At 69.7% G+C, this 110,209-nt stretch carries 90 protein-coding genes, 3 tRNA genes and 1 pseudogene; 56 read left to right on the forward strand and 38 right to left on the reverse strand.

All coding sequences use genetic code 11. The features are described 5' to 3' along the window. Positions 1 to 63 precede the first annotated feature (63 nt). Complete coding sequence (locus MFF64_RS21915; RefSeq protein ID WP_099905097.1) at positions 64 to 894, reverse strand: phosphogluconate dehydrogenase C-terminal domain-containing protein; 831 nt, start codon at positions 892 to 894, stop codon at positions 64 to 66. Between the two features lie 228 nt (positions 895 to 1,122). Between MFF64_RS21915 and MFF64_RS21920 the strand changes: the two genes are divergently transcribed. Continuing rightward, positions 1,123 to 2,145 carry a TRAP transporter substrate-binding protein gene (locus MFF64_RS21920; protein ID WP_099905099.1) on the forward strand — a complete coding sequence of 341 codons (1,023 nt, stop codon included), beginning with the start codon at positions 1,123 to 1,125 and terminating at the stop codon, positions 2,143 to 2,145. Between the two features lie 9 nt (positions 2,146 to 2,154). Here MFF64_RS21920 and MFF64_RS21925 read toward each other — a convergent pair whose 3' ends face one another. Continuing rightward, entirely contained in the window at positions 2,155 to 2,883 is a 729-nt protein-coding gene (locus MFF64_RS21925; RefSeq protein ID WP_099905101.1) for a hypothetical protein, read from the reverse strand. Positions 2,884 to 3,120: 237 nt separating this feature from the next. Between MFF64_RS21925 and MFF64_RS21930 the strand changes: the two genes are divergently transcribed. Beyond that, complete coding sequence (locus MFF64_RS21930) at positions 3,121 to 3,378, forward strand: DUF6894 family protein (RefSeq protein WP_099905103.1); 258 nt, start codon at positions 3,121 to 3,123, stop codon at positions 3,376 to 3,378. Between the two features lie 7 nt (positions 3,379 to 3,385). Here MFF64_RS21930 and MFF64_RS21935 read toward each other — a convergent pair whose 3' ends face one another. From MFF64_RS21935 to MFF64_RS21945, 3 genes are all read right to left on the reverse strand, one after another. Beyond that, positions 3,386 to 4,285 (reverse strand): TIGR02285 family protein, encoded by a 900-nt coding sequence (locus MFF64_RS21935; protein WP_099905104.1) that lies wholly within the window; start codon positions 4,283 to 4,285, stop codon positions 3,386 to 3,388. Between the two features lie 159 nt (positions 4,286 to 4,444). Continuing rightward, positions 4,445 to 6,289: a glycoside hydrolase family 15 protein gene (locus MFF64_RS21940; protein ID WP_238192385.1), complete on the reverse strand. Its 1,845-nt coding sequence runs from the start codon at positions 6,287 to 6,289 to the stop codon at positions 4,445 to 4,447. A gap of 434 nt (positions 6,290 to 6,723) precedes the next feature. Then, the gene (locus MFF64_RS21945; RefSeq protein ID WP_238192386.1) at positions 6,724 to 9,456 is read right to left on the reverse strand and encodes a heparinase II/III domain-containing protein; all 2,733 of its coding nucleotides are present in this window, start codon (positions 9,454 to 9,456) and stop codon (positions 6,724 to 6,726) included. 262 nt (positions 9,457 to 9,718) lie between these two features. Between MFF64_RS21945 and MFF64_RS21950 the strand changes: the two genes are divergently transcribed. From MFF64_RS21950 to fliP, 10 genes are all read left to right on the forward strand, one after another. After that, on the forward strand, positions 9,719 to 10,099 hold the full coding sequence (locus MFF64_RS21950; RefSeq protein WP_238192387.1) for a flagellar basal body protein: 381 nt from the start codon (positions 9,719 to 9,721) through the stop codon (positions 10,097 to 10,099). Then, positions 10,099 to 10,512, forward strand: coding sequence for a flagellar basal body rod protein FlgC (flgC, locus tag MFF64_RS21955; protein WP_207768209.1), 414 nt, complete (start codon positions 10,099 to 10,101; stop codon positions 10,510 to 10,512). The genes MFF64_RS21950 and flgC overlap by 1 nt, the downstream gene beginning before the upstream one ends. A gap of 7 nt (positions 10,513 to 10,519) precedes the next feature. Further along, complete coding sequence (fliE, locus tag MFF64_RS21960; protein ID WP_099906428.1) at positions 10,520 to 10,870, forward strand: flagellar hook-basal body complex protein FliE; 351 nt, start codon at positions 10,520 to 10,522, stop codon at positions 10,868 to 10,870. 13 nt (positions 10,871 to 10,883) lie between these two features. Next, positions 10,884 to 11,672 (forward strand): flagellar basal-body rod protein FlgG, encoded by a 789-nt coding sequence (gene flgG, locus MFF64_RS21965; protein ID WP_099906430.1) that lies wholly within the window; start codon positions 10,884 to 10,886, stop codon positions 11,670 to 11,672. A 98-nt stretch (positions 11,673 to 11,770) separates the two neighbouring features. Further along, on the forward strand, positions 11,771 to 12,241 hold the full coding sequence (gene flgA / locus MFF64_RS21970; protein WP_099906432.1) for a flagellar basal body P-ring formation chaperone FlgA: 471 nt from the start codon (positions 11,771 to 11,773) through the stop codon (positions 12,239 to 12,241). Between the two features lie 56 nt (positions 12,242 to 12,297). After that, positions 12,298 to 13,404 carry a flagellar basal body P-ring protein FlgI gene (gene flgI / locus MFF64_RS21975; RefSeq protein WP_438823090.1) on the forward strand — a complete coding sequence of 369 codons (1,107 nt, stop codon included), beginning with the start codon at positions 12,298 to 12,300 and terminating at the stop codon, positions 13,402 to 13,404. Next, positions 13,401 to 13,970, forward strand: coding sequence for a MotE family protein (locus MFF64_RS21980; protein WP_099905847.1), 570 nt, complete (start codon positions 13,401 to 13,403; stop codon positions 13,968 to 13,970). The genes flgI and MFF64_RS21980 overlap by 4 nt, the downstream gene beginning before the upstream one ends. Then, positions 13,970 to 14,722: a flagellar basal body L-ring protein FlgH gene (gene flgH / locus MFF64_RS21985; RefSeq protein WP_099905849.1), complete on the forward strand. Its 753-nt coding sequence runs from the start codon at positions 13,970 to 13,972 to the stop codon at positions 14,720 to 14,722. Before MFF64_RS21980 ends, flgH begins: the two co-directional genes overlap by 1 nt. A gap of 22 nt (positions 14,723 to 14,744) precedes the next feature. Beyond that, a complete protein-coding gene (locus MFF64_RS21990) occupies positions 14,745 to 15,239 on the forward strand; it encodes a flagellar basal body-associated FliL family protein (protein WP_099905851.1) in 495 nt (164 codons plus the stop codon). Beyond that, complete coding sequence (fliP, locus tag MFF64_RS21995; protein WP_099905854.1) at positions 15,236 to 16,015, forward strand: flagellar type III secretion system pore protein FliP; 780 nt, start codon at positions 15,236 to 15,238, stop codon at positions 16,013 to 16,015. The genes MFF64_RS21990 and fliP overlap by 4 nt, the downstream gene beginning before the upstream one ends. Positions 16,016 to 16,160: 145 nt before the next feature. Here fliP and MFF64_RS22000 read toward each other — a convergent pair whose 3' ends face one another. The 3 genes from MFF64_RS22000 to pabB are packed head-to-tail and all read right to left on the reverse strand — an operon-like array spanning position 16,161 to position 19,004. Beyond that, complete coding sequence (locus MFF64_RS22000) at positions 16,161 to 17,006, reverse strand: aminotransferase class IV (protein WP_099905856.1); 846 nt, start codon at positions 17,004 to 17,006, stop codon at positions 16,161 to 16,163. Further along, positions 16,993 to 17,604, reverse strand: coding sequence for an anthranilate synthase component II (locus MFF64_RS22005; protein WP_099905858.1), 612 nt, complete (start codon positions 17,602 to 17,604; stop codon positions 16,993 to 16,995). The genes MFF64_RS22000 and MFF64_RS22005 overlap by 14 nt, the downstream gene beginning before the upstream one ends. Continuing rightward, positions 17,601 to 19,004, reverse strand: a complete 1,404-nt coding sequence (gene pabB / locus MFF64_RS22010; RefSeq protein ID WP_099905860.1) for an aminodeoxychorismate synthase component I — start codon at positions 19,002 to 19,004, stop codon at positions 17,601 to 17,603. Before pabB ends, MFF64_RS22005 begins: the two co-directional genes overlap by 4 nt. A 199-nt stretch (positions 19,005 to 19,203) precedes the next feature. On the opposite strand from pabB, the gene rimO reads away from it, so the two are divergent. Together rimO and MFF64_RS22020 are read left to right on the forward strand one after the other, a co-directional pair. Beyond that, positions 19,204 to 20,520, forward strand: coding sequence for a 30S ribosomal protein S12 methylthiotransferase RimO (gene rimO, locus MFF64_RS22015; protein WP_058620455.1), 1,317 nt, complete (start codon positions 19,204 to 19,206; stop codon positions 20,518 to 20,520). 246 nt (positions 20,521 to 20,766) lie between these two features. Continuing rightward, positions 20,767 to 20,913, forward strand: coding sequence for a hypothetical protein (locus MFF64_RS22020; protein WP_165795653.1), 147 nt, complete (start codon positions 20,767 to 20,769; stop codon positions 20,911 to 20,913). A gap of 208 nt (positions 20,914 to 21,121) precedes the next feature. Here MFF64_RS22020 and pncA read toward each other — a convergent pair whose 3' ends face one another. After that, positions 21,122 to 21,766, reverse strand: coding sequence for a bifunctional nicotinamidase/pyrazinamidase (gene pncA / locus MFF64_RS22025; protein WP_238192389.1), 645 nt, complete (start codon positions 21,764 to 21,766; stop codon positions 21,122 to 21,124). Between the two features lie 58 nt (positions 21,767 to 21,824). Then, the gene (locus MFF64_RS22030; protein WP_099902912.1) at positions 21,825 to 22,799 is read right to left on the reverse strand and encodes a quinone oxidoreductase family protein; all 975 of its coding nucleotides are present in this window, start codon (positions 22,797 to 22,799) and stop codon (positions 21,825 to 21,827) included. Between the two features lie 203 nt (positions 22,800 to 23,002). Here MFF64_RS22030 and MFF64_RS22035 point away from each other — a divergent pair, with 203 nt between their 5' ends. Next, positions 23,003 to 24,169: an FAD-dependent monooxygenase gene (locus MFF64_RS22035; protein ID WP_238192430.1), complete on the forward strand. Its 1,167-nt coding sequence runs from the start codon at positions 23,003 to 23,005 to the stop codon at positions 24,167 to 24,169. A gap of 37 nt (positions 24,170 to 24,206) precedes the next feature. On the opposite strand, the gene MFF64_RS22040 is transcribed toward MFF64_RS22035, so the two are convergent. The 4 genes from MFF64_RS22040 to MFF64_RS22055 all read right to left on the reverse strand — a co-directional run bounded on the left by MFF64_RS22040 (position 24,207) and on the right by MFF64_RS22055 (position 27,486). Next, positions 24,207 to 24,770 (reverse strand): hypothetical protein, encoded by a 564-nt coding sequence (locus MFF64_RS22040; RefSeq protein ID WP_099903508.1) that lies wholly within the window; start codon positions 24,768 to 24,770, stop codon positions 24,207 to 24,209. Next, positions 24,760 to 25,689, reverse strand: coding sequence for a ParA family protein (locus MFF64_RS22045; protein ID WP_099903510.1), 930 nt, complete (start codon positions 25,687 to 25,689; stop codon positions 24,760 to 24,762). The genes MFF64_RS22040 and MFF64_RS22045 overlap by 11 nt, the downstream gene beginning before the upstream one ends. 165 nt (positions 25,690 to 25,854) lie before the next feature. Then, positions 25,855 to 26,727 (reverse strand): hypothetical protein, encoded by an 873-nt coding sequence (locus MFF64_RS22050; RefSeq protein WP_099903512.1) that lies wholly within the window; start codon positions 26,725 to 26,727, stop codon positions 25,855 to 25,857. Between the two features lie 126 nt (positions 26,728 to 26,853). Beyond that, positions 26,854 to 27,486 carry a 2OG-Fe(II) oxygenase gene (locus tag MFF64_RS22055; RefSeq protein WP_099903514.1) on the reverse strand — a complete coding sequence of 211 codons (633 nt, stop codon included), beginning with the start codon at positions 27,484 to 27,486 and terminating at the stop codon, positions 26,854 to 26,856. Positions 27,487 to 27,964: 478 nt separating this feature from the next. On the opposite strand from MFF64_RS22055, the gene MFF64_RS22060 reads away from it, so the two are divergent. From MFF64_RS22060 to MFF64_RS22070, 3 genes are all read left to right on the forward strand, one after another. After that, complete coding sequence (locus MFF64_RS22060; protein WP_099901991.1) at positions 27,965 to 29,755, forward strand: ABC transporter ATP-binding protein/permease; 1,791 nt, start codon at positions 27,965 to 27,967, stop codon at positions 29,753 to 29,755. A gap of 67 nt (positions 29,756 to 29,822) precedes the next feature. Next, a tRNA-Val gene (locus tag MFF64_RS22065) sits at positions 29,823 to 29,897 on the forward strand. 130 nt (positions 29,898 to 30,027) lie between these two features. After that, positions 30,028 to 30,102, forward strand: a tRNA-Val gene (locus MFF64_RS22070). 140 nt (positions 30,103 to 30,242) lie between these two features. Here the strand turns inward: MFF64_RS22070 and gph are convergent. Further along, positions 30,243 to 30,941 (reverse strand): phosphoglycolate phosphatase, encoded by a 699-nt coding sequence (gene gph, locus MFF64_RS22075; protein WP_099900793.1) that lies wholly within the window; start codon positions 30,939 to 30,941, stop codon positions 30,243 to 30,245. A 210-nt stretch (positions 30,942 to 31,151) separates the two neighbouring features. Between gph and MFF64_RS22080 the strand changes: the two genes are divergently transcribed. From MFF64_RS22080 to gor, 5 genes are all read left to right on the forward strand, one after another. Then, a complete protein-coding gene (locus MFF64_RS22080; RefSeq protein ID WP_238192390.1) occupies positions 31,152 to 31,562 on the forward strand; it encodes a hypothetical protein in 411 nt (136 codons plus the stop codon). A 245-nt stretch (positions 31,563 to 31,807) separates the two neighbouring features. Continuing rightward, positions 31,808 to 32,518 (forward strand): ribose-5-phosphate isomerase RpiA, encoded by a 711-nt coding sequence (rpiA, locus tag MFF64_RS22085; RefSeq protein ID WP_099904668.1) that lies wholly within the window; start codon positions 31,808 to 31,810, stop codon positions 32,516 to 32,518. Positions 32,519 to 32,582: 64 nt separating this feature from the next. Then, positions 32,583 to 33,140 carry a DUF2059 domain-containing protein gene (locus tag MFF64_RS22090; RefSeq protein WP_099904670.1) on the forward strand — a complete coding sequence of 186 codons (558 nt, stop codon included), beginning with the start codon at positions 32,583 to 32,585 and terminating at the stop codon, positions 33,138 to 33,140. Then, positions 33,137 to 34,357 carry an O-antigen ligase family protein gene (locus MFF64_RS22095; RefSeq protein ID WP_238192391.1) on the forward strand — a complete coding sequence of 407 codons (1,221 nt, stop codon included), beginning with the start codon at positions 33,137 to 33,139 and terminating at the stop codon, positions 34,355 to 34,357. The genes MFF64_RS22090 and MFF64_RS22095 overlap by 4 nt, the downstream gene beginning before the upstream one ends. A 5-nt stretch (positions 34,358 to 34,362) precedes the next feature. Beyond that, positions 34,363 to 35,775 (forward strand): glutathione-disulfide reductase, encoded by a 1,413-nt coding sequence (gor, locus tag MFF64_RS22100; RefSeq protein ID WP_099904672.1) that lies wholly within the window; start codon positions 34,363 to 34,365, stop codon positions 35,773 to 35,775. A 28-nt stretch (positions 35,776 to 35,803) separates the two neighbouring features. Here gor and MFF64_RS22105 read toward each other — a convergent pair whose 3' ends face one another. The 3 genes from MFF64_RS22105 to MFF64_RS22115 form a co-directional block, all read right to left on the reverse strand. After that, on the reverse strand, positions 35,804 to 36,823 hold the full coding sequence (locus MFF64_RS22105) for a G1 family glutamic endopeptidase (protein WP_238192392.1): 1,020 nt from the start codon (positions 36,821 to 36,823) through the stop codon (positions 35,804 to 35,806). Positions 36,824 to 36,839: 16 nt separating this feature from the next. After that, a complete protein-coding gene (locus tag MFF64_RS22110; protein ID WP_099905161.1) occupies positions 36,840 to 37,874 on the reverse strand; it encodes a phosphatase PAP2 family protein in 1,035 nt (344 codons plus the stop codon). 87 nt (positions 37,875 to 37,961) lie between these two features. Continuing rightward, positions 37,962 to 39,704 carry an adenylate/guanylate cyclase domain-containing protein gene (locus tag MFF64_RS22115; RefSeq protein WP_165795795.1) on the reverse strand — a complete coding sequence of 581 codons (1,743 nt, stop codon included), beginning with the start codon at positions 39,702 to 39,704 and terminating at the stop codon, positions 37,962 to 37,964. Positions 39,705 to 40,175: 471 nt separating this feature from the next. Between MFF64_RS22115 and MFF64_RS22120 the strand changes: the two genes are divergently transcribed. Continuing rightward, positions 40,176 to 41,558: a class II 3-deoxy-7-phosphoheptulonate synthase gene (locus MFF64_RS22120; protein WP_099905165.1), complete on the forward strand. Its 1,383-nt coding sequence runs from the start codon at positions 40,176 to 40,178 to the stop codon at positions 41,556 to 41,558. A gap of 166 nt (positions 41,559 to 41,724) precedes the next feature. On the opposite strand, the gene MFF64_RS22125 is transcribed toward MFF64_RS22120, so the two are convergent. Beyond that, positions 41,725 to 42,609, reverse strand: a complete 885-nt coding sequence (locus MFF64_RS22125; RefSeq protein WP_238192393.1) for a sterol desaturase family protein — start codon at positions 42,607 to 42,609, stop codon at positions 41,725 to 41,727. A gap of 2 nt (positions 42,610 to 42,611) precedes the next feature. After that, a complete protein-coding gene (locus MFF64_RS22130; protein WP_099901548.1) occupies positions 42,612 to 43,472 on the reverse strand; it encodes a creatininase family protein in 861 nt (286 codons plus the stop codon). Positions 43,473 to 43,697: 225 nt separating this feature from the next. Here MFF64_RS22130 and MFF64_RS22135 point away from each other — a divergent pair. Both MFF64_RS22135 and MFF64_RS22140 read left to right on the forward strand, forming a co-directional pair. Then, positions 43,698 to 43,773, forward strand: a tRNA-Glu gene (locus MFF64_RS22135). Between the two features lie 104 nt (positions 43,774 to 43,877). After that, positions 43,878 to 44,504: a hypothetical protein gene (locus MFF64_RS22140; RefSeq protein WP_238192394.1), complete on the forward strand. Its 627-nt coding sequence runs from the start codon at positions 43,878 to 43,880 to the stop codon at positions 44,502 to 44,504. Positions 44,505 to 44,531: 27 nt separating this feature from the next. Here MFF64_RS22140 and MFF64_RS22145 read toward each other — a convergent pair whose 3' ends face one another. Together MFF64_RS22145 and MFF64_RS22150 are read right to left on the reverse strand one after the other, a co-directional pair. Continuing rightward, positions 44,532 to 46,046: a GMC oxidoreductase gene (locus MFF64_RS22145; protein WP_238192395.1), complete on the reverse strand. Its 1,515-nt coding sequence runs from the start codon at positions 46,044 to 46,046 to the stop codon at positions 44,532 to 44,534. Positions 46,047 to 47,161: 1,115 nt separating this feature from the next. Further along, positions 47,162 to 48,859 carry a calcium-binding protein gene (locus tag MFF64_RS22150; RefSeq protein WP_238192396.1) on the reverse strand — a complete coding sequence of 566 codons (1,698 nt, stop codon included), beginning with the start codon at positions 48,857 to 48,859 and terminating at the stop codon, positions 47,162 to 47,164. Between the two features lie 593 nt (positions 48,860 to 49,452). Here MFF64_RS22150 and MFF64_RS22155 point away from each other — a divergent pair. The 6 genes from MFF64_RS22155 (at position 49,453) to MFF64_RS22180 (ending at position 57,712) form a co-directional block, all read left to right on the forward strand. Next, positions 49,453 to 50,496 carry a glycosyltransferase family 8 protein gene (locus MFF64_RS22155; RefSeq protein ID WP_238192397.1) on the forward strand — a complete coding sequence of 348 codons (1,044 nt, stop codon included), beginning with the start codon at positions 49,453 to 49,455 and terminating at the stop codon, positions 50,494 to 50,496. Between the two features lie 262 nt (positions 50,497 to 50,758). Beyond that, positions 50,759 to 51,916 carry a glycosyltransferase gene (locus MFF64_RS22160; protein ID WP_238192398.1) on the forward strand — a complete coding sequence of 386 codons (1,158 nt, stop codon included), beginning with the start codon at positions 50,759 to 50,761 and terminating at the stop codon, positions 51,914 to 51,916. A gap of 93 nt (positions 51,917 to 52,009) precedes the next feature. Further along, positions 52,010 to 53,434 carry a hypothetical protein gene (locus MFF64_RS22165; RefSeq protein ID WP_238192399.1) on the forward strand — a complete coding sequence of 475 codons (1,425 nt, stop codon included), beginning with the start codon at positions 52,010 to 52,012 and terminating at the stop codon, positions 53,432 to 53,434. Positions 53,435 to 53,464: 30 nt separating this feature from the next. Continuing rightward, positions 53,465 to 54,769, forward strand: coding sequence for a hypothetical protein (locus MFF64_RS22170; RefSeq protein ID WP_238192400.1), 1,305 nt, complete (start codon positions 53,465 to 53,467; stop codon positions 54,767 to 54,769). Between the two features lie 343 nt (positions 54,770 to 55,112). Continuing rightward, positions 55,113 to 56,264 (forward strand): glycosyltransferase family 2 protein, encoded by a 1,152-nt coding sequence (locus tag MFF64_RS22175; protein ID WP_238192401.1) that lies wholly within the window; start codon positions 55,113 to 55,115, stop codon positions 56,262 to 56,264. Beyond that, a complete protein-coding gene (locus tag MFF64_RS22180; protein ID WP_238192402.1) occupies positions 56,264 to 57,712 on the forward strand; it encodes an oligosaccharide flippase family protein in 1,449 nt (482 codons plus the stop codon). Before MFF64_RS22175 ends, MFF64_RS22180 begins: the two co-directional genes overlap by 1 nt. 463 nt (positions 57,713 to 58,175) lie before the next feature. Here the strand turns inward: MFF64_RS22180 and MFF64_RS22185 are convergent, their stop codons facing one another. Next, complete coding sequence (locus MFF64_RS22185; protein WP_165795666.1) at positions 58,176 to 58,400, reverse strand: hypothetical protein; 225 nt, start codon at positions 58,398 to 58,400, stop codon at positions 58,176 to 58,178. A 133-nt stretch (positions 58,401 to 58,533) separates the two neighbouring features. Between MFF64_RS22185 and MFF64_RS38625 the strand changes: the two genes are divergently transcribed. The 3 genes from MFF64_RS38625 (at position 58,534) to MFF64_RS22200 (ending at position 60,954) form a co-directional block, all read left to right on the forward strand. Further along, positions 58,534 to 58,701 carry a hypothetical protein gene (locus MFF64_RS38625; RefSeq protein ID WP_165795667.1) on the forward strand — a complete coding sequence of 56 codons (168 nt, stop codon included), beginning with the start codon at positions 58,534 to 58,536 and terminating at the stop codon, positions 58,699 to 58,701. A gap of 688 nt (positions 58,702 to 59,389) precedes the next feature. Next, the gene (locus MFF64_RS22195) at positions 59,390 to 60,274 is read left to right on the forward strand and encodes a sensor histidine kinase (RefSeq protein WP_238192403.1); all 885 of its coding nucleotides are present in this window, start codon (positions 59,390 to 59,392) and stop codon (positions 60,272 to 60,274) included. Further along, positions 60,274 to 60,954 carry a response regulator transcription factor gene (locus tag MFF64_RS22200; protein WP_273557168.1) on the forward strand — a complete coding sequence of 227 codons (681 nt, stop codon included), beginning with the start codon at positions 60,274 to 60,276 and terminating at the stop codon, positions 60,952 to 60,954. The genes MFF64_RS22195 and MFF64_RS22200 overlap by 1 nt, the downstream gene beginning before the upstream one ends. A 39-nt stretch (positions 60,955 to 60,993) precedes the next feature. Here MFF64_RS22200 and MFF64_RS22205 read toward each other — a convergent pair whose 3' ends face one another. Continuing rightward, a complete protein-coding gene (locus MFF64_RS22205; RefSeq protein WP_238192405.1) occupies positions 60,994 to 61,332 on the reverse strand; it encodes a hypothetical protein in 339 nt (112 codons plus the stop codon). A gap of 395 nt (positions 61,333 to 61,727) precedes the next feature. On the opposite strand from MFF64_RS22205, the gene MFF64_RS22210 reads away from it, so the two are divergent. Next, entirely contained in the window at positions 61,728 to 62,417 is a 690-nt protein-coding gene (locus MFF64_RS22210; protein WP_238192406.1) for a sugar transferase, read from the forward strand. Between the two features lie 87 nt (positions 62,418 to 62,504). Continuing rightward, complete coding sequence (locus tag MFF64_RS22215) at positions 62,505 to 64,646, forward strand: GumC family protein (RefSeq protein ID WP_238192407.1); 2,142 nt, start codon at positions 62,505 to 62,507, stop codon at positions 64,644 to 64,646. A 482-nt stretch (positions 64,647 to 65,128) separates the two neighbouring features. Here MFF64_RS22215 and MFF64_RS22220 read toward each other — a convergent pair whose 3' ends face one another. Further along, positions 65,129 to 66,397 carry a polysaccharide biosynthesis/export family protein gene (locus MFF64_RS22220; RefSeq protein ID WP_238192408.1) on the reverse strand — a complete coding sequence of 423 codons (1,269 nt, stop codon included), beginning with the start codon at positions 66,395 to 66,397 and terminating at the stop codon, positions 65,129 to 65,131. 271 nt (positions 66,398 to 66,668) lie between these two features. Between MFF64_RS22220 and MFF64_RS22225 the strand changes: the two genes are divergently transcribed. The 13 genes and pseudogenes from MFF64_RS22225 to deoC all read left to right on the forward strand — a co-directional run bounded on the left by MFF64_RS22225 (position 66,669) and on the right by deoC (position 79,066). After that, positions 66,669 to 67,706, forward strand: a complete 1,038-nt coding sequence (locus MFF64_RS22225; RefSeq protein ID WP_238192409.1) for a glycosyltransferase family 2 protein — start codon at positions 66,669 to 66,671, stop codon at positions 67,704 to 67,706. Positions 67,707 to 67,736: 30 nt separating this feature from the next. Continuing rightward, complete coding sequence (locus MFF64_RS22230; protein ID WP_238192410.1) at positions 67,737 to 69,050, forward strand: glycosyltransferase family 4 protein; 1,314 nt, start codon at positions 67,737 to 67,739, stop codon at positions 69,048 to 69,050. A gap of 194 nt (positions 69,051 to 69,244) precedes the next feature. Next, positions 69,245 to 70,009 (forward strand): glycosyltransferase family 2 protein, encoded by a 765-nt coding sequence (locus MFF64_RS22235; RefSeq protein WP_238192411.1) that lies wholly within the window; start codon positions 69,245 to 69,247, stop codon positions 70,007 to 70,009. Next, positions 70,006 to 70,620: a PI-PLC domain-containing protein gene (locus MFF64_RS22240; RefSeq protein ID WP_238192412.1), complete on the forward strand. Its 615-nt coding sequence runs from the start codon at positions 70,006 to 70,008 to the stop codon at positions 70,618 to 70,620. The genes MFF64_RS22235 and MFF64_RS22240 overlap by 4 nt, the downstream gene beginning before the upstream one ends. Then, on the forward strand, positions 70,617 to 71,246 hold the full coding sequence (locus tag MFF64_RS22245; RefSeq protein ID WP_273557167.1) for an HAD family hydrolase: 630 nt from the start codon (positions 70,617 to 70,619) through the stop codon (positions 71,244 to 71,246). The genes MFF64_RS22240 and MFF64_RS22245 overlap by 4 nt, the downstream gene beginning before the upstream one ends. Beyond that, positions 71,243 to 71,971 carry a glycosyltransferase family 2 protein gene (locus tag MFF64_RS22250; protein WP_238192414.1) on the forward strand — a complete coding sequence of 243 codons (729 nt, stop codon included), beginning with the start codon at positions 71,243 to 71,245 and terminating at the stop codon, positions 71,969 to 71,971. Before MFF64_RS22245 ends, MFF64_RS22250 begins: the two co-directional genes overlap by 4 nt. Then, on the forward strand, positions 71,968 to 72,324 hold the full coding sequence (locus MFF64_RS22255) for a cupin domain-containing protein (protein WP_238192415.1): 357 nt from the start codon (positions 71,968 to 71,970) through the stop codon (positions 72,322 to 72,324). Before MFF64_RS22250 ends, MFF64_RS22255 begins: the two co-directional genes overlap by 4 nt. Before the next feature lie 163 nt (positions 72,325 to 72,487). Then, positions 72,488 to 73,420: a glycosyltransferase gene (locus MFF64_RS22260; protein ID WP_238192416.1), complete on the forward strand. Its 933-nt coding sequence runs from the start codon at positions 72,488 to 72,490 to the stop codon at positions 73,418 to 73,420. Positions 73,421 to 73,532: 112 nt separating this feature from the next. Beyond that, positions 73,533 to 74,213 (forward strand): FkbM family methyltransferase, encoded by a 681-nt coding sequence (locus MFF64_RS22265; RefSeq protein WP_238192417.1) that lies wholly within the window; start codon positions 73,533 to 73,535, stop codon positions 74,211 to 74,213. A 438-nt stretch (positions 74,214 to 74,651) separates the two neighbouring features. Next, positions 74,652 to 75,399: pseudogene (locus MFF64_RS22270) on the forward strand (IS3 family transposase); the annotation flags it as partial. A 342-nt stretch (positions 75,400 to 75,741) separates the two neighbouring features. After that, entirely contained in the window at positions 75,742 to 77,904 is a 2,163-nt protein-coding gene (locus MFF64_RS22275; protein ID WP_238192418.1) for an Ig-like domain-containing domain, read from the forward strand. Between the two features lie 119 nt (positions 77,905 to 78,023). Then, entirely contained in the window at positions 78,024 to 78,287 is a 264-nt protein-coding gene (locus MFF64_RS22280) for a hypothetical protein (RefSeq protein WP_099902975.1), read from the forward strand. Between the two features lie 107 nt (positions 78,288 to 78,394). Then, complete coding sequence (deoC, locus tag MFF64_RS22285; protein ID WP_207768100.1) at positions 78,395 to 79,066, forward strand: deoxyribose-phosphate aldolase; 672 nt, start codon at positions 78,395 to 78,397, stop codon at positions 79,064 to 79,066. 65 nt (positions 79,067 to 79,131) lie between these two features. On the opposite strand, the gene MFF64_RS22290 is transcribed toward deoC, so the two are convergent. Next, positions 79,132 to 79,497, reverse strand: a complete 366-nt coding sequence (locus MFF64_RS22290) for a hypothetical protein (RefSeq protein WP_133123458.1) — start codon at positions 79,495 to 79,497, stop codon at positions 79,132 to 79,134. Between the two features lie 336 nt (positions 79,498 to 79,833). On the opposite strand from MFF64_RS22290, the gene MFF64_RS22295 reads away from it, so the two are divergent. After that, positions 79,834 to 80,988, forward strand: a complete 1,155-nt coding sequence (locus MFF64_RS22295; protein WP_238192419.1) for an SH3 domain-containing protein — start codon at positions 79,834 to 79,836, stop codon at positions 80,986 to 80,988. Positions 80,989 to 81,114: 126 nt separating this feature from the next. Here MFF64_RS22295 and MFF64_RS22300 read toward each other — a convergent pair whose 3' ends face one another. From MFF64_RS22300 to MFF64_RS22310, 3 genes are all read right to left on the reverse strand, one after another. After that, a complete protein-coding gene (locus MFF64_RS22300; RefSeq protein ID WP_099901866.1) occupies positions 81,115 to 81,969 on the reverse strand; it encodes an SDR family NAD(P)-dependent oxidoreductase in 855 nt (284 codons plus the stop codon). Beyond that, positions 81,966 to 82,724 carry an enoyl-CoA hydratase-related protein gene (locus MFF64_RS22305; protein WP_238192420.1) on the reverse strand — a complete coding sequence of 253 codons (759 nt, stop codon included), beginning with the start codon at positions 82,722 to 82,724 and terminating at the stop codon, positions 81,966 to 81,968. Before MFF64_RS22305 ends, MFF64_RS22300 begins: the two co-directional genes overlap by 4 nt. A 129-nt stretch (positions 82,725 to 82,853) precedes the next feature. After that, a complete protein-coding gene (locus tag MFF64_RS22310; protein ID WP_238192421.1) occupies positions 82,854 to 84,626 on the reverse strand; it encodes an acyl-CoA dehydrogenase family protein in 1,773 nt (590 codons plus the stop codon). A gap of 140 nt (positions 84,627 to 84,766) precedes the next feature. Here MFF64_RS22310 and MFF64_RS22315 point away from each other — a divergent pair, with 140 nt between their 5' ends. Further along, a complete protein-coding gene (locus MFF64_RS22315) occupies positions 84,767 to 85,759 on the forward strand; it encodes an L-threonylcarbamoyladenylate synthase (RefSeq protein ID WP_438823089.1) in 993 nt (330 codons plus the stop codon). Between the two features lie 144 nt (positions 85,760 to 85,903). On the opposite strand, the gene wrbA is transcribed toward MFF64_RS22315, so the two are convergent. Beyond that, the gene (wrbA, locus tag MFF64_RS22320) at positions 85,904 to 86,503 is read right to left on the reverse strand and encodes an NAD(P)H:quinone oxidoreductase (RefSeq protein ID WP_238192423.1); all 600 of its coding nucleotides are present in this window, start codon (positions 86,501 to 86,503) and stop codon (positions 85,904 to 85,906) included. A gap of 114 nt (positions 86,504 to 86,617) precedes the next feature. Between wrbA and MFF64_RS22325 the strand changes: the two genes are divergently transcribed. Beyond that, complete coding sequence (locus MFF64_RS22325; protein ID WP_238192424.1) at positions 86,618 to 87,535, forward strand: LysR family transcriptional regulator; 918 nt, start codon at positions 86,618 to 86,620, stop codon at positions 87,533 to 87,535. Here MFF64_RS22325 and greA read toward each other — a convergent pair. Further along, complete coding sequence (gene greA / locus MFF64_RS22330; RefSeq protein WP_238192425.1) at positions 87,505 to 87,966, reverse strand: transcription elongation factor GreA; 462 nt, start codon at positions 87,964 to 87,966, stop codon at positions 87,505 to 87,507. The genes MFF64_RS22325 and greA overlap by 31 nt on opposite strands. A gap of 231 nt (positions 87,967 to 88,197) precedes the next feature. Between greA and MFF64_RS22335 the strand changes: the two genes are divergently transcribed. Beyond that, a complete protein-coding gene (locus MFF64_RS22335) occupies positions 88,198 to 89,085 on the forward strand; it encodes a cation diffusion facilitator family transporter (protein ID WP_099902226.1) in 888 nt (295 codons plus the stop codon). A 67-nt stretch (positions 89,086 to 89,152) separates the two neighbouring features. Next, a complete protein-coding gene (locus tag MFF64_RS22340; RefSeq protein WP_099902224.1) occupies positions 89,153 to 89,449 on the forward strand; it encodes an alkylphosphonate utilization protein in 297 nt (98 codons plus the stop codon). A 9-nt stretch (positions 89,450 to 89,458) separates the two neighbouring features. Here MFF64_RS22340 and MFF64_RS22345 read toward each other — a convergent pair whose 3' ends face one another. From MFF64_RS22345 to MFF64_RS22375, 7 genes are all read right to left on the reverse strand, one after another. Continuing rightward, complete coding sequence (locus tag MFF64_RS22345) at positions 89,459 to 90,667, reverse strand: pyridoxal phosphate-dependent aminotransferase (RefSeq protein WP_238192426.1); 1,209 nt, start codon at positions 90,665 to 90,667, stop codon at positions 89,459 to 89,461. A gap of 449 nt (positions 90,668 to 91,116) precedes the next feature. Continuing rightward, positions 91,117 to 93,270 (reverse strand): 1,4-alpha-glucan branching protein GlgB, encoded by a 2,154-nt coding sequence (glgB, locus tag MFF64_RS22350; protein WP_238192431.1) that lies wholly within the window; start codon positions 93,268 to 93,270, stop codon positions 91,117 to 91,119. A gap of 351 nt (positions 93,271 to 93,621) precedes the next feature. Further along, positions 93,622 to 96,885 carry a maltose alpha-D-glucosyltransferase gene (gene treS, locus MFF64_RS22355; protein WP_238192427.1) on the reverse strand — a complete coding sequence of 1,088 codons (3,264 nt, stop codon included), beginning with the start codon at positions 96,883 to 96,885 and terminating at the stop codon, positions 93,622 to 93,624. A 132-nt stretch (positions 96,886 to 97,017) separates the two neighbouring features. Next, complete coding sequence (locus tag MFF64_RS22360; protein WP_238192428.1) at positions 97,018 to 100,425, reverse strand: maltotransferase domain-containing protein; 3,408 nt, start codon at positions 100,423 to 100,425, stop codon at positions 97,018 to 97,020. Positions 100,426 to 100,504: 79 nt separating this feature from the next. Continuing rightward, positions 100,505 to 105,427 carry a malto-oligosyltrehalose synthase gene (locus tag MFF64_RS22365; protein WP_238192429.1) on the reverse strand — a complete coding sequence of 1,641 codons (4,923 nt, stop codon included), beginning with the start codon at positions 105,425 to 105,427 and terminating at the stop codon, positions 100,505 to 100,507. Position 105,428: 1 nt separating this feature from the next. Then, a complete protein-coding gene (gene treZ / locus MFF64_RS22370) occupies positions 105,429 to 107,249 on the reverse strand; it encodes a malto-oligosyltrehalose trehalohydrolase (RefSeq protein WP_099905203.1) in 1,821 nt (606 codons plus the stop codon). A gap of 206 nt (positions 107,250 to 107,455) precedes the next feature. Beyond that, positions 107,456 to 107,644 (reverse strand): hypothetical protein, encoded by a 189-nt coding sequence (locus MFF64_RS22375; protein ID WP_099905205.1) that lies wholly within the window; start codon positions 107,642 to 107,644, stop codon positions 107,456 to 107,458. 302 nt (positions 107,645 to 107,946) lie between these two features. Between MFF64_RS22375 and parE the strand changes: the two genes are divergently transcribed. Continuing rightward, a complete protein-coding gene (gene parE, locus MFF64_RS22380) occupies positions 107,947 to 110,004 on the forward strand; it encodes a DNA topoisomerase IV subunit B (protein ID WP_099905207.1) in 2,058 nt (685 codons plus the stop codon). The last annotated feature ends 205 nt before the right edge of the window (positions 110,005 to 110,209 follow it).

Consider the following 110,209-nt stretch of genomic DNA (forward strand, 5'->3'; position numbering starts at 1 on the left):
CCTGTCCCCGCAACCAAACACATGAACAAGCCCGTCGGCGAAAGCCGGCGGGCTTGTTCGCGTTCAGGTGATGCGCCGGATGCTGTCGGCGATCTCGGGTTCGTCGAGGCAGCCGAGCCAGTCGTCGCGCATCAGGCGCGGCTTGCCGAACTGGATCGCCTTGTTGCAGGCATCCGAGAACACCCCGTCGATCTCCCGGAAGGTGACCGCCGCCAGGATGTTGAGGTGGCCGAGCAGGAAGTCGCGGGCGCAAGTCTCCGGCACGCCGCGCCGCACGGTCTCATCCATCGCCTCGCGCATCACCGCGAGCAGCGTCGCGCAGACGGTCTCGGACAGGCCGGGCTCGAGCAGCGCCATCTGCTCCACGGTGACGCGGTGCGAGCGCAGGATCGGCGCCCAGATCGCCCGGGCGACGCGCTCGCCGAGGGCGTAGGCCTCCTCCGGCCCCTGCATCAGCGCGCTCACGATCGACTGCTTCGCGGCGATGCCGCCGAAATGGTCGCGCCGCCCCTCCTCCGTGGTCTCGTCGTTGAAGATCGGCGGGTGGCAGGGATGGGTCACGAAGTAGGTCAGGTCCGGCCGTTCGGGGAGGTGGCCGGCGAAGGGCGCCGCCGCGTCGAGGATCACCACCATCGTGCCGGCCTTCAGCTTCGGCGACAGGGCGTGGGAAACCCGGCCGATCAGCGTGTCGGGCACTGCCAGCACCACCACCTCGGCCCCGTCGAGGGCGGCCTCCGCTTCGACGCAGTCGAGCCCGAGCTCGCTCCTGAGCCGCTGGCGCCCCGCCTCGCCGACTTCCACGGGGGCGATCTGGAATTCCGACTTCACCAGGTTGCGGGCGAGCCGCACGCCCATCTTCCCCCCGGCCCCGAACAGGGCGATTCTCTCGGTCATGGCGCATCTCTCCCGCGAGCCGCCGCCAGCCTCTTCCGGCCTCTCGGGGCCTCTTGCCGGGTGGCGGCAGCGCCAAGAGTGGCGGCGGACCGGGCTTGCCGCAATCGATTTGTCGGCCACACGCCCGCAGGCGGCCGGGGCAAGCGGCTCCGAGGAATCGGCGGCGTGAAGGGAGCGGCAAGGAAACCCGGCGTAGCGCCGGGGGCGATCGGCAAGGAGGATCGACGAATGACGATGCGTGCCCGGTTCCGCGCTCTACTGGCTTGCTCGTGCCTGCTCGGCCTGCCGGTGGTCGAGGCCGCCGCGGAGACCCCAGCGGGTTCGACGGCGAGTCCGCAGATCGTGTGGCGGATGCCGACCGAGTATCCCGCCAGCACCATGCCGGGCGAGGGGCTCGCCACCTTCGCGCGCCTCGTGGCCGAGCGCAGCGGTGGGCGGCTCGTGGTGGCGCCGAGCTTCGATGCCGCCGCGGGGCTGCGCTCGGGCGCGATGATCGGCGCGGTGGCGGCCGGCACGGTCGAGGCGGCGGATGCCTTCACCGGGCCGCTGGCGGCGGTCGATCCGCTGTTCGGCCTCTCCTCCCTGCCCTTCCTGGCGACCACGATCGAGGAGGCGAAGTCGCTCACGGCGATCGCCCGGCCGGCCTATGCGCGGGCGCTCGCCGCGCACGGCCAGCGGCTGCTCTACGTCACGCCCTGGGCGCCGTCCGGGATCTGGTCGCGCCACGCCCTCACGGGCATCACCGACCTGACGGGCCTCAAGATCCGCACCTACGATGCCACCTCGACCGCCGTGCTCGATGCGGCCGGGGCGCAGGCCGTGAACCTGTCCCAGGCCGACGCGATCCCGCAGGTGAAGGCTGGCGCCGTCGACGCGATGCTCTCCTCCGGCGATGGCGGGGTCGGGCGCCGCCTGTGGGAGCAGCTGCCGCACTTCACGGCGGTGCAATACGCGATGCCGATCTCGATCGCCGTTGTCTCAGGCCCCGCCTACGAGGCCCTGCCGGAGGCTTTGCGCCACGCCGTCGACGCGGCCGCCGCCGAGACCGAGGCGCGCCAATGGGCGGCGATCCGCACCCGCCTCGACGAGAATTTTTCCCGTATGCGCCAGAACGGCGTCGTCATCGCTGACCCGCCCGCGCCGGCGATCACCGAAGCCCTCGCCAAGGCCGGCGAGGCGGCCGTGGCGGCCTGGGTGAAGGAGACCGGGCCGGAGGGCGCACGGATCCTGGCAGCGTATCGCGGGCGCTGACAGGCGCCCTCACCCAGCGGCGGGAACCCGCTCGCGCTGTCCGGCCTTCGCGGCCTCCATCCGCATTCCGGCCTCGTCCGGCGCGAGCGCCGGCGCTTGCCGGCCAATGCACAGGGCCTCGTCCAGGATCGCCACCGCCTCGGCCCAGGCGCCGGGCCAGAACAGGGCGGCGGCTTCGGCCGCGTCGGCGGCGGTGCGGGGATCGATCTCTGCGGCGAAGAGGGCGGCGCGGGCGGCAGCGGCCGCACGGGCGCCGCGCACCCAGGTGCCCTGGCGGCCGGCCGCCTCGGCGAGCGAGCCGGCCGACCAGGCGGCGTGGCGGGCGACCGTCACGGCGTGCTCCAGGTCCGATGCGGATCGGCAGGCGGCGGCGTGCGGCGCCAGCCCGGCCCGTTCCAGCACCGGCGGCAGCAGGCGGCGCACGCCCTCGCGCACGAGGTGGGCCGTGCGTGCCGCCTCGACCGCCTCGGAATCGGCGGAGCCGGCAAGGCGCAGCACGAAGGCCATCAGCCGCGGGCGCTCGGCATCCGGCATGGCGTCGTTCAGGCCGAGGGCGTAGGTGGCGAGCGGGACCGAGAAGCAGGGCGGGCAATCCGCCGAGGAGCGGATCGCCCGGTAGGGCAGGCCCGCCGCCACCACCGCCGCCTCGTTGATGCAGGTGCCGCCATCCGGGCCCGGGAAGGCGTGCGAGCCCGGCAGCAGCCGCCAGTTCAGGATGGGGTCGAAGAGGCCGGACATGAGTCTCCCGCCGGGGTTTCGCGATCCGTCGCCGGCGAGACTGGCAGGGTTTCGGGTCGGCGGCGAGCCCCCTCTTCATCCCGGTCCGGATGCCGGCGGGAGCTCCGAGGGGACGGTCCGCGGACTGCGGCATCGCGCCCTCACCCTGGTCGGCTTGCGGGTTTGGAACATATAGTGAACATTAACCCTGGAGAGCATCACCGCCGCGACGGGCGACGATGGGGAGAGAGGATCGGCATGACGCGCTACCGCTTCCACTGCACCAACGGATCCGAGTGCATCCTCGACGCCGAGGGCACGCTCCTCCGCGGCCCGGCCGCCCTCGCCCGCCACGCCCGCGCGGTCGCGGAGGCGGCGATGCGAAGCCTCGGCGCCGGTGCCGGCGACTGGGCCGAGTGGCGGGTGAGCGTGCACGACCTGACCGGGCGGCGCGTCTGGGTCGAGCCGTTCGTGACGCAGGATCTCTCGAGGCATGAGGCGGCGCTGGCGGCGTGAGGCTCGCTCAGTCGCCCGCCAGGAAGGTGTCGTAGACGGCCCGGATGCGCGGCAGGTCCTCCGGCGCCGCCCAGGCCTCGACGATGCTGCGATAGGCCGGGCTCGGCCGCTCGGCCGCCAGCACCGCGTCGATGCGCGCAACCACCTCGCGCCCCCACGGCGTGCCGGCGCACATCACCCGGGCGAAGACCGGTTCCGGGCTCTCCGCGAAGGGCAGGCCCAGGAAGGCGTCCGGCTGCCCGAGCTGGCGGGCGTTGTACGCCGCGATGCTGGAGAACTCGACGAGGTAGTCGAGCCGGTCGTTCAGCAGCATCCGGAACGCCTCGCCGAACTCGGAATGGGTCTGGCCCGGCGGGTATTGCCGCAGCAGCGCGTCGATGACGGGCGCCATGGCGCGATTGCGCAGCATGCTGGTGCGCAACGCGCGATGCTCGCTCAGCAGAGTGCGCAGGGACAGGGCCCCGAGCGCCTCGAAGCGGGTGCGCTGGGAGGCGTGGATCACGATGCGCAGCGGGTAGAACATCGCCACCGGCCGCGAGAACACCGCGAACTGCTCGCGCTCCGGCGTCCTCACGCCGCCGACGAAGCACCATTCCTCGCCGTTCTTGAGCGAGGTGACGATGCGCGGAAAAGGAACGTTCAGCGTGGAATGGCTGTAGCCGGTCAGCCGGGCGCTCAGCAGGCGGCGGATCCGGTCGAAGATGCCGGTGTCGCGGTCCGGCCCGTCGGTCATCATGAAGGGCGCGGCGTCGTAGACCGACCAGGTGATCTGCTTGGTGATCTGCTTGGTGACCTGCCTGGCGTCCGGCGTGTCCCCTGCCCGCGCCGGCCCCGGGGACGCCGGGGCGAGCGCGACGGCCAAGCCCATCTGGACGGCCAAGCCTATCCGACCGAGTCCCTTGACCATGATCTTGTCCGCGAGAACCTTCGACGAGCCTGCCGGAGATGCCGGGCGTTCATTCAAGATCAGGTTAACTGCCCAGGGGACACCGACGAGGGAGCATCAGGGGAAAGTCCTCGTGTTAGATTGTGGACGCTGCGCAGCTCCCGCAGGCCTCCGGACCGCTTATCCGGACGTCCCCGCCGGCGGCACGATCCACGGCACCCGGCGCCAGCGCGTCTCGCGCAAGGTCCGGTCGGCATAGGTACCGGCCACCGCCGCCCGCCCGCCCTGGGCCGCGAGGTCGAGGACCAGGGCGCTGTGGATGAAGGCGAGGTGGCTGAAGGCCTGCGGGAAGTTGCCCAGGAAGGTGCGGTCCTCCGCCACCTCCTCGGCGTAGAGGCCGAGGTCGTTCTGCAGCGCCCGCAAGGCGTCGAAGCGGGTCTGCGCCTCCTCGGTCCGGCCGAGCCAGGCCAGCGCGTCGACGAGCCAGAAGGCGCAGATCAGGAAGGTGCCCTCGTGGCCCGGCAGCCCGTCGTCGTTGCGGTAGCGGTAGACGAGCGGGCCGTGGCCGAGGCGGTCGATCACCACCTCGACCGTGCGGGCGAACACCGCCTCGTCGACCGGGAACCCCACCATGGGGGCGATCAGGAGCGCCGCGTCGGGGTCGTCGCCGCCGATATATTGCGGATAGTAGCCGTCGCGGTGCACCCCCTCGCCGTTGACCCGGGCCACGATGGCGTCCCGCGCCTCGCACCAGTGCGGCCGCTCGCCGAACAGCCGGACCGCCCGGTCGACCGCGACCCAGTTCATGATCGCGGCGTGCAGGTAGTGCTCCTCGGGCTTGCGCGGCTCCCACAGGCCGGCATCCTTCTCGTGCCAGTGGGCGGCGGCGAAATCGGCCAGCCGGATCGCCTGACGCTCCATCGCCTCGGGGATCGCGCCGCCGAGGCTGCGATACATGTGCAGGAGGTCGAGCACCTGGCCGTAGGCGTCGCTCTGGTGCTGCTCGGCGGCCTCGTTGCCGTAGCGGACCGGGGCGCTGCCGCGCCAGCCCTCGAAATGGGCCGCCTCGTGCTCGGTCAGGTCGGTCTCGCCCGCGATGGCGTAGAGGGGGCGCAAGCCGCCCTCGTCGCGCTCGGCGAGGGTGCAGACGAAGCGGAAGAAGGCCTCCGCCTCCGCCACCATGCCGAACTTCTTGAGCACGTAGAAGGACAGGCAGGCGTCGCGGATCCAGCAGAACCGGTAATCCCAGTTGCGGATGCCGCCGATCTCCTCCGGCAGCGAGGTGGTGGCCGCCGCCACGATGGCGCCCGAGGGCGCGTAGGTCAGCGCCTTGAGGGTGAGCGCGCTGCGCAGGAGCTGGTGGCTGAGCGGCCCGTCATAGGCGGCCCCCGCCGACCAGCCGGTCCAGGCCCGGCGCGCCGTCTCCATCAGCGCGCGGGGGCGCAGGGACTCGCGGTCCCCGGCCCCGCCGGGATAGAGCGCGAAGGCCTGCTCGCCCCCATGCGTGATGGTGAACCGCGCCACCGCGTCACTTCCCTCGATCGCGATGGGCAGATCGGCAATCAGGTCCGGCAGCCCCTCCGCCCCGGCGCCGCCCGGGACCGGGACGAGCACCGGGAAGGTCTCGGAGAAGCCCGCGAGCGGCCGGTAGACCGCCCGCATCGGCACCTCGCCGGACACGCCCGAGACCAGGCGCACCAGGCAGGGCAGCGCCCGGCCGGATTCGGGCGCGAGCATGACGTCGTGCACCGTCGCCGCCCCGGTGGCGCAGGTGAAGGTGGTCTCGAGGATGTTGGTGCCCGGGAGATACAGCCGGGCGCTCTCGAACGGCCCCTCGGGCGAGAGCGCGAAGAAGCCGCCGCGCCGGCGGTCGAGCAGCCGGGAGAAGACCGGGGGGGCATCGAACCGTTCGAGGCAGGCCCAGTCGATCGAGCCGTCGCGGGCGACGAGGGCGCAGCCGTGGCAGTTGCTGATGAGGCCGTAGGCCTCGATGGGCTGGTAGGGCCGCGCGTCCGGGTCGTGCATCGGGGATGGGCTCGGGCGAGAGGAGAGGAATGGGCCGGGCGCGTGCGGGGCGGCGCCGGCCGATCCCGTCGCCCCTCCCTCACGCCGCCCGTGACCCTGCGGCACTCGGGACGAAGTGCCGGATCCGCTCCATGTTCCCGGGGGGTGGCGGAAATATTTATGGGGATGAAGATCTCGGGAGAAAACGTAACGCCCCGATCGTTGCAGTTGGTTTTGCGACAGCGTGACATCCAGCTAGTGCACTGACGCGTTCAAAACGTGCACCTTAAGCCACAATATCTGCAATTCTCACAGTCTGTTAGCAAGCAAGTGCCTGGTGCGAATGTCGGTGTCTATGCACTAGTCATTCCAGGACCGCGAGCGGAGCCCGGAACGACGCGGAGGTTTTGAAGACAATCTGCGAAACCGATTCCACTCGTCGCGTCGAGGGCTCCTCAGAACTCCATCACGAACCGCCCCAGTTCCTCCCGCGCCAGCACCCGCGCCAGCGAATCCTCCGCCGGGCCGTCGACCGCCATCAGGAGGCCGCCGCAGGCCGTACCGCGGCCCGAGACCGCGTAGCGCAGGGTGCAGGCGGGCTCGAGGAGGCCGGGCCGGCCGACGACGAAGCCCTGCATCGTGCCGGGTCGGTCGCCGCGGCCGATCACCGTCTCCAGGCCCGACACCCGGCCGGCGATCGCGAACGGCACCAGCCCGAGGCGCCGGCCACCCTGGCGGGCCTGCACCCGGCGCGGCCCCTCGATCGCGACCAGGGTCCCGGGCGCGAGATGGGCGAAGGCCCAGAAGGTCAGGGGCCCGCCCTCCGCGGACGTGAAGCGGTCGATCACCGCGAGGCCCGACAGGTCGTGCGGCAGCACGAAGACCCGCCGATGGCGGCAGCCCGGCCCGTGCACGCTGGTCTCGATCGCGTGGGCGGTGGCGCCGGGCAGCGCGAGGCTGCCGCGATGGACGCCGCCGCCGGCCACCGGCTCGCGCCCCTCGATCACCGCGACGTTGTGGGCGCGGGACGAGAGCAGGAAGTGACGGGCCGCCCCGGTCTCGACCTGCTCCGAGCCGCCGGCCTCGACGATCCAGCGGATCGCCCCCGCCGCGTAGACGTAGGACGTGCAATCGGCGTGCCCCTGGGGCGAGGTCCCGGCGAAGGTGCAGGCGAAATGGGCCCAGCCGCGCCCGGCGGTCTCGTGGCGGGCCGACAGGCCGTCGGGGCGCAGGGTCGAGGAGGCCGCTGCGGCCTGCACGGCGGGGCGCTGCGCCACCAGCCCGGCGCCGCCGCGCAGCCGGGCGATCCAGCCCGCATCGTCGGTGCCGGCGAACACCTCGCCGAAGGGCGGCAGCCGCCCGCCCGGATCGAGCAGGCCCGCGAGGTTCGACAGGGCCGCCTCCGTCCGGGCGGCGACGAGGGGACCGGGCGCGGCCTCGCCGAGGGAGTCCCGCAGCGCCCGTCCCAGGGTGACGAGGTCGAGGCGGCGGTGGAGCGAGGATTCCGCGAAGCGCCCGTCCTCGGGGAGAAGCGCCGGCACGCCCTCGCGCAGGCTCTCGCGGGCGAGCCCGTCCCAGTGCGCGGCGAGCGGCAGGCGCGGCAGGGCGCGGGCGAGGGCCAGGAGCGCGGCGGCGGCCTGGAGCTGGTGCAGGCTCTGCCCGAAGGTGTTCTGCCCGACGATCTCCGCCAGGGCGAAGCCGTGCCGCACCGCCTCTCCGGTCAGGACCGGCGCCGCCGCCCCGGCCCCCGGGAGGGCGAGGAGCCCGATCCAGACCTCGGCCCGCGCCGGCAGCGCCCCCGGATGCAGGCTCAGGGGATCGGACGGCTGGCCCCAGGGATTGGCCTGCGACCAGGCCTGCGCGAGGGCGAGCGCCCGGGCCGGCGCCGCCTCGGCCAGCGCCAGGAGCCAGGTCAGGGAGTGGTAGGCGAGGCGCCACGGGATCGCGCGGGACGGCGCGCCGCGAAACGGGTCCTCGCGGAAGTCCGGGGCCTCCGGCAGGGGCCAGTCCGGGCAGCCGGCGAGGCGCAAGGTCAGGCCGCCTTCGGACCGCAGCACGACCGGGCGCTCGGCCTCGGCCCGGAAGGACCGGGCGCGGGCGAGCGGCAAGGGAGCGGCGCCGGCTTCCCCGGGACCCGGGATCCAGGCGGCCTCGGCGCCGGGATCGCGCCCGAGCCGGGCCGAGAGCCGGGCGAGGAAGCCCGGCGCGTCGAGGAGATCGTCGCCGCACAGGCTCTCGAGCCGGAAACGGTCCTCGAGCGCCACTTCCGGGGGGCCGAGCAGCTCCACGGCGGGCAGCGCCTCGCCCTCCTCCTCCCAGGTGCAGAAGCCGAGTTCGAGGGAGGTCGCGCCCGGCGGCGGCTCCAGGTCGAGGGTGAAGCGGCGCGCCTGCGGCTGGGCCGGGAGGTTGATCGCCGCCCCCAAGCCCGGCTTCGCCTCCAAGCCCGGCTTCGCCTCCAAGCCCGGGTTCGCCCCCAGTCCCGGCACCGAGACGGTGCCCGGATAGGGCGGCGGGATCTCCGCCCCGTCGCGGTCGCGGTAGACGAGGCTCACCCGCGCGGCGTGCTCGTCGGGCCGCGCGGCGTGGATCTGCCCGCGCACCACGAGGCCGACGCCCGGGACGAGGCCGTGGCGCAGGGGCTCGGGGTACGGCCCGAGGCGGCGGGGCCGGAACGCGCCGGCTGCCAGGGCTGCGCCGGGGCGCAGGCGCGGCTCGGCGATCGTGACGCTCTGCGTGTTGCGCCAGGAGCGGAGCGTGAGCGCGAGACCGCGCGCCTGCGGCGGCACTCCGAAGGCCACCCGCACCGGCGCCGCCCGGACGAGCTCGCTGCCGGCGGGCTGGCAGGCCGGCCCGGCGATCCAGGCGCTGTGCGGATCGAGCAGGGTGCGAGCGAGGCCGGGCACGTGCTCGACGTCGAGGCTCGACCCGTCGGCGGCCAGGAAGTCGAAGCCGACGAGCGCGAAGTCGAGAGCCTGGCCCCCCTCTTCCTCGGCCGCCCAGGCGAGGCGGGCCTCCAGGCAGCACCAGGCCCCCGCCGGCAGGTGGCGGAAGGTCAGCTGCACCCGGGACCAGCGGTTGTTGGCGGTGATCGCGTGCTCGCCCTCGCGCGCGCCCGGCCCCGCCCCGCCCGCGTAGCGGGCCTGGACCGGGAGGAAGACCGGCTCGGAGGGCAGCAGGGCCGGAAGCATGGCTTGGGGAACGTGGAGACGATCAAGCGTGCGGGCGGGTACCCCGCGCCAGTGCCGGGGGTGGCCATCTCTGTCAAGGCGCGGGGGCGCCCGCGCCGGGTCGCAATCCCCACCCGGTCGGCACCGGCGAAACCGCCAGCTCCGCCAGCCTCGGGCAAGGTTGCGCTTCTAAACCCGCGGTTACGCGGCAGGGCCCGGAGGTCGGGTCGTTTCGGCACAGGCAATCGGCACAGGAAGGAGCGGCGGGCATGGAGGGTTTCGCGTGACGGGGATCTACCTGTTCGATCTCGCCTCGATGCACACCCGCTACCTGTCGGTGCGCCAGTCGGCGATCGCCGGCAACGTGGCCAATGCCAACACCCAGGGCTACCAGGCCCGGGACACCGTGCCCTTCGCCCAGGTGCTGGCCCGTGCCGGCACCGACATAGCGCAGACGGCGCAGGCCCATCTCGGTGCCGCGGGCCTCGGGGTGGCGATCCGTCCCGACAAGGGCGGCTGGGACGTGCTCGAGACTTCGAGCAGCGTCAGCCTGGAGCAGGAGATGCTGAAGGCGGCCGAGGTGTCGCGCCAGCACAACCTCGATGTCGGGGTGGTGCGCAGCTTCCACCGCATGCTGATGTCGGCCGTGAGGAGCGGATCGTGATCGACCCCCTGCTGACCGCGTCCCGCCTCGCGAGCGCGGGCCTCGAAGCCCAGTCCCTGCGCATGCGGGTGGTGTCGGAGAACCTCGCCAACGCCCAGTCGACGGGCGACGCGCCGGGGGCCGACCCGTACGCGCGCAAGACCGTGACCTTCAAGGCCGAGCTCGACCGGGCGGTCGGTGCCGCCTCGGTGCGGGTGCGCGACATCGATACCGACAGGACCCCGTTCCGGGTCGAGCACGACCCGAGCAACCCGGCGGCGGACCAGAACGGCAACGTCAAGCTGCCGAACGTGAACGCCCTGATCGAGATGGCCGACATGCGCGAGGCCAACCGCTCCTACGAAGCCAACCTGCAGGTGATCAAGCAGGCCCGCGCCATGGTGGCCAGCGTGATCGACCTCCTGAGGACATGAGCATCCGATGATCGAGGCCCTCACCCTCTCGGCCTTCGACCGGGCCGCGGCGTCCGCCCGCCCCGAGGCCACCCCCGTCCAGCGGGCGATGCTGCCTCCGGTGACCGGGGCGGCGCAGCCGGGCCTGGACGTCGCCGCACCCGCCGATTTCGGGCAGATCATGGCGAGCTTCGCCTCGGGCGTGCGCAACGACCTGCGCGCCGGCGAGGCCGCCTCGATCGCCGGCATCCAGGGCAAGGCCTCGACGCAGCAGGTGGTCGAGGCGGTGATGTCCGCCGAGCAGAGCCTGCAGACCGCGGTCGCCATCCGCGACAAGGTCGTGGCCGCCTATCTCGAACTGAGCCGCATGGCGATCTGAGGATTCTGAACAGATGAGAGCGCTCGCCGTCGCCGCCACGGGCATGTCCGCCCAGCAGCTCAACCTCGAGGTCATCGCCAACAACATCGCCAACCTGAACACCACCGGGTTCAAGGGGGCGCGGGCCGAGTTCACCGACCTGCTCTACCAGGCCGAGCGGCAGCAGGGCGTGCCCAACCAGTCCGGCCAGGAGGCGATCCCCGAGGGCGCGATGCTCGGCCTCGGCGTGCGCGCCGCGGCGATCCGCAACCTGCACCGCCAGGGCCAGCTCACCAATACGGCGAACCAGCTCGACCTTGCCATCAACGGCCGCGGCTACTTCCAGATCCAGAGCCCGAGCGGCGAGATCAACTACACCCGCGCCGGCGCCTTCAACAAGAACGCCACCGGCCAGCTCGTCACCCTGGAAGGCTACACGGTCGATCCGGCGATCCTGATCCCGAACAACGCCACCGAGATCACCATCAACCAGTCGGGCCAGGTCTTCGCCAAGATCGAGGGCCAGGTGGCGCAGCAGAATATCGGCCAGCTCACCATCGCCAACTTCGCCAACGAGTCGGGGCTCGAACCCCTCGGCAACGGCCTCTACCGCGAGACCCCTGCCTCCGGCGCGGCGGTGATCGGCAATCCGGGCGACGTGAGCTACGGCAAGATCCAGCAGGGCTACCTCGAAGGGTCGAACGTCGATCCGGTCAAGGAGATCACCAGCCTGATCACCGCCCAGCGCTCCTTCGAGATGAACTCCAAGGTGATCCAGGCCGTCGACGAGATGGCGAGCACGATCTCCAAGGGGATCCGCTGAGCCGGGATCCGGCTGGCATGACATTCGAGACCCCGACTTCGGGGAGACTGCCACGCCGCCGGCTCCGGCGGCGCCCCTCCTCCCGGCGCGACACCTCCATGCGTTCCCTCCTCCGGCGCTCCCTGCTCCTCCTGGCGCTCCTCGGCCTGGCCCCGTCGGCTCCCGCGCGGGCGGCCGACGAGATGATGCTGCCGGTGCCGACCGTGACGATCTATCCGGGCGACACGATCAAGGAATCGATGCTGCGCCTTCAGGCCTACCCGACGACCTACCGCGCCCGGGCCGCGGTGATCGACGCACCGCTCGCCATCGTCGGGCGCACCGCCCGCCGGATGCTGCTGCCGGGCGAGCCGGTGCCGGTCAACGCCGTCGACGATCCCCGCCTCGTCAGCCGCGGCACGCCGACCCAGATGATCTTCGAGGAGAACGGCCTCGTCATCACGGCGGTCGGCTCGCCGCTGCAGAATGGCGGCCTCGGCGAGACCATCCGGGTGCGCAACACCGACACCAACCGCATCGTGCTCGGCACCGTGATGGCCGACGGCCGCGTCAAGATCGGCGGGTTCTGATGCGGGCCGCCCTCCGCACCGTCCGTGCCGGCCTCGTCCTGGCGCTGGTCCTCGTGATGGGTCTCGACGTGGCGCCGGTCGTTCCGGCGCGCGCCGCAGCACCCGTGATCGCCACCGGCGGCTTCACCCGCATCAAGGACGTCGCCAGCCTCAAGGGCGTGCGCGACAACCAGATCGTCGGCTACGGCCTCGTCACCGGCCTCCAGGGCACCGGCGACACCCTGCGCAACGCCCAGTTCACCGAGCAGTCGCTGCAATCGATGCTCGACCGGATGGGCATCAACGTGCGCGACGCGCGCCTGCGCACCCGCAACGTCGCCGCCGTGATGGTGACGGCCGACCTGCCTCCTTACGTCGGCGCCGGCTCGCGCATCGACGTGACGGTCACCTCGCTCGGCGACGCGACCTCGCTCCGCGGCGGCACCCTCCTGATGACCCCGCTCTCCGGCGGCGACGGCAACGTCTACGCCGCCGCGCAGGGGCCGCTCGCGGTCTCCGGCTTCTCGGCACAAGGGCAGGCCGAGCAGCTGACGCAGGGCGTGCCGACCGCTGGCCGCATCCCCAACGGCGCGCTGATCGAGCGCGAGGTGCCGGGCGCGTTCCGCGACCTGCCCGAGCTGGTCTTCGAGCTGAAGAATCCCGACTTCAAGACCGCCACGATGGTGGCGGATGCCATCAACGCCTACGCGATGGGCCGCTTCCGCCGCCGCATCGCGAGCCCCCGCGACCAGCGCTCGGTGGTGCTCCAGCGCCCCCGCGACATGATCCTGCCCCGCCTCGTCGCCGAGATCGGCGACCTGACGATCCAGCCCGACGTGCCGGCCCGGGTCGTGGTCGACCAGCGCACCGGCACGGTGGTGATCGGCCGCAACGTGCAGATCTCCACGGTGGCGGTCACCCACGGCAACCTCACGGTGCGGGTCACCGAGACGCCGGAAGTGTCGCAGCCCGCGCCCTTCTCCAACGGCCAGACCACGGTGGTGCCGCGCACGGAGGTCACGGCCCGCGAGGAGCAGGGCCGGCTCGCCGTGATCGGCGGCTCCGACCTCCAGACCCTGGTGCGCGGCCTCAACCAGGTGGGCCTGAAGCCCACCGACATCATCGCGATCCTCCAGGCGGTGAAGACCGCCGGTGCCCTCCAGGCGGAGCTCGTCGTTCAATGACCCGGATCCTCGTCACGGCCTTCCTGCTGGCGCTCGCCGGCCCGGCGCTGGCCGCCGGCGGCGCCCCGGCGAGCGACCCGGCCAAGGACGCGGCGATGCGCGCCATCGCCGCCCGGGACGCCCCGAAGGAGCCGACCGCACAGGACTTCAAGGAGGCGAGCAAGGAGTCGGCCAAGACCGGCTACTGCGCCACCATCGCGGACGCGGCGGCCGATGCCCGCTTCGCCTGGCAGAAGGAGCAGCTCGCCGCGCTCGAGAAGCAGGTCGAGGAGCGCATCCGCCGCCTCGAGGAGAAGCGCGCCGAGTACGAGGCGGTGGTCCAGCGCCGCAAGGAGTTCCTGGCCAAGGCCGACGAGAGCGTCGTGGCGGTCTACGCCAAGATGCGGGCCGACGCGGCAGCGCTCCAGCTCACCAACATGCCCGAGGACAACGCCGCGGCGATCCTGGTGAAGCTCAACGCCCGGACGGCGAGCGCGGTGCTCGCCGAGATGGAGGCCTCCCGCGCCGCCGCCCTCGCCCGCCGGATGGCCGAGGCCGGCCGCCGCAAGGACAACGAGAGATCGTGATGACCCGCCCAGCTCCGGCCGCCCACCCCTTCTCCCTCCGCCTGCCTCCCTTGGCCGTCGCGGGCCTCGCCGCGTCGAGCCTGTTCCTGGCCGGCTGCCAGAGCCGCCTCGACGAGTTCGGCCGCCCGCCGGTCCTGACGCCGATCGGCACCGGGCTCGCCGCCCCGCGCGAGGCCCTGCCCTCGACCTTCGGCTCGCTGCAGAGCCGGCACGGCTACCACTCGACCTGGTCGCCGGCGAGCGCCGACCTCTTTCAGGATCCCCGCGCCCGCAACATCGGCGACGTGCTGACGGTCAGCATCCTGATCAACGACAAGGCGCAGTTCGACAATGCCAGCGACCGCTCGCGCAGCCAGAAGTCGAGCCTCGGCTTCGATTTCGGCTACGGCGTCTCGGCCCTGAAGGATTCGGCCACCGCCGATACCGGCATCCGCTCCGGCACCGAGACCAAGGGCCAGGGCACGATCGACCGCAAGGAGACCTTGAGCCTGTCGGTGGCCGCCGTGATCACCGAGGTCCTGCCGAACGGCAACCTGCTGATCAGCGGCTCGCAGGAGATCCGGGTCAACAACGAGGTGCGCGTCCTCAACGTCGCCGGCATCGTGCGGCCGCGCGACATCTCGCGCAAGAACACCATCGATTACGACAAGATCGCCGAGGCACGGGTCTCCTACGGCGGCCGCGGCCGCCTGACCGACGTGCAGGGGCCGACCCTCGGCCAGCAGATCTTCGAGACCGTCGCGCCGTTCTGACGGCGGGATCCAGGAGCGCGCGATGGCGGACAAGAAGGACGAGACGAAGAAGGGCGGGGCCAAGTCCTGGATCGGCGCGCTCGCCCTCTGCACCCTGGTGGCGGTCGGTACCGGCGCCGCCCTCGGGATGTACCTGATGACGAGCGTCGAGAAGGCGGTCGACCAGAAGACGCGCGAGGCGAAGGAGCACGAGAAGGCCGCCAAGGTGCTGAACTACACCGGCGAGCTCTCCCTGCGCAGCGTCGGCTCGGTGGTGACGAACCTCGCCGAGCCGGCCGATTCCTGGATCCGGCTCGAATCCTCGGTGGTGTTCAAGACCGGCAGCCTGCCGACCCCGGACATCACCGTGGCGGAGATCAAGGCCGACATCGTCGCCTACCTGCGCACGCTCTCGACGGCGCAGATCGAGGGGGCGAGCGGCCTGCAGCACCTGCGCGAGGACCTGAACGAGCGCGTCGCCTTGCGCACCAAGGGGGCGATCCGCGAGCTGATCGTCGAAGCGCTGGTGGTCCAGTGACCCGGCGCATCACCCTCCTCCTCGGGACGCTCGCCCTCCTGCTCCTGCCCGCCGGCGCCGCCCTGGCGCAGGGTGCGGCGGGCAGTGGCGGCGTCACCGGCATCCCGGGCCTCGACGCGCTCCTGCCGCCCGGCAACGGCGCGGCGAGCGGGCGCATCCTCCAGCTCGTCGCCCTGCTCACGGTGCTGTCGCTCGCGCCGGGGCTGCTCGTGATGGTGACGAGCTTCACCCGCTTCGCCGTCGCCTTCTCGTTCCTGCGCTCGGGCCTCGGCCTGCAGAGCACGCCCGCCAACCTCTTCCTCGTCAGCCTGTCGCTGTTCATGACCTTCTACGTCATGGCGCCGACCTTCGACCGGGCCTGGAGCGAGGGCGTGCGGCCGCTGCAGGAGAACCGGATCACCGAGGAGGAGGCCTTCGCCCGCATCACCGATCCGTTCCGCGAGTTCATGTCGGCCCAGGTGCGCCCGAAGGATCTCCAGACCTTCCAGGACCTCGCCAGCCGCACCTTCCCGAAGCCCCAGGAAGGTGAGAAGATCGACCTGCGCATCCTGATTCCGGCCTTCATGATCTCCGAATTGCGCCGCGGCTTCGAGATCGGCTTCCTCATCGCCCTGCCCTTTCTCGTCATCGACATGATCGTCTCCACGATCGTGATGTCGATGGGCATGATGATGCTCCCGCCGACGGTGATCTCGCTGCCGTTCAAGGTGCTGTTCTTCATCCTGATCGATGGATGGAACCTGCTGGTGAGCGGGTTGGTGCGGTCGTTCTTTTAGGGATTGAGACTTTCTACCTCGACAATGCTGACGCCCTCTTCGTCACTCCGGGCTCCGCTGCGCGGTCCCGGGATGACGCGGGTGGTGTGAAAGCTTCGGAGGCCAATCGAACAGTCTCGTAGACCTGCTCGGTATCGAGCGCCCTTCACCCCTCCGGCCCCACCCCGCAGGCCTCCGCGATCTCCCGTGACAAGGCCGTGCGCAACGCCCGCACCGCCGGATGCCCGGCGCTGGCATAGTCCCGCCCGCCGATCCGCCGCACCGGTGCGATCAGCCGCAGGGAATTGGTGAGGAACACCGCTTCCGCCCCGGCCAGATCCTCCGGCGCGACCGGGCGCTCGGCGGGGACGAGGCCGAGGCCGGGGGCCAGGGCGAGAAGCCTGGCGCGCACGATGCCGGCCAGCACGCCTTCGCTCAGGGGTGGCGTGACGATCGCCCGCCCGAACACCGCGAACAGGGTGCCGGTGCCGGCGCAGGCGACCCGCCCCGCCATGTTGAGGAAGATCGCCTCGTCGTGGCCCTCGCGCGCGGCCGCCTCGGCGGCGAGCACCGCGTCGAGGTAGCCCAGCGTCTTGTGGCGCGCGGCCGGCGAGGTCTCGTTGCGGCGGATCGCGCTCCAGCCGAGGGAGAGGTCGGCAAACACGACGCTTGAGCGCAACGGCGCGGCGCTCGCCCACAGGACCGGGCGGGGCTCGGCCGGCGGGCATAGGCCCCGCGGCCCGGACCCGCGGGTCACGGTGGTGCGGATCGCCGCCCGATCATAGCCCGCCGCCACCGCCCGCATCGCCGTGCGGGCCTCCGCCTCGTCGAAGCGAAAGCCCAGCGCCGAGGCGGCGCCGGTGAGCCGCGCGAGGTGCGCTTCCTCCGCCACCACCTTGCCGCGAAGCGCCATGGCGGTGTCGAACACCCCGTCGCCGAGGAGCAGGCCGCGGTCGGCGAGATCGAAGGGCGCGGTGGTGCCCTCGTGCAAGCGTCCGTCACGCCACAGCACGGCGCGCCCCTCCTGCTTCGTGCCAGCGCCGGGCGAGCGCCAGGAAGTTGCCGAACAGGGCGTGGCCGTGCTCGGTCAGCACCGATTCCGGATGGAACTGCACGCCGTAGGTCGGGTGCCGGCGGTGGGAGAGCGCCATCACCTCGCCCTCGGGCGAGACCGCATCGACGCTCAGATGCTCCGCCATGCCGGGTTCTGGCGCCACGATCAGCGAGTGATAGCGGCCGACCGTGAGCGGCGCCGGCAGGCCGGAGAACAGCCCCCGCCCGTCATGGCCGATCGCCGTCGCGTGGCCGTGGAGCGGGCGCAAGGCCCGCGCGACCCGGCCGCCGAAGGCCGCCCCGATGCATTGATGCCCGAGGCAGACCCCGAGGAGCGGCACCTCCCCCGACAGGTCGCGGATCGCCGCGAGCGACACCCCCGCCTCCGCCGGGCTGCACGGCCCCGGCGAGATCACCACGGCCTCCGGGCTCAGGGCCCGGATGCCCGCGACGTCGAGGGCGTCGTTGCGCACCACGCGGGTCTCGGCGCCCAGCTCCTCGACGTAGCGCACCACGTTGAAGACGAAGGAATCGTAGTTGTCGATGACGAGGATCATGCGCCCTCCCCGTTCGCGAAGGCCGAGAACACCCGCTCGGCCTTGGTCAGGGTCTCGCGGTACTCGGCCTCCGGGTCCGACAGCAGCGTGACCCCGCCCCCAGCCTGGAGCACGGCGCAAGACCCGTCCATCAGCACCGTGCGGATCGCGATGCTGGTGTCGAGGCTGCCGTCGAACCCGATCCAGCCGATCGCGCCGCAATAGAGCTCGCGGGCATCGCCCTCGATCTCCGTGATGATGTCCATGGCGCGCAGCTTCGGCGCCCCGGTGATCGAACCGCCCGGGAAGGTCGCAGCCAGGAGGTCGAGCCCGTCCGCCCCCTCCCGCAGCGTGCCGGCGACCGCCGAGACGAGGTGATGGACCCCCGCATAGGTCTCGAGCCCGCAGAGCGTCGGCACCGCGACGCTGTGCGGCGCGCAGATTCGCGACAGGTCGTTGCGCAGGAGATCGACGATCATCACGTTCTCGGCCCGCTCCTTGGCGTTGGCGACGAGCGCCTCGGCCCTGGCCCGGTCCTCGGCCGGGTCGGCGGAGCGCGGCGCCGTGCCCTTGATCGGCCGGGTCTCGACCTGTCGGCCGTCGAGGCGCAGGAAGCGCTCGGGCGAGCTCGATGCCACCGTGAGGCCGTCGAGTTCCAGGTACGCCGCGAACGGCGCGGGGTTGCGCGCCCGCAAGCGGCGGTAGAACGCGAAGGCGTCGAAGCCCGGCGGCAGGGCCGCCTCGAAGCGCTGGGCGATGTTGGCCTGGTAGATGTCGCCGGCCCGGATGTAGTCCCGCACCTGCTCGACCGCCCTGGCGTAGGTCTCCGCCGTGAAGTTCGAGTGCCAGGCGAGGGAGCGCACTGGGGCCGCCTCTGTCGTCGGCTCGGGGCCGGCCAGGGTGGCTTCGAGGGCATCGAGGTCGGAAGCGGCCTTGCGCGTGCGGGCGCTCCCGTCGGTCTCCGGGAAGCCCGTGGCGATCAGGTGGCAGGTGCCGGCCCGGTGGTCGAAGGCGACGATCGTGGCGTAGAGGTCGAAGGCGAGGTCGTGGCTGAGGCCGGCCCGGCGGGCGGGGGGCGCCACCCGTTCCAGGTTCGCTCCGAAATCATAAGCCACATAGCCGATCGCCCCGCCCTGGAACGGAGGCAGACCGGGGGCCGGCTCGGTGCGATAAGGGGCGAGCACCGTCCGCAGGGCGTCGAGCGGGGCGCCCGACACCGGGGCTCCGTTCCAGAGGGCCTGGCCGCCGCGCACCCGGAACGATCCGAACGGGTCGGCGGCAAGGTAGGAATGGCGCCCGAGGGTATCGTGCCGCATCGCGCTGTCGAGGAGCGCGAGGCCGGACTTTTGGCCGGGCCGTTTGCCGCGCAGGCGGGCAGCCGCGGCGGCGGGATCGAGCGAGGGGACGGAGCGGCACCACATCGGGCCGTGATAGCGGAGGCCGGGGCCGCGACGGAAGCTGCCCGTCGGGCCAAGATATCGACCCGAGACGCCGGCCTCTGCCGGCCCCGTGACGCCCGCCCAACCCTGTGCTAGAGGCCTGCCCCAGCACCCTTCCCTAAATCCTTGATCCTGCTCGCGCCGCTTCAGCCGTGGGCCGGCGCCGTATCCTGCCCCTGCCATGAACGCACCTGCCCCCAAGATCTCCTTCGTGTCGCTCGGCTGTCCCAAGGCCCTGGTCGATTCCGAGCGCATCCTCACCCATCTGCGGGCCGAGGGCTACGAGCTGGCGCGCAAGCATGACGGCGCCGACGTGGTGATCGTCAACACCTGCGGCTTCCTCGATTCGGCCAAGGCCGAATCGCTGCAGGCGATCGGCGATGCCATGGCGGAGAACGGCCGGGTGATCGTCACCGGCTGCATGGGCGCGCAGCCGGAGGAGATCCGCGAGAAGTACCCGAACCTGCTCGCGGTGACCGGGCCGCAGGCCTACGAATCGGTGGTGGCAGCCGTCCACGAGGCGGTGCCCCCGGCCCACGACCCGTTCCTCGACCTGGTCCCGCCCCAGGGCGTGAAGCTGACGCCGCGGCACTACGCCTACCTGAAGATCTCCGAGGGCTGCAACAACCGCTGCACCTTCTGCATCATCCCGCAGCTGCGCGGCGACCTCGTCAGCCGCCCGGCGGCGGACGTGCTGCGCGAGGCCGAGAAGCTGGTGAAGGCCGGCGTCAAGGAGCTGCTCGTCGTCTCGCAGGATACCAGCGCCTACGGCATCGACACCCGCTACGCCACGAGCCCCTGGCGCGACCGCGAGGTGCGGGCGCGGTTCTACGACCTCGCCAAGGAGCTCGGCGAGCTCGGCGCCTGGGTGCGCCTGCACTACGTCTACCCCTATCCCCATGTCGACGAGGTCATCCCGCTGATGGCCGAGGGCAAGGTGCTCCCCTACCTCGACATGCCGCTCCAGCATGCGAGCCCGACGGTGCTCAAGCGCATGCGCCGCCCGGGCAACCAGGAGAAGATGCTGGAGCGCATCCGCTCCTGGCGCACGACCTGCCCGGATCTGGCCATCCGCTCGACCTTCATCGTCGGCTTCCCCGGCGAGACCGAGGAGGAGTTCGAGGAGCTGCTGACCTGGCTCAAGGAGGCCAAGCTCGAGCGCGTCGGCTGCTTCCAGTACGAGCCGGTGCGCGGCGCCCCCGCCAACGCCGTGGCGGAGGCCGTGCCGGACGCGGTGAAGGCCGAGCGCCAGCGACGGTTCATGGAGACGCAACAGGCGGTCTCCCTGAAGCTCCAGAAGGCGAAGGTCGGCAAGCGCCTGCCGGTGATCATCGACGCCGCCGGCCCGACCGTCGCCAAGGGGCGCTCGAAGTACGACGCGCCGGAGATCGACGGCAATGTTCACGTCGCCTTCCGCCGCCCGGTCCGGGTCGGCGACATCGTGACGGTGAAGATCGAGTCGGCGGACGCCTACGACCTGCACGGGGTGGCGGTTTAGGCGGTGGATGACGCTGCCCTTGCCAAGGCGTGAAAGCTCGCGGCCAAGCGGATCAACGAGCGGCTGAAGCTGCTCGCGAGCTCCTTCAACGCCCTGGCGCTCGGCGTGATCGGTGCCGGGTCATCATCCCGACGGTGGCCGACATGGCACAGGCATGGCCGAAGAGTCTCGTTTGGCTCGTGACCGGACTCGTCCTACATTGTGCAGCACGGATTGCGTTCACGTTCCTGCGCAGCGAGGACTGACATGCTGACCTGGACCTTGACCATACAGGTTGCAGTGACCGCCGTCGTCCTCAGCATCGGCGGTCTGCTCTACGCGCGCCACATGGCCCGCGCCTTCGACCGCAAATGGGGCCGGCCCGAGGATTGGCATCGACCATCCGTGGGTTGATCAAGCGGGCGATTGCAAACTCTCTCGCGTCATCCCGGGGCTCGCCGCAGGCGAGAACCCGGGATCCATAACCGGTGACGCTTCAGAACAAGACGACCCGCGGTCCGCCTCTTTTCGAATCGTCGGCAGCTCTGGATACCGCGCTCCCCTCACGCGGTCCCGGTATGACGCGGAGGGTATCGATTCCGGCAGGACGGTCGAACAGGTCCTACCCCCCGATCGCCCCGCTCTCCTCCCGCTCCACCCCCGCCGCCGCCATGTCGCCCCAGGCCCGTTCGAGGGAGCCGTCGAGGTCGATCGCCCGGCAGGCATCCTCGACCACCACCGCCTGGAAGCCCGCCTCCCGCGCGTCGATGGCGCTCCAGCCGACGCAGTAATCGGTGGCGAGCCCGCACAGGAAGACCCGGGTGAAGCCGCGCTCGCGCAGGTAGCCGGCGAGCCCCGTCGAGGTGGTGCGGTCGGCCTCGCGGAAGGCAGAGTAGCTGTCGATCCTGGGCCGGTACCCCTTGCGGATCACCAGCTGGGCGTGCGGCAGGTCGAGGTGCGGCGACAGTTCCGCCCCGGGCGTGCCCTGGATGCAGTGCTCCGGCCACAGAACCTGCTCGCCGTAGGGCAGCCGCACGGTGCCGAAGGGCTGCTGGCCCGGATGGCTCGTGGCGAAGGAGGCGTGGCCGGCCGGGTGCCAGTCCTGGGTCAGGGCGACGTGCTTGAACTTGCGCCCGAGCGCGTTGATCGGCCCGATCACCGCGTCCCCGTCCGGCACCGCGAGCGCACCGCCGGGCAGGAAGTCGGCCTGGACGTCGATGACGAGGAGCAGATCGGTCTCGGTCGCCTGCAGGGCGTAGGATTCCATCGCGTCGGGTCTCCGCCCACCCAGGACGATTCGCCCCGGGTGCCGCCACGTCAGCCTATCAGGGGTGCATCACCGTGGCACCCGTCGTCTGGCGCCCGGCGAGGTCGGCATGGACCTTCGGGGCGTCGGCGAGCTTCGCCCGTGTATGGACCGGGATCTTCACCGCGCCGCTCTGCACCACCTCGAACAGGTCGGCGGCCATCTCGTCCAGGACCGCCCGGTCGGCGGTGTGGGTGAACAGGGTCGGCCGGGTTGCGTAGAGCGAGCCCTTCTGGGCGAGCAGGCTGATGTCGAACTGCGTCACCGCCCCCGAGGCGCTGCCGAAATTGACGAAATAACCGAAGGGCCGGAGGCAATCGAGGGAGGCCGGGAAGGTCGCCTGGCCGACGCCGTCATAGACGACCGCGCAGCCCTTGCCGCCGGTGATCTCCTTGACCTTGGCGGCGAAATCCTCGTCCCGGTACAGGATGACGTGGTCGCAGCCGTGCTCGCGGGCGAGCGCGGCCTTGTCCGGCGAGCCGACGGTGCCGATCACCGTGGCGCCGAGGTGCTTGGCCCATTGCGTCGCGATCAGCCCGACGCCGCCGGCAGCGGCATGGAACAGGATCGTGTCGCCGGGCTGGACCTTGTAGGTGCGCCGCAGCAGGTACTGCGTGGTGAGGCCTTTGAGCATCATCGCGGCGGCGGTGTCGTCGTCGATGCCGTCGGGCAGGCGCACCACCGACTTGGCATCGATCACCACCTCCTCGGCATAGGTGCCGGAGGCCGAGCCGTAGGCGACCCGGTCGCCGGGCTTGAAGCCGGTCACGCCCTCGCCCACCGCCGCCACCGTGCCGGCGCCCTCGTTGCCGGGGGTGAAGGGGAGCTGGGGCGCCTTGTAGTGGCCGGAGCGGAAGTAGATGTCGATGAAGTTGACGCCGACCGCGCTCTGGCGCACCCGGATCTGGCCGGGGCCGGGATCGCCGACGCTCACCTCCTCGTAGCGCATCACCTCGGGGCCGCCATACTCGTGAACCCGGATCGCCTTGGGCATCGCCCGCTCCCACATTGGTCTTGGTTTGCGGCCGGGATCATAGGTGCGGACTTGCGTTCGGCAATGGCCGGGATGGCGGAGCGGCCCCGCATGACCCAGATCTCAGGAGAGATCGTTCGAGGACCCGTTCCGTGAGCCAGACCGCCGACCCGAATCCCCGTGGGACCGATCAGGGGCACCATCCGGACGAGCCCCTCTACGACGTGGCGGTGGTCGGCGCCGGCGCGGTCGGCCTGGCGGCGGCCCTGGCGCTCGCCCGCGACGGCGTGCGCACGGCGCTCGTCGGCCGCCATGCCCCCGTGGCCGATGGGCGCACCGTGGCGCTCCTCGACGGCTCGGTGCGGCTCCTGCGGGCGCTCGGCGCCTGGGAGGCGCTGGAGCCCCAGGCCGCCCCGCTCGCCGAGATGCACCTGATCGACGACACCGGCAGCCTGTTTCGCCCGCCGCCGGCCCGCTTCGTCGCCCGCGAGATCGGCCTCGACGCCTTCGGCTGGAACATCGAGAACGCGCGTCTGGTCGAGGCCCTGCGCGCCCGTGCCCGGGAGATCCCGGACCTGACCCTCATCGAGCACGACGCGGCCGGCCGCACCCTGGCCGAGGACCGGGCGGTCCTGGCGCTGGAGGGCGGCGGCAGCGTCGCGGCCCGCCTCGTCGTCGCGGCCGATGGCGGCGGCTCCCCCCTGCGCGAGGCGGCGGGCCTGACCGCGCGGCGCTGGACCTACCCGCAGAAGGCCCTGACGACGATCCTGGCGCATACCCGCGACCACCGCGAGGTCTCCACCGAGTTCCACACCCGCGAGGGGCCCTTCACCCTGGTGCCGCTGCCGGGCGGGCGCCGCTCCAGCCTGGTCTGGGTCTCCGCCGAGGCGCGGGCGGAGCGCCTCGCCGCCCTCAACGATGCCACCCTCGCCGCCGCGATCGAGCGCCAGGCGCAGTCGATGCTCGGCGCCATGCGGATCGACGGGCCGCGGGGCTTGGTGCCGATGCGCGGCCTGTCGGTCCCGCGCCCGGTCGGGCCGCGGCTGGCGCTGGTCGGCGAGGCCGCCCACGTCTTCCCGCCGATCGGCGCGCAGGGGCTGAACTTAGGCATTCGCGACGCCGCGGCCCTGCGCGACGCGGTGGCGGGCGCGCGCGATGCCGGGGCCGATGCGGTGTTGTCGGGCTTCGCCCGCGGCCGGGCCCTCGATGCCCGCCTGCGCACCGGGGCGGTCGACACCCTCAACCGCAGCCTGCTCACCGCCTTCCTGCCGAGCGACCTCGCTCGCGGCGCGGGGCTGCTCGCCCTCTCGACCATCGCGCCATTGCGCCGCCTGGTGATGCGCGAGGGCGTGACCCCGCGCCTCGGGACTCCGACGCTGATGCGGGGGTGAGACGAGGCCCGCTCGGATCAGGCCGGGTGGAAACCGATCACTCCTGCTGGCGCGGGCGCCGCGGCGGGCGGGCCGCCATCGCGGCGGAGGCGAGGGCGTCGGCGGGGGCGGTCTTGCCGCGGGCCGGGGCACGGGCCTTCGCGGGGGTCGGGCGGGCGGGCGGCGCGGGCTCCGCCGCCGCGGGCACCTCGACGGGTGGCTCGGCCGCCTTGGCAGCCGGCTTCGGCTTGGCCGGGGCCTTGGCGGGTTTCGCCTTCGCCGCCGGGGCCGCGACCGGGTCGAGGTCGGCGGCGAGCGCCATCAGGTGGCGGCGATGCGCGACGGCCGGCCCGTCCTTGAGGTCAGGATGATGCTTGTCGAGGCGGATGACCAGGGCCTTGGCCTCGGCGTCCTTCAGCCCGTCGACGATCAGCGCCAGGGGCTGGGGCCCCAGCGCGCTGCGCACCGCGCGCAGGCCCGGGAGGTCCAGGGTCTTGGCCTTCAGCTGCTTCGTCACCAGGGCGTGGGCGGCCTTGGTGACGTCGCTGCGGATCGCCGGAAACGCCTCCGGCGTCTCGGCGATCGCACACAGGACCGCGAGGCCGTCGATCTCAAGCGCCATCCAGGGCCTCCTTCAGTTCGGTCACCACCGGCGTGATCACCTCGCCGATCAGGTCGCGGGTCTGGTCACGATACTTGTTGGCGAAGGTCTGATACTCGAGGGTGAGCGCGTTCGCCAGGGCCGCCGATTGCGGCACGCGGGTCTTGAACAGTCGAAATCGCGCGCCTTCCGCAGCAGCACTCTCCTGGAGCGTGGCGTAGGTCGTCGCCTGCTGCTTCGTGTTCTGCCACCGGGTGATGAGCACGTGCGGCGGGCGCTTGGGCGCCAGCATGCTCTCCGAGGCGCTGCCGACACCCCAGATCGTCTCGTAGAACGCCTTGAGGCCGTAGGTGGAGAGGAAGTCCGAGATGCAGGCAACCACCACGAGGTCGCTCGCCCGGATCGCCACCTCGGTCATCGGCGAGATGCCGGGGGCGCAATCGAACAGCACGTAGTCGTACTGCTCGCGCAAGGGCGCGAAGTCCTCCTGGAACAGCTTCCACAGGTGGCCCTCGATGGCGTGCATCGAGTACTTGCGCTTGGTGAGCGCGTAGATGATCTCGCGCTCGACGATGCGCAGGGACGGGCCGGAGGCGAGCAGCGAGATCGGCAGCGGCTCGCCGAGATGGGTGGTGCTGCTGACGTAGTCGCGGATGAAGTCCGGCAGGGCGGCCTTGTCGCGGTCGACGATGCGCAGGCCGAGGTAATAGTCGAGGGTGCGGCCCCCGGTGATCATCTCGGCCAGGATACCGTCGCCGGCGAAGCACACCGAGGCGCTGGCCTGGGGGTCGAGGTCGATCACCAGCACCGAGGCGCCGCCGGCGGCGAGCGCGTCGGCCAGCATCACCACGCTGGTGGTCTTGCCGACGCCGCCCTTCATGTTGGCGACCGCCACGAGCTTTCCGGGAACGAGCTCTCCGGGAACGAGCTTGCCGGTCATGCGCGCGAGCCCGGCCGCAGGGCGGGGACGCGGGTCCGCAGCGGCGACGCGGCGGGCGGGCGGGACGGGGCCATCGGGGCTCTCTTCACGGCGGGTCCCCTTTCCACCACCGGTGTTTGCGGCGAGTCAAGGCCGGTTGCAGTTCGTTTCCCGTCTGTCAGCGCCTCAGCCGCCGGAGCAGCGGGTATAGGTGGCGGAGCCGCGCTCGCTCGCCCAGGTCAGCCGGCTGCCCGCCACGGTCAGGCGCACCCGCGAGGTCCAGTGGCGGCCGTCGCTGCGGCAGGCGGCGGTCACGGTCCAGGTCCGGCCGTCGCGCCGTCTCTCGCGGAACTGGCACAGGGTCTTGCCGGCACGGGCGCTCCCCGGCCGGATCACGGCGGGCAGGAAGCCGCGGCGGGCGGAGCGGCTCCTGGCGCAGGCGGCGGCGCTCGGCCCCCACACCCCCGCATAGGCTGGCGCGGCCTCCTCCTCATCCTCGGCGGCGGCCTCGGTTTGGCGCGGGGCGTCCCGCGCGGGAGCGTCGCGCGCGGCCGGGCGCGCGGCGGCACGGATATCCTGGCGGGTCTCCTGACGCATGTCCCGTTTCGGCGACGTTGCGGACCGGACGGGCGCGCCGGACGACCGCTCCTCCGGGTCGTCCTCGGGGGCGAGGTCATGGGGCGCGAGGTCATGGGGGGCGAGGTCGCGGGCGGGGGCGGCCTTCACCGGCCCGAAGCCGGAATCCTGCGGCGATTCCCGCATCGCCGCCGCTCCCTCCTGCCCTCCCTCCTGCGGCCCGCCGTCGCGGGCGCCGATCCGGCCCGGCGGCTCGCGCCAGCTTCCCGCCGGCTGGCCCGGCTCCGGCGGCACCGCATCCGGCGGCGGACGGCGGCGGTAGATCGGGATCGTGGAGCGGTAGGGCTTCGACAGGACCGGCGGGTCGGCGGGCATCTCGAGGTCCGACTGCGCGACGGCCCGGCCCGGCCCGGTCATGCAGGCCGCACCGGCCAGCATGAACAGGCCGGCCGCGAAAAGGCCCGCGCGGTGAAACGCCCTCATGATGCCCCCAAGCGTCCCCCGGCGGATGCCGGCGGTCAAGTCTTAGTGCGCGTGCGAACCCCGTGGACATGGGTTCCGGGGCCGAGCACGCAGCGAAATCGTCGGTGTCGCCTGGCGGACACTGTCCTAACGGCCGAAAATGCCCTTCAGGAACTGCGCCGTACGGTTGCGCTTGCGCTTGCGCTCGAGCTCGGCCGCGTCCTTCACCCAGGCGACCTGCACCACCCGGCGCTCGCCCTCGAACGGCCGGTGGCCGTGCCAGGAATTGTCGGCCCGCAGGAAGGCGAACATCGTCCCCATGGTCGGCGGCACCTCGACCGCGTAGGGCTCGAACCGCTCGCCGTCGTAGAGCACCCGGAGGCGCCCGGCCTCCGGCGCGTCCCACTCGTCGTTCATGTAGACGAGCAGCGTCATCACCTTCGAGGGGCCGTCGGTGTGGATCGCGCCGTATTTCGGTTGCGAGCGGCGCATGATCGTGGTGAGCCGCGGGCAGGAGACGAGATCGATGCCGAATTTCTCGCTCAGGACCTGCGAGAAGGCGTCGCTCTCGAGTTCCTCGATCAGGTCCTTGAAGCGGCCGGTGAGCTGCACCTCGTCCACCGTGAGATAGCCGGGCTTGGCGATGGCCGGGAAGTCGCGCTTCAGTTCCGCGATCGCCTCGGATCGCAGAACCTGCCCGCCCAAGAAGTAATGGTAGGGATCGTGCGCAACGGGGGCCGCGCGCACGGCGTCGACGTCGAGGATCGAGAGGGACGACATGGGCTGATCGCACTCGTCAGGTCTGGCGGCGGCAGATCTCGCGACATCGAGTCTCGCGCCTCGCGGGAAACCAGCGGACCATCGGGGCGGATTGCGGCGGCGGCGGGGCACCGCGGCCCTTAACGGGCCCTTGGCCTCAAGGCGCGTGCCGCCCTGCGGCGAGGGCCGCGCGATCACGTCTCGGCGAGCGCGCGACCTCCCCCGCCCTGCCGCAGGTGAACGGGGTTTAACTTGCAACGGCAACGGCGCCATGGTCCTGCCACGGGGCTGACCCATGGCGGGTCGGAGGCCACGGGCTTGGTGCACCTCACGAAACTCCCGCTGCGCCGGCGCAGGCATCGCGAGCGGCGACGGCGACGGGGAGTTTCGTGAGAGACACGTGAGGCGCGGCGCTCCCTCGACCGCCACCGAATCACCGGCCCGCCCTCGAGTGGCGGGCCCGCTTGAGGCCCGCCCGCCGGGCGGCCCGGAGACCGCGATGCACGGCTTGAAGCAGGCCCTCCTGCAGATCTGGCGCCTGGCCTATCCCTACTACACGACCCGCGAGGTCACGACGGTGCGGCTATGGCCGCTGCCGGCGGTCCAGATGCAGGAGCGCTGGGTGGCGCTCACCATGGCCGCCCTGGTGATCGGCATCGAGTTCGCGCAGGTCGCCATCAACGTGCGCCTGTCGTACTTCAACCGCGACTGGTTCAACGCCATCCAGGGCAAGGACGCGACGGCGTTCTGGTCGCTGCTGTTCTCGGTGTTCTGCCTGTGGGCCGCGGTCTACGTCGCGAGCGCGATCATCCAGTACGTGATCCAGTCGTTCCTGCGGATCCGCTGGCGGGCCTGGATGACGCGGCACTACGTCGACCGCTGGCTCGGCAATGACACCCATTACCGCATGGGCTTCGCCAGCGCCCAGGCCGACAACCCCGACCAGCGCATCGCCGACGACATCGACCAGTTCACCCAGACCACACAGACGCTGACCATCAGCTTCCTGTCGGCGGTCTCGAACCTGATCTCGTTCTCGGTGATCCTGTGGAACATCTCCTCCGCCTTCACGGTGCCGGGGACCGACTGGCACGTGCCGGGCTTCCTGGTCTGGGGCGCGCTGATCTACTCCGCCCTCGTCACCTGGCTCACCCACCGCATCGGCCGGGCGCTGGTCGGGCTCAACTTCGAGCAGCAGCGCCGCGAGGCGGATTTCCGCTTCTCGCTCGCCCGCCTTCGCGAATACGGCGAGCAGGTGGCGCTCCTCGGCGGCGCCCGGGCCGAGAAGGTCTCGCTCGGTGAGCGCTTCGGCGCACTGATCCAGAACTTCTACGCCATCGTCGACCGCCGCAAGAAGCTCGCCGCCTTCACGGTCAGCTACCAGCAGGTCAACGTGGTGATCCCCTACATCCTGGTCGCGCCCTACTACTTCGCCGGCCAGATCCCGCTCGGGGTGATGACGCAGACCGCCGGCGCGTTCTCGCGCGTCGAGGGCACGATGTCGTTCTTCATCACGTTCTACGTTACGCTCGCCGACTACAAGGCGCAGGTTGACCGGCTCACCACCTTCGACGCCGCCATGGCCCGGGCCGACGCGATGGCGGCGGGCAGCGCGCTCGCGGTCGTGCCGGCGAGCGGCGCGGGCCTCCACCTCAAGGGCCTCGCCCTCGACCTGCCGGACGGACGGCGCATCGCCGAGGCGCCGGACCTCGCCTTCCGGCCCGGCGAGACGACCTTGCTCACCGGTCCCTCGGGCTCGGGCAAGTCGACGCTGTTTCGCGCCATCGCGGGCATCTGGCCCTTCGGCGAGGGCTCGGTCACGACACCGGAGGGCGCGCGGCTGATGCTGCTGCCGCAGCGGCCCTACCTGCCGATGGGGACCTTGCGCGCCGCCGCCACCTACCCGGAGCCCGCCGGGCGCCATGACGACGCGGCGATCCGCGCGGCCCTGGAGGCGGCGCGCCTGCCCCACCTCGCCGCCCGCCTCGACGAGGAGGCGCCCTGGGCCCAGGCCCTGTCGCTCGGCGAGCAGCAGCGCCTCGCCATCGCCCGGGCGCTGCTGGCCAAGCCCGACTGGCTGTTCCTCGACGAGGCCACCGCCGCCCTCGACGAGCCGACCGAGGCCGCGCTCTACCGCATGCTGCGCCAGGAGCTGCCGGACACGACCCTCGTCTCGATCGGCCACCGCTCGACGCTGACCGCCTTCCACGACCGGCGGATCGACATGACCCGCCGCGAGGACGGCCGCTTCGTGCCGACGGACCTCGTCGCGACGGTGCCGGCGCAGTAGCCACTCCATCGCGGGGCGACGAAGCGCCTTGACGCGCTGCGTCGCCCCGCCTAGAAGCCGGCTCACAGGGCGCGTAGCTCAGCGGGAGAGCATTCGCTTCACACGCGAAGGGTCACAGGTTCAATCCCTGTCGCGCCCACCACCCTTTTGAGATCTGGATGGCTTGAGGTCGTGGCGTCCCGATGCCACACGGTCTTGCCGTCGAAGAGGTTCGGTCCGCGATACGGCTGCTGTCCGAGCGCCGCATCATCCCCCGCACGGGACCGATCGTCGGGCGCGTAGCTCAGCGGGAGAGCATTCGCTTCACACGCGAAGGGTCACAGGTTCAATCCCTGTCGCGCCCACCATTCCTTCGAATTCGAGATCATCGATCGCCCTGCGGTTCGCGCGACGCGCGTAACATGCTCCGCGTCATCCCGGGCTCCGCTTTCGCGGCCCCGGGGTGACGCGGAGATCGCCGGTTCCGTCGAGCGGACTGAACCAGCCTTCAGGCCGCCCCGCGATCCAGCTGCCGCACCGCCTCGTACAGTGCATCGAAGTGCGAGATCACCACGTCCGGCTCCAGCTCCTCCACCGGCACGTCGGTATAGCCGAACGGCACCGCCACCACCGGGATGCCGGCGGCCTTGGCGGTGGCGACGTCGGTGCGGGAATCGCCCACCATCACGGCCCGGGCCGGGTCGCCGCCGGCCCGCGCGATCGTCTCGGTGAGGTGTCGCGGATCGGGCTTGAAGTACGGGAAGGTGTCGCGGCCGCAGATCGCCGCGAAGCGGGCCTTCACCCCGAGCAGCTCCAGGAGCCGCACCGAGTGGTCCTCCGGCTTGTTGGTGCAGACCGCGAGCCGGTAGCCCGCCTCTTCCAGCCGGTCGAGGGAGGGCACGACGCCGGGAAACAGGTGCGACACGTCGCAGAGGTGCTGGCCGTAATGGGCGAGGAACACCCGGAAAAGTTCGTCGAGCCGGTCCGGCGTCAGCTCGCGCCCGCCGGCCGAGAAGCCGCGCTGGATCAGCGCCCGGGCGCCCGCCCCGATCAGCTCCCGGGCCTGCGAGACCGCCACCGGAGGCAGACCCTCCCGCTCCAGGATCACGTTGAGCGTGCCGATGAGGTCGCCCGCGGTCTCCGCGAGGGTGCCGTCGAGGTCGAACACGACGATCGGCGGAAGGGCGTCGGGGCTGGAGGTCGGCATGGGCTCTCGCGGATTGGCGGCGGAAAGACGCCTCCCATACAGGCGGGCGCTGCGGGGCGGAACCCGCGCCGGGATGGGTCCAGCCAAGACAAGCCCGGGACAAGACAAGCCCGGGACAAGCGGGGGCGAGCTATAACAGCGCCAGATGGGCGATTCGGCCGCCGCGGAGGCGCGGGCTGTCGTCGCGATGGGTTCGAGGAGCGGCGCGCCATGCGCGGGAGAGCGGGTTATCGGGTCCGGGTGGCCGGGATTGCGGCGGGCCTGTTGGTTGCGGGGGCGGCGCACGCCGCGTCCTACGAGTTCGTGCCGGCCCCCCAGGCCGACCTCAACCGGGTCTACCGGGTCGACAAGGCGACCGGCGAGGTCATCTCCTGCCAGTACGGCCTGCAGGAGAACACCATCGGCACCACCCTGTGCTTCGGCCCCGGCGAGGGCGCCGGGCCGCAGGCCCCGTCCGAATACAGCCTGGTGGCGTCGCGCCACCTGCGCGAGGCCGGCGTCTTCCGGGTCAACCAGCGCACCGGCGCGATGAGCATCTGCTACGTGCTCGACGACGCCGTGGTCTGCACGCCCCAGGGCAATGCCGGCAGCGCGGCGCCGGCCCCGGCGGGCAAGCCCTGAGACTGGCGAACTCGGAGACCTGAGAGTCTCGGACCGGTGGTGCTCTGCCGCCGTTCGGGCGAGACCGGATGGCCGCTTCCGCCTCTCCCGGTCGCGTGCTAGGGGGCCTCTCGACCAGCGGGTCGGCCGTCAGGACGCCCCGCCCGCCTTGCCGTCGCCTCAGGGCCGATGTCACGGCGGACGAGAGAGACGAACCGAGACGCCATGCCGATGTCCCAGATCCGTCCATCCCGCGGAGGCCGGCGTTGAGCCCCGCCGAGCTCAAGCGCGCCGCCGCCGCCCGGGCGGTCGGGCTGGTCGAGGACGGCATGCGCCTCGGCCTCGGCACCGGCTCGACGGCGGCCCTGTTCGTGGAACTGCTCGGCGAGACGGTGCGGGCCGGGCTCTCGGTCGTCGGCGTGCCGACCTCCGAGGCGACCCGCAAGGCCGCTCAAGCCGCGGGCATCCCGCTCACCACCCTCGATGACACCCCCGAGCTCGATCTCACGATCGACGGCGCCGACGAGATCGATCCGCAGCTCCGCCTGATCAAGGGTGGCGGCGGCGCGCTGCTTCGCGAAAAGATCGTGGCGGCGGCGAGCCGGCGCATGGTGGTGATCGTCGACGGCGCCAAGCGCGTCGAGACGCTGGGGCGCTTCCCCCTGCCGATCGAGGTGGTGCCCTTCGGCCTCGGCGCCACCACGCGGGCGGTCGCGGCGGCGATCCGCGCCTCCGGCTGCGACGGTCCCCTCACCATCCGCAAGGGCGCCGACGGCGCGCCCTTCCTGACCGATGGCGGCCACCTGATCCTCGATGCCGGCCTCGCCCGCATCCCCGATCCGGAGGCGCTGGCCCACGCCCTCGTGGCGGTGCCGGGCGTGGTCGAGCACGGCCTGTTCATCGGGCTCGCCACGGGCGCGATCGTCGCGGAGGCGGCCGACGGCCAGCCCCGCATCGTCACCCTCGGGGCGGCCTGACGCGCCGCCCGCTCATCCTCGTCACGGCCGCCCCGCACGGGCGCCGTCTTGCCGGAGCAAACCGATGTCCCCGCGCCGTTCCCGAGTCCTCCTGGCGGGCCTCCTCGCCGCGACCGTCTGCAGCCCGATCCTTGCCAGCCCGGCTCTCGCGCAGGCGAAGCCCGCCGCCCCCGCGGCTCCGGCCGCGCCGCAGCCCGCCGCCATCACCCCGAGCCACCTCGCGCTGGCCAAGGAGGTGATGCTCTCCTCCGGCATCGCCCGCTCGTTCGATTCGATCCTTCCGGCCTTCGGCGAGCAGATCAAGCAGGCGGCGGTCACCCGGCCCGAGCTGACCAAGGACCTCGCCGAGGTCATCGAGAAGATGCAGCCCGAGCTGGAGCTGCAGAAGCAGCGGATCATCGACACCGCCTCGCGCATCTATGCCAACAAGCTCACCGAGGCCGAGCTGCGCGACATCGCCACCTTCTTCCGCTCAGCCTCGGGCAAGCGCTACGTCGAGACCCAGCCCCAGGTGCTCGACGACATGGTGCAGGCGATGCAGACCTGGACCCAGGAGGTCTCGGAATACATGATGGTCCGGGTGCGGGCCGAGATGGGCAAGCGCGGCCACCAGCTGCAGTGATCGTCCGCACGGCCGGAGAGCGGGCCGCGACGCTCGATCGTCTCGGCGCGATCGTCATCGCCGCCCTGCCGGCCTGCATGGCAGCGGCGAACCGTTCGAGCCCGGTGGTGATCGGTCTCGCCGGGATCCTGCTGCTCGCGGGCGCCGCGACGGCCGGGCGACCGCTGCGGGCGCTCCTCGTCGCCCCGCTCGCGACGCCCGTGGGGATGACCGCCCTCGCCTTCCTGGTCTGGTGTGCGGTGAGCCTCGCCTGGAGCCCGCTGCCGGGCCTGTCGCTGCGCACCCTCTCCGAGTTCCTGCCGGCGCTGGCCGGCGCCTACCTGGTGGCGCGCCTCGCGCCGCCGCATCTCGGTCCGGTGGCCAAGCCGGCGGCCTGGATCCTGGTCGCGACCTGCCTCTACGTGGTGGCGGACCTCGCCTCCGGCCTGGTGATCCGGGAGGCCCTGGGCCAGCGCGTCGCCGCCTTCGCGTTCAACCGCCCGCTCCTGACCGTGATGCTGCTGGTCTTCCCCCTCACCGCGTACCTCGCGGCGACCGGCCGGCGCGGCCTGGCGGCCCTGACCGCCGCAATCGTCGCGGTGGCGGCCTGGCGCTCGGTCAGCGGCGCGACGGTGCTGGGGCTCGCTGCCGGCGCCCTCACCGTCGCTGCGCTGCGCTGGCTGCCGGCCCGGGCGGGGATCGGCCTCACCGGAGCGGCGCTCCTCGGCGCCCTCGTCCTCGCGCCGATCGAGGGCGATCTGCTCGCCCGGACCATGCCGGAGGCGCTGCACCAGCGGCTCGCCGCCAGCAGCACCCGCGCCCGGGTCGCCATCGCCCGCAGCTTCGGCGCCGCGGTCGCCGCCGATCCCTGGCGCGGGGCCGGATACGGCACCTCCGGGCGCTTCCAGGACGCGCCGGTGGCCGAGCGGATCGAGCCCGAGATGCGCTTCATGCTGGCGGTCGGGCACCCGCATAACAGCTTCCTGCAGGTCTGGGCCGAGCTCGGGGTGGTCGGCGCGACGCTCGCGGCGCTCGTCCTGGTCCTCACCTTGCGGGCCCTGTCGGCCTGGGCCACGCTCGCCCGCAGCACCGCCCTGGCGCTCCTGGCGGCGGCCGGCATCGTCGCCTTCGTGGAGCACGGCGCCTGGCAGGCCTGGTGGACCGCCGGTGTCGGCGCCGCCATCGCCTGGCTGCGCGCCCTACGGTATCAGATTGAAGCCCTAACGGACGAGCGGTGATGGCCATGAGCGGAACCGAGCACGAGCCCTTCGACGACCAAGGCTTCGACGTGGACCTGTTCGTGATCGGCGGCGGCTCCGGCGGGGTGCGGGCGGCGCGCATCGCCGCCGGCTACGGCGCGCGGGTGCAGCTCGCCGAGGAGTACCGGGTCGGCGGCACCTGCGTGATCCGCGGCTGCGTGCCGAAGAAGCTGATGGTCTATGCCGGCCGGTTCAGTGACGAGTTCGAGGACGCCGCCGGCTTCGGCTGGGAGGTCGGCACCCCGCGCTTCGACTGGGCGACCCTGAAGGCCCGGCGCGACGCCGAGGTCACGCGGCTCGAGGGCATCTACGCCACCAACCTGATGCGGGCCGGCGTCGAGGTGGTGGCCGACCGGGCGGTGATCGAGGACCCGCACACGGTGCGGCTGGTCCGCTCCGGCACGCGGGTGCGCGCCCGCCACATCCTGATCGCGGTCGGCGCCCACCCGGTCAAGGAGCCGCTGATCCCCGGCGCCGAGCTCGCCATCACGTCGAACGAGGTGTTCGAGCTCGAGACCCAGCCGGAGCGGATCCTCGTCGTCGGCGGCGGCTACATCGCGGTCGAGTTCGCGGGCGTGTTCGCGGGCTTGGGCACCCGCACCACCCTGCTTCACCGCGGCGACCGGCTCTTGCGCGGCTTCGACGGCGAGATCCGCCAGGCCCTCGGCGAGGCCTATGCCAAGCGCATGGACCTGCGCCTGAACGCCACCGTCCACCGCCTCGACCGGCGCGACGGCGCGATTCTCGCCACGCTGAACGACGGCAGCGAGATCCTGGTCGATCAGGTGCTGGTGGCGACCGGCCGGCGCCCCAACGTCGCGGGCCTCGGGCTGGAGCGGGCGGGCATCGCTCTCGACGTCGCCGGGGCGATCCCCGTCGACCGCTTCTCCCAGACCGCCGCGCCGTCGATCTACGCCGTCGGCGACGTCACCAACCGCGCGGCGCTCACGCCGATCGCGATCCGCGAGGGCCACGCCTTCGCCGACACGGTGTTCGGCGGAAAACCCTGGGCGGTCGACCACGGCCTGATCCCGACCGCGGTGTTCTCGACGCCGGAGATCGGCGTCGTCGGCCACGGCGAGGAGGTCGCGCGCCGGCTCTATGGCGAGATCGACGTCTACGAGGCCCGCTTCCGGCCGATGAAGGCGACCCTGTCGGGCCGCGACGAGCGGATTCTGATGAAGATCATCGTCGAGCGGGCGAGCGACCGGGTGGTCGGCGTCCACGTGCTCGGCCACGATGCCGGCGAGATCATCCAGGCGGTCGGCATCGCGGTGACGATGGGGGCGAAGAAGGCCGATTTCGACCGCACCATCGCGGTCCACCCCACCGCCGGCGAGGAGCTGGTGACGATGCGCACGCCCTCGGTGGTCAAGCAGCCGGTCGCGGTGGGGTGAGCCGGACCGGCCCCGCGGGGCCGATGCGTCAGAACGGCGCCCCGTCCCTTACCGTCAGCGCCCGCGGATCCTCCTTCACCCGCGCCGGGTAGGAGATCGTGCGGGCGTGGCCCGGGACACGATCGAGGGCGATCATGCGGATCAGGCTCGCGCGGGCGAGGTCGTGCTCGGTCAGGGCCGTCTCGCCGGGGCCGCGGGATTGCGCCAGGCAGGCGGCGAAGGGGAGCGACCCGTAGGCGGCGAGCGGGTAAGGGTGCCAGCCATCGGCATCGAGCGGGCTCGGGCGCTCCAGGATCCACGCGGCACTCGCCCCCGAGACGTGCCGGCCTCCCGGCGCCGTGAGGTCGAAGGCCTGGAGCATCGTGCCGGCGGTCTCGTTCTTCAGGTTGAAGCGCACGGTTGCGGGATCGAGGAGCGTCAGGATCGCGCTCACCGTATCGCCCGGCGCGATTGCGAGGCCGAGGGGCTGGGGGGCGTTGTCCTCGCCCCGGGCCCACCATTGCACCCAGCTCTCGTAGCGGGCCTCGGCACCGTCCCAGGCCTGCAGCGTGCCGATCTGCGGCAGGCTGGCGTTGCGGTAGGCGCCCTGCCCGTCGAGGCCGATCCAGGTCGAGGCGCGGGCCGGACGGCCCGCTTCCCCCGACACGGCCGGCACGCGCCAGCGCGCCATCACGCCGACGAGGCGGCGTCCGTGGAAAGCGGTGAGCGAGGCCCCCGACCAGTTCACGCTGCGGCGCACCGGCACGGAGGCGTGCGGGCGCGCGACCAGGACGTGCGGGACCACGGCGGGCCGCAGCGCCTCCACGAAGCGCAAGGGGCGGTCCGGCGGCGGCGCCAGGAAGGCGCGGCGGAGGGCGCGCGCCGCCGGACCATCCTCCGGCCGCGGCGCCGGGAGGCCGTAGGAGGCGAGAAGATCCGGATCGGCCCGCGTCGGGTCGAGATCGGCCGGCGGCAGGGGGAGAGGCCGGAGGGCGAGGGGCGGCGCGGGATTCCCGGCACTGTCGTCGGAGGTTCGGGACAGCTCGGGCGTCTGTGAGTTCCGGGGCATGGCGGCCTCCCTCCGCTCACGGCTCGTCCGAGGGCAGGACCAACTCCGGGTTGAGCTCCCGGGCGGCCGCGATCACGGCGTCGCCGAAGCGCGGCAGGTCGTAATCCCCGCGGCTCAGGCCTTCGCCGCGATGGGCCGACAGAACTCCGAAAACCGCGTCGGCGAGCCGGTGGCCGGCGGTCGAATCGCTCGGATAGTGCAGCCCGGCGATCTCGCGGTTGCGGGCGACGCGCCGGGCGAGGGCCTTCAGGGTCTCGTCGACAGGGCAGCGCTCGGCATGGGGCAGGCCGGCGACGCGGACGACAGCGGCGACGCACCGCGCCATCAGCCGCGCCTGGGTGGCGTGGCCGCTCGGGAAGGACGAGTGCCCCGGCACCGGCACCGGGGGCAGCAGGGCCGGGCAGAGGAAGGAGGGCCGCGGCCGGTCGAAGTCCTCCTTGAAGCGCAGGGCCGCGAAGGAGCCGACGAGGCTCGCGATGTGCAGCACCCGGTAGGTGCGGGGATGCGAGGCCGGATTCATCGACAGGGCCTCCAGGAAGGCGGTGATGAACTCGACGTCCTGGGCCAGGATCTCAGCCAGCGCCGAGGCGCGCTCGTCCCGCGCCAGCACCAGCAGCGTGTCGAGCTCGACGTCCTGGCCGCTCCTGCCGTTCGTCCGGGCGCGCAGGTCGAGGAGGATCTGCGCCATCGCGTCGTGGAGGGCGTCCGTGTCCCAGTCCGTCGCGGCGAAGTCCCGCAGCACCCGATAGGCGTACCAGCGCCCGGCCCAGGCGCGGTCCTCGAAGGCGAGCGACCGGCCGGTCGGGTCATCCAGGCTGCGGAAGGCGATGCGCCGGCGTGTGGCGTCCGCCCGGGTCTCGTCGCGGATGAAGACCGGGCGGCGCAAGGCGCCGATCTCGGCGCCCTCCTCCGTCACCTCGAGGGAGAACGGGAAGTCCGGCCGGTCGGGCACGAACCAGCCGCCGGCATCGCCGTTGATGCCGGCATTGCCGGTGTTGCCCGTATTGCCGGTGTTCCCGGTATTGCCCGTGTTCCCCGTATTGCCGGTCATCGCTCCCCTCCCCGATCCGACTGTCCCGGTTCAACTCGTCCAGCTCACCTTGGCGCGAGCCGGCGCCACGGCGGGCGCGGCGTCAGGTCAGTCCGGCAGCCCCGCCGCCCGCAGGTGCCCGATCCAGCGCGACTGGACCGGGTCGGCGAAGGGGCAGCGCGGCGCGTAAGCCTCGAGCCGGAAGCTCGGCTGGAGACGCATCAGCTCCGCCGCCGCCTTCGCCGCCTCGGGGAGGCGGCCGGCCGCCGCCAGGCTCGCCGCGAAGGTGCGCAGGGTGAAGCGGATGGCGCAGTTGCGCGCCACCGCGCTGCGCGACCAGGCCACCGCCGCGTCGTAATCGCCCGCGACGTAGTGGGCCTGGGCGAGCAGGCCCTCGTGCCAGAAGGTGTAGGGGTCGCTCGGCGCCAGGCGCTGGCCGGTCTCGCCGTGCTCGACCGCCCGCCTCCCGTCGCCGGCGAAGCCGTGGGCGGCGCTGCTCATCGTCCAGGCGATGGCGAGGCTCGGGCCCGCCTCGATCGCCCGGTCGAGGAAGAGCCGCGCCGTCCGCGCGTCGCGCAGGAGATAGGCCTGGACGTGGCCGTAGATCGCGAGCGCCAGGGGGTCGTTGGCGTCCCGCTCGATCGCCGCGCGGGCCCGGTCCGCCGCCGCCCGGCCGTCGCCGTCCGGATCGGGCGAGCCCATCTCGCCGACCCGGAAGATGTGCCACCAGGCCGCGTAGGCGAAGGGCGGCGCGTAGGACGGGTCGAGGGCGATCGCCTGCTGCAGGAGGCCGCCGGCCCGGGCGAAGCTCTCGGCATCCATCCGGTGCAGCAGGTCCAGCGCCTGGAGCAGCAGGTCGTAGCTCGTCAGGCTCGCGGGGTGCTTGCGCAGGGCCCGCTGCAATTCGCGCTCGCGCACATGCGGCGCGAGGTTGCGGATCAGTTTCAGGGCGATGGCGTCCTGCAGGGCGAAGACCTGGTCGACGAGGCCCTCGTAATGGTCGGCGCTGACCACCGCCCCGGTGCCGCACTCGATCAGCGCGGTGCAGACCCGCAGGGTGTCGCCGTGATGCTGGATCGTCCCGTCCATGACGTAGCGCACACCGAGGCGGCGGCCGAATGCCGCCGGATCGGTGCGCCCGCGGCGATACGCCAGGGTCGAGCCGCGGGAGATCACGAACAGGTCGCGCAAGTTCGACAGCGCCCGGACGATCCAGTCGGTGAAGCCGTCCGCCAGGGTGAGGCGGTCCGGCTTGCAGGCCCGGAACGGCAGCACCGCGATCGAGGCCCGGGCCTCGGCGCCCGGCGCGCACTCGCCGGCGCGCGGGCCTGAGCCCGTCCCGGACCGCAGGGCGTAGACCCGGACCGGCCGGGCGTGGTTGCGCAAGGGGAGCGGCCCGAGATCGGTCGCCAGCGCCCGCGCCGCGCCGCTCGCCCGGGAGAACACCGCCTCCGAGACGATCACGTCGCCGGCCTCGGCATAGGCCTGCAGCCGGGCCGCCACGTTGACGCCGTCCCCGAAGACGTCGCCGTCCTCGACGATGATCTCGGCGAGGTTGACGCCCATCCGGAAGGTCAGGCGCGCCTCCGCGGGCTCGCCCTCCATCGCCGCGGCGATGCGGCGCTGCACGGCCAGCGCGCAATCCGCCGCCGGGCCGGCCTCCGGGAAGGTGGCGATGAAGCCGTCGCCGGTATTCTTGACGATCCGGCCGCCGCAGGCGGTGATCACCGGATCGATGATCCCGGCGCGCAGGATCTTCAGGCGTCGGTGGGTCTCCTCCTCGGCCATCTCGCTGAGCCGGGTGTAGCCGACCACGTCGGCGACCAGGATAGCGGCGAGGTGGCGCTCCATGGTCCGGACGTCCTGGGGCGAGGGATCCCGGGTTAGGAGATCCTGAGCCAGGAGATCCCGGGCCAGGAGATCCCGAGCCCGAACCTCGGGAGGGGATGGGCCGCCCGCCGGCTCGGCCGGTCGCATGCTCCGCCTCATCGCGGGCGGCCCTGCGCGATCGAAGATCGAACATTCCGCAACAATGCGGCGGAGCTTTTGCTTTGATAAGCATCAATCATGGCAGCACCGATCCGGCGCGAATACTGTCATGTGCTGACAGAGAGGTCCAGTGCCGAGTGCCTATGCCGAATGCCGGAGCGTGCGAGCCGGCACGCGTGGCCGGGCGCCGATGCTGCGCCGCGAGATCACCCCGGGTCACCGCGAAGAGCAGCCCTGCGCAAGACCCCTCGCGCGGCGGGCCAAACCCCCCTATAAGCCCGGCTTCCGCGACCGACCTGACCGGTTATCGAAGAGGTGCGCGAGGAGAGGACGATGAGCGAGCGTTGGACCCCCACGAGCTGGCGGCGGCTGCCGATTCAGCAGGTCCCGGATTATCCGGATTCCGCTTCCCTCGAGGCGGTGGAGCGGCAGCTCGCGAGCTTTCCCCCCCTCGTTTTTGCCGGTGAGGCGCGCAAGCTGAAGCAGGGGCTCGCCAAGGTCGCGGCCGGCGAGGCCTTCCTGCTCCAGGGCGGCGACTGCGCCGAGAGCTTCGACGAGCATTCCGCCGACAACATCCGCGACTTCTTCCGCGTCTTCCTGCAGATGGCGCTGGTGCTGACCTTCGCGGGCGGCTCGCCGGTGGTGAAGGTCGGCCGCATCGCCGGGCAGTTCGCCAAGCCGCGCTCCTCGCCGACCGAGACCGTGGACGGCGTCTCGCTGCCGAGCTACCGCGGCGACATCGTCAACGGCATCGGCTTCTCGGAGGCCGAGCGGGTGCCCGATCCGCGTCGGCAGGCCGAGGCCTACCGCCAGTCGGCGGCGACGCTGAACCTGCTGCGCGCCTTCGCGACCGGCGGCTACGCCAATCTCGAGAACGCGCATCGCTGGATGCTCGGCTTCGTCAAGGACTCGCCCCAGTCCTCGGCCTATGCCGACCTGGCGCAGCGCATGACCGAGACCCTCGACTTCATGCGGGCGATCGGCATCAACCCGGAGACGCACCAGGAGGTGCGCCAGACCGATTTCTACACCAGCCACGAGGCCCTGCTGCTCGGCTACGAGGAGGCCCTGACCCGGGTCGATTCGACCAGCGGCGACTGGTACGCGACGTCGGGCCACATGCTGTGGATCGGCGACCGCACCCGCCAGGCCGACCACGCCCATATCGAGTTCGCCCGGGGCATCAAGAACCCGATCGGCCTCAAATGCGGCCCGTCGCTGAAGGCCGACGACCTGATCAGACTCGTGGACTTGCTGAACCCGACGAATGAAGCCGGGCGCCTGACCCTGATCTGCCGCTTCGGCGCCGACAAGGTCGGCGACCACCTGCCCGGGCTGATCCGGGCGGTGGAGCGCGAGGGCCGCACCGTCGTGTGGTCCTGCGACCCGATGCACGGCAACACCGTGACGGCGAGCGGCTACAAGACCCGGCCGTTCGAGCGGGTGATGAAGGAGATCCAGGGCTTCTTCGACATCCACCAGGCGGAAGGCACGCATGCCGGCGGCATCCACCTCGAGATGACGGGCAAGAACGTCACCGAGTGCACCGGCGGCGCCCGGGCGCTGACGGCCGAGGATCTGCGCGACCGCTACCACACCTATTGCGACCCGCGCCTCAACGCCGAGCAGGCGCTGGAAGTGGCGTTCCTGACCGCCGACCTCGTCAAGCGCGAGCGCCGGCAGCACGAGCACCCGCGGATCGAGGCGGCCGAGTAGGCCTTCTCGGACCTTCGGGATGAGACGAGGCCCGGGCTGGGTGCCGCGTTCGCGCGGCGCCCGTCCCGGGCCTTCTCGTGTCGGCGCGACCCGCCTTCCGTAAGCTCCTCCCCTTTCCCGGATCTCCTTCCACTGATGCTTCAGTCGTCCGGGGAGAGGGAGAGGCTTATGAGGACGGCCCCGGCTCCAGCCCGACAGGCCGCTCCTGCGACCGGAACGGATGGACGAGCTGGTCGCCGAACCCGCGCGGAAAGGCCGGGTCGCCGTTGCCGAAATCCTGCGGCAAGTCCCCCTTCGGCATGTAGAAGGTGCCGAAGACCAGGTCGATCATCGGGAAGCAGCCCGCGAAGTTGCTGTTGCCGCCCTGGTCCGGCCCGGTGTGGTGCCAGCGGTGGAAGACGGGGCTCACCAGGAGGTAGCGGAACGAGCCGAAGGTCCAGTCGAGGTTGGCGTGGGAGAGGGCCGAGACGCCGACGTTGAACGGAAGGAGGGCGATCAGCACGTCCGGGGAGATGCCGAGCAGGAGCGGGACGACGTCCGAGAGCGCGCCGTGGAAGATCGCGTCGACCGGGTGGAAGCGGGCCGCCGAGGTCCACTCGATCTCCTCGGAGGAGTGGTGGATGGCGTGGAACCGCCACAGCCGCATCGTGTGGAACAGCCGATGCGTCGTGTACATCACGAGATCGGAGAGGATCAGGTAGAGCGGCACCTGCGCCCAGAAGGGCAGGCCCGCGAGCGGTCCGATCCCCTCCCCGAACAGGCTGGGGAGCCCGAGCGTCGCCGGGATCCCGTTCAGCACGAACAGGCCGATGACCAGGAGCCAGATCCGGGCGTAGCCGGAGACGACCGGGATCACGAACCAGTAGCACACATCCGTGATGACGTCGGGCTTGCGCCACCAGGGCCTGCCGGGATTGCAGGGCCGGGCGACCCAGCTGACGACCGTGAACACGAGGCCGAGCAGCGTCAGCAGCAGCCAGATGCTGATCGTGCTCTGGCCGAGATTCTGGATCACGCTCCAGAGCGTGGGCGGCGTCGGAACGGTCGGCATCGTCACGATCCTTGCTTGACGGCCATGAAGCTGCGGATCTGCGCCAGAGCCGCCTTGACCTGAAGGGCGAGAAGCGCGCGCCCGCGCTCCGCCGTCCCGCGGCGGGGGTCGCCGCTGCTGCCGTCGCTGGCGAGGCCGAGCCGGGCGAGGAGGGGCGGCGTCGGACGGGCGAAGTCGACGCGCTCGGGCGCCGCGGCCATCAGCGACGCGTGGTCGGCGAGCCCGGCATGGTCCCCGATCGTCGCCGGCGTCTCGCCCTGCGCCTCCAGCCAGAGCGCTTGCGCCCGGTTGCCCGCGACGTAGTAGTCGTCGACGCTCAGCACCCGGACGCCCTGAGGGGCCCATTCGCGGTCGAGCCGCGCCGCGACTTGCCGCTGGGGCGCCAAGGAGCCGCCGTGATCGGCGATGAACAGGATGGTGCGGAAGCCGTGCGCCTTCAGGCTGCGGGCGATGCCCTCCAGCGTGCCCGCATAGGCCTCCTCGGAGACGCCGAGCGTGCCCGGGAAGACGAGGTTGCCGGTCGGCGGATCGAAGGCGCCCTGCGGGACGTAGGAGACGACCGGAGCGACGAGCGTGTGGCCCAGCGCCTCGGCGATGCGCTGCGCCGTCCAGGCGACGAGGCTGTCGTGCTTGGCGATGGCGAGGTAGGGGCCGTTCTGCTCCAGGCCCCCGCTGGGGACGATGGCGGTCGTGTAGCCCTGATCGAGGGCCTGCCGCACCTCGACCCAGGTCATGTCGGCGATCGCGATCCGCCGGACGAGGGGCGCCGGCCATGAGTGCTGCAGCGTCAGGACCCCGAAGCCCAGGAGCGTGCCGGCCGTCAGGACGGCGCGCCGGGAGCAGGGAAACGGGAGGATCGGCATGAGGGGATCGGCACGGAAGGTGCGGCGCCATCGTTCCGCGGGCCACGGGTCGGGGCAGTCGTAAACCGGAAAGCTTAACGAAGCGGCCGCATGCGACGGCCGCCGACGCGCACGAGGCCCGCCGGCGGCCACACGACGGATCCGTGACCGCCGGCCCGAGATCGCCGACCAAGAGGCTTGCGCCGGGACCGGACCGTCGCTATACCGCCGCCATCCGCCGGGACAGCTCCCATCGTCTAGCGGTCCAGGACGTCGCCCTCTCACGGCGAAAACAGGGGTTCGAGTCCCCTTGGGAGCGCCACGCGGCGGCTAAGCCGCTGCAATCTCAGAGCTGTTGGTTTTCAGGTGCTTGCCTCCGAGCGTGTGCGACATTCGCGTGCTACGGGACCAAGTACGATGTGCCGCATGAAGTTCGTTCAGCGCCGCGCCGGCCGTTACGCGCTTCGCTCTCCCCTCCCCGACGATCTCGCTGGCAAACCGGCTCCGCTTCCCTGGCCGGAGGCGTTGGCGGCTCTCGTCAATGCGCGAACCGGCCGCTTCAGGGCCGAGGTCATCCGGTCCCTGCAGATCAACGACGGCCCGACGGCCGACCGGCGGGTCCTCGCCCACATCGCCGAGGCGCACCGTCTCGTCGATCAAGCACGGCGCTTGCTGCGCGAGGGACCTGAGGCCGGTTTCAGCGCTGACCGGACCGCTGCTCTGACGCGCGACCACGAGATCCATCTCCTCGGGACGGACGAGGCAATCCGCGCGAAAGGCATCGGCCTCGACATGGGTCGTGAGGATGGCCAGGGCCCTCGCGACGGGCTTGGCATGACGCTCGACGATCTGCGGGCCTACCGGATGCTGATCGAGGAACTCGATCGCTACACCCACCAGCAAGTCGCGCAGAGGCAGCGGGGCGAGTCGACGAGCTCCTTTGTCGGCTCGTCCCATGGATCCAGGGGGATATTCCGGAATGGGCGTGGATCGTGGCGGCCGACCCGCCAGGCCGGCAAAATCAAGACAGCAGGACATCAACGACGTCTTTGAAGCCATGCAAGGTTTCTCCCAAGCCGCCTAGAAAACGGCGCCGGTCGTTGGTTCTGGGGCCAGGGATTTGGAAGCTGGGAGGCTTGCCGAGATGGCGTCCCGACTGATCGTTGCGCAGATGTGATCCGCCAGGCGAAGTGCCATTGTGACGATAGGTAGTGTAGGATTGGCGCTTCCCGACGTTGGAAACGTGCTTGCGGAAGCCACGTACAGATTTGAAAGACCGTGAACGCAGCAGTCTGGATCCACAACGCCAGATAATGGATCACTCGACATGCGTGTCGTTCCAATTTGGTGATAGCCGTCACTAGCCAGGGCTCGCACAGCGTCGACAGGTCGGCCGAGATTCGTATGATACTCTAGGTGGCCGATCCCCGCGGTACGCAGCGCGTCGTCGAGAAGCTCGTGAGAGTGGACGACCGAGTTGAAGTCCTCGGGGTGGTAGCGAAAATCGACGACAAGTTTCGATGCATCGTTTTCCAAATACGCACGACTATCTGGATTGGGTAGTTGCTCCGCGTGATAGCGGATGGAATACCGACCCGAGGCATTCGCCGCAACGATCGGGATTTTTTCACGTCGCAGCCGGGCCAGAGTCGAGATGCCGCGTATCGTTGAGGCTGGTCGGCAAACGATATTGCGCAGATGATTAATGACGTCTTCGCGCTTTCGGGTAAAAATGCTTTCTTGCATTCGTTCTGAATGAAAAATTTTGGCAATTAACGGAAAAGATGTAAGCAAAACTAGCGATGACAGCGCCCCATCACCGTGACGGTAATCATTGAGTGGCGGTGCCCTGAGCGTGAAAGCTATGTTCAGGAGCTGTTTTGCCGTCTGATGCTGTGGTGAAATTTTCAAGCGTCGCTGTGCCCAACGACCTTCTGCGTCGCAATCGTACAGGAAGCCTATGGCTCGTCTTGGATCACGAAACACGAGCGTGGCGATTTCGCCGGTCAGATGTCCCATGTAGTACTTGCCTAGCGGGGCGCGGCCGGCCGCGAAGTGACGTGGCCAAGCCCGGGCGAGAGCAAGGAGCATCTGGGTGGTCCGCAGACCGCCTGCAGCAAGCACCACACGCCGCGCGAGCACCCGCTTCGCGCCATGTGCGGAACTGACATCGACGCCGATGACATGCCCCCCCGTAGGGTCGCAAACGATGCCGAGGGCCTGGGTTCCTAGGCAGACAGTCACCTGCCGTGAGGCGGCAAGCGTACGGCGATGTGCCGTTCCGAGCGCAAAAGTGCGGGCCAGTCGCCCGAGTTGTCGGGTATCGAGATCGTCAGTTTCGGCCGATGTCGACCCGGCATCTTCGAAAATGGTCCCGCAATCGAGGAATCGCCCCGCCTCGGCATGCCACCTCGATACGTCGCCATAGGTGATCGGCCATTCGGGGATCGAGACCCACGGGCGCTCCACAAAATCGATCGGATCATAGGGAACGCAAAGCCCGCCCCAGGCCGATGACGTGCCTCCTAGGCCTGCACGGGTCGAGATATCGAGTGGGGCGTGGGTGATCTGATCGACGATATGGACAGGGTGCATCGCTGGCGGATCCGATCCTCCACCGCCAGCTTCCAAGACAACAACAGAATGACCGCGGCTCCCACAGGCGAGCGCAACGGCGAGGCCTGCCGGTCCGGACCCAACGACGCATATGTCGAACGTGTTGGCTCCGTCAGGAACTCCTTGTCGGATCGCCACAAGGCACCTCCAACCTATGAAGAAGCATATTTCATGCCAATAGACACGCAGGCAGAGTAGTTTGCAACCATTTTATGCCAATGGAGTCATATTGCAGGATCCGTAAGACACCCCAAATAAAAAATAAGAATATATGATAAAATAAAAGAAAATAACCGTTAAATGGATATCATTATTGCTGCATTATCTTTCAATAGTTCTTGCATAAAAATTTAATTATCTACGATTTATACAGAATTCACCGCGACAGACATCTTCGATCCCTGCCAATCATGGCCTGGATCTTTCAAATCTGGTCGGCCCGTCGGTGGGTTTCCTCGGCCGGGTCGCCCCCGAGGGATGTGTCTCTGGGCAGGCTGTTGAGTAGACGCATACGGAGAATTCACAGGGGGTGTGCGAGTCTGAGGCATGGCTCGGACTGTCTGTGTGATCCCGAATGCCGCCGACCTGACGCGCCTGCCATCGTCATCGATCGGGCAGGCCCTTCAAGCACATCCAGCGCGCCCACATCATCCTGCCCTCGGCCGAGCGCCTCCCCGTCCGGGTCTTCGCCCGGCAAGCGGGGGCAGCCGACCGGCCACTCGACGGATCACGGCGGTCTTCCTCGGCGAGGTCTCGGATCCATGCCTTGCACGTTTCATGCTGTACTGACAGGCGACGGCACTCACATTCACCGACAGCAGGTCCGTGAACGAGTAAGCCGAGGCCGCAGCCGCCGCTGAATCGGGCGAGCGCGGTGCGTCGCGCGTCTCCCGCCGGGATGCGTTCGACTGGGCCTGCGAGCAGAACAAGATCGAGGTTCGCCCGACCGAGCCGCGCTGCCGTTGACAATGGGTCAAGTCGAGCGGATGAACCGGACCATCAAGGATGCGGCCGCCCGGCGCTACCACGACGGCAGCCCCGAGCAGCTCTGCGCTCACTTCACCGATTTCATTGCCGCCTACACCTATAACCTCTCAGGTCACGACCTTGAAATCAGAGGCGGACAGATCCAATCCCCTGTCGAGCGTCGCGATTTGGACGGCAGCAGCGCCTCCGGCGCCGTCCTTGTCCCACCAGAGCCGCGAGGCGTCGGACTCGTAGATGAATTGTCCGAACCCGGCAGGCGCATTCGTATGTCCTGTCGTGTTGGTGGTAAAATGTCCGTCGAGGTTAGCACCAGCCACGAGGCCGCCCGTGAAAGCCGATGCCGATACCTCGATCGCGTCCTCGCCCAGGACGAAGCCGCGAATGCGGTCGATTCCTTCCCCGGCCTGCCCCAGCCTGTAAATGTCGGCTCCCGCCCCGCCCTGAAGCAGGTCGGCGCCGCTGCCGCCGATCAGCAGGTCGGCGCCGGTGCCCCCAATCAGGGTATCGTTCCCAGCCCCGCCCATCAGAGTGTCGTCGCCGTCGCTGCCGCTGAGTCTGTCGGCGCCGCCGAGGCCGGAGATCAGGTTGGCGGCCTGGTCACCGGTCAAGGTATTGGCACTGTCGTCGCCGATGATCGCTGATGACGGCGACGCGGCTGTCGCAGTCAGGGTCACGAAGACTGGATGGTCCACGACGGTCAGATCCAGGTTCCGCACCCCTGGGGCCGTCCGGGTCGCCACCGCACCTGTCAGCGGATCGTAGATCGACGCGTCGGCGGCCGATCCCAGTTGCAGCTGTACCGTCTCGGCGGAGGGCTTGATGGCCTGCATGGTCGCCTCGTTCCACACGTCCGGCTCGCGCCAGAGGGCGACGACGAACTCTCCGCTCGATTTCTGCATCAGCAGGGAGCGGACGTCGCTCGGTGCGGTCAGGGTGTAGTCGAGGGTGCCCGGCGCGAAGCTCGCCGCCGTGGCACCACCGTCGTTCAGGATCGTCTCGAGGTTGTGGAGAGCCTGAGCCGAGGGCTTGGGGCTGTTATCGCCGTAGTACAGGCCGTAGCTGTCCCAATCGGGGTTCTGCCAGTCGCGCAGGGCGAAGAGCCCGACGTTCTTCGCACCGCGGCTGACCGAGTCCATGTAGGTGTTGAGGATCAGCTTGGCCTGCGTGGCGTCGTCGACGCCGTTCGGGTTCGACCCCGGCAGCGTATAGTACCCAGTCTCGGTGATGACGAACGGCTTTCCAGGGTCCAGCGCGGTCATGTTGTCGAGTTCGCGCTTGAGCGACGCGTCCGGCTCGTCGCCACGTTGCGCGTACGAGTGGACGTTGATCATGTCGCTCGCCGACGCCATCCAAGATGACGGCCCGGCGACCGGGATGGCTGAGGTGACCGGGTTCGCCTTCATCGCCGCATAAAAGTCGGCCTGCCAGGCCTGGGCCCCGGCCATCCCGGTCTTGCCGGCATAGGTCACGCCCCAGTTGCTCGGCTCGTTCGGCCCCTCGACGAAGGACACGGACCCGGGATGCGCCTTGACGAAGCTCGCGACCGCCGCCGCGTTGGCAGCCGGGGTCACGCTCGTGTCGACCAGAAAATCGAGCTTCAGGTTCGCGCCGACGAGCGCGTCGACATAGGGCGCGGTCCACGCGTTATTCGGAGACAGCACGCCGACCCGCATCGTGTCGATCCCGGCATAGGTCGCCTGCGAGATCATCGTGCTCACGTCGGACCAATTTCCCTGCGTGATGTCGGTGTGCACGCCGAGCGCGTTGTCGACATCGTAAGCGCGAAGAGCTTTCTGGAGGGTCATGTCACGAAGACTCCGTTCGCGCGATCGACGACCCCGCGGCTCCGTCGTCGGACAGGCCGGGAGGTGAAATCGACGACGCGGGCAAGACTCGGGCGCTCCAGGCTATGCTGGATGTGCCGTGCGTCAGCGTTGTTCATGGATCGCGGTCGCGCCGTGCAAGGCTGATGCGCCGAACCGCAGAGTGTGGCTTCGAAAAGACGTACAGGAATAATTACGGACTTAACTTTGAAGAAGTCCGCAATATTGATCGCAACATAAGAAATAACTCATTTATATACATGGACGCGCCCTATAGGTCTCCATTAATTCGCCCCGCTCCGGTGTCCTGCTGCTCACGACCCAGCTGGGCAATACCCGCTTAACAATTGTGAGTTGCGGTGGCAAGCGCGCGGGTGCCGCCCGGGCCCGGCTGTCCGGCAGGGCCGGGCAGCGTGTCGGGGAAAGGCTGACGTCGATCGCGGATTTCCCGTCGGGCCGGATCTGGCGAGACAGGATACGAACTGGCCTGAGCGAAGACTGTATCGACCCGGGGGCGGGACAGCTGCCTCAGTCCGACGTCGGCGAGAAGCCGCGAGCCAACGGGAAGCCAGCCCATGAAACCCGGCTGCATCTGCTACGTCACGGATCGGAACTACCTGTTCGTCACGCTGGTCTCGGCGATGCAGGCCCGGGCTCAGGTCGCAGCCTCGCAAGCGGACGTCCTGCTGCTTGCGATCGACGACGGTCCAGAGACCGACACCTACCGGCGGATCTGCGACCAGGAGGGCATCGTCTTTCTCAACGTGGCAGCTCGGGCCGAGGCTGTGCTCAAGGATGCCCTCGGCGACATCTACCGGACGGGGTTCGCCGGTCGGATCTCGGCAGCGACGCTGGTGCGCCTGGTGATCTCGGACTTCGTGACTGGCGATTACGGCCGCATGCTGTACATCGACGGCGACACCCAGATCAACGGATCGCTCGACGCCCTGCTCCAGCGGGATCTGCCGGCCGGCCGGTTCCTCGCCGCACGCGACTATACGTCGGTGATGACGAGCGCCGGCCTCGCGGTCCCGGACCAGTTCAGCCCGAACTACGGGCTGCTCGGCGTGCCGAAGTCGCGGCGGGGCTACTACTTCAACGCCGGCGTGATCGTGAGCGACTTCGAGGACTGGAAGCATATCGGGCGCGTGGCGCTGGCGTATTTCGTCGAATCAGGAGGCAAGCTTCAGTTCCACGATCAGGATGCGCTCAACGGAGCCTGCTGGGAACAGCATCTGCCGCTCTCGAACCGTTGGAACTTTCCCCGGCAGTTCCTGCACTTGCGACCCAGGTTGAGCTACCGGCCCGAGATCGTTCACTTCATGGCCAATCCCAAGCCGTGGCACGGGGTGCTTCCGCCTTGGGGCGAGAAGGAATATCGCGTGTACCGCGACGCGATCGACCGGCATCCCGAACTGGCCGGCGACATTCCGACCCTGTCGTGGGCGCGGCTCCACGCCTACCGCCTGAAATCGACCTTCTATCATCTGCGCGACCGGTTGCAGGATCGGCAGAACGAACGCATCGCAGCTGTCCTCGACGAACAGTTCCTGGATGCGCCGCACCGTGCAACCGAACGGCTGCCGGCCCCTGCCTCGCGTCTGATGGCGCAGCCGTGAAGTGGCCTCGCGAGCACGGAGAGCGTTCCGCATTCCTGCCTCGACGGGTTGCCCGGGGCGTCGAGTAATCGTCCTGGATACGGCAGGCCGGGTTGCGCCGTCACGAATCCCAACGCCGCTGGGAGTCAGGCGCGTCCGGTGCCGCTGCGCCCCGCGATCCCGCGGAGGTGGCGCGCACCGTCCCGAATCCCCGCCCGACCCCGTGGGCCGGACCTTCCCACACTGCAAGGCCACGCTCTGCCCTGATCGAGGAGCCTCTTCGATGCGCGTTGCAATCATCCATTACTGGCTTGTCGGCATGCGCGGGGGCGAGAAGGTGCTCGAGGCGCTTCTGCGGATCTATCCGCAGGCCGACATCTTCACCCATGTCTACGATCCCTCGGCGGTGAGCGACGCGATCCGCCGACGGACGGTGAGGCAGACCTTCATCGGCGCGCTGCCGATGGCCTCTCGTCTCTACAAGAACTACCTTCCCTTGATGCCGATGGCTCTAGAGCAGCTGGACCTGCGCCAATACGATCTCATCATCAGCAGCGAGGCCGGACCGGCGAAGGGGATCATCCCGCCGCCCAACGCCCTGCACATCTGCTACTGTCACTCGCCAATGCGCTACATCTGGAACATGTTCCACGATTACAGAGCAAATGCCGGGTTCCTGAAGCGTTTGCTGATGCTGCCTGCCGCCCACTACGTGCGCAACTGGGACGCCGTCTCGGCGCAGCGCGTCGACCACTTCGTCGCCAATTCCCGCACCGTCGCCAGCCGGATCGCGCGGTACTACCACCGTGATGCCGAGGTGATCCCGCCTCCCGTGATGGTCGACGATTTCGAGGTCGTGCGCGAGGCAGAACGGGGCGACTATTACCTCATGGCAGGCGAGCTCGTCGCCTATAAGCGCCCCGACCTCGCAGTCGAGGCCTTCAACACGATGCGCCGCCGGCTGGTGGTGATCGGCGGCGGCGAGATGCTGGCCGCCATCCGGCGCATGGCCGGCCCGACGGTCGAGGTGCTCGGTCCTCGGCCCTTCTCGGAGCTGCGGCACCACTACGCGCGCTGCCAAGCGCTGATCTTCCCGGGCGAGGAGGATTTCGGCCTCGTGCCGGTCGAGGCGATGGCGAGCGGTAGGCCGGTGATCGCGTTCCGCCGCGGCGGCGCGGGCGAGACCGTGGTGGAGGGTGAGACCGGCGTGTTCTTCGACGAGCAGAGCGTCGCGGCGATCATCGATGCCGAGCAGAGATTCCGGGCGCAATCCTTCTCGCCCGAGGCATGCCGCGCCCGGGCCGAGCGGTTCGCCACCGCGGTGTTCGAGCGTCGCATGCGCAGTTTCGTCGAATCCTGCCTGCGGGCGGCTGCGGCGAGCTCGCCCGCGTCGGCTCCGCGTCCGGTCCCCGCCCCGGCCCTGGTCTCTGCCCGCGGTTGAGCCGGTATCGCCGGAGGGCCCCGCTTCCGGCATCGTTGAGGATTCCGAGGACGGCTCGGGAGCCTCGGACCAGAGGGAGCCGCGACAGGCACGATGACCTTCGAAGTAATGGGCGTACTGACGCTTGCCGCCGGCATCCTGTGCCTCCTGTACGGTCGTGCCACGGCAATCGGCCTGTTCCTGTTCTCGACCCTGCTCGGTTCGTCGGCGGCGACGATCTTGACCGCCCTCGGCTCGGCGAACGTGCAGCCGGCTCATCTGCTGCTCGGCTTCCTGCTGCTCGTCTGCTCGCGTCCGCCCTACGCGGTCCGCGCGCTGCAGGGTCTCGCCTTCCCGTCCCCGGGCTTCTGGTTCTTGCTGACGGGGATATACGGCGTATTCTCGGCCGTCTTCCTCCCGCGCCTGTTCGAGGGAGCGAGCTACGTCTTCGCCATCAGCCGCACGGCCTTCGGCAAGGCCATCCTGATGACGCCGCTCACTCCCGGCAGCGGCAACATCACGCAAACGGTCTACTTCCTGGGAAACGTTGCGTGCTTCTGCATCTTCTACGGCTTCACGCAGGACCGGTCGGGCAAGCGGATCGTTGCTGACGCGCTCGTCTTGTGCGGCATCATCAACATCGGATTCGCCGTCCTCGACTACGTGACCTTCGCGACCGGCACCGCCAGCCTTCTCGGATTCATGCGCAACGCGAGCTACAACATGCTCGACGCGACCGAGATGGCCGGCATGAAGCGCATCGTCGGCTCCTTCACCGAAGCCTCCGCCTTCGCGGGGGCGACGCTCGCCCTGTTCGCCTTCAGTTTCAATCTCTGGCTCAACCGCTACCGCTCGAGGCTCACCGGTCCGCTGTCGCTCCTCCTGCTGATCGCCCTGGTCCTGTCGACATCGACCACCGCGTATGTCGGGTCGGCGATCTACCTCGCCATCGTCTACGGCGCGAACGTCGCGCGGCTCATCGCCGGTCGGGCCGGAGCGCGGCGAGCGGCCTTCCTCGGCCTCGGGCCGATAGTCCTGGCAGTCCTGGTACTCGGGGTCGCGCACACCCAGCAGGCCTCCGCCTATCTCGCGGGCCTGCTCGACCAGATCGTGTTCAACAAGGGGGTCTCGGAATCCGCACTGGAGCGAGGGAACTGGAACAGCCAGGCGATGGTCAACTTCTTCGACAGTTACGGGCTCGGCATCGGCGTGGGCAGCACCCGTGCCTCGAGCTTTGCGATCGCAGCCCTCGCGAGCATCGGAGTGCCCGGTACGGCCGCCTATCTGTGCTTCATCGCCAGCACGATCGTGGCGCCATGGCGCGAAGCCGATGTCGAGGCGTTCGCGGTCCGGAGCGCGGCCGGTTCCGCCTGCCTGGCCATGGTGACCGCCGCCTGCATCGCCGGAACGACGATCGATCTCGGCCTGGTCTTCTACGTGCTCGCGGCGGTCGCGGCCGCGCCGCTGGCCGAGGAGCTCCGGGACCCGACGGCGGCTGCGGCGGGTGCGAAGCCGAGCCCGCTGCCCGCCCTCGCCTGAGCGCGTCGCACCGTCTGCCAGGAGGATCCCATGACTGACCGGAAGACCGGCCCTGCCCCGACGGCCCGGCTCACGCAGATCCGGTCCTGGGCCGCGGCCGCCCTAGGCCTGCTCGCGGGCCTCGCGGCCCTGCCGGTCACCGCCCGCACCGAGGCCCCCGACATCGCGGCCGTACGGGCGGCCGACGTCCTCGACTTCCTCGGCGTCAACACGCATATCGCCTACACGGACAGCCGCTACGCCGATGCCGAGAAGGTCATCGACGCCCTCCGCTTCCTCCGCATCAAGCAGGTGCGAGACAGCATCCCGAACCCCGCGATCCCCGGCAACGGCTGGTACAACTATCCCACGGTCGCTCAGGCGGGCATCCGCTTCAACTTCCTGGCAGGCAGCGGCGAGGTCGACCTGAAGGATGCCGTCGCGCGGCTCGAGCAGTTCGAGCAGCGGACCCCCGGGGCGATCCTCTCCGTGGAGGGCCCCAACGAGTACAACAACTGGCCGTTTCCGTTCAACGGCAAGACGGGAAACGAGGCCGCCGTCGAGTTCCAGAACGCTCTCGACGCAGGCTTGCGCAAGAGCCCGCTCCTGAAGCACATCCCGATGTACAATCTGACGACCTGGCCGCCCGCCTTCGGGCGCTACGACCAGCTCACGATTCACGCCTACCCCAAGGGCGGCGAGCAGCCGCGCGCGGCAATCGACCAGGACATCGAGAAATTCTCCCATGACGGCCGCTTCTTTCCGGCCTCGCTCACCGAGATCGGATACTACACACTGCAAAAGCGGATCGGCTGGGGCGGCGTCGACGCGCTTACCCAGGCCCGCCTGACGCTGAACACCGTCCTGCTGACCAAGCAGATGGGGTTTTCCTCGATCTACCTCTACGAATTGTTCGACGCCTATCCGGATCCGGACGAGACGGAGGTCGAACGGCATTTCGGGTTGTTCACCGCCGACTACGCACCGAAGCCGGCTGCGGAGGCGCTCAGACGGCTCACGGGGGCCCTCGACGATCAAGGCGAGGGTGCGCGCTCCTTCACACCCGAGATCGTGCGTGTCGGCCTTGATGTCGCGGAGGCGAACCTCCTCGTCTGCCAGAGGTCGTCGGGCGAATTCGTGCTCGGGCTTGCGGATGAGCGGCCGGTCTGGGATCCGGAGACGCTCGCGCCCCTGGCAGTCCCGAATCGTCCGGTGCGGGTCTCGCTCGACCGTCCGCGCCTGGTCGTCTCAGCCACCGATGCGATCACCGGCGAGGCATTGCCGGTGCCGGATGGCCCGGTCAACGAGATCCCGGTCACGTTGCGCGGCAACGCGGTCCTCCTCGTCGTGAAATAGGCGAGGTCAGGTTATTCCTGACGTCGCGGCCGAAAGCCCGTGTTACGGCGCTGCCGCCGCCTCATCTACATTCGGCCGGCTCCGACCCGAAGACGATCGGGACATCGGGCGCCGAACATGCCTGCACGAGCATGCGCGGTGACGGCAGCTCTGGGTTTCGATGAACGGTGGCCGTCGCGGGTATGTGACGGACCCTGATCGCTCCGTCGCGGAGGCTGGGTCGCAGGCCGGACGCCCCACCGTTTGCGTAACCCAGACGTCCGTCCTGCCACAGCGACGGCGAAGCGATCGCCGGGCGATCGACCTTGGGAAATCTCGAGACAATCCGCGAGGCACGCGCGTCATGAACCTGAAGCGATTAACGGCGCGGAACGTCCACATTCCTCGCGGGGCGGTGCCGGTCGTCGTGCCGGTGCGCAACGAGATCGGCCTCCTTCCGCATTTCCTGCGCCATTACCGGCAGCTCGGCGCCGCCGCCTTCCTGTTCATCGACAACGGCTCGACCGACGGGAGCGTCGAGTACCTGAGCGAGCAGGAGGATTGCCACTTGTTCCAGTGCCTCGATTCGTACCGCGACGCCCGGTACGGCATGGCCTGGGTGACCCGCATCCTCCAGGAGCATTGCGAGGATAGGTGGTGCGTGGTCGTCGATTGCGACGAGCACCTCGTCTACCGGAACTGTGAGACGATCGATCTCGGCCGTTTCTGCGCCGAGATGCAGGCCAGGGGAGCCGACGTCGTCGCGGGTGCGATGATCGACATGTACCCGGGGGGCGACTACCTCTCGGTTGGCCTGTCCGCCGGGGACACCATCACCGAGGTCATGGCCCATTTCGACGCCGACTACGTGTTTCGCCCATGGCCGCGGCGGCCCTGGGACGTGCCTTCGACGAGATTCAAGCTCCAGGTCATCGGGGGCCCTCGCCTGCGCCTGCTGTCGAACCTCGACAGGGAACGCCGCCGCGGCGCCCTCCACTCCACCCTGTGCAATCAGGTCGACCGTTTCATCGACCGGATCCCGCTCGCCTGGGTCAGGGCCGTCGCGACGTATTGGCCCCGCGAGTTGCCGGCGCAGCAGAAGCACCCCATCAGCTATGTCCGCAAGGGCTTCGTCTTCCATGACGGGCATTGCAACTCGAATGGCGCCCTCGCCGACGAGTCGGTCGCGCTGCTGCATTTCAAGCTGTGCGAGGAGATCCACAAGCGCCTCAACCAGCCGACGCTGCTGGAGAACCACTACCGGCGCGGCTTGTCCTACGAGCAGCTGCGGCAATCCGTCCTGAAGTGGGGCGACCGGCCGCTGACCTATGCGGGAAGTCGGCGCTTCAGAACCTCGCGCGATCTCGCCGATCTCGGCCTGATCGGAGCGGCCGTCCCGCGGCTGTGGACGACGCCCGGTGTGGGCGAGGTGGTCACCCCACTCGCCGCGTCCCCGGAGCCCCAGGCCGACATCGCCTTCGCCTCCGCAGCCCAACTCGCCACGGGCCGGGACTGATGCTCGCGTCGATCAATGCCAGCCGGGCCTCGGCCTGGTCCTTCGCCGCGCGTCTCGTCGCCCAGCTGTCGAGCCTGCTGCTGCTGCTCGTCGCGGCACGGAGCTTGACCCCCGTGGACCTCGGCATCTTCGCCCTCGCCTCGGCGACGGCGATGCTGATCTCGCGCCTCGCCGAGGCCGGCTGGACCCAGTACGTCATGGCCTGGGAAGATCTCGGGCGGCCGCCCGCGACGGTGTTCTGGACCGGTCTCGGGGTGGCGCTCCTGGGCGGCCTTGCCGGCGTGGCGGGCGGCATGTCCTTCGTGTGGTTGGGCGGAAACGGGCCCTACGGCGAGCTGCTCGCAGGGCTCTCGCTGCTGATTCCGCTCGGAGCGGTGACGGCGCTCCAGTACGGCATCCTGGTTCGCGAGGGCCGCATCGGAACGATCGCGGCCATCACCATAGCCAGCGACGCTCTCGCTCTCGTGGCCGGCATCGGGTCGCTGCTCGCCGGCGGCGGTGTGACGGCCTTGTTGATGAGCCGGGCGGTGATGAACGTGGTCGCCCTGCTGGGATCCCTCGCCGCGGCTGCCTGGCTTCCGCGCTTCTCGTTCAACGGGCGAACCAGTGCCGGGGCGCTTCGCTTCGTGGCACGCCTGACGGCGACGCAGGTCATCGAGTTCGTGAGGAGCTATGGGGCGGAGTTCGTCCTCGCCCTGTTCCTGGGCACCGCCGAGGTCGCGATCTACCGGCTCTCCTCGCGCGTCGTGGGTGCGATCGGCGAACTGTTCTCGGAACCGCTCAGGATGCTCTCGTGGGCTTCCCTGTCCCGCTCGCGCGCCGGCGCAGAGACCGCCGGATGGCGCCCGCGCCTGGAAGGCGAGCGGATCGTGTTCGGAACGGCCCTGCTTGCCTTGCCAGCCTTCATCGGCCTGGCCCTCGTCTCCGGGAGCCTGGTTCAGGTGCTGCTCGGCGACGGCTGGACCGCGGCAGCCCCGGTGATCGCGATCCTGGCGATCGGGCGCCTGCTGTCGCTGCCGGCTGTGCTCGTCGAGCCGATGCTGGTCCTGGTCGGACAAGTCCGGTTGCTGCCGGTCATCACGACTCTGGCCTCGACGATCGGCCTGATCCTCCTGCTGGTGCTCGCCCCCTACGGTCCGGTCGGCGCGGCGAGCGCCCAGCTGCTCTCGGCCGTGGCGACACTCCCGATCGTGATCTGGGCGCAGACCCACTACGCCGAAGTGAGCTGGCAGCGCATCGCGCAGGACCTGAAAGCTGCCGCGCTCGCGGTGACGGCTCTCGCCATCGGCGTCGTCGCCGTGTCGTGGAAGGCCGACCAATGGCACCTGTCGTCATGGCTGTCCCTGACGGCCTGCATCGTCGTCGGAGGCGCGATCTACGGCTCGCTGATCGCGATGTCCTACCGCACGTTCTGCCGCATGCTCATGGGGGCGCTGCTGAGACCGTGACACGGATCTAAATAGACACTGGCTCTGATACCGTCGCGCCTTCATCGACGTGTTCGATGCGAAGGCGTTCGGCGCACCAGCGCCGGCGCCCATTCGGGCTTGCCTGGCGCCGTCGAACGAACCCGTCGGAGGCGCTACGGTATGGAGGCAGTACGCGGATGATCGCTTCGGACACCGCATCAGCGAGCCCGCGCGGCGCCTGAGCGAAGCCAGCTTCCGCATCGTGAAGCGGTCAATCGAAAGCCGTATGAAATAGTCGAAGCCAGCCCACACAGCTGCCATGCCGGCCGTCACGCCTGAAAACCCCCTGGCGCCGACGCCCGTTCCGGTTTGCCTTGCCCGTCCGAAGGAGCCCGTTCGAAGGCGCTGCGGTATAGCGGACGGCTTCTGTGGCGGATGAGCGTCCGTCCTCGCGGGCCAAGCGGCGAAAGCGGGCCCTCCCGGCAGAGGCTCGCTCGTCCCCTCATCGGCGTGGCAGCAGGACGAAGCCACGCTCGGCCTCGTGAAGCGTTACCACTTTCGAGGCGATGCCGTGGTCAGCCGCCACCTTCGCCGCGCGCTCGCCCGCGCAGCACTCGTCGACATAGGAACGGTTCGTGCTGTTATACCCTCGCGCCTTCGCGTCGACGTGTCGATGCGAAGGCGACCGGCGCATCAGCGCCGGCGCCCGTTCGGGCTTGCCTGGCACCTTCTAACGCGTCCGTTCGAAGGTGCGGCGGTATTACCGGTGCCTCCTGCCCGGCCTCCGCCAGCTCGGACACGGTGGAGCAGCCATCGGCATCGGCGGGCATCGCGCGGCACGCCACGCCGGAACGAACCAGATGGCGCAGCCCGTCGAACACCTCGCGCAGGCGATGCCTGCGCTGCAGCATCGGGCAGAGCGCGACCAGTGCCCATTCTTCATCGCCGACATCGGATGGGGAGGCGTGGCGGGACCGCATCACTCCAAACTGCCCCACCTCGAGGTCCGATACAGCCTCAAGACGTAACTATCATATGTTATTCTTTCGATCGCGCCCTACGACTCAACGAACAACCGGATGCTGATCTAAAAAAATTTGATATGAGCGATTCTTGCTGAGTTGCTGTCGTGAGACAGCGGCAGTGATCTCGGCATAATCTCGTATATCGACCCAATATACATGAATCATTAAAATAATGACACGATTTTTTACATAAATGAGTGCAGGCTTGTGATAAAAACCCGCACTGGAAGCCATTTATGATCGCTAAGATATGGGGCAAATTCCCATATATCGATTTGCTGGGGATTTCAGTAAATCAATCATATGAAATATATCGATTACTTGCTGATTTATATTCACTGACTGCCCTAGCGTGTTAGCGCTATTGTTGAACGAGCCAACTGAGATAAGGCGCGATCATCCCGGCATATTCATGAATAGTCGGACTTTTTCGGTGCAATCTTATTGCATAACTTGCTTTGGGGTCCGAAAAAATCAGCTGTCTGCATGCATATGACAGGACAATATGCTGGTGACCACTCGATCGTTTCATGCTTTTATAACCCTCAAGGAGCAGCGCATTGACTCAGGTCGCACATACTCCTTTTGGATGAAGCGATCTGAATCAACGCGGTAATGAGCATCCGGCATTTGGGAGGGTGACGACCGAGGGCAACCGATCCGTCGTCGTTTCTAGATTTCGGAGCTGACCATGTCGTATTCAGAACATTGTGAGCCAGTCGCCGGAGCACTCGTCAGTTCACAATCGCACGGCCATCAGCTGATCTCTCGGATGCGTGGCGTTAGGAAGATCACCTCGGACTTCGTCATCCGGTTGCAGGATGCGAGCCCCATCCAGTACGTGCGGTCCTTGGGCCACCGGAGGCAGCATCGCTCCTCGGCCTCGTCGCACGTGCGATGGAACCCCACTGTCCGCGACCGCGATGCGGCCTGGACTCTCCTGGAGCAGGCTCGTCAGGAGGAGCGGCTGCGCCTGGCCCGTGACCTCCACGACCAGACCGGGCAGCAGATCGCTTGCATCAAGCTCGGCCTACACATCCTGAAGCAAGATCTGGCGCCGGCGGAAGCCAGCAAGATCGGCGCGCTGACCGAACTCGTCGACGAGCTGGCGCACGATATTGGCCGCGCCATCGCGGATCTGCGGCCGCCTGGCCTCGATTGCTTCGGTCTGGTCCCGACGCTTCAGATGCTCTTCGAGGACTGGGCCAGGCAGAGCGGCGTCACGGTCGAGTTCAAGGTCGACGTGCCATGCCTGCCTTCGCTCCAGCCTGATCTCGAAGTGACCCTCTATCGTGTGGCGCAGGAAGCCCTGACCAACATCATGAGGCATGCGGGAGATGCAACTTATGTTAGGTGTTATATCCATCATACAAAATCAGAGTTGTATATGTCAATCCGGGATGACGGTGCGGGGTTCGACCGCACCACACGTCCCTCTCCCGCGAGACGGAGGGGCTGGGGGATTGAGGGCATGCGGGAACGGGTCGCGCGCGTCGGTGGCAAGCTGCTGATCGACTCGGCGCCGGCCGCCGGCACATGGGTTCAGGTCATAGTCCCAGTGCGGAGTGCAGCATGATGAATTCGGACTCGCGAACCAAGTCCCGGATCCTGATCGCCGACGACCATCCTATGTTCCTCGCCGGCATCCGCATGCTTCTGACGAGCGCGGCGGACATCGAGATCGTCGGTGAGGCCAATACCGGCAGCCGCGCCCTGCGCCTGATTTCGGAGACGCGGCCCGACATCGCGGTCCTCGACATCTCGATGCCGGAGATGCACGGGATCGCGGTGACGAAGCGGCTCATGGCCGAGGCGGTGTCGACACATGTCGTGCTGCTGAGCGCGCACGACGATCCCACCTACGTTCGCCAAGCCCTCGGCGCCGGCGCGCGGGGCTACGTCCTCAAGAACTCGGCTGGCGACAACCTGATACAGGCGATCAGAGCCGTGAGCAGCAGCGGACTCTATCTCGATCCCGCCATCGCGGAACGGTGCCTGCCGGCGAGCGATCTCGCCGGTTCGCGCATGAATGGCACCGGCGAACGCGGTGCCCTCCCGCTCACCGACCGGGAACGAGACGTCATCCGCCTCATCGCCCTCGGCTTCACCAACAAGGAAGTCGCAGCCAAGCTCGGCGTGACGACGAAGTCGGTCGAAACTTACAAGACCCGGGCGAGCGAAAAGCTCGACCTCCGTTCGCGGTCCAAGATCGTCCAGTATGCGATCCTGCAAGGATGGTATCACAACGCACTGTAGGCGGCCGGCGAGGCCCGGCTGCGCGATCCGTACGCGACTTCAGCGCCCGGGATGGTTGGTGCGGCGGGCGACGATCGGCGGGTCCGACCGGGGCTTCTCGGTCTGCGCCTGGACCGCGGGATCGGGAGTTGACGCTCGGAAGCGTTCTCGTATGGCCCGCAGAATGACGCCGATGCCGTAGCCCACCTGAACTGCAACGATCGCCACGACGACGTTGGCGGCAGTCGAGGACGGGCCGACGATGCCGACGAGGCTCAGCCCCGCGCCGAAGACGAGCGCCACGATCACAGCACAGAGCACCGCCAGCAGGGCCGGCAGCCGCGCGAATGTCCCGAGCAAGGTGCCCGCGGCCAAGAGGCAGATTGCGTAGGGCACCATCTCGAACTCCAGATCCGTGGCCTGCCTGGACTGATGCGATCCTCAGATGCTCGCTTCCAACGACGGCATCGGCCCAAAGATCCGTTCCGGAACCGAACGATTCCGGAACGCGCCGGATCAGCGCAGCGATCCCCGAGTCACGAGCGCTCGTGTGCGGAAAAACCTGACAATTCCATCAATATTCTTACGCCGTGATTGGCATCCCCGACTCCTCAATCAGCTTAGAGTTAGATAATTAAGAAATCATTAAGGCAAGCTTTGGCCCCCTGAGGAATAGCTGCTGCCCAGTCGTTCGAACCCCTCGTCCGTGGCAGCTCAGTCCGGCTGTGGCGGCGTCCCTCCTTGGCTTGCCTGATTGCCCTGTTGCTTGGTGCTCGATCCCGATGGGAGGTGTCATGCTTATCGAACGTTCCGCAGAAGCGACGGCGATACCGCTGAACGACGTTGCCCGCGACCACGCCCTCAGGGCCCCGGCACTCAGCCGCGCGAAGCGGACGCTGGACATCGTCGCCGCTGGCGGCGCGCTTGCCATGTTCGGCATACTCCTCGGGATCATCGCTCTCGCCATCCTGATCATGGAGGGCCGGCCGATTCTCATCCGCCATCGCCGCATCGGCCGGAATGGCGTCAGCTTCCCGTGCTTCAAGTTCCGCACCATGGTGCGGGATGCCGATGCGGCGCTGTCCCGGTATCTCGCCAGCCATCCCGAGGCGTCGGCCGAGTGGCGGGAGACCCACAAGCTGAAGCGCGATCCCCGCGTGACGCCGCTGGGCCGCGTCCTGCGGGACACCAGCCTCGACGAACTGCCGCAGCTCTTCAACATACTGCGTGGCGAGATGAGCCTCGTCGGTCCCCGTCCGATCGTCGCCGACGAGATCAAGCGCTACGGGATCGCCTTCGCGGATTACAAGGCGGTGCGCCCGGGCCTGACCGGCCTCTGGCAATGCAGTGGCCGCAACGACGTCAGCTACGAGCAGCGCGTGCAGATGGACTCTCAGTATGTCAGATCCTGGTCGCTCTACAGCGATCTGGCAATCATCGTCAAGACAGTGCCGGCTGTGATTAAATCTCGCGGCGTATATTGAAATAGAAATACAATCTCTGCCAATCGATTTTCAACTGTGTCGTCATATTGTGACGACACGTCTTTCGCTGTCGTCTGACGAGGACGGATGATGCTGCGCGTTGACCCTGCGCGACTGCCGATGCCCCCGTCCGGGGCGGGGTCGCCAGCTCCACCAATCACTCTGCGGTCGTTCGGAGGCGTACTGCGGCAATCTTGGCCCATCATCGCCGCCTGCATTGTGCTCTGCGTCGCAGGTGCGGCCTCGTTCGTCATGCTGAGCGTACCGGTCTACTCGGCGGCGACGCAGCTCCTGATCGAGCCTCAGCGGCAACAGCAATTGCTGTCCTTCGAAGCGGGCATGCTGGATCTCACGCTCGACAATGCTCAGGTCGAGAGTCAGATCGAATTGCTGCGCTCCGAACGGATCACCTCGGCCGTGGTCAAGGCTCTCGGCCTGAGCGAGGATCCTGAGTTCCAGCGCGAAGACGGCTGGCTCAGCTGGCTGCGCGGCTCGCCGGAGACGCCCGCCAGGGACGCCGAATCCGAGCGCGTGCGGGTGGCGACCGCGATCCTGACCCGCCGCGTCGGCGTACGGCGGGTCGGCCAGTCCTACGTCATCGAGATCACGGCGCAGGCCTTCCGACCCGAGCGCGCGGCCGAGGTCGCCAACGCGTACACGGACGCGTACATGCGCGATCAGTTCGACGCCAAGGCCCGGGTCGCCCGCAGCGGCGCCGACTGGCTCCAAGCGCGGATCAGCGACCTGCGCGTGGAGCTGAATGGGAGCGCCCGGGCCGTCGAGGACTTCAAGATCCGGAACGATCTGGCGAGCGGGCATAGCGGCCTGCTCGTCGAGCAGCAGCTGAGCGAGATGAACAGCCAACTCGTGACGGCACGGGCGCAGACGACCCAGGCCTCCGCGCGGCTCGCTCGCATCCAGGCCGTGCTCCAGGCCGGGACCAGCACCGCGGCGGTAGCCGAGATCCTGAACAACCAGGTGATGACCAACCTGCGACAGCGGCAGCAGGATGCCGCCCAGCGGGAGGCCGAGGCCCGCGAGCGCTACGGCCCGGAACACAGCTCGGTCGTGGCAGCGCGGGGCGAGGTGGAGCAGGCGGAGCGCGACGTCGCGACGGAGGTCCGGCGCATCGCGCAGATCTACCTGAGCGACCACGACATCGCGGTGAGCCGCGAGCGCGGCATCGAGTTACGGATCCGGCAGCTCATCGCCGAGGCCGATCGCCGCCGTCTGGCCCGCGTGACGCTGTCCGAGTTGGAGGCACAGGCTCAGAGCTACCGCAGGATGTACCAGAACCTTCTCGAGAAGCTGTCGGAGACGGTCCAGAAGGAGACGCTGCCGGTGACGAGCGCTCGGGTCATCGCTCCGGCGACGACTCCGCTCGACAAGAGCAGCCCGCGCGGAAAGCTCACGCTCGCCCTGGGCACGGCGGTCGGCCTGCTCCTGGGCGTCGCGATCAGCACGGTCCGCTACACCCTCGACCAGACGGTGCGCAGCAGCGCCGACCTTCAGCGGGTCCCGGGCCTGTCCTGCCTCGCCCTGCTCCCGGCGGTTGGCAAGCGCCTCCGGGGGCGCGCAAAGCCCCTGGGGCTGGAGGCGATCGACGCACCCTTCTCGGGTTATACCCGAGCGCTCCGAGGGGTGAAGATCGCCCTCGACATCGCGAGGGAAGGACGCACGGTCGGGACGCTGGGCATCACGTCCGTGTCCAGCGGCGAGGGCAAGACCAGCGTCGCCCTCAACCTGGCATGCCTATCGGCGCAAGCGAACTGCCGCACGCTCCTCATCGATGCGGATTTCCTCGACTGCTCCCTCACCCGGATGCTGGCGCCCGGCGCGACGGAGGGGCTTCTCGAAATGCTCGCCGACGGGCGCGACACGATTCTCCCGACCCGGGTTCCAAACCTCGACATTCTGCCCGCGGTGTTCAGCGCCCGGCCGGCGCAGTCGAGCGACATCCTTCGCTCCAAGCAGATGCACGAGGTGTTGAACCGGGTGGCGGGAACCTACGACCTGGTCGTGCTGGACCTGAGCGCCATGCAGGCGACGACGGATGCACGGGCGATCGGCCGGATTCTCGACGGCATGATCCTTGTGGCCACCTGGGGCGAAACGGAGCGCGACAGTGTCGAGATGGCGGCCATCACGCTCGAGGCGGCGTACTGCCGGCTCCTCGGCGTCGTCCTGAACAAGGTGCGCGACGGCGGGGCGGTCGCTCGCGCGGTTTGAGCGTCATCCCCGACGGACCATCCGGCCCGGCCAGATGCGGCGATGCGGAGGCGGGATCGCCGGCAGGCCGGCTCGACCGCCGCTCTGCCGGCAAGGGGGCAGCCCCACGCCACCGCGCCGGGACAGTCGGGTCGACACCACCGCGGACCGCAAGTCCAGCCATGAACCCCCCGAGACGGCGAGGCTCGATGAACCTCCTTCTCACTCGATGCAGTCCCGATCAAGGCGCGACGCCCGATCAAGGCGCGACGAGAGCCACGCAGGCATCGGCGAGGGCCCGCCGCGGCAGGATCCAAGGCCTCGCCCGATTCTCCGATCCTGCCGCCGGCGCGTCGGACGGTTCTCGACGGAGCGCACCCGTGGATCGCTGCGAAACCGCGTCGCGTCGCCTCGATCGGCTTCGCTCGCGTGCGCGCAGAGCAGAGCGCCGCGCCGCGCGAGCTCTCGGGCGGGCTCTCGGGATGGAGCATCCGAAAGCCGCGTCAGCCGCCCCGTCCCACGACCGCGGAGGTTCTATCGGCTTCCGCCTGACTCCGCTGCGGCGCATCCTCGATGAGTGGTCCTTCCACCTTCAGCACGTCGCCGGGCTGGACCGTGTCCGTTTCGCCGGCGGCGATCTCCCGGATGCCGTCGGCCTCCCGTCGCACAAGCGCGTAGGTGGCCGGACGGCGTTCGGCGATCCGGCGGGCCAGGATCGCCTGCGGGACGGTGACCTCGCTGTCGGTCAGCAGAGCGCGCATCGTGTCCACCTTCTCTTGCAGCTTGGCGAGCTTCGTCTGCGTCTCGCGAAGATCGGTCAGCACCGTGCTCTGGCGCTGGTTGCGCAGGTCCAGGATCGTCCGGTCGTTGCGGCTGATGTCCTGGCGCGACCGGGAGATCGCCAGCGCGATGTCGAGGCGGGCGCTCTCCATCTGGGCGACGGTCTGCTCGAGGGCGAGCTGGCGCGGGCTGATCGCCAGGCCCCGCTGCATCAGCGAGTTGATGTTGTCGAGCTCCTTGCGCGCGAGACCGAGCTGGCGGTCTTGCGAGACGGCCTTCTCCTGCAGAGTGCTGATCTCGGCATCGATCAGGATCTTGGACTGCGTCAGCGCGTCGATCTGCGAGCGCAGGGCCGTGCGCCGGGCATCGAACAGCGCCTCCTCCTCGCGGATGGCATCGGCGACGGCCGGGATCCCTTTGCGCTCGGTCACCGCCTCGGGGAAGGCGATCGCGGCGTCCCCGCGCGTTTCCGCCTGCAGCCGGGCGCGGCGCGCCAGCAGGGCGCTACGCTCGATCATGAGATCGCGCAGTTCGCCTCGGGCATTGATGACCTCGCGGGCGAGGCGTTGTCCGCCCACGGGCGTCTCGCGGTAGAAGCCGCCGGCCAGGCTGACGGCCTGAAGCACAGTGAGCCGGGGGCGGTAGGGATAGGCTCCGGGCTTGTCCACCTGTCCCACGACGAAGAACGGCCGGAACTGGGCGACCTCCACCGACGCGTCGGGCCGCGACACGAGGCCGACCCTCTGCTGGAGCTTTTCGCCGATGAGGTTGGCCAGCTCGCTCGTCGTCATCCCGCCCGCGGTGACTTCGCCGACGAGGGGCAGCGCCAGCCTGCCTCCGGCGTCAACGAGGAACTCTCCGGTCAGCGCCTCCCATTCGTAGCTCTCGCCGCGAGCCGCACGCCACTCGGTGACCTTGAGGCGGACGCGGTCTTCGGGGCCGAGGCGATACACGTCGGGCGCCGCAGCCACCGGACCAGCCAGCCCGCTCACGATCACCGCCGCACACAGAAGGGAATGTCGGAACATGGCAGATCTCGCTTCTCGTTGCCGCACCGATAGCACGCAGGGATCATCTCATTCGTGGTATCAGCGGAATATGGGGTAATGTCAATCCAACTATTGTGAATTTGTCTGTTTTATGTTTTACTTGTGAGGCAATAAGCGCTCGTCACGCTGTGGAGTGCGGACAATGACTGTTGCAATGTTTATCAGGAACAGCAGAAGCAGGTCGAAATCGGCCTGGTCTCACCTCGCGTCTGAGGTGGCGGGCGCGGCGGGCGCGGCGCTCGGCTATGTCTGGGTCTACGGGCTCCTGGGCGGAATCACGCTGATCGACTGGTTCCATCGCCTGCGCCACGCCGGCAGCTTCCGGACGAACCCGTCGGACGGGCCGGATCTTCGCGCCGATGCGCGGACCGGGGACCGGCGGCGCGCCCTGCGGATCGCGGTCGGGATCGCGACCGCTGGGCGTCCTGCCATTGCCCGGGAGACGCTCCGGCGCCTCCGCCTCCAGACCCGGCAGCCTGACATCGTGGTCGCGGCGGTGCCGACGCTGGCCGATCTCGATCTCGCCCCGGACGAGGCGGATCCACTCGTCCTCGTGGGGGACCGTGGGCTGACGCGGCAGCGGAACGCGATCCTGGCGGCCGTGGACGATGCCGACCTCGTCTGCTTCTTCGACGACGATTTCGTCCCGGCCCCGACCTACCTGGAGTCCATGGAGCACGCCTTCCTGGCGAATCCAGACCTCGTCGGCGCGACGGGGGTCGTCGTGGCGGACGGCATCACCGGTGCGGGCTATGCCGTCGAGGACGCTGAGCGCTTCCTCGAGGGCCGGATCGGTGCGGCTGCCTCGATCCCGGTCTACAATGCCTATGGCTGCAACATGACGTTCCGCGTCTCGGCGATCCGCGCCGGCGGCTTGGAGTTCGACGAGGCTCTGCCGGCTTACGGCTGGCTGGAGGATGTCGACTTCAGTCGCCGCATCGCGCGCTTCGGGCACCTGGAGCGGATTGGGCCGGCAGTCGGCGTGCATCTCGGGGTGAAGGGCGGCCGGCAATCCGGCCGGCGTTTCGGCTACTCCCAGATCGCCAATCCGCTCTACCTCGTCGGCAAGGGCAGCTTCGCCTGGCCACGCGCGGCTTGGCTCATGGCGCGCAACATCGCCATGAACCTGGTGCGCTCCCTCCGGCCCGAGCCCCACATCGATCGCCGCGGTCGGGTCGCCGGCAACGTGCGCGCCCTCGCCGACCTCGTGCGCGGCCGGCTGCATCCCACCCATATCGTCCGCCTTCCCTGAGGCGGCTGTTCACCCGACGAGGATCCGCTGATGATCGACAGGGTGGTTGTTCTGAGCGACGACGCCGTCGAGAGCGGCGGGGCGGCTGGGATCGCCCTGCGCTCCGTGCGATTGCTGGCCGGGCGCGACATTCCGGTGACGATCCTCAACGGGAGTGCTGAGCCCGACGGCGCGGAGCGATGGCGGGCCTTGCCCAGGGTCGAGCTCCACTCCCTCGGCGGCCTCAGCCTGATGCAGGGAGGGCGCGGAGCGGCCGCGGCCCGGGGGGTGTTCAGCCTGCCGGCCCTGCGCTTCGTCGCCGAATGGATCCGGGCCAACGACACGCCCGGCACGGTCTACCACCTGCACAACTGGCACAAGGTGCTCTCTCCTTCGGTCTTCCGTCCCCTCGGCAGCGTGGCGGAGCGGCTGGTGATGACGGCGCACGATTACTTTCTGGTGTGCCCGAACGGCGGCCAGTTCGATTTTCAAGCCGGGACGTCCTGCGATCGCGTGCCGCTCTCAGGGGCTTGCCTGACGACGCAATGCGACCGGCGTCACTATGGCCACAAGCTCTGGCGCGTCGCGCGCCACGCCGTTCGGCAGGGCATGATCGACCTCGCCCGCTCACCCGCCACCGTGCTCGCGGTCCATGACGGAATGGTCCCGCTCCTCGTCCGGGGAGGCGTCGCCCACGACCGGGTAGCCGTGCTGCGCAATCCGGTCGTCCCCTGGCGAACGACGCGCGTCGAAGCCGAGCGCAACGGCGACGTCCTGTTCGTCGGCCGGCTGGAACGCGACAAGGGGGTCGACGTGGTTGCGGCTGCCGCCTGCAAGGCCGGCCTGCCGCTGACGATCATCGGTGACGGGCCACTCCGGGACGAACTCGCGCAGATCCATCCCGGAGCGCGGATCCTGGGCTGGCGCTCGCCGGAGGAGATCGCTGGCCTCGTCGGCACGGTGCGCTTCGCGGTCGTTCCGACCCGCTGGCGCGAGACGTTCGGGCTCGTGACCCTCGAGGCGATTGCGAGCGGGCTGCCGGTGCTCGTCTCACGGCACGCGCTCATCGCCCGAGAGGCGGAGGCCCTCGGCTGTGTGCAGGTCTGCGACCCCTACGACCCCGTCGCCCTCGCCGCCGCCATGAGTCGCCTCGCCCGGGACGACGACGCCGTGCGGCGGATGAGCGAGGCGGGGTTCGCCCGGTCCGCCATCCTCGCACCACGCCCGGAGGCCTGGTGCGACCAGCTCGTCGGCCTCTACGAGCGCGTGCTCGCACGCTCCCAGGAGGCCCACCAGGACCGCCCCCGTGCAGCACCCCGCCCGGCCGCGAGGCCTGGTCAGGAGCGGGCCAATCTTCCGGGATAACGGTCACGCAGGGTTTAGCTGTCCCAATTCGGTTTTTCCTGACATGTCTGCTCCGGTTTCTCGCCTATGCTCGGTTTCGGCAAAAATTTTTACCCCATGACACGAGAGATCGCTGGCGTGTCATCGTCATCACGATTGAATGCTGCTCGTGCCGGAGACCGGCGCGACGGCACCCGTTTATCCGCGAGGTTCGGATGCCGCAGGAATTGACGATCGTCGTACCAATGGCCGGGCTGGGCAGTCGCTTCAGCCAGGCAGGCTACGTCGATCCCAAGCCGCTCATCAGGATCCACGATGTCCCGATGATCCGGCTGGTCATCGAGAACCTGCGGCCGAGCCGGCCGCATCGCTTCGTGTTCGTGTGCCAGCGCAGTCACGTCGCGGCGTTCGGCTTGGCGGAGAGGTTCGCGCAATGGGCACCGGGCTGCGCGATCGTGCAGCTGGACGGTCTCACCGCCGGGGCGGCCTGCACCGTTCTGGCCGCGCGGGAGCATTTCGGCGACGGCGCGCTCATGATCGCCAACAGCGACCAGTACATCGACGCGCCGATCGACCGATACCTGGGCGTCCTCGACGAGGGCTATGACGGCGTTATCATGACGATGACGGCGAGTGACCCGAAATGGTCGTTCGTCGAGGTCGATGCGGACGGCCTCGTCCGGCGTGTGGTCGAGAAGGAGGTCATCTCCAACGAAGCCACGACGGGGATTTACAGCTTCGCCAAGTGCTCGGATTTCGTGCGGTCCGCGGAGGCGATGATCGGGGCCGACAGACGGGTCAATGGCGAGTTCTACGTCGCACCGGTCTACAACGAGATGATCGCCGGGGGCAGCCGCATCGCCATCAGCAGCGTGGGAACGGATCTCGCCGGTATGCACGGCCTCGGCACGCCCGCCGACCTCGATGCATTCCTGGCCTCCCCCGTCTCCCGCCGTTCGGTATCGGCCTGCCTCTCATGAACATCATCAGTCATCGCGGGCTGTGGCTCGACGGCGCGGAGAAGAACTCGGCCGCGGCATTCCTGCGAACGCGGGACCAGGGTTTCGGCACCGAGACCGATGTCCGCGACGCTGGCGGGCGGCTGGTGGTCTCGCACGACCCCCCCACCGGGCCGGCGATGCTCTGGCACGAGGCGGTCGCGCTGTTCTCGGGAACGGGCCTGCCCCTTGCGGTGAACGTCAAGGCGGATGGTCTCGCCGACATGCTGCGCGAGGCGTTCGCCGGTACCGACGTGTCGTGGTTCGCCTTCGACATGTCGGCGCCCGAGATGGTGCGCTACCGGCGGGCAGGACTGCCCTACTACACCCGGCACAGCGACGTCGAGCCGGACCCGATCCTCTACGACAAGGCACAAGGCGTCTGGCTCGACGCTTTCGACGGAGCCTGGTTCGACAACTCGCACGTCGAGCGCCACCTCCGGGCCGGCAAATCGGTTTGCGTCGTCTCGCCCGAACTGCACGGCCGCGATCCTGCCGGCCTGTGGGAACAACTGGCCCGGCTGCGGACCCAGCCGGCCCTGACGCTCTGCACCGACCAGCCCATCGCTGCCCGGGAGTACTTCGCGATATGATACGGGCCATCGTCTTCGACATGGACGGCGTCCTGATCGACGCCAGAGAGTGGCATTACGATGCCCTCAACCGCGCCCTCGGGCTCTTCGGCATGGAGATCAGCCGAGCCGACCACCTCACGACGTTCGACGGGCTTCCGACCCGGCGCAAGCTGGAGATCCTCAGCGTCACGACGGGCCTGCCGCACGCCTTGCATCGTTTCATCAACGACCTCAAGCAGGTCTACACCATGGAGATCCTCGCGGTCCGCTGCAAGCCGGTGTTCTCCCACCAATACGCGCTCGCGACGCTGAACGCGCGGGGCTACAGGCTGGCCGTCGCGTCGAACTCGGTCCGCCGGACCGTTGCGGCGATGATGGATCGGGCGCACCTTGCCGATTACATCGACGTCATGCTGTCGAATCAGGACGTGGGCCGGTCGAAGCCGGATCCGGAGATCTACCGCGCCGCGATGGAGCGGCTGGAAGTGCGCCCGGAAGAAACGCTCATTCTCGAGGACAACGATCACGGCATCCAGGCGGCGCGCGCCTCCGGCGCGCACGTCCTCGTCGTCCGCGACGTGAACGACGTGAATCTCGGGACGATAGACCGCCGGCTGGCTGAACTCGGAGGCCTTCCCCGATGAACATCCTCATCCTGGCCGCCGGGGACTACGCGGCGGAGCAGACCGAGCGCCGATTTCCGATCTGGATGTCGGAGGTCGACGGCGTTCTCGTCTTGGAGCGTCAGATCAGGGCGCTTCGCAAGGTCGGCGACGCCCGCTTCATCTTCGCTTTCCGGCAGGCTGATGCGGATGCGTTCTTTCTCGCCGACATCGTCGAGCAGGTGGCCCCCGGCAGCAAGGTCATCACGATCCGGCGGGAGACTGGCGGGGCAGCCTGCACGGCGCTGCTGGCAGCCGACGCCGTCGATATGGATGACGAGTTGATCGTGGCGAGCGCCACCGATCAGATCGACGTCGACATCGCCGACTGCATCGTCCGATTCCGGTCCCGGCGTGCCGACGCAGGCGTGCTGACTTTCCCGTCCCTGCATCCGCGCTATTCCTACGTGCGGATCGATGCGGAGGGCTGGGTCGTCGAGAGTGCCGAGAAGCGCCCGATCAGCCGGGCGGCCAGCGCCGGCCTCTACTGGTTTGCCCGCTCCCAGGACTTCTTCGATGCGGCCAGCGAGATGATCCTGAAGGACGCCCATGTCCATGGACGGTTCTACATCTGCCCCGCGCTGAACGAACTGGTGTTGCGGCACAAACGCATCGACGCCATTGGGATCGAGCAAGAACAATACCATCCCCTCAAGTCGGAGCGCGGGCTGACGAACTTGGCCGGCGGAACGGAGGCCTACGCATGAAGTCGGCGCGCCTCGAGGAGATGACGAAGGGCTGGATCGTCGGTGATTTCGTTCCCGCCGTCCTGAACAGTACAGCGATGGAAGTCGCCATCAAGCACTACCGGTGCGGCGATCGGGAGGCACTCCATCACCACAAGGTGGCGACCGAAGTGACGGCCATCGTATCGGGCCACGTCACGATGTGCGGACGGAATTGGGGGCCGGGCGACGTCATCACGATCGAGCCCGGCGAAGCGACGGCGTTCACGGCACTCACCGACGCGGTCACGGTCGTTGTGAAGGCACCTTCCGTCAAGGACGACAAGTTCTCGGGGGAGGTCCCTCCGCACGAGCGTTCGTCGACGCGCCTTTGATCCGGCTGGGGCGACCGGACCGAGGGCCGTATCGGCGGCTGCGCGGAGCGGAATGACGCTCCGCACCGATGATCGAGGCCGGGCCGCGATACATGGAGGCTTGGTGGCTCGAACGGCCGGAATGAGCATGAACGGATGCCGGCATCAGGAAAGGTGTTGCTGCATGGATCCAAAACTTGCCGTCATCGTTCCATGCTTCAACAATTCCGATACTATCGGCGAAGCCATCGGCAGCATCCTGTCGCAGGAATACGACAGGTTTGAACTACACGTCTGCGACAATGCCTCGGACGACGGGACGAGGGACATCATCGCAGCCATCACCGATCCTCGTCTCAGACCCGCCCTGCATGCGACGCGGGTGGCGCGCACTGACAACTGGAACCGGGCCTACGAGGCCGGTTTTTCGGCCGAGTATCTGGTCACGCTCCATGCTGACGACCGTCTCGCCCCTGGAGCACTCAGGAGCATCGCGACCGCGGCACGATCCGGCCCCGCCCTCATCCACGGTCTCTTCCGCCACCTCACTTACGAAGGCGGATCGATCGCCGGCGTGCGCTTTCCATTTCGCTACCACTGCACGGGCGACGACTTCCGCGAGTTGATCCTGCTCAACAACATGGTCGCGGTCCCTGGAGTGACGGTCCGCACCGATGTCTTCCGGGACGCCGGTGGGTGGGATCCCGCCTGGAGCTTTCTCCAGGATCTCGAGCTGTGGTGGCGCTGCTCAACCTATGGCGAGGTCATCTATCTCGCCACGCATCTTGGTGACCAGCGCATGACGAAGGTGCCGGATCCTGTGCCGCGCCATGCTGCAGAGCACCTGCGCTGGACCATAGAGAAGCTGAGCACGCTCGAAAGCCCTCGGCTGCGCCATGCCGCGATCGACGGCTTGGCGGACTACGTCGATAGACTCTCCCACGAGTTGGCCGACCGGGGGGACGTGCCGCCGCAATTGAGGGACTCCATCAGGGATGCCCGTGATTCCATTGCTCGCGGTCCTCGTCCCCGTCCTGGTGCGCGTCACCGTCAGCGGCGGCTTCGACTGCATCTCGCTCTTAGATCTTGGCTGAGATCAACGATAAATCCAAATTGAACATCTGGGGCAGGAAAAGATGACAAGTATTCGTTTTATATCTACGCGCGTCGATCGCGCTAGTCGCGTTATTTCATCGGTCATGCACCAACGTCGAAGTAAACTGCCACCATTGCGTCTTCTCGATGTCGGCGCCCTGTTTGGCCTTCAGCCCCGCTGGGAAATGTTGCGCAAGCTGGGTATCGTAACGCCTATTCTCTGCGAGCCGGACCGCGTCGAGGCTGCGCGGCTGCGCAAGGCTTACTTGGGCGCGACCGTGCTCGAATGTGCCCTGGGAGCCGAGGAAGGTTCGGCTACGCTCCATGTGGCTCGTGATCCCGGCAAATCATCGCTCCTGCGTCCGAACCTCGAGAGCATTGGCAGGTTCGAAGAGATCGCGGCTTGGCAAATCATCAAGGAATTCCAAGTCCCGGTGCGTCCTCTCGATGATGTTTTGGATCGTCTCGAGAAGCCAGACTTCATCAAGATCGATGTTCAGGGGTACGAGCTGGAAGTGCTCAAGGGCGCTGCCCGGACGCTCCATCATGTTGCCGCACTTGAGATCGAGACATCCGTCGTCCCACTGTACCACAACCAGCCAACTCACTCTGAGGTAACGGCATGGTTAATCGATCGCGGCTTTCATCCCGTCGCCACCAAGACAACTGGGACCTTTGGTGGCGAGGGTGTACGGGCGGTTGAATACGATTCATTTTTCGTCAATAATCATTTACTTTCTGATAAGAGGGACGGTTTGCAGATCTGGCTGACGACGAACAGGATACGCAGAGGTGGCAGCTGGGATCGCTACTAGTTGTCTCGGTATGTGTGCCAGTCGAACTGCCAAGTTAATTTATTTACGGATGAATAATCTATTGAAAAAGTAAATATATTGTCCTATATTATGGAATATATTAATAATATAAAACAGGATAACTTAGTCATCAACCCGCCTGTGCGCGGATGGCAGGGAGTGACTGTGATACGACGCTTCTGATTTGTATTGATGAAAAAACAAGCGTCCGTGCGCGATAAGGCACATGGACTTCAAGGGACTCGCTGAGGAACGGGGTCAAGGCCCGGTATTTGCGGTTCAGACAGCAATTGCATTGCTTGGTGAGCACGGCTTCGCTCCTCTGTGCCTGGTGGCTCTCGGTGACCAGCCGATCGGTGCCTCCAGGAGGGGCTGGTCAGCCCCCATCGGAGTGGTCCGCCCTGAAGTATGGCTTTGAGCCGACGGAGGACGGACGCGATGGGAACGAAGAAGCACAAGCCGGAAGAGGTGGTGACCAAGCTGCGGCAGGTGGACGTGCTGGTCTCGCAAGGCCAGAGCGTGGCGGATGCAATCCGCGCCATCGGCGTGTCGGAGGTCACCGACTATCGTTCGCGCAAGGAGTTCGGCGGGCTGAAGTCCGACCAGGTGCGCCGGATGAACGAGCTGGAGACTGAGAACCAGCGGCTGCGCAAGGCGATCGCGGATCTTACCCTCGACAAGCTGATCCTGCAGGAGGCCGCCCGGGGAAACTTCTGAGCCCCGCGCGCCGGCGCGCCTGCATCGAGCATGTCCAGACCGTACTGACGGTCTCCGAGCGCCGCGCCTGCCGCGCCTTCGGACAGCATCGCTCGACGCAGCGCAAGGTGCCGGGGGGAGAGACGACGAGGCGGCGCTCCGGGCTGACCTGATCGAGCTGGCGCGCCGGTACGGCCGCTACGGCTACCGCAAGATCGCCGCCCTGCTGCGGGCGGTAGGCTGGCTGGTCAACGACAAGCGGGTGGAGCGGCTCTGGCGGCAGGAGGGGCTGAAGGCGCAGGCCCGCCTGCCCAAGAAGGGCCGGTTGTGGGACGGGGATGGCTCCTGTGTCCGGCTGCGGCCCGAGCACCGCGATCATATCTGGTCCTACGACGTCGTCGAGGCGCGCACGCATGACGGGCGCAAGATCCGCATGCTGAACGTCAATGTCGAGGAAAGTCCCGTAGCCACTAAGGTGACGGTTAGACGTCCACGACAGCGTGCCGCACCCCGAGATCGTGCGACACTGCTGCTACGTGCAACCGGGAAAACGCCTGATAAATCAAAGTTCTGTGGTGACGTGCCCCGAACCCCCTCGTGAGCGCCACCGGCCGGATCTTCCCTCCATCGTTGATCGATCAAGATTGGTCGGCACGCCATCGTCGCGGTGCCGCGTCTTTCGCGCGATCCGGCCACCCTCCACCAAAGCGGTAGCGGACCTCCATCCCCTCGACGAAGGGATGCGCGCGTCGCCGTCGTCCCGGCTGTCCTCGACTGTATTGGCCTGCTAAGCATCGGTCATACCAATAATCAATGTTTGGCGAGAGACGTGATGCAGCGGATGGTCGTGCGCCTGCTGGTGTCGGCAGTATTGTGTCTGACGTTCGCGGCATCGGTCCGCCTCTTGTTCGAGGCGCTGTCTCCGCGTGTGCTGGCGTTGATGCCGATCGATGGCGCAACGGAAGTCTATCCCGGCCTGCCGATCGCGGTCGGTTTCTCCCACGACATGGTGCCGGAGACGATCGGGCCCGCGACGATCTCGCTGCGCGAGGATGGCAGTGCGGCTGTGCCGGTCGCGATCACCTACGATGTTCCCCAACGCGCCGCCCGTCTGGTCCCGCAGGCGCCGCTGCGGCCGGGCGCGACCTACCGGATCACGATCGGCGCCGGGAGCCGGCCGGAGAGCACCCTCGGGCTGTCCCTGAGGGAGCCGGCGGAGGGGCGCTTCACCGTGGCGCCGCCGCCGGAGCTGGCCGAGAGGCCCGGCGCGCCGGTCCTGCTCGCGGTCGGGCCGAAGAACCCCTTCGGCCCCTACTACGCCGAGATCCTGCGGGCGGAGGGGCTGAACCTGTTCTCGGTGGTCGCGACGCGGGACCTCACGCCGGAGCGCCTCGCCCGGGCTGCCCTGGTGCTGATGACCGAGACGCCGGACGAGGCCCTGGCCGCCCGGCTCTCCGACTGGGTGCAGGACGGCGGCAACCTGATCGCGATCCGGCCCGAGGGCGAGTGGCTGCCGCTGTTCGGCCTCGCCCTGGCCGGGGAGGCCCTCGACGAGCGCTACCTGCAGGTCGACGCGCAGATACCGTCCGTCCGGGGCATCGCCCGGCAGGCCATGCAGTTCCACGGCCCCGCGACCCGCTACGCCGCGGAAGGCGCGACGATCCTCGCCCGCCTCTCGACCGGGAGCGATGCCCTGCCCTGGCCGGCGGTCTCGCTGCACCGGGCCGGCCAGGGCCAGGCGGCCGCCTTCGCCTTCGATCTCGCCACTTCGGTGGTGCGCCTGCGCCAGGGCAACCCGGCCTTCGCCGGACAGGAGCGGGACGGGCTGCCGCCCCGGCGGCCGAACGACCTGTTCTTCCCGGACTACCTCGACCTCTCGCGGGTGGCGATCCCGCAGGCCGACGAGCAGCAGCGGCTGCTCGCCAACCTGATCGTGACGATGAGCGCCGAGCGCCTGCCGCTGCCGCGGGTCTGGTACCTGCCGGACGAGCGACGCGCCGCCCTCATCATGGCCGGCGACGACCACGCCACCCGCCGCGGCACCCTGGATTCCTACAAGCGCCTCGTCGCCGAGAGCCCGATCGACTGCCGGCCGGAGGCCTGGGACTGCGCGCGGGCGACCTCCTACGTCACGCCGGCGACGCGTCTGGCGCCGGAGCAGGCGCAAACCTATGCCGCCCTCGGCTTCGAGACGGGGATCCACGCCGATACCGGCTGCCGCGACGTCGACGGCGCGACGCTCGGCCTGGCGCTGAGCCGGCAGGTCGGCGGCATCGGGCAGAAGCTCGGCCTGCCGGCGCAGGAGACCCATCGCCTGCACTGCGTCACCTGGAACGGCTGGGCCGACACCGCCAAGATCGAGCGGGCGGCGGGGATCCGCCTCGACCTCGGCTACTATTACTGGCCCGGCTCGTGGATCCGGCGGCGGCCGGGCTTCATGAACGGCTCCGGCTTCCCGATGCGCTTCGCCGACCTCGACGGGCGGGTCCTCGACATCTACCAGGCCGCCAGCCATCTGGTGAACGAGAACGGCGTCGACCAGAGCACCGGCATCACCACCATGCTCGACCGGGCGCTCGGCCCCGAGCAGTTCTTCGGCGCCTTCGGCACCCATTACGACTACACCGACGGCTATTTCGACCACCTGGTCACCGCCGCCCGCGAGCGGGGCGTCGCGATGATCTCGGCGGCCCAGATGCTGCGCTGGCTCGACCGGCGGGAGGCGATCCGGTTCGAGTCCCTGGCCTGGAACGGGCACGACCTGACCTTCCGGGTCAAGCTCGCGGAGGGGCCGGAGCGGGTGACCGGGATGCTGCCGGTCTCGGCCCTGTCCCACCGCCTCGCGGCGATCACCCGCGGCAGCCAGCGGGTGCATTTCCGGACCGAGACCATCAAGGGGCTCGACTACGCCCTGTTCGACCTGGAAGCGGGCAGCTACGCGGTGTTCTACGACGAGAAGACCTCGTCGATGCCGCTCCCGGCCCGGCTGCCGTAAGGCTTGCGTTGGGGGCTGCGTCATTTGGGGGCGCGGCCCATTTGCCGATCCCGGGCGTTGGGCCGGGAACGCGCCCGGCATCCTGCGGCGCGCCCCTCCCTTCCTCGAGGCCCGACCCGATGGCTGCCGACACCAACGCCCTCTCCGACCGCGCCCTGTCGATCTTCGCCTTCGCGGCCTACCATCACCTGATCAGCGGCCAGCCGATCAGCTCGGTGGTGCGCCGGGACGGCAGCGGCCATCAGGCGGATCCGGAGGGCGCCGCCGAGGTCGAGCAGCGCGGCCTCGCCACCTTGAGCGACGACGAGATCACCTTCACCGAGCCGGGCGTCGCCTTCGTCGAGCGGACGGTCGCGGCGATCCGCCAGGCCAGCGGGCGCTGATCCCGGGTGCTTGACGGTCCGCGCGCCGCGATGGAACTCCTGCCGTCGCGGCGCCGGGCACCCGGGCTCGGGCCGCCCCGGAGACGATTCCCTCGGAGACGATTCCCTTGGACGCGCCCGCCCTCGCCCGCCTGATCGACCACACGCTCCTGCGGGCCGACGCGACCTCGTCCGAGGTGCGGCGCCTGTGCGAGGAGGCGTTGGCGCACCGCTTCAAGGCGGTCTGCGTCAACCCGGTCCATGTCGGGCTCGTCGCCGAGATCCTGGCCGGCAGCGCCGTCGCTCCCTGCTCCGTCGTCGGCTTTCCCCTCGGGGCGGTGCCGCCGGAAGACAAGGCGGCAGAGGCCGCCGGCGCCGCGCGCCGCGGCGCAGCCGAGATCGACATGGTGATCGCGCTCGGGGCCCTGAAGGAGGGGCACCACGCCGCTGTGCGGGCCGACATCGCGGCCGTCCGGGCCGCGTGCCGGGGGCAGGTCTTGAAGGTCATCATCGAGACCTGCCTGCTCGACGAGGTGCAGAAGCGCCTCGCCTGCACCCTGGCCGTCGAGGCCGGGGCCGATTTCGTCAAGACCTCGACCGGCTTCTCGACCGGCGGCGCCACCGTGGCGGACGTCGCCCTGATGCACGCGACGGTCGGCGACGCGATCGGGGTCAAGGCGTCCGGCGGCGTGCGCAGCCTGGAGGCCGCCCGCGCCCTGATCGCCGCCGGCGCGACTCGGCTCGGCACGAGTTCGGGCGTGGCGCTGGTGACGGCGGGAGTGGCGGGTGGGTCTTATTGAGAACCCGGATCGGGCCGGGGGTGGAGCTCTCGCACTCCGCCGCTGCTCAGCGTCCGCGATGCAGACTACTCATAGCCCGTCCGCCAGTCGCTGTCCTTGCAGCGCACCATGACGTGGCCGTTCATGCGCATGCGGCCGCTGACCGTGTCGAACATGTAGGTCGTCTTGCTGATCCGGCCCTCGGACTCGCATGTCGCCGGGATTGCCGTCCCGTTCCCGGTCGGTCGCGCCGCGGACAGCTTGAACGCGCAGGTCGTCTCGTTCCAGATGATCTGGGATCGCTCGATCCGGAAGATGGCTCCCTCGACCTCGAGCGGGTTCGCCTTGCAGGACTTGGCGGATGGCGACCAGATCCCGACGTAGAACGGAGCCTTGGCGGCGGCCGCCGACGGGATCAGGCCGACCGCGAGCACGAGGACGGATACGCGCATCAAGAACTCCACCCCTCCGCGACGGACCGATTCACCGTCCCGACCGAAACCTTGCCACCGGCAATGCCGGCACGCGACACGGGTTGCCGCTCTGTCGGCGTCATCTCGCGAACGACTGCCCGGCGTTACACGAACAATAGCCTGCCCGCATTGCTGCTCCGCTCAAGGCATCGCTCAATTTTAATCGAGTTTCATAACCATCGCGCATCCGATCTCCGGGGACCCGCGACTGCATTTCAGGATTCTTGAACTTTTCGCCGCGAGTTTCGCGCCGTGCAAGGGGCGGGGACGGGACTGGGACGTCCGTGATCCGACCGTCGAGACTGGGTGTGCGCGATGCTGAAGCAGTGGGTTCTGGCGGCGATCGTCCTGGCGTCGGCGAGCGTCGCCCGCGCCGAGAGCAGTGGCGGCTACAGCTACCCGGTCGGGCTCGACGAGAATGGCGACAACTTTCTCGCCTTGCGGAGCCGGCCGACCACGCAGGAGGGCGTCCGGCTGCGCAAGCTCGGGCCGGGGACGCTGTTCAGCGTGATCAGGCGGCAAGGCGCCTGGTACAATGTGCGTCTGCTCGACGGCGAGAGCGGGTGGGTCTACGGCCGCTACGTCGGGTGTTGCGCCCGCGGTCCGCAAGGCCCGGCGCCCGCCGTCGCGCAGACCATGCAGGTCGTCGTGCAGCCCGGCGAGGCCGAGACCGCGCGGCTGCGCGGGCAGGTCGAGCAGCTCACGGCGCTCGTGCGCGCCAACCAGGAGAAGCAGGAGCGGCGCGAGAGGGCGGAAGCGGCCGCCGCGGCGCGGCAGGCGGCGGCGCAAGCGGAAGCCGAGCGGCCGCTGGCGGCCGACGAGGATGCCCTCGCGGGGCTGAGCGCCCGGTTCGAGCAGGCGGCGGCCAATCGCGCCTCGTACCTGACGCCGACCAAGCCGGACGACCAGGATCTCGGCCGCACGGCACGCACGGCGTCCGAGCAATTCCCGAAGGTGCCCTTCTACATTCCCGGCACGCGGGAGAGCGGACGATTCTGGGTCGAGCCCCGCGTCGGTGACACCGGCCGGCTGTCCTACGACATGGTCTTCGTCGACCCCCGTGCCAGCGTCGACCAGAAGCGGGCGGTCATCGATCTGACCCCCGAGCAACTCGACCGGATGAAGCTGGCCATCGCCAAGATCTCGCTCTGGTCCGAGATCGCTCACCGCAACGAGGTGCGGCGCCACTATCGCAAGCGGGTCGATTGCTTCCCGGAGGCGTCGTGCCCCCGCGACGGCGACAAGATCGATGGTAAATCCTCTACGGAAGTCGTCTTCTTCGTCAACGAGGACGGCTCGACCGGAGGCCGTATCCAGCGGAACAAGGGCCGCTACGACGAGGGCTACAACGTCTCCGTCAAGTCCGCCCGCCTGCTCGCCTCGTATCTGAGCTACGTGCAGAGCCGCGGCGAGCGCGATTACGCGGCTGGAACGCGCACCGCGGCGGATCTCGATGCCATGTTCAGGTGAGACGAGGCCGGCGGGATATGGGCCGGATCCGCATCGCCAGCCGGTGCGGAGCCTGAGCGCAGCCGATCGCCGCGCCGCGATCCCGCGAAGATCGCGCCGGTTCCGCCGAACGGCTCGGGGAAGCGCCTACGGACCGCCCGGCCGGTACCGCTCCGGCCGCGTCCCGTCCTCGTCGGTGAAGCCATACGCCCGCGCCAGATCGGCGGCATGCAGCACCTGGCCCGCGAAGGCCGCGACGCCGGGATCGCCCGCCAGCGCCGCCAGCGCCCTTCCGGCATAGAGCGCGCTCTCCCCCGCCTCCCCGGCCATGCCGGCCTCGACCACCCGCTCGGTCCGCACCAGGCCCGGCGCCAGACCCAGCGCCGTGACGCCATAGGGCTTCAGCTCCTCCGCCATCGCGAGGGCGAGGCGGTTGGTGGCGGCTTTGGCGAGGTCGTAGAACAGGTCGCCGAGATAGGCCTCCGTGCCGAACGAGACCAGCGCCAGGAGGCCGCCCTTGGCCGAGACCATGGCGGGGGCGACGGCCCGGGCGAGGATCAGGCCGGCGAGCGGGCCGGTCTCGAGGTTGTGGCGCAAGGGGGCGAGGCCGCGGCGCCAGAAGGCGGTGCCCCAGGTGGCGCCGTCGGGGTAGCGCTCGCCGTCATAGCCCTCGTTGCCGCCCCAGACGCTCGACACCGCGACGTCGATGCGGCCGAAGCGGCGCAGCACCCAGCGCACCATCGCGTCCACCTCGGGCTCGCGGGTGTGGTCGCAGAGATAGTGGTGGCCGCGCCCGCCGGCGAGGTCGATCTCCCGGGCGGTGTCCTCGAGAGCCTCGCTGCGCTGATCGGTGCGCGGGCCCGTCTCGCTGGAGCGGGCGGTGACCACCACAATGGCGCCGGCCTCGCCGAGCGCCCGTGCGATGCCGCGGCCGACCCCGCGCGAGGCGCCGGCGACGAGGCAGACCTTTCCCGAGAGGTCCGGGATGCCCGTGGGCCTCACCGGGCGCCGCGGGACAGGAAGCGCTGGAACGCGGCTTGCGCCTCGGGCGAGCGGAGCGCCGCGTCGAAGGCCTGGGCCTCCGCATCCATGGCGGCGCGCACCGCCTCCCCGTCGCCGCGGATCAGCCGGCGGGCGGCGGCCAGCGCCTGGCGGGGCTTTCCCGCGAGCTTGGCCCCTTGAGCCAGCGCGTGTTCGAGGAGGCCGTCGGCCGGGACGACCGCATTGGCAAGCCCGAGCCGCACCGCCTCGTCGGCCCCGAAGGCCTCGCCGAGGAGCAGCAGTTCCGTCGCCTTCGGCAGGCCGACCCGGCGCGGCAGCAGGTAGCTGGAGGCCGCCTCCGGCACCAGGCCGAGATCGACGAACGGCATCCGGAATGTCGCGGCGGGCGTCACGTAGACGAGGTCGCAATGGAGCGTGAGCGTGGTGCCGACCCCGACCGCGAGCCCGTCCACCGCCGCCACCATCGGGGTGCGGGTCACGGCGAGCTGGCGGATGAAGCGGAGGGACGGCGCCTCGCCGAAGGCCCGCTCGGTCCGGGCGACGAAGTCGGCGATGTCGTTGCCGGCGGTGAACACCCCCTCGGCTCCGGCGAAGACCACGGCGCCGACGCCCGAATCCTCGCGGTCCGCGCCCTCCAGCGCCTCGCGCATGGCGTCGTACATCGCCCCCGTGAGGGCGTTCTTCTTCTCCGGGCGGGCGAGCCGCACGAGGCGGACGCCGCCGGGTTCGTCGGTGATGCGGACGTGGTCGGTCATGGGAGGCTCACAAGCAGACAGCGTCGAGCGGGCGACATCGTGCCAAACAACGGGATGACGCGGAGGGTGTCGGGTGGGGTGTGCGCAACGTCGGATGAGAGGTGATTGACGCCGCCGCGCCATCCCCCCTCACCCCGCGAGCGCGAGCGCCCCATCCTGAAGGAAGCCCCCGCCCCCCGTCACCGTCTCCTCCAGCCCCCGCGCCGCGGTGGCGAGGTTCTCGGCGAAGAACCGGGCGAGCGCGATGCGGGCCGGATGCGCCGGATCGCCGTCGCCGGCCTTCGCCGCCGCGTTCGCCGCAAGCGCCGCTTGCGCCAGGCAGGCCCCGCCCTGGGCGAGGCCGAACAGGCGCAGGTACGGGGTGGCGCCGGCGAGCGCCTCCTCGGGCCGGTTCGAGCCGAGGGCCTTGAGGAGGGAGCTCGTCGCGCGGTCGAGGGATTCGATCGTCTCGCGCAGGCGCGGGGCGGTGTGGCCGAAACCGGGACCGCCCTCCTTCAGCACCCGCTCGGCGACGAGGCGCATCGCGCCGATCTGGCCGCGCACCACCCCACCGCCGTCGAGCGGCAGCTTGCGGGTGACGAGGTCGATCGCCTGGATGCCGTTGGTGCCCTCGTAGATCGCCGCGATGCGGGCGTCGCGCAGGTGCTGGGCGGCGCCGGTCTCCTCGACGAAGCCCATGCCGCCATGGACCTGGATGCCGAGCGACGCGACCTCGATGCCGATATCGGTCGAGAACGCCTTGGCCACCGGGGTCAGCAGCGAGGCGCGGGCCTGCGCGGCCTTCCGTCCCGCCTCGTCCGGCGCCCGGTGGGCACGGTCGATCGCTTCCGCCGTCAGGTAGCAGATGCCCCGGGAGGCCGCCGTCAGCGCCTTCATGGTGAGCAGCATGCGCTGCACGTCGGGATGCTCGATGATCGGGCTCGCGCCGCCCTCGCTCGCGGCGCTCGCCCGGCCCTGGCGGCGGTCGCGGGCGTAAAGGAGGGCCTGCTGGTAGGCGCGCTCGGCGATCGCCACGCCCTGGAGGCCGACGCCGAGGCGGGCGTTGTTCATCATCGTGAACATGCAGGCCAGCCCCCGGTTCGGCTCGCCGACGAGCCAGCCGGTGGCGCCGTCGTAGACCATGGTGCAGGTCGGCGAGCCGTGGATGCCGAGCTTGTGCTCGATGCCGGCGCATTTGAGCGCGTTGCGCGACCCGTCCGGCAGCACCTTCGGCACCAGGAACAGCGAGATGCCGCGGGTGCCGGCGGGCGCGTCGGGGAGCCGCGCCAGCACCAGGTGCACGATGTTGTCGGTGAGGTCGTGCTCGCCCCAGGTGATGTAGATCTTCTCGCCCGAGATCCGGTAGAGGCCGTCGCCCACGGGCTCGGCCCGGGTGCGCATCACCGAGAGGTCCGAGCCGGCCTGCGGCTCGGTCAGGTTCATGGTGGCGGTCCACTCGCCCGAGACCAGCTTCTCGAGGTAGCGGGCGCGCAGCTCCTCGCTGCCGTGCCGGCTCAGCGCCTCGACGCCGCCGGCGGTGAGCAGCGGTCCGAGGCCGAAGGCCATCGCGGCGGAGTTCCACATCTCGATGCAGGCGGCGTTGAGCAGCACCGGCAAGCCCTGGCCGCCATACTCGACCGGGCCCGGCAGGGCGTTCCAGCCGCCCTCGGTCCAGGCGCGGTAAGCCTCGCGGTAGCCCGGCGGCATGGTGACCACGCCGTCCTTGAGCGGGGTGCCGTGACGGTCGCCGACTTTGTTGAGCGGCGCCACCACGTCGTTGGCGAAGCGGCCGGCCTCCTCCAGGATGGTGTCGACGAGGTCGTCCGAGAGATCGCCGTGCAGGCCCTCCGCGATGGCGCGGTCGAGCCCGGCGACGTGCCGGAGGGTGAAGGCCATCTCGGCCACGGGCGCGCGATAGGTCATCGAGGGCTCCTCCCGACAGAGCGGTTCGGCGGCTTTTCCGGACGGGCCCGCCGCGCGGGCCCCCGGGAGCCACCCTTTGGATTTGACGTGCAGCGGCCGCCGACGCTACGGCCGGCGGCATGGTGACGGATAGTTTAGACGTGAACGATGATCGCGGGTCAATGCCGACCCGCCGCCTCGCCGCCGATGACGCGGGCGTCAGTGAGGCCGGTGCCCTGCTGCGCGCCGGACGGCTGGTGGCGATCCCCACGGAGACCGTCTACGGCCTCGGGGCCGATGCGAGCGATCCGGCGGCCGTGGCGGGGATCTACGCCGCCAAGGAGCGGCCGCGGTTCAACCCTCTGATCGCCCACCTGCCCGACCTCGCGGCGGCCCGGCGCGAGGGGGATTTCGGCCCGGAGGCCCTGCGGCTGGCGGAGGCGTTCTGGCCCGGCCCCCTCACCCTGGTGGTGCCGGCGGCCGATACGGCCCGCGTCTGCGACCTCGCCCGGGCGGGGTTGCCGAGCGTCGCGCTCCGGGTGCCGGGCAGCGCCCTCGCCCGGGAGGTGCTGGCGGCGGCGGGCTGCCCGGTGGCGGCACCCTCGGCCAACCGCTCGGGGCGGGTCAGCCCGACGGAGGTCGATCACGTGCTCGGCGACCTCGACGGCCGGATCGCGGCGGTTCTCGACGGCGGGCCCTGCCCGGTCGGGGTCGAATCGACCATCGTCGCCTGCCTCGACGGTCCACCGGTGCTGCTGCGCCCGGGCGGCGTGCCGCGCGACGCGATCGAGCGGGTCTTGGGCCGGGAGCTGGCCCTGCCGAGCGCGTCGGACGGGGCGGCGCCGGTCTCCCCGGGCCTCCTTGCCTCGCATTACGCGCCCCGCGCGACGGTGCGCCTCGACGCGACGCGGATCCGGCCCGGCGAGGCCGCCCTGCTGTTCGGCCCCGTCGCGCCGGACGGGTTCGACGACGCGGCCGTTTCCCTGAATCTCAGCCCGTCAGGCGACCTTGCGGAGGCGGCCGCCCACCTCTTCGCCCATCTGCGCCGCCTCGACGCCGCCGGACCGGCGACGATCGCGGTGGCGCCGATCCCGGCGGACGGCCTCGGCGAGGCGATCCGCGATCGCTTGGCTCGCGCCGCTGCGCCGCGCTGAGCGAGGGCTGGAAAATTTTTGCGGATCCCGCGGAACCCACCCCGCAGGACCCGCGTTGGTTGGGCCTAGAAGGTCACCTAAGCCCCCATCGACCTTCCGCCTCAGAGGCCCAGCTGCGCTGGGCCTTTTTCTTTGGCCGGAGCGTTACCGGGCGAGCTTCGCCGCGATGCCGGCGACGTGACGGCCCTGGAAGCGGGCGCCCTCCAGCTCGACCGCGCTCGGCTGGCGGCTGCCGTCGCCGCCCGCGATGGTCGACGCGCCGTAGGGCGAGTTGCCCATCACCTCGGCGGTGCCGAGCTGGCCCTGGAAGCTGTAGGGCAGGCCGACGACCACGAGCCCCAGATGCAGCAGCACGGTGTGGACGCTCAGGATCGTGGATTCCTGGCCGCCATGCTGCGAGGCCGTGGAGGTGAAGACCGCGCCGACCTTGCCGACGAGGGCGCCCTTCGCCCACAGGCCGCCGGTCTGATCGATGAAGTTCTTCATCTGCGAGGCCATGTTGCCGTAGCGGGTCGGCGTGCCGACGATGATCGCGTCGTAGGTCGGCAACTCGTCGACGGTGGCGATCGGCGCCGCCTGGTCGAGCTTGTAATGCGAGTTGCGGGCGATCTCCTCCGGCACCAGCTCGGGTACCCGCTTGACCACGGCCTCGGCGCCGGCCTCCCGGACGCCCTCGGCCACCGCGTAGGCCATCTGCTCGATATGGCCGTAGGTCGAGTAGTAGAGGACCAGAACCTTCGCCATCGCGTGATCTCCCGTCTGTTCGAGGTGCGGACCATCGTGGATCGCGGAGCCATCGGAAATGGCCTATGATGCAAGCTCGCGCTTGCACGCATGCAAGGTCAGGAGTTCGATCGCGTGACCGCCGCCCTCACCTGGGACGATTTCCGGCTGGTGAAGGCCATCTCCGACCAGCGCGGCCTGACCCAGGCCGCCGAGCGGCTCGGCATCAACCACTCCACCGCCTTCCGGCGCCTCGGCCAGATCGAGGCGGCCCTGCGCACGCCGCTCTTCGAGCGCCACCGCACCGGCTACGTGCCGACACCGGCCGCCGAGGAGATGGCCCGCATCGCCGCCCGGATGGAGGAGGAGGTGCTGGCCTTCACCCGCCGGATCGAGGGCCAGGGCCTGAGTCCCGCAGGCGAACTCCGCATCACCACCGCGGCCTCGCTCCTCACCGGCCTGCTGACACCGATCCTCGCGGCGTTCTGCGCCCGCTGCCCGGAGGTGCGCCTCGACGTGGTGGTGTCGGAGCAGGCTCTCAATCTCGCCAAGCGCGACGCGGACGTGGCGCTCCGCGCCACCAACGACCCGCCCGACACGCTGGTGGGGCGCCGCCTCGCCACCATCGCCTGGGCGCTCTACGGCCGGGCCGGCCTCGACCGGGACATCCCCCTCGGCGAGCAGCGCTGGGTCTCGCCGGCGCCCCGCCTCGGGGCAGCGTCCGCTGCACGCTACGTGCAGGAGCGCACCGACCCTGAGCGCATCGTGCTGCGCCTCGACACCGTGCAGGGCCTGGCGGACGCGGTGGAGGCCGGGATCGGCATCGGCCCCCTGCCCTGCGTCATCGGCGACCGCCGCCCGAGCCTCGTGCGGCTCTCGGGACCGGAGCCCGACCTCGCCGCCGGGCTCTGGCTCCTCACCCATCCGGACCTGCGCCGGGCCGCCCGGGTGCGGGCCTTCCTCGACTTCGTCGGCGACGCCATCGCCCGCGAGCGCGACCTGATCGAGGGGCGTGTGCCGGGTCAGCGGACCGAGACGATCTCGACCTCGTGACCCGCCACCGTGACGGTGTCACCGGCCTGCTTGCCGGTCAGCGCCCGGGCGAGCGGCGCCACGTAGGCGAGCGTGCCCTTGGCGGGGTCGGATTCGTCCTCGCCGACGATGCGGAAGGTCTGCTTCGTCCCGTCCTCGCGCGCGATGGTGATCGTCGAGCCGAAATGCACCGTGTCGCCGGGCGGCTGCTCCACCACCTGCGCCGAGTTGCGCCGGGCGGTCCAGTAGCGCAGGTCGCGGTTCACCCGCGCCATGTTCGCCTTGTCGTCGGGCGACAGGCCGGCATGCTCGATGTGCAGCCGGTCCAGCTCGGCGTCGATCAGGGCGAGGCCCTCCGGCGTGACGAAGTTCGGGTGCGGGGAGACGGGACGGTCGGGGAGATCCTCGAAGGCCTCCCCGCCCTCCTTCTCGCGAACGAAGGCGATGCTCATGAAACAGGCAATGCGCGGGGTCGCGCCAAGGTTCCGCGCCCTGCCTGCGCGCGGTGCGTCCCGCGATCCCCCCGAGCGTCGGATGCGCCGCGGGAGTTCGGAAGGCGCACATAGCCCGGGCTATGACATGTGCCGTGGCCTTCCAGGACACGCCGCCTTATGGGAGCGGCGCCGCGCCGCAGCGGATCCGTCCCGCAACGCGGTCACGACCAAGCCTCTCGGAACATCGTCATGGAACGTGCGCAAGCCGCCGCCCTCGCCAGCGCCGGGGTCGGGCTCTTGGTGCTCGCCCTCAAGTTCGGCGCCTGGTGGATCACCGGGAGCCTCGCGCTCTATTCGGATGCCCTCGAGAGCATCATCAACGTGGTGGCGGCGATGACCGCGTTCGTGGCGCTTCGCGTCGCCGCCCAGCCTGCCGACCAGAACCACCCCTACGGCCACCACAAGGCCGAGTACTTCTCGGCGGTGATCGAGGGCGCGCTGATCATCGTCGCCGCGGTGGTGATCCTGCGCGACGCCTACGACGCGCTCCAGGCGCCCAAGACTCTCGACGCGCCGCTGGTCGGCGTCGCGGTGAACGGTGTCGCCACGGTGATCAACCTGGTCTGGGGCGTGATGCTGGTCCGACGCGGTCGCGACTGGCGCTCGCCGGCCCTGGTGGCGGACGGCAAGCACGTGCTGGCCGACGTGGTCACCTCCGGCGGCGTGCTGATCGGGCTGGGGCTTGCCACGGCGACCGGCTGGGCGATCCTCGATCCGGTCATCGCCGTGGTGGTGGCGCTCAACATCCTGTGGTCGGGCGGCGCCATGGTGCGCGACTCGGTGAGCGGCCTGATGGACCAGGCGGCCCCGGCCGAGATGGTGACGCAGATCCGCCGGCTGATCTCCGAGCACGGCGAGGGCGCGCTGGAGGCCCACGACGTGCGCACCCGCCATGCCGGCCAGGTCACCTTCATCGATTTCCACCTCGTGGTGCCGGGCGAGATGACGGTGGCGGAATCGCATGCGATCTGCGACCGGCTCGAGGCGGCGATCGAGGGCGCAGTGGAGGGGGCCGTGGTGACGATCCACGTCGAGCCCGCCGAGGAGGCCAAGCAGCGCGGCCTGCCGGTTATCTGAGCGTCGGCCCCTTGCGGGACACGGCCCCGGCCGGCGACAACGCCCGCGCAATGGAGGATGGACCGGCGTGACGGGCAGCGACGACGATTACGTGTACGACGAGGCGACGGGCGAGTGGCGCCCCGCCGGCGAGATGAAGGCGGCCGCGACCCGGGAGGTGCGCGATGCCTCCGGCAACCTCCTGAGCGACGGCGACTCCGTCACCCTGATCAAGGACCTGAAGGTCAAGGGCGCGAACCAGACCCTCAAGCAGGGCACGGTGATCCGCTCGATCCGCCTCACCGACAGCGACGACGAGATCGATTGCCGCCACGACGCGATCAAGGGCCTGGTGCTGCGCACGGAGTTCGTGCGCAAGCGCTAACGTCGGCCGTCACCGCGGGGTCAGCACCGGCACCATCCGGCGCATCGCCTCGGTGAGATCGGCGGCGGAGCGGGCGAAGCAGAGCCGCAAGAATCCCTCGCCGCCGGGACCGAAGGCCGAGCCGGGGGCGAGCCCGACATTGGCCTCGTCGACGATGCGCTTGGCGAGGCAGATGTCCTCCGGCTCGGCCGGCACCCGCGGGAAGGCGTAGAACGCGCCGGGCGGGGCCGGCAGCTCGACGCCCGGCACCGCGCGCAAGGCGTCGCAGACGATGGCCCGCCCGGCGCGGGCCTGCGCCACCTGCTCGGCGATCAGCGATTCCCCTTCCCGGATCGCCGTGACGGCGGCGTGCTGCAGGAAGGTGGCGACGCCGGACGTGCCGTAGAGGACGAGCCCGTCGACGATCCGCCCGATCGACGCGGGTCCTTCGAGCCAGCCGACCCGCCAGCCGGTCATCGCCCAGTTCTTGGAGAAGGTCTGGACGAACAGCACCCGGTCGCGGTCCTCGGGCTGCCAGACGTCGCGGATCGACGGCGCCCGGCCGAGTTCGGCATGGGCCGGGTCGAAGCAGAACCGGCCGTAGATCTCGTCGGCGACGATCCACAGGCGATGCCGCCGGGCAATCGTCAGCACCGCCTCGAGGTCGGCCCGGGTCGCGACCCAGCCGGTCGGGTTCGCCGGGGTGTTGAGGACGATGGCGCGGGTGCGCGGGGTGATCGCCGCCGCGATCCGGGCGATGTCGAGGCTCCAGCCGTCCGTCGCATCGAACTGCATCGGCACCGGGACCGGGCGCGCGCCCTGCATCGCGACCGCGCCGAAGAAGTTCGACCAGGTCGGCGTCGGCAGCACCACCTCGTCGCCGGGCTCGGCGGCGATGCGGATCGCGGTGTGGAAGGCGTGCATGCCCCCCACCGTCACGAAGAACCGCTCCGGCCCGACGGGATCGCCGTAGAGCCGCGAGACGTACTCGGCCAGGGCCTCGCGCAGGGCCGGGATGCCGAGCATCCGGGTGTAGAAGGTGGCGCCGTCGCGAAGGGCCCGCTGCGCCGCCTCGCCGATGAAGGCCGGCGTCGGCCGGTCGCCCTCCCCGACCCAGAGCGGGATCAGGCCGGGCCGCTCGACGCCGTAGGCCACGAGCTCGCCGATGCCGCTCGGCAGCACCCCGGCCGCCTCGCGGCTCACCGGCGGCATCGTGTCGGGCAGGGGCGGGACGGTCATGCGGGGTCTCACCGGACGAAACGGGAGACCGAGCCATGACAAGCGGAACGGCCGGGCGCAAGCCAGAATGGTGCACGACGGTGAACCAGGGTCATGCGTGCAGGCGCATCCTCAGTCGCAACCCACGCCCCTTTCCCGGACGAGCGAAACGAAGTGGAGGGAGATCCGGCATCCAGCAGAGGAAGTGCTGCGAGGCGGCCCTGTACGACGCACCGTTACAGACATACGGACGCTTCGCGACTTTTCGTGCTGGATCCCGGATCTCCTTGCGCCGACGCTGCACTCGTCCGGGAAACGGGCTCGGTCAACTGGCAGGAGTGTTGCCAACCCCCTGGTATCGGCATGGGCCGCGACGCGGGCCGTCGTAGGCCGGAGCGGAAAGCAATTCGGGTCCGCACCACGATCTCCGACCGGCGCGACCCCGCGGGGCCGCGCCGGTCGGGCAAGTCTCAGCCCTGCCGCACCAGGATCAGCGTCGCGAGCGGGGGCAGCGACAGGGTCAGCGAGCAGGATTGCCCGTGCGAGGCTTCCGCCACCGCATCGACCCCGCCGTAATTGCCGACATTGCTGCCGCCATAGCCCTCGGCATCCGAGTTGAACGCCTCGCGGTAATGGCCGGGCATCGGCACGCCGATGCGGTAGCCGTGGCGTACCACCGGCGTGAAGTTCGAGACCACGATCGCGATCTCGCCCGGCTCCCGGCCCTTGCGGGCCCAGGCGATGACGTTGTTCTCGGCGTCGTCCGAGACCAGCCACTGGAACCCGGCCGCCTCCGTGTCGCGCTCATAGAGCGCCGGAGTGGCGGCGTAGAGGTGGTTGAGGTCGCGCACCAGCGCCTTGAGGCCGGCGTGGAACGGATCGTCCAGCAGGTGCCAGTCCAGGCTCTGGTTGTGGTTCCACTCCTTCTCCTGGCCGAACTCGCCGCCCATGAACAGGAGCTTCTTGCCCGGATGCCCCCACATGAAGCCGAAATAGGCGCGCAAATTCGCGAATTTCTGCCAGCGGTCGCCCGGCATCTTGCCGAGCAGCGAGCCCTTCCCGTGCACCACCTCGTCGTGGGACAGGGGCAGGATGAAGTTCTCCGAGAAGGCGTAGAGCAGCCCGAAGGTCAGGTCGTGGTGGTGGTAGCGGCGATGCACTGGTTCCTTCGAGATGAAGCGCAGGGTGTCGTGCATCCACCCCATGTTCCACTTGAAGCCGAAGCCGAGGCCTCCGGTATAGGTCGGGTGCGAGACGCCCGGCCAGGAGGTCGATTCCTCCGCCACCGTCATCGTGCCGGGGGCATGACTGTAGGTCGCCTCGTTGGTCTTGCGCAGGAAGTCGATGGCGTCGAGGTTCTCGTTGCCGCCGTACTGGTTCGGGATCCACTCGCCCGCCCGACGCGAGTAGTCGAGGTAGAGCATCGACGCCACCGCATCGACCCGCAAACCGTCGAGGTGGTAGTGCTCGAGCCAGAACCGGGCGTTGGAGGCCAGGAACGCCGAGACCTCGATGCGCCCGAAATTGTAGATGTAGGTGCCCCAGTCCTGGTGGAAGCCCTGGCGCGGGTCGGCATGCTCGTAGAGATGGGTGCCGTCGAACTGGCCGAGGCCGTGGGCGTCGAGGGGGAAGTGGCCCGGCACCCAGTCGAGCAGGATGCCGATCCCGGCCTCGTGCGCCGCGTTGACGAATTCCGAGAAATCCTCCGGCGAGCCGAAGCGGCTGGTCGGCGCGTAGAGCGAGACCGGCTGGTAGCCCCAGGACCCGTCGAACGGGTGCTCGGTGATCGGCAGGAGCTCGATATGGGTGAAGCCCATCTCCTTGGCATAGGGGATCAGGCGCGCCGCGAGCTCGCGGTAGGTGAGATAGCGGTTGCCCTCCTCCGGCACCCGCGCCCACGAGCCGAGATGGACCTCGTAGATCGAGATCGGGCCGTGGCGGTGGTCGAGGGCGTTGCGGCTCTGCATCCAGGCCTGGTCGCGCCAGACCGGCGACGGCAGGCCCTCGAGGCGCGAGGCGGTCTCGGGCGGCTGCTGCGCCGCGAAGGCGACCGGATCGGCCTTGAGCGGCAGGAGCGCGCCGTCGGGCCCGCGGATCTCGAACTTGTAGTGCCCGCCCTTCTTCAATTCGGGAATGAACAGCTCCCAGACGCCGCCATCCTGCCACAGCCGCATCGGGTGGCGCCGGCCGTCCCAGTCGTTGAAGTCGCCGACGACCGAGACCCGGCGGGCGTTCGGCGCCCAGACCGCGAAGCGGAAGCCCGGGGTGCCGCCGATCTCGACCGCCTGCGCCCCCAGCACCCGGTGCACCGCGTCGTTGCCGACGTCGCGCAGGAGGCCGATCTCCTGCTGGGTCAGGGTCGCGCCGTACTCGTAGGGGTCGCGCCGGGTGCGCTCGGTGTTGTCCCAGCCCTCGACCGCGATCCGGTAGTCGGGCCGCTGCGGGTAGGAGAAGCTCCCGACGAAGAAGCCGGCCGGGTGGCGCCGTTCCATAGGGACGCGGGTCTCGCCGATCACCACCGTGGCCGCGCGGGCCTCCGGCAGCACCGCGCGCACCTCCCACTGGCCCTCGCCGGTCTCGTGGGGGCCGAGCACCGCGAAGGGGTCGCCGTGCTCGGCCCGCATGATCGCCTCGACGGCGTCGGGGTGGACCGCGTAGGCGCGGCCCGGCACCGGCGGCCGCGCCGGGCGGGTCGGCGCCGGCCCGGAGACGCGCGGCGAGGCGGCTGCCTGCATGGCGGCGACGCGCAGCGAGACGGGTTTCTTGGAACCGGACGTCTTGGCCTTGCCGGGCAGCGCGGCCTGCTTGCCCTTCGCCTTCGCGGTGACCGGCGCCACGAGGGCGGCCTTCACCGTCGCGCCCTTGCCGCCCTTCTTCTTGCTCTTCGTGGTCTCGGTCACGCTCGTCTCAAGGTTGCGGTCGGTCTGGTGCCGGCGAGCGGCCGGTTTCCGGGCGCGGGTCTCGTCGTCCATGGGTCACGCCCCTTTCTGGTCGGCCAGGATGGCCAGCACGCCGCGGGCTGGAATCTCGATCCAGTCCGGGCGGTTGTTGGCCTCGTAATCGATCTCGTAGAGCGCCTTCTGCAGCAGGCAGAGCCGCAGCAGGCGGTCGTGGGTGCCTTCGTCCGTCACGGCGGCGCGGCTGCCCTGCACGGTGGCGGCGTAGGCCTCCAGGAAGGCGCCGCTCACCATCGCACGCCACGCTGCCACGGCGGTCTTCGCCCGCTCGCCGGCCTCGGCGAAGCGCGAGGAGACCTCGCGGGTCACGGTCTCGCCGCCATAGGCGAACGAGCGCAGGATGCCGGCGACGTCGCGCAGGGGCGTCGACTTCGCCCGGCGCTCGTCCACCGGCCGTGACGGCTCGCCCTCGAAATCGACGATGATGAGGTCGTCTTGCGAGGCGAGCACCTGGCCGAGATGGTAGTCGCCGTGGATGCGGGTGCGGTGGGCGCCCTCCGGAGCCTCCCGGCTCAGTGACGCGATCAGCGCCTCGATCTCCGCCTTGGCGGCGACGATCGCGGCGGCCGCCTCCTGGGCGCTCTCGGGCGCCGTGAAGCCCAAGCCGCCGCAGGCCCGGAGCGCCTTCTCGGCCTGCCGACGGGTGTCGGCGGCGAGGGCGGACAGATCCTCTGCCGTGAACGGCTCGGCGGCGAAGGCCGCGTCGTCGGTCTCGATCGCGAGCGCCTTGTGCATCTCGGCGGTGCGCTGACCGAGTAGCCCCGCCCAGCGCAGGTGGGTGGCGAAGGTCTCCTCCGGCGAGTGCGCCTCGCTCTCGGGCACCAGCACGATCGTGTCGAGGTCGCGCCGGAGGTATTCGAGCATCAGCGTCCAGGCGTCGCCCTGGTTGCGCACGAAGGCCTGGAGCAGGGCGAGCGCCGTCGCGGTGCCGTCCGATCCGACATGCTCGACCACGCCGAGGAGGGCCGGCGTGTTCTTGAAGCCGGCCTGCTCGGTGAGGAAGCGGCCGACCTCGACCTCCGGATGCGCGCCGGGCTGCAGCCGCCGCAGCAGCTTCAGCATCAGCCGCGAGCCGAAGGCGATCGAGGTGTTGCTCTGCTCCGCCGAGAGCCGGCGGATATCGGCCGGGTCGAGCTCCAGCTCGGGGTCGAACAGCGAGGTCGCCTGGAAGCGGATCCGGCCCTTCTCGGACGGGATCTCGCGGCCGTGACGCATCGCGTCGACCATCGCGAGGGCGAAGTCGGGCGAGGAGGCGGCGCCGTAGAGAAGGCCCATCCGCGGGCCCCGGCGCACCCGGGCGACCGCGTGGTCCATCAGCGACTCGTCCTCGCGGCCTTCGTCGGCGGCGAGCGGCACGAAGTAGTCCTGGGTCTCGCCATTGGCGAGCGAGACCGCGATTCGCGGCAGCAGGAAGCCGCCGGTACCGCTCAGAGCCGGCAGGATCGCGCTGTCGACCACCTCGACCCCGCGGATGCGCGTGCCCTTGGCGCCGAACCAGCGCCGCGAACCGATGAAGCGCGGCGCCACGGTGCGCTCGAAGGCCTGCCGCTCGCGGCCCCGCATCAGGGTCTCGACGCCGCCGGTCAGCACCAGCGTGAACAGCTCCGGCGCCTCGGGCTGCGGGCCCATCGTGCCGGCATTCGCGGTCGAGAGCGAGAACCAGTAGAAGCCGTAGGCCGGCATGGTGAGCAGGTACGGCAGGTCGCCGATCGGCGGGAACGAGGTGCCGCCGGTGAGCTCGACCGGCACCGCGGTGCGCAGGTCCGACAGGTCGAGCTGCACCGCCTGCGGCGCCCGCGACAGGTTGGCGACGCACAAGACGCGCTCGTTATCGTGCTCGCGAATCCAGGCGAGCACCTTGCGGTTGTCCGGATAGAGGAAGCGAAGACCGCCGCGCCCGAGCGAGACGTGGTTGTTGCGGATCGCGATCATCCGCCGGGTCCAGTTGAGCAGGCTGGTCTGGGCGCGCGCCTGCGCCTCGACGTTGACCGCGTCGAAGCCGTAGATCGGGTCCTGGATCGTCGGCAGGAACAGCCGGGCCGGGTCGGAGCGGGAGAAGCCGCCGTTGCGGTCGGGCGACCACTGCATCGGCGTGCGCACGCCGTCGCGGTCGCCGAGATAGATGTTGTCGCCCATCCCGATCTCGTCGCCGTAATACAGCACCGGGGTGCCGGGCATCGAGAGGACCAGGAACTTCATCAGCTCGATCTTGCGCCGGTCGTTCTCGAGCAGGGGCGCGAGGCGGCGGCGGATGCCGAGGTTGATGCGGGCGCGCCGGTCGGCGGCGTAGAAGCTCCAGAGGTAGTCGCGCTCCTTGTCGGTCACCATCTCGAGCGTCAGCTCGTCATGGTTGCGCAGGAAGATCGCCCACTGGCAGCCCTCAGGGATCTCCGGCGTCTGCCGCATGATGTCGGTGATCGGGTGCCGGTCCTCCTGCGCGATCGCCATGTACATCCGCGGCATCAGCGGGAAGTGGAACGCCATGTGACATTCGTCGCCCTCGCCGAAATACTGCGCGGTCTCCTCCGGCCACTGGTTGGCCTCGGCGAGCAGCATCCGGTCGGGATAGGATTCGTCGAGGGCGGCACGGATCTTCTTGATGACCGTGTGGGTCTCAGGGAGATTCTCGCAGTTCGTGCCGTCGCGCTCGATCAGGTAGGGAATCGCGTCGAGGCGCAGCCCGTCCACCCCCATGTCGAGCCAGTAGCGCATCACCTCGATCACCGCCTCGAGAACCTTCGGATTGTCGAAGTTCAGGTCGGGCTGGTGCGAGTAGAAGCGGTGCCAGTAATACGCCTTGGCGACCGGGTCCCAGGTCCAGTTCGAGGCCTCGGTGTCGAGGAAGATGATGCGGGTGTCGGTGTACTTCTCGTCAGTGTCCGACCAGACGTAGAAGTCGCGCCACTCCGAATCCTTCGGGGCGTTGCGGGCCTGCTGGAACCAGGGATGCTGGTCCGAGGTGTGGTTGATGACGAGCTCGGTGATGACGCGCAGGCCGCGGGCATGGGCCTCGTCCACGAAGGTGCGGAACTGGTCCATCGTGCCGTAGGATTGATTGATGTCGCGGTAATCCGCGATGTCGTAGCCGTCGTCGCGCAGCGGCGAGGGATAGAACGGCATCACCCAGATCGCCGTGACGCCGAGATCGCGGATGTAGTCCAGCTTCGCGGTCAGGCCGTCGAAATCGCCGATGCCGTCGTTGTTCGCATCGAAGAAGGACTTGACGTGGACCTGGTAGATGATGGCGTCACGGTACCATTGCGGATCGCTGCGATCGATCATCGCGTCAGAGCCTCATTCGATCGGGTCGTGGCGCCGGGCTGATGGCGTTGGCTCAACGCGGGGCGCCGGGGAGAGTTCGGATGAGCCTGGCCGGCGCGGGCGGATCGTCCGCTCGCGCCGCGACAGGCTCGGCTAGGCACCGCCGTGCTGCCACGCGCCGCCGGGCGCCGCAAGGCGGTCGGGGCGGCGAAGCCGCCAGACCACCACCGGGCGCTCGGCCGGATCGAGGGCGATGCGGTGGGTCTTGCCGCGCAGCTCGAACTTGTAGCCGAGCAGCAGGTCCTCGACCTCGACCGCGCCGTCGTCGGGCAGGCCGAACTGCCAGAGCGGCACCTCGTAGGTGCATTCCTGGCGGTTGCGCGGGTCGAGGTTGACCATGCAGAACACCGCGTTGTCGCCGGACGGGGTCATCCGCAGGTAGGCCAGGATCTGGTCGTTCCAGGCCGGGGTGAAGACGACATTGCGGAAGTCCCACAGGGCCGGATTCTCGCGCCGGATGCGGTTCAACGCGATGATGTGGTCGCGGATGTTGCCGGGGCGGTAATAGTCCCAGGCCTTCAGCTCGTACTTCTCGGAATCGAGGTACTCCTCCTTGCCGGGCACCGGGGCGGCGTCGCACAATTCGAAGCCGTTATAGATGCCGTAGACGCTCGACAGGGTGGCGGCGAGCGTGCCGCGGATGATGAAGCCCGGTCGGCCGCTGGTCTGGAGGAAGACCGGGTTGATGTCCGGCGTGTTGGCGAAGAAGTTCGGGCGGTAATACTCGCCCATCTCGCCGGCGAGTTCGGTCGCGTAGGCCGCCAGCTCGTCCTTGGTGTTGCGCCAGGTGAAGTAGGTGTAGCTCTGATGGAAGCCGGCCTTGGCAAGCTTCTTCATCATCTTCGGCCGGGTGAAGGCCTCGGCGAGGAAGAGCACGTCCGGATAGCGATCGTTGACGTCGCGGATCATCCATTCCCAGAACGGGATCGGCTTGGTGTGCGGGTTGTCGACCCGGAAGATCTTCACCCCCAGCTCGACCCATCCGACGATGATGTCGCGCAGCTCGATCCACAGCGACGGGAAGGCACCCTCGCGGTAGAAATCGACGTTGACGATGTCCTCGTACTTCTTCGGCGGGTTCTCGGCGAACTTGATGCTGCCGTCGGGGCGCCAGTCGAACCATTCCGGGTGTTGCTTGATCCAGGGATGATCCGGCGAGCACTGGATCGCGAAATCGAGCGCCACCTCCATGCCGTGGGCGTGGCTCGCCGCGACGAGGCGTCGGAAGTCGTCGAGGGTGCCCAGTTCCGGATGCACCGCCTCGTGGCCTCCTTCCTCGGCGCCGACGGCGTAGACCGAGCCGACATCGCCCTCCTTGGCCTTCAGGGAGTTGTTCTTGCCCTTGCGATTGGTGCGGCCGATCGGGTGGATCGGCGTGAAGTAGAGCACGTCGAAGCCGAGCTCACGGATCTCCGGCAGCCGGGCGATGACGTCGTCGAAGGTGCCGTGGCGGTTCGGGTCGCCGGATTGCGAGCGCGGGAAGATCTCGTACCAGGCCGAGAACCGGGCAGCCAAGCGGTCGGCGAAGACCTCCAGCACCACCGGATAGCGCGAGAGGTTCACCCGCTCCGAGTTGCGGTGGATCAGCGCCGTCTGCTCAAGCAGGCGGTGCAGCTGCGCGGCCGATCCGGCCTCTTCGCCCTCCAGGGCGGTGATGAGGGCACTCAGCGCCGCGGCGTCGCTGCCCTCGGCGAGGTCGGCGGCGCGCTTGACGAGGCCGACGCCCTCCATGGTCTCGAGGCGCACGTCGACCCCGGCATTGCGCTTCTTCTCCAGGCCGCGCAGCCAGGACGAGAAGTCGTCGCGCCACGCCTCCACCGTGTACTCGTAGCGGGCGTTGCGGGTGAGCGGGAAATGGCCGTGCCAGCGGTCGTTGTCGACGAACAGCATCGGGTCGCGGCGCCACTCGGTCTCGCCGGCGAGGCGCGAGAGCACCGCGGCGTTGATGACGTCGTGCCCGTCGGTGAAGATGTCGGCCTCGACATGGACTTGGTCGCCGACGACGCGCTTGATCGCCGAGCGGCCCCCGTCGATCTCCGGGCTCACCGCCTCGATGACGACGCGCCCCGCCCCGTCCGGGGTGGTGCGGCGCGGCCGGCGCACCGCGCCGATGCGGCGGGCGGCGAGGATGCGCACCGCCCGGGGCTCCAGGCCGATCGACTGGTCGGCGCGGAAGACGAGGGGCGAGGCCTCGGGTGTCAGGTCCTGGAACGGTCCGAACTCGCCGCCGGTGCCGGCGATCAGCGGCGCCGGATCGACCGCGACGGGGCGGTCGGTCGGGTTGTGGAGCACGATCACGGCGTTCTCGGCCGAGCCGGGATGGCCGGTATCGATCCGGATCAGCGCGACGTACGCCGCGTCCGGCGCCGAGAGCCGCCACTGCGCCCCCTCGACATTGGCGGCCGGCAGGTCGGCGCGCAGGCGGTTGACCGCCGCGACGAAGCCCGAGATGTCGATGCCGGTCTCGTTCTCGCGGCTCTCCGGCGTCGTCTCGACGACGTGGAGGGCCTTGGCGTAACCCCATTCATAGCCGATCGGCATCAGCACCCCGGCCGAGAAGAAGGCGGCGAGCGCGTAGCGGCTCTTCAGCTCGGCGGCGATCGCCTCGCGCCCGCCTTCCAGGGAGGCCGCCAGCCGCGGCATGTCGTGGTTCTCGGGGAAGGCGATCGAGGGCGCCAGGATGCGCAGGCGCTCGTACTGCTCCAGCGCCCAGGGCGCCTTGAGGTCCCACCAGGCGAAGGAGTTGAACAGGTAGTCGAACCCGGCCTCCGCCGTGGCCCGCGCCTCCTCGAAGGTGCAGCCGAGGGTCTCGGCAGCGAAGAGCGCGGCGTGGTCGCGGTCCTTGGCGGCGCCGATCAGGCTGCGCCACACGTCCGGAGGCACCTTGTAGGCGGCGTCGCAGCGGAAGCCCGCGACCCCGAGTCCCTGCAGCTTCGCGATGTAGCCGTTCCAGAGTTCCGTCAGCGCCGTGCGCGGGCCGGAGGCGACGTAGTCGAACTCGGCGAGGTCGCCCCAGACCGTGATCTTGGTCGGGTCGTCGGGATCGACCGCGTGCGGGCTCACCGGCGCGCCGGATTCGTCGCGCACGAACAGGTCCGGGCGCTCGTGGGCGAGCTTGCCGTCATTGGCGGCGTGGTTCACCACCAGGTCGGTCATGATCTTCAGGCCGTGCCCGGCCGCCGCCTCGCAGAAGCGGCGGATCTGCTCGTCGTCCGGCGTGCCGTCGAGGTCGCGCAGGCGCTCGTCGAGGCGGTCCGGATCGGCGACGGCGTAGAGCGAGCGCGAGCCGCCGGCCTGGTGGAACGGGTTGAGGTAGACCCAGTCGAAGCCGAGCTCCGCGATGCGGGGCAACTCGGCGGTCCAGGCCGAGACCCGGCCGACCAGCAGGGGAAACAGGTTGTAGATCCGCGGTCCGGCCGCCAGCGGCGCCAGGGTCGCCGGAAGCGGCGTCACCTCCCGGGTGCGCTTCGCCGGCTTGGTGCTGGTGCGGGGTACGTTCATCGGCCCGATCCTGCCTGCTCTCTCTCGATCATCTCAGGCGGGCTCAGCCGTACCCGCGGGTGCGGCCGAGCCCGGGGTCTCAACTGGCGGACTGACGCAGAACCGCCAGGGGGAGGCGCGCGAAGAGTCGCTCGACGGGCAGCCTTCCGCCCTCCGCCCGCACCTCGTCGCCCGTCACCAGGTCGCGCCAGACGCTGCCCTCCGGCACCGGCAGCGCGGTCCCGGCGAAGGCGCCGGCGAGGCGCGGGCCGTCCTCGGCCGCGACGCGGCGGGGCACCGCCACCAGAAGGTCGCCGGCCTCCGAGCCCGCGGTCGCGTCCTGGCGCAGGAAGGCGACGACGCGATCCGCCCCCTCTCCCTCGGCCGCGACCGGCGCGTAGTCGGCCTCGGCGTAGAAGCTTGGGAATGCGGCGCGGTCGGCGAGCAGGCGCGCCAGGACCGCCTGCTTGATCCGCCCGTCCGGCCAGGAGGCGAGCAGGTCTTCCAGGGCCACGTCCTGCGAGAGCGCCGCCTCGCGCTCGGCGTAGTCGACCGGGCGGCGGTTGTCGGGATCGACGAAGGAGAAGTCCCAGAACTCCGTGCCCTGGTAGATGTCGGGCAGGCCCGGCAGGGTGCATTTCAGCGCCGAGCGCGCGAGGCCCGTCACCATGCCGACCCGCGCCAGCCGCTCGGCGAAGGGCCGGAACTCGCGCAGGAAATCCGAGCCCGGCGCCACCAGGGCGTCGAACAGCCTGGCGACCGCGCCCTCGTAGGCCTCGTCGACATTGACCCAGCTCGACCGGCGCTTGCCCTCGCGCATCGCCTTCTCGGCATAGGCACCGAGGCGCTTGCGGAACTCCTCGACGGCCTTCGGATCGGGCGTGTCGGTCAGCAGCTCCAGCGGCCAGGCGCCGAGGATCGCCTGGAGGAACATCCACTGGTCGTTGGCGTCGGGCGCGGCCTCGCCCTCGACCTCGGAGAGGTGCGGCTTCACCAGCCGGCCCCACGACGCCCAAGCCTCCGCCCACTCCTCCGGGATCTCGGAGAGCGCCAGCAGCCGTGTGCGGGCGTCCTCGCCGCGCTTGGTGTCGTGGGTGGCCGTGGTGATCATCGCGTTCGGCCAGTCGCGGGCACGGGCGGCCTGGAGCGCGTGGAAATGGTCCGCCGGCAACCCGTACTCGCCGGGATCGCCCCCGACCTCGTTGAGCGCCAGAAGCTCGACGAAGCGGTAGAACAGCGTGTCCTCCAGGCTCTTCGCCATCACCGGGCCGGTGAGCTGCTGGAAGCGGCGGCGGAAGCGGCGCACCACCTCGGGATCGGGCCGGCCCGGTCCCTCGGTGTCGAGCCGCCCGAGAAGCACCCGTTCGGCGAAGTCGTGCACCGAGCGGTCGGGCAGGCTGGAGCGGCGCTTGGCCTTGCGCACCGTGTCGCCGATGAGCTTCAGGTCCTCGGCCTCGATCTCGTTCTCGTCGAGCTCCTGAGACAGGTAGCTGCGATAGACCGGGAAGCGGGCGATGATCTCGGACAGGGCCTGGCGCAGGGCATTGACCGAGAAGTCGCGGGTGCGCCGGTCGGCATCCGCGATCTGCTTGAGGTCCGAGGTCAGCACCTCCAGCTCGCTGGCGAAGCTCGTCTCCAGGATCTCGCCCTTCACATTGCGCAGGAGCCAGCCATAGGGCTCGTCCATGCCGGTCGCCCCGGCATAGAGGCGCGCCACCGCCTCGCGCTGGCCCTGGTCGACGAACAGCCCGTCGATCTGGTTGAGCACGTCGTAGCCGGTGGTGCCGGCGATCGGCCACGGCCGCAGTTTCTCGCCCGGCTCCAGGATCTTCTCGACCACGATGTAGAAGCCGGGGCCAAGGGCCGCCTGAAGCGCGCGGGCATAGCCCGCCGGATCGGCGAGGCCGTCGATGTGGTCGATGCGCAAGCCGTCGATCCGTCCCTCGCGGATCTGGCGGAAGAGCATGTCGTGGGCGCCCTCGAACACCCGCCTGTCCTCGACCTTGAGGCCGGCGAGCGAGTTCACGTCGAAGAAGCGGCGGTAATTGATGTCGCTCGCCGCGACCCGCCAATGGGCGAGGCGGTAGGCCTGGGCCTCGAGGATGCGGTGGAGCGCCCCGAAGCTGTCGGGATGGCCCTTGAAGCCGTTGACCAGGGTCACGGCGCGGTCGATCGCCGCCTTCAGATCGGCTGAGGCCGCGACCGCGTGGGCGAGGCGCCGCTTCAGCCCCTCGGCCTCCTCCGGGAAGGCGGCTTGGCGCTCAGTATTGGTCTCGTCGCCCATCCGGCGCAGGCGCTCGGAGATCGACAGGACTTCCGCCGAGGCCTCGTCGCCGACCTCCGGAAGCGCCGCGAGCGCCCGGTCGAGGACGATCGGGTAGCTGAGCGGGTTGACCGGGAAGCGGTGCTCGAAGTGCCAGACGCTGAGGGAGCCCTCCTCCGGGTCGAAGGCGAGCTTCAGGTCACCCTTCTCCAGCGCCTCGCCGTAGCGGTCGCCGAGGAACGGCACCACGAGCTTGTTGCGGGCGCCGAGCCGGCCCCAGTCGATGTCGAAGGCGTCGGCCGCCGGCGACAGCGCGCCCCATTCGAGCACCGAGAGCCACCACGGGTTGTCGGCGCCGCCGACGCCCATGTGGTTGGGCACGATGTCGAGCAGGAACTTCAGGCCATGCGCTTTCAGCGTGTCGCTGAAGCGCACGAAGGCCTCCTCGCCGCCGAGTTCCGGATTGATCTCGCGGTGGTCGACGATGTCGTAGCCGTGCATCGAGCCCGGCCGCGCCTTGTGGATCGGCGACGCGTAGACGTGGCTGATGCCGAGCTTCGCCAGATACGGAATGATCTTCGCCGCGTGGTCGAAGGTGAAGTCCTTGTGGAATTGCAGCCGGTAGGTCGCCCGCGGCGGCGGCGAGGCGAGCCGGGCTGCGCCCGAGCGCGGCCCCCGCTCCTCCGCCGACAGCGAGGCGGCGAGCTTGGCGAGCGGACCGCCCGATTCTGCGATCGCCGCGAGGTCGCGGTCGAGCTTGCGGCGCCAGTTCGGGTAGCCCTCGGTGACGCCCGGCATGTTGGCCTGGCTCACCTCGCCGAGGATGTCCTCGTACTGCACGGCGGTGAGCACCGACGGCGCCCGGGCGAGGAAGCGCACGGCGGCCTCGAAGGGCGGCTCGCCCGGCACCTCGGCGATGGGGATCAGGCCCTCCTGGTTCAGCGCCTCGGCGAGCCGCCGGCGCTCGTGCACCCGCTCCTCGCGCTCGGCGCCCGCCCGCTCGGCGTCGTACAGGCCGAGCGACTGACGCAGCTCCGTGTCGACCCCGCGCCACCAGCCGACGAAGGTCGGCAGGTCGTGGGTGGTGATGGCGCAGAGCGCGTCGCGCGGGTACTCCGCCGGGCGCTTGAACACCCCGCCCTCGCCGCGCTCGAAGGACAGGATGCGGTAGCTCAGGATGCCGGCCTGCATCAGCGCGTCGGAGAAGCCGGCCGGCGCAGTGCCGAGGTCTTCCGCGATGACGAGGCACTTCGCCCGGTGGCTCTCGAGGCGCAGCACCGCCAGCATCGCCTCGAACGGCATCGCCACGTAGGCGCCGCCCTTGGCGCCCGCGCCGACCGGGATCAGGAACAGCCGGGCGAGCTGGAAGGCGTGGTCGATGCGGATCGCGCCTGCGTGCCGCATGTTGGCCTGGACGAGCGCCCGGAAGGCCGCGAGCCCGTCACGCTCCAGTTCCAGCGGATCGAAGGGCGGCAGGCCCCAATCCTGGCCGTTCGGCGCCAGGATATCCGGCGGCGCGCCGATCGACAGGCCGGCGGCGAAGCGCTCCGGATGCGACCAGATCTCCGAGCCGCCGCGATCCGCCCCGACCGCGAGGTCGCGGTAGAGACCGAGGCGCATGCCCGAGGCGAGACCCTGCGCGGCGGCACGAGCGAGCTGCCGGTCGGCGAGGAATTGCAGCCAGGCGTGGTAGGCGACCCGTTCCTGGTACTCGGCCGCGAAGGCCGTGACCTCCGGCGTCCCGTTGCGGCGATAGGCCTCCGGCCAGTCGCCGAGCCAGTGGGCGCCCTTCTCCGAAAAGTGCTCGGCCAGGGCCTCGAAGGTGGCGTGGGCCTCCAGGTTCTCGCCGAAGGTGGCCCGGAAGGCGAGATACTCGGTGTCCCGCCCGGCCCGGGCCGGCGAATCCTGCCACAGCGCCTCGAGCACCGGGCTCAAGACCTGCCAGACGCCCGCGTGGTCGACGAGCGAGGCGTCGCGCAGGCGCGCGATCTCGGGCGCGGCGTCCTTGAGGAGGCGCTCGGCCCGGCTGCCGGCGAGGCCCGGCAGGGACGTCGGGTCGATGTAGAGGGTTTCGAGGAACAGCCGCGAGGACGGCGAGTAGGGCGAGACCTTCTGGCGGTCGGTCGAGAACAGGGCGTGGACCGGGCTCAACCCTAGGAAGGCCGCGCCCCGGGCGCCGGCATCCGCCGCGGCCCGGCCGGCATCGGCGTAGGTGCCGATGCCGAGATTGTCCTTCGAGCGCAGGCCGTAGAGCTGCGCCGCGAGGCCCCAATCCCGGGCGCCCTCGTCGCCCAGCGCCCGCGGGCGCCAGCAGCGCTGGGGCGCGGCGATCACCATGGCCTCGGCGCGCTGATCGCCGAGCGTCACGGTCAGGCGGTGATAGCCGGGGGTGAGCGGCGGCAGCTCGATCGTGCCGGTCTCGGGCGTCAGCGCCACGCGCCCGTCGCGGGCCGTGCCGCGCTCGTCGACGATCCGCCAGCTCACCGTACCGGAGGCCTCTCCCGGCCGGACCGGCACCCGCGCCGCGCGGCGCGCCTCGACCGGCACCAGCGGCGGCACGAGGCCGTGGCGAAGCGAGCGGATGCGACCGAGGCTCGCCTGCGCCTCCGCGTCGGTGCCCGCCGGCAGGCCGAGGGCGGCGAGCAGCCCCTGGCGCACGTCGAGCGGGGTCTCGACGCGCTGGCCGAAGGCGTCGGTGTAGTCCGCGGCGATGCCCGCCTCATCGGCGAGCCGCGCGACGACATCCTCGGTCACGGCCATCTTAGAAAACCTCTTTCACGAACACGCCCGACCAGGCGGGCAGGACCAGGGAGCCGTCCTCGTCCTGCGAGACGGCGGGCGAGCGCCAGATGACGCGGCCGGGCAGCGATCCGGGCTCGTACGATTCGCCGCCGAACACCCCAACGAACCGGAGGGTCCCGCCGGCATAGCGCCACGTCACGTCGATCACGTCGGGCCGCGGCAGGGCGAAAGCACCGCCCTGCCAGGCGGTCTTCGTCAGCGGCACCACCTCGCGCTGGCGCAAGGCGAGGAGCGCCGTGGTGTCGGCCAGGACCTCGCGGTGCGGCGAGCGCTCGCGCTCCGCCCAGTCGAGCTTGGAGCGCCGGAATGTGTCTTCCGCCGTCGGGTCCGGGATCGTCTTCGCCTTCTCCTCGTCCGCGAAGGCGGCGAAGCTCTTGAACTCGCGCCGGCGGCCGTCGCGCACCGCCTTGTTCAGCTCCTCGTCCGGCGCGAAGTCGACGAAGAACAGGAACGGCGTCGAGGCCGACCATTCCTCGCCCATCCAGAGCATCGGGATCTGCGGGCTCAGGAGCAGGCCGGCCCGGGCCAGCGCCAGCTTGTCGGCATCGGCGAGGTGGCTCAGGCGCTCGCCCAGAGCCCGGTTGCCGACTTGGTCGTGGTTCTGCAGGAAGGTGACGAAGGCCGATGGCGGCAGGTGGCCGGAGGGCTCGCCGCGGGGATGGTTGTCGAGGGTCTTGAACGGCTCGCCCTGGTAGGCGAAGCCTTCCGCCAGGCTGCGGGCGAGGTGGGCGGCCGGCCTGTCCGAGAAGCTCTCGTAGTAGCCGGAATCTTCGCCCGTCAGCAGGATGTGCCAGCCGTGGTGGGTGTCGTCGGCCCATTGCGCGCTGTGGAAGCGCGGCTGGCCTGCGCCATCGCGCTCCAGCCACGACGCCTGGTTGGCCTCGTTCTCGAGCATCAGGTGGACCGGCCGGTCGGGGAATGCCGCACGGATCCGCTCGGCCAGCTCGCCGAGGAAGTGCTTTTCGGAGTCGTCCAGGATGGCGTGGACCGCGTCGAAGCGCAGCCCGTCGACGTGGAACTCCTCCAGCCAGTACAGCGCGTTGTGGACGAAGTAGTCCCGCACCACCTCCCCGCTGGTCTTGCCGTCGAAGTTGATGCCGGCGCCCCACGGGGTCTGGTGGCGCTCGGTGAAGAACGACTTGGCATAGGCGTGGAGATAGTTCCCCGCCGGGCCGAAATGGTTGTAGACGACGTCGAGGAAGACCATCAGGCCAAGGGAATGCGCCCGGTCGACGAGGCGGCGCAGATCGTCGGGCGTGCCGTAGGCCGAGTCGGGCGCGTAGGGCAGCACGCCGTCATAGCCCCAGTTGCGGCTGCCCTTGAAGTCGGCGAGCGGAAGGAGTTCGATCGCGGTGACGCCGAGGTCGCGCAACGCTTCGAGCTTGTCGGCCAGGGCCGCGTAGGTCCCCTCCGACGTCGCGGTGCCGACATGGCACTCGTAGATCACCGTCTCCTCGAACGGGCGCCCGGCCCAGGCGCGATCGGTCCAGGCGAAGGCCGAGGGATCGATCACCTGGCTCAGGCCCGAGACGTCCTCCGGCTGGAAGCGCGAGGCCGGATCGGGCACCACGAGGTCGCCGTCGATCTTGTAGCCGTAGCGGGCGCCGGCGCCGACGCCCGGCACCGTCAGGCGGCGCCAGCCCTCGCCCTGGTCCTCCAACGGATGCTCTCGGCCGTCGAGCACCAGGGCGACGCTCGTCGCGGTCGGCGCCCAGAGGGCGAAGCGCACGCCCTCCGGTCCGATCTCCGCACCGAATGGCATGCTGTGGGCGCGCCGCATCGGGCCACCATCCTTCGAAAGCAAGAGTGTGCGAACGGCGTGGGGTGCCGCTCAGGAAATTCAGTGGGCTTGGGCAGGTTCCGCGGGAGGTTCCGCGGGCAGGTTCCGCGCTGCGAAAACCGGCTTGCGAGGCGGGACCTAAGGCGGCCCCCGCCTTCGGCAACGGCCGATCCGACGGTTCCTGGGTTCGGCCGTTCGCGGAGCCGTCAGAGCGCCCAGGCGAGGGTCGCCGCAAAGGCCACCGCGACGGCGGCTCCGGTCGCCGTCATCGTCACGCGACCGATCCCGGCGGCGGCCGCGGCGACGCCCTCCTCGGCGAAGCCGAAGGCCTGGCCGGCCGCCTGCTCGGCGCGGGCAAGGGAGAGGTGACGGGCGTGGCGGTTGACGGCTCTCATCGTCGGAACGCTCCTGCGGCGCGCCTCCCGTCCGGCGTCGGAAGCGGCCATCCGGACAACGGGCGGTCACAGCCGAGGTTCCGGCGGGCCGCGCGCCCGTTACCGGGCTTTAAGGGAATTTGTTTACGTCTCGGTGACTCTGGTACGGGTTCTGCTGCGCGGCGATTCCGAGCCGCCCGACCACGCCCGTTCGCCACACCCGAAGCCGCGCAAAGGCTCTTTTTGTTCCGCGTTTGTTCCGGTATAGGGAAAGGATGACCTCGAATGCTGCCAGAGCCCTTCCCCCACCGCGAGGCCGTCGCGTGAGCGAGGCCGCACGAGACCTGTTCGGACCGGGGGGCAAGCCACCGGTGGACCCGCTGAAGGCGGAGGCGCCCAAGCGGCCCAAGCCCGTCGCCGTGCCCCCGCCCGCGGAGGCGGCGGAGGCCGGCTACGACGCCTCGGCGATCGAGGTGCTGGAGGGGCTGGAGCCGGTGCGGCGCCGGCCCGGCATGTATATCGGCGGCACCGACGAGAAGGCGCTGCACCACCTCTTCGCCGAGGTGATCGACAATTCCATGGACGAGGCGGTGGCGGGACACGCCAGCTTCATCGAGGTGGAGCTGGAGGAGAGTGGCTGCCTCGCGGTGACCGATAACGGCCGCGGCATCCCGATCGACCCGCACCCGAAATTTCCAGGCAAGTCGGCGCTCGAGGTCATCATGACCACGCTGCATGCCGGCGGCAAGTTCGACTCCAAGGTCTACGAGACCTCGGGCGGCCTCCACGGCGTCGGCATCTCGGTGGTGAACGCCCTCTCGGATCTGCTCGAGGTCGAGGTCGCCCGCAACCAGACCCTCTACCGGCAGACCTTCTCCCGCGGCCACGCGCAAGGGCCGATCGAGACCGTCGGGCGGGTGCAGAACCGGCGCGGCACCAAGGTGCGCTTCCATCCGGACGCCGAGATCTTCGGCGAGCACAAGTTCGATCCGCGCCGGCTGTTCAAGATGGCGCGCTCGAAGGCCTACCTGTTCGGCGGCGTCGAGATCCGCTGGCGCTGCGCCCCTGCCCTGCTCGAAGGCGTCGAGAACGTGCCGGCCGAGGCGGTGCACCGCTTCCCGGCCGGTCTCAAGGACTACCTCGCCCGCGAGATCGACGGCAAGGAGCTGGTCGCCGACAACGTCTTCGCCGGTAAGGTGACGAAGCCCGGCAGCCACGGCTCGCTCGAATGGGCGGTGGCATGGCTCGCCAACGACGACGGCTTCTCCTCGTCCTACTGCAACACCATCCCGACGCCGGAGGGCGGCACCCACGAGAGCGGGATGCGGGTGGCCCTGCTACGGGGCCTGCGCGACCACGCCGAGCGGGTCGGCCAGGTCAAGCGGATGGCATCGGTCACCGCCGACGACGTCATGGCGACCTGCGCGGCGATGCTGTCGGTCTTCATCCGCGAGCCGGAATTCCAGGGCCAGACCAAGGACAAGCTGGCGACGCTGGAGGCGTCCCGCATCGTCGAGGCGGCGATCCGCGACGCCTTCGACCACTGGCTCGCCGCCTCGCCGACCCAGGCCAACAAGCTGCTCGACTGGGCGATCGACCGGGCCGAGGAGCGCCTGCGCCGACGCCAGGAGAAGGAGGTCGCCCGCAAGACCGCGACCCGCAAGCTGCGCCTGCCGGGCAAGCTCGCCGATTGCTCGAAGGCCGGGGCCGCGGGCTCCGAGATCTTCATCGTCGAGGGCGATTCGGCCGGCGGCTCGGCCAAGCAGGCCCGCGACCGCGCCACCCAGGCGATCCTTCCCTTGCGTGGCAAGATCCTCAACGTCGCCTCGGCGAGCCGGGACAAGCTCGGGGCCAACCAGCTCCTCTCCGACCTGATCCAGGCGCTGGGCTGCGGCATCGGCAACCAGTACCGGCACGACGACCTTCGCTACGAGAAGGTCATCATCATGACCGATGCCGACGTCGACGGCGCCCACATCGCCTCGCTCCTGATCACCTTCTTCTACCGGCAGATGCCGAAGCTGATCGAGGGCGGGCACCTCTACCTGGCGGTCCCTCCCCTCTACCGGCTGACGCAGGGCGCCAAGAGCGCCTATGCCCGGGACGACCGGCACAAGGAGCAGCTGCTCAAGACCACCTTCAAGTCGGGCAAGGTCGAGATCGGGCGCTTCAAGGGCCTCGGTGAGATGATGCCCGGCCAGCTCAAGGAGACCACGATGGACCCGAAGAAGCGCACGCTCCTGCGGGTCGAGGTGGTGGAGGAGGCGCGCGACGCCACCGGCGACACGGTCGAGCGGCTGATGGGCAACAAGCCCGAGGCCCGCTTCGCCTTCATCTCCGAGCGCGCGGTCTTCGCCGACGAGATCGAGCTCGACATCTGACAGACCATGGGGACGGCGCGGCCGCCCCCGGAACGATCCGTGATGCAAGAAGGGCCCGGTCGCACGAACGACCGGGCCCTTCTTGCGTTTCCAGACGATGCCCGTCGTGACGGACATTCCGCACCCACCAACGCGAAGAGCCCGGCCGTAAGGCCGGGCTCCGCTCCGCCGCGGGGACGGAGTGTGACGACTAGAAGCCGTTGAA

This window comes from Methylobacterium frigidaeris, from assembly GCF_022179185.1.
GTDB classification, from domain to species: Bacteria; Pseudomonadota; Alphaproteobacteria; order Rhizobiales; family Beijerinckiaceae; genus Methylobacterium; species Methylobacterium frigidaeris.

Coding starts and splice junctions, on each gene's coding strand:
- MFF64_RS22335 (WP_099902226.1), top strand. CDS start 88,198: ATGGAACGTGCGCAAGCCGCCGCCCTCGCCAGCGCCGGGGTCGGGCTC.
- MFF64_RS22045 (WP_099903510.1), bottom strand. CDS start 25,689: ATGACCGGCAAGCTCGTTCCCGGAGAGCTCGTTCCCGGAAAGCTCGTG.
- pabB (WP_099905860.1), bottom strand. CDS start 19,004: ATGTGGTGCCGCTCCGTCCCCTCGCTCGATCCCGCCGCCGCGGCTGCC.
- MFF64_RS22050 (WP_099903512.1), bottom strand. CDS start 26,727: ATGAGGGCGTTTCACCGCGCGGGCCTTTTCGCGGCCGGCCTGTTCATG.
- MFF64_RS22195 (WP_238192403.1), top strand. CDS start 59,390: ATGTCGTATTCAGAACATTGTGAGCCAGTCGCCGGAGCACTCGTCAGT.
- MFF64_RS21940 (WP_238192385.1), bottom strand. CDS start 6,289: ATGCACGACCCGGACGCGCGGCCCTACCAGCCCATCGAGGCCTACGGC.
- MFF64_RS21920 (WP_099905099.1), top strand. CDS start 1,123: ATGACGATGCGTGCCCGGTTCCGCGCTCTACTGGCTTGCTCGTGCCTG.
- MFF64_RS22155 (WP_238192397.1), top strand. CDS start 49,453: ATGAAACCCGGCTGCATCTGCTACGTCACGGATCGGAACTACCTGTTC.
- MFF64_RS21915 (WP_099905097.1), bottom strand. CDS start 894: ATGACCGAGAGAATCGCCCTGTTCGGGGCCGGGGGGAAGATGGGCGTG.
- pncA (WP_238192389.1), bottom strand. CDS start 21,766: ATGGAATCCTACGCCCTGCAGGCGACCGAGACCGATCTGCTCCTCGTC.
- MFF64_RS22365 (WP_238192429.1), bottom strand. CDS start 105,427: ATGGCCGTGACCGAGGATGTCGTCGCGCGGCTCGCCGATGAGGCGGGC.
- MFF64_RS22310 (WP_238192421.1), bottom strand. CDS start 84,626: ATGACCTATCGCGCGCCCGTGGCCGAGATGGCCTTCACCCTCCGGCAC.
- MFF64_RS22295 (WP_238192419.1), top strand. CDS start 79,834: ATGCTGAAGCAGTGGGTTCTGGCGGCGATCGTCCTGGCGTCGGCGAGC.
- MFF64_RS21945 (WP_238192386.1), bottom strand. CDS start 9,456: ATGCTTCCGGCCCTGCTGCCCTCCGAGCCGGTCTTCCTCCCGGTCCAG.
- flgI (WP_438823090.1), top strand. CDS start 12,298: ATGGGTCTCGACGTGGCGCCGGTCGTTCCGGCGCGCGCCGCAGCACCC.
- flgA (WP_099906432.1), top strand. CDS start 11,771: ATGCGTTCCCTCCTCCGGCGCTCCCTGCTCCTCCTGGCGCTCCTCGGC.
- MFF64_RS21930 (WP_099905103.1), top strand. CDS start 3,121: ATGACGCGCTACCGCTTCCACTGCACCAACGGATCCGAGTGCATCCTC.
- MFF64_RS22060 (WP_099901991.1), top strand. CDS start 27,965: ATGCACGGCTTGAAGCAGGCCCTCCTGCAGATCTGGCGCCTGGCCTAT.
- MFF64_RS22120 (WP_099905165.1), top strand. CDS start 40,176: ATGAGCGAGCGTTGGACCCCCACGAGCTGGCGGCGGCTGCCGATTCAG.
- MFF64_RS22345 (WP_238192426.1), bottom strand. CDS start 90,667: ATGACCGTCCCGCCCCTGCCCGACACGATGCCGCCGGTGAGCCGCGAG.
- MFF64_RS22235 (WP_238192411.1), top strand. CDS start 69,245: ATGCCGCAGGAATTGACGATCGTCGTACCAATGGCCGGGCTGGGCAGT.
- MFF64_RS22200 (WP_273557168.1), top strand. CDS start 60,274: ATGAATTCGGACTCGCGAACCAAGTCCCGGATCCTGATCGCCGACGAC.
- MFF64_RS22150 (WP_238192396.1), bottom strand. CDS start 48,859: ATGACCCTCCAGAAAGCTCTTCGCGCTTACGATGTCGACAACGCGCTC.
- MFF64_RS21990 (WP_099905851.1), top strand. CDS start 14,745: ATGGCGGACAAGAAGGACGAGACGAAGAAGGGCGGGGCCAAGTCCTGG.
- MFF64_RS22160 (WP_238192398.1), top strand. CDS start 50,759: ATGCGCGTTGCAATCATCCATTACTGGCTTGTCGGCATGCGCGGGGGC.
- MFF64_RS22215 (WP_238192407.1), top strand. CDS start 62,505: ATGATGCTGCGCGTTGACCCTGCGCGACTGCCGATGCCCCCGTCCGGG.
- MFF64_RS21935 (WP_099905104.1), bottom strand. CDS start 4,285: ATGGTCAAGGGACTCGGTCGGATAGGCTTGGCCGTCCAGATGGGCTTG.
- MFF64_RS22170 (WP_238192400.1), top strand. CDS start 53,465: ATGACTGACCGGAAGACCGGCCCTGCCCCGACGGCCCGGCTCACGCAG.
- MFF64_RS22005 (WP_099905858.1), bottom strand. CDS start 17,604: ATGATCCTCGTCATCGACAACTACGATTCCTTCGTCTTCAACGTGGTG.
- MFF64_RS22375 (WP_099905205.1), bottom strand. CDS start 107,644: ATGAGAGCCGTCAACCGCCACGCCCGTCACCTCTCCCTTGCCCGCGCC.
- MFF64_RS22105 (WP_238192392.1), bottom strand. CDS start 36,823: ATGCCCCGGAACTCACAGACGCCCGAGCTGTCCCGAACCTCCGACGAC.
- MFF64_RS22280 (WP_099902975.1), top strand. CDS start 78,024: ATGGCTGCCGACACCAACGCCCTCTCCGACCGCGCCCTGTCGATCTTC.
- gph (WP_099900793.1), bottom strand. CDS start 30,941: ATGCCGACCTCCAGCCCCGACGCCCTTCCGCCGATCGTCGTGTTCGAC.
- MFF64_RS22165 (WP_238192399.1), top strand. CDS start 52,010: ATGACCTTCGAAGTAATGGGCGTACTGACGCTTGCCGCCGGCATCCTG.
- MFF64_RS22290 (WP_133123458.1), bottom strand. CDS start 79,497: ATGCGCGTATCCGTCCTCGTGCTCGCGGTCGGCCTGATCCCGTCGGCG.
- treS (WP_238192427.1), bottom strand. CDS start 96,885: ATGATCGATCGCAGCGATCCGCAATGGTACCGTGACGCCATCATCTAC.
- MFF64_RS22360 (WP_238192428.1), bottom strand. CDS start 100,425: ATGAACGTACCCCGCACCAGCACCAAGCCGGCGAAGCGCACCCGGGAG.
- MFF64_RS22205 (WP_238192405.1), bottom strand. CDS start 61,332: ATGGTGCCCTACGCAATCTGCCTCTTGGCCGCGGGCACCTTGCTCGGG.
- MFF64_RS22140 (WP_238192394.1), top strand. CDS start 43,878: ATGAAGTTCGTTCAGCGCCGCGCCGGCCGTTACGCGCTTCGCTCTCCC.
- flgG (WP_099906430.1), top strand. CDS start 10,884: ATGAGAGCGCTCGCCGTCGCCGCCACGGGCATGTCCGCCCAGCAGCTC.
- MFF64_RS22020 (WP_165795653.1), top strand. CDS start 20,767: ATGCTGACCTGGACCTTGACCATACAGGTTGCAGTGACCGCCGTCGTC.
- MFF64_RS22115 (WP_165795795.1), bottom strand. CDS start 39,704: ATGGAGCGCCACCTCGCCGCTATCCTGGTCGCCGACGTGGTCGGCTAC.
- MFF64_RS22040 (WP_099903508.1), bottom strand. CDS start 24,770: ATGGCGCTTGAGATCGACGGCCTCGCGGTCCTGTGTGCGATCGCCGAG.
- wrbA (WP_238192423.1), bottom strand. CDS start 86,503: ATGGCGAAGGTTCTGGTCCTCTACTACTCGACCTACGGCCATATCGAG.
- MFF64_RS22255 (WP_238192415.1), top strand. CDS start 71,968: ATGAAGTCGGCGCGCCTCGAGGAGATGACGAAGGGCTGGATCGTCGGT.
- MFF64_RS22175 (WP_238192401.1), top strand. CDS start 55,113: ATGAACCTGAAGCGATTAACGGCGCGGAACGTCCACATTCCTCGCGGG.
- MFF64_RS22090 (WP_099904670.1), top strand. CDS start 32,583: ATGTCCCCGCGCCGTTCCCGAGTCCTCCTGGCGGGCCTCCTCGCCGCG.
- gor (WP_099904672.1), top strand. CDS start 34,363: ATGAGCGGAACCGAGCACGAGCCCTTCGACGACCAAGGCTTCGACGTG.
- greA (WP_238192425.1), bottom strand. CDS start 87,966: ATGAGCATCGCCTTCGTTCGCGAGAAGGAGGGCGGGGAGGCCTTCGAG.
- MFF64_RS21925 (WP_099905101.1), bottom strand. CDS start 2,883: ATGTCCGGCCTCTTCGACCCCATCCTGAACTGGCGGCTGCTGCCGGGC.
- MFF64_RS22030 (WP_099902912.1), bottom strand. CDS start 22,799: ATGCCCAAGGCGATCCGGGTTCACGAGTATGGCGGCCCCGAGGTGATG.
- MFF64_RS22055 (WP_099903514.1), bottom strand. CDS start 27,486: ATGTCGTCCCTCTCGATCCTCGACGTCGACGCCGTGCGCGCGGCCCCC.
- MFF64_RS22240 (WP_238192412.1), top strand. CDS start 70,006: ATGAACATCATCAGTCATCGCGGGCTGTGGCTCGACGGCGCGGAGAAG.
- MFF64_RS21980 (WP_099905847.1), top strand. CDS start 13,401: ATGACCCGGATCCTCGTCACGGCCTTCCTGCTGGCGCTCGCCGGCCCG.
- MFF64_RS22260 (WP_238192416.1), top strand. CDS start 72,488: ATGGATCCAAAACTTGCCGTCATCGTTCCATGCTTCAACAATTCCGAT.
- MFF64_RS22230 (WP_238192410.1), top strand. CDS start 67,737: ATGATCGACAGGGTGGTTGTTCTGAGCGACGACGCCGTCGAGAGCGGC.
- MFF64_RS22275 (WP_238192418.1), top strand. CDS start 75,742: ATGCAGCGGATGGTCGTGCGCCTGCTGGTGTCGGCAGTATTGTGTCTG.
- MFF64_RS22145 (WP_238192395.1), bottom strand. CDS start 46,046: ATGCACCCTGTCCATATCGTCGATCAGATCACCCACGCCCCACTCGAT.
- glgB (WP_238192431.1), bottom strand. CDS start 93,270: ATGCGGGCCGAGCACGGCGACCCCTTCGCGGTGCTCGGCCCCCACGAG.
- MFF64_RS22250 (WP_238192414.1), top strand. CDS start 71,243: ATGAACATCCTCATCCTGGCCGCCGGGGACTACGCGGCGGAGCAGACC.
- fliE (WP_099906428.1), top strand. CDS start 10,520: ATGATCGAGGCCCTCACCCTCTCGGCCTTCGACCGGGCCGCGGCGTCC.
- rimO (WP_058620455.1), top strand. CDS start 19,204: ATGAACGCACCTGCCCCCAAGATCTCCTTCGTGTCGCTCGGCTGTCCC.
- flgH (WP_099905849.1), top strand. CDS start 13,970: ATGACCCGCCCAGCTCCGGCCGCCCACCCCTTCTCCCTCCGCCTGCCT.
- MFF64_RS22210 (WP_238192406.1), top strand. CDS start 61,728: ATGCTTATCGAACGTTCCGCAGAAGCGACGGCGATACCGCTGAACGAC.
- MFF64_RS22305 (WP_238192420.1), bottom strand. CDS start 82,724: ATGACCGACCACGTCCGCATCACCGACGAACCCGGCGGCGTCCGCCTC.
- treZ (WP_099905203.1), bottom strand. CDS start 107,249: ATGCGGCGCGCCCACAGCATGCCATTCGGTGCGGAGATCGGACCGGAG.
- MFF64_RS22110 (WP_099905161.1), bottom strand. CDS start 37,874: ATGACCGGCAATACGGGGAACACGGGCAATACCGGGAACACCGGCAAT.
- MFF64_RS22130 (WP_099901548.1), bottom strand. CDS start 43,472: ATGCCGATCCTCCCGTTTCCCTGCTCCCGGCGCGCCGTCCTGACGGCC.
- MFF64_RS22245 (WP_273557167.1), top strand. CDS start 70,617: ATGATACGGGCCATCGTCTTCGACATGGACGGCGTCCTGATCGACGCC.
- MFF64_RS22180 (WP_238192402.1), top strand. CDS start 56,264: ATGCTCGCGTCGATCAATGCCAGCCGGGCCTCGGCCTGGTCCTTCGCC.
- MFF64_RS22125 (WP_238192393.1), bottom strand. CDS start 42,609: ATGCCGACCGTTCCGACGCCGCCCACGCTCTGGAGCGTGATCCAGAAT.
- MFF64_RS22080 (WP_238192390.1), top strand. CDS start 31,152: ATGCGCGGGAGAGCGGGTTATCGGGTCCGGGTGGCCGGGATTGCGGCG.
- MFF64_RS38625 (WP_165795667.1), top strand. CDS start 58,534: ATGGCGCAGCCCGTCGAACACCTCGCGCAGGCGATGCCTGCGCTGCAG.